This is a genomic window from Gottfriedia sp. ABJ_BB2_2 (assembly GCF_055484705.1).
Window position 1 is genome coordinate 1 of the sequence record NZ_JBVFKR010000008.1, and the last position, 115,343, is coordinate 115,343.

A 115,343-nucleotide genomic window follows, 5' to 3' on the forward strand; every position below is an offset into this window, starting at 1 on the left:
CTTTTTTAAAACATCGAATCATCTCTAAAAGGCTTTATTTAACTACTTAAATGAAGCACTTTCAATTTTGCTTTTATTCAACTTCTAATAAAAAACAAAAAACTTGATAGTGTTTTGGAAAAAGAAGAGTGTTGAAATCCACTGCGGGATGCTCGCTTTCCATGGTGCTGGCGCTGAGCCTCCTCGTCACTTACGTTCATGTGGGGTCTCAGCTGTCCAGCATTTCCCATAGGAGTCGAGCAACCTTCCGTTCCATACTACTTCTAAAAGAAAATAAGACAAATTCTTTAATGCTTTTATTCAATTACATAGATAAAGCTAAATAATTTCTTAAATGCTTTTATCCAATTAATAGACAAGTACCCAAAAATAAAAACACAAGCTTTATCTAAGTGAATAGATGTAACTTCATAAAATAAAACCACCACAATCTAATGAAGTATGGTAGATTCGCTCTCGATCATCTAAAAACATATTTACAAACAACAATCTTTTGACGAACACTAAGTGTTTTTTAGAGGAAATAAAAAAACGACGATTTACATCGTCGTTATTTTTACTATTCGAATTTTAAAGCGTCGCCATCGAATGATTCGTCAGCTACTTTAATAGAATCTGTTGGACATCCTTCAAATGCGTCCATCATGTCATCTAATAACACGTCTGGAATTTCAACGATACCTTGGTTATCATCTAAAGTAACGTATGCAATCCCCTCATCATCATAGTCATAGATATCTGGTGCAGCAGCGCCACATGCGCCACAAGCGATACAAGTGTCTTTATCAACGATTGTATATTTTGCCATTGTGTTGACCTCCCAAATTATTCCCTGTTTTTATTACAGATACTATTTTTGTAATGTACCTGTAAATATTTTAAAACGGTTTCCGAAACTTTTCAATATAATTGTAACAGGTTTTGCAAAAATAGAGAAATGAAGTATGAAAAGGTAAAATAATTAAGTATTTTAATCATATTAAAATGGTTCGGATATTGATACATATGATAAGCTAGAAGAAATTAAAACTATCAATAAAAATAGTTTTGAATATTTTATTCAGAAATTATATTGAGCATAAAAATATTCAAATATATTATACAATTTTGTTCGAGAGGATTATGATGAATAAATTAACGATACTAGAAGAAGTCGTATTATTTTTAGTTAATCGATATAATGGTGAGCGAACAATTCAAGGTATTACCTACTTATTAAAAGGAAAACAAAGTGCACAGATTATTCAAGATAGTCATTTTTACCAAGTAACAAAATTTTTTGGTCTTTACCAATTCCTTACTCAACAGAATATGCAGGATTTAGTAAAAAGTTTAAAGGAAAAAGGATATATCGAAAAAAATGACGGGAATAACATTTATCGAGTAAGTCATAAGGGTTTAATGTATTTACAAAATGATAAATTACAATTCCATGCTTTTCAATATATAAATGGCTTAAGATTTGTAAGTGTACAAAAAATCTTTTGGAAAAGACTGTCACTATTTTTTCAAACTATCTCTAACATCAATCAAAATATTAAATATTTTAGAGCTGTTCAGCAAGAAAATGATGTGCAGGATTGGGTGAAAACAGAATTATTAAATGCTAAGAGAAATAAAAAAGATTTATTGTTTCATTTTCATACAGAATTACACCATGTATTACAGCAGTTACATAATGATGATGCTTCTTTATTTGTGAAACGACTATCCGGTGCAAATTCGTATGGGATGACTTTAGAACAAATTGCGTCTGATGAAAATAAAAGCGAAGACCTGATTTATATTCAATCTGTTAATGCAATGCATCATTTATTAACAATTTTGACTGAACAAACAGCGGAATACCCAATGCTAAGTCGTTTTCTAAAGGGGAGTTTTAGCACTAATATTACAAATACTTCGATTGAAACGAAACGTTTACTTGAAGCTGGTAAAACGATTAAAGAAATTGCAGCGATTCGTCATTTGAAAACCAGTACAATAGAGGATCATATTGTTGAATGTGTGTTGAGTGATGATTTATTATCTATCGACCAATTTATTAATAAGGAAGAATATATCAAAATTAAAGAAAAAATAGAGGAGTTACAGACTAGGAAATTAAAAGATATAAAAGAAGCACTTTTAAACGAAGTTACGTATTTCCAAATTCGTATTACTCTTGCAAGAATGGGTGATCTAAAATGGAATTAAATCAATTGTTAAAAGAAAAGTTTGGGTATGATTCATTTAGAAAAAATCAAGAAGCTATAATCAATGATTTGATTCATCAAAAAGATGTACTCGCTATGTTACCAACAGGTGGTGGGAAATCATTATTGTATCAATTTTCCGGCCTACTACTTCCAGGCATTATTGTCATTGTGTCACCACTATTATCATTAATGGAAGACCAGGTGGAACAATTAAGGGCATTTGGTGAGAAGAGAGTTATTGCATTAAATAGTTTTCGAAGCTTTGAACAGAAAAAGCATCTTTTACAAAATTTACAATCATATAAATATATTTTTGTATCACCCGAAATGCTACAAAATCAATTTTTAATTCAAAAGCTTTCACAAGCAAAGGTTTCTTTATTTGTTGTTGATGAAGCGCATTGTATATCTCAATGGGGACATGATTTTAGACCAGAGTATAAAGCTCTTGGTGAAATTAAAGAGAGTTTACATAATCCAACAGTGCTAGCGTTGACCGCAACTGCTACTGAAAGTGTAAGAGATGAAATCATTTCAACTTTGAAGCTTGGTTTTGTACATACATATATTGAGTCCGTTAATCGTGAAAATATTGCATTACATATTGAACATGTAGAGTCAGAAGAAGAAAAAATTGAACAATTAATTTATTATATAAAGCATTTAAACGGCCCTGGAATCATATATTGCGGTACGAGGTCGATGTGTGAGAAAATTTCACGTATTGTAAATGAATCAATCAAATGTCGAGTCGCTTATTATCATGGTGGCATGGACCAAGAACAAAGAATTTTAATTCAACAGCAATTTATTCAAAATCAGATAGACTTAATCGTTTGTACGAGTGCATTTGGTATGGGGATAAATAAGCCAAACGTAAGATTTGTCGTTCATTTGGGTTATCCGTCAAATATTGAAAACTATCTTCAGGAAATTGGCAGAGCTGGTAGAGATGGAGAACCTAGTGTAGCGATCTTATTTTTGACCGAAAATGATCATGACCTACCTTTACGCTTAATTGAAGACGAATTACTTTCAATGTTTCAACTAGAATCGTTTATCTCATATGTAAAAAAAATAAATGAGGCTACCATTCATTTAACAGAGAGCTTGATCGTAAATTGGAAAGCTACATTTCAATTTAGTGATATTCAATGGCAGACTTTATTTAGCGAATTAAATAAATGGAATATGATTGAACATAACCAATTGTTTGTTGATAGAGTGAACATCGATTTTTTACATGAATTAGAAAGAATGATCCAAGAAAGAAGAAATGTGAAATATGTAAAGCTAAAATCTATGAAGGATTTTCTAGCTTCAACGACTTGTTACCGTGAAAACTATCTTTCAGTATTCAATGAATCTATAACGAGTAGACCTATTAATTGTTGTAATCATTGTGGATTTTCATTTGAACAGTATTTTTCACATGTTAAAAATATTAGTAAAGATGATGTTTATACATATTCTTGGGAGGAAGATCTAAGTAAAAAATTAGGTCTGTGAGGAACAACTGATATGGAAAATGAATTAAGTCGACAAAACTTATCTATTAAAAATTTAAAAAAGAGTGTGTATGGTACGCAACTTATCATATTATTAATCGCAATCATCTGTATTGGATTTTTTATTGGATTTGATGATTTTGTACAAAAACAATCGTCTTTTTTAAGTCTTGAAACGTTCATCTTTGGTGTTGGTGGAGGAATTGTATTAGTCTTATTTAATGTATTGTTAAACTATACAGTCCCTGAACGATTTTTAGATGATGGTGGATTTAATAAAAAGTTTTTTACATCACTATCTGTATTTGAAATGACCATTTTATGTGTTTTAATTGCCTTATCTGAAGAAATATTTTTTAGAGGATTTGTCCAAACAAAATTTGGGATTATTTTGGCATCCATTATTTTTGCGTTAGTTCATTTTCGATATGTAAAAAAACCAGTTTTATTTGTGATTGTATTATTAGAAAGCTTTTTTATTGGATACTTATATTTAATCACTAAAAATATTTTGGTAGTTTTTATTACACATTTTATCCTTGATTATGTATTAGGTTTATATATGAAATTTAGTCTAGAAAGTGAAGAAGAGAAATGAGTAGAAAAGATCGAGAAAAACAGGTTGGTGGTTTGAAAAGAAAACACAAATTGAATAAAGGAATTGCTGAACCCCAATCAGTTGATATGTTGAATTTGCCACCAAGAAGTAAATCAATTCAAAAAAAAGAAGATGAGAGAAGACCTTGGTGGAAAATTAAATATCCTTTAATCACTGTACTTGTTTTTCTTTTTATCTTATTACCAATTGGTGTTGTCGCACTAGTTCAATATAAATATGAAGGGATTTTTTCAAATAAAAGTAGTTTATTTATTCCTTCTAATAAATTTGAAAAAGTAAAGATTACTTCGACAGAAGAGAATCATCAACAGCAAGAAGAAACAACGAATGAGGGAAACCAAAAGCCAGCAAAAGCAAATGAGAATAAAGATCCTAGGATACCAGTTCCAGATGAATCCTTAGGGATAAAAGAAATTAAGCATGTTGTCCAAGAGGGTGAAACACTATTTACAATCTCTATGAAGTATTATAAAAACCGAAATGGCGAAGAAATTATTCAAGATGAAAATAACTTAAAAGATATAGAGGTTAAACCTGGACAAGTCTTAAAAATTCCTTTAAATGTTGATTTAAATAAATAAAACGAAAAATAATAAATGATAAATAGAGAAAAGCTTATGTCCTTGAATGACAAGTGGACGTAAGCTTTTCTTTCGTTTCATATATTTTTCAATTTAGTAGAGTTTTTGTATAATAGTAGAAAAGTATTTGCTTTTGCCGAGTATAGAAAATAAATATAGAATCTTTAAAAGTTTAATTTTGACCTTTAATTGAGTATGTAAGTAAGGCCGAAATGGTTATGGACTTGTTATCACCGTAAATTCGGCACGGTGCTGGTTATGTTTACAGGGGGGAAATCACATAGTATTAGTATTTGTTAGTTTCATTTGTATGATTGCATTCATTTATTTACTAATTAAAAAGTCGAGAAAAAATGGTATCAGGTTTGAGAATAGGGAGATACAACTGAACCATACTGATTTAACTTTAGAAGAAATTCAATTGATTTGGATGACAAATATAGGTGATTATCGTATAAAAAGAGCGGATCTTGAAAGAATGTGTACGAATAATACGATTTTTATATTAAGTGGGTATTCAAAAAGGAAGGTAAAAAGATATTTTGAAGAAAATATTAAATTCCTCTCTTCCTTAGCTCCTTCTTATTATTTATGGAGTTCTGAAGATTATAAAGGGAATTTTAGAGATTTAAATGCACTGTTATTAGATTGCAAAGTAACTATTTTAGAAAATACTAGTGCATTGTTTGAAACTGAGAATGGTACAAAGTTTTCTATAATTGGTTTAGACGATGTAGGTACGAATCGAGATCATATCGTGTATGCCACTGAAAATACAAATAGTGAAGATATAAATATATTGACCAGTTTTACAGAGTTGAAAAATAGCTTTGAAAAGCAATATGAAAGTATTCAAGTTTATCTGTTTGAAAGAAGTCAAGATCATGTAAATCGTAATCAGAAAACGATATATTTGGAGCTAAACAATGAAAAAGGACTTTTGAAGCAAAAAACTATTTCTATTATCAACTTTAAAGTAATGTAGAGATTGTACTTTGGTTTCATGTAGCTATACTGGAGGAAAACAAAATTGGCCCAAATAGGAAAATACAATATTAAAGCAATCTCAAACTTAGTAGGTATTTTACCAGGTACATTACGAGCTTGGGAAAGACGATACAATATTATCAGTCCAGTTAGAAATGAAGCAGGACATCGATTGTATACTGAGGAGCATGTATATATTTTAAAATGGCTTGTTCAGAAGGTGAATGAAGGATTTACGATTGGACAAGCAATTAATTTATATGAAACAAAAGAGCATAAAACAAGTAGTGATAAGAGTTTTACTGAAAATCTCCAATCTGATCATTTAGTAAATCAAATAGTATCGGCGTTATCTTCGTTTGAAGAGAGTGAAGCGCACAATTATATAAATGAAGCATTTAGTTTATATTCAGTTGATAAGGTATTATTTAAAATTATTTCTAAGGTGTATCTCATTATTGGTGATAAATGGAGAAATGGTGAGATTACTAGTGCTCACGAACACTTTGCAACATCGTTTTTACGGACAAGATTAGGGATGATTTATCAGAATCTCCCAAATAATAAACATTTGCCAAAACTAATCGCAGTATGTGGCCCAGATGAAAAACATGAACTTGGATTACTCATTTTTACAATTTATTTAAGAAGAATTGGGTTTCAAGTAATCTATTTAGGGGCTTCAATCGATTCATCAGATTTAGTTCAAGTGATTAAAGAAGTGAATCCGGCAGGTTTTGTTATTTCATGTACTTTAAAAGAGAATTTAAAGAAAACGATTGATTTTGCTATTGCAATCAAAAAAATTCAGCCGAATGTTATTATAGGAATCGGCGGATATGCAGTGTCAACTTGCGAGAGTCCAATTATGGATTCTATTCAAGAATTTTATGTCGGTAACGCTCAATCAAATTGGGAAGAGTGGTTAAAGCAGAATTTTAATTATAAATGATTTTCTACTTTAGAATCACCAAAATTATATAAAAACATAAACTGTAATATGGTTAATGCAGCAAGGAGGCTAGTTCATGAGGTTGGAACGGTTGAACTACAATAAAATTAAAGTTTTTCTTACATCTGATGATTTATCAGAGCGAGGATTAACAAAAGAAGATTTATGGTACAATGCACCAAAAGTTCAACAGCTTTTTCAAGATATGATGCATGAAGCTAGCGTAGAATTAGGTTTTGAAGTAGATGGAAAAGTATCTGTTGAAGTATTTTCACTACAAGCACAAGGAATGGTTGTAATTGTGACAAAATCAGATGAGATTTTAGAAGAGGAAGAAGAATTTCAAGATGATTTTATCTCAATGGAAGTAATCCTTGATGAAAGTGAACATATATTGTACGAGTTTTCTACTTTAGATGATCTAATCCTACTTTCTGAAAAATTAGTTTCTTGTGATGTTTCTGGTGGAAGACTTTTTTCATTCGAAAATACATTTTATATAAAGTTTGAAGAACATGAATTAGGTCGTCTTGACCGAGAAACATTTTACGCAATTCTAGCTGAATATGGAAATCCTTCTACGAGAACGATTTATCGAATTATTGAATATGGAAAAGAACTAATTTCAGAAAATGCTATCGAACAACTGCATTTTTATTTCGTGGAAAAAAAGACCTCTCAATAGAAATTTTTTTGAGAGGTTTTTTGTTTTGTAAATTATTTTTAAATATATTGTATTAATTGTTAAACTATTCTTTTCAAACGTTAAAAAGAGGAGTATAATGACGGTAGAAAACGCTTACATTAGAGTATTATTATATTTTGTTTTCTATGTGTTTATAACTTTCAAAAAGGGATGGAAAGTTGTATACTAATTTCAGAATGAACGAATAATTTTTCATAGTTCAAATTTCTAGGGGGTTTACAATGGTTGCCGAGAAATCTACAGAGAAAAATAGCAACACTGAAGAACATTTAGATGTACTAGCGCCTACGCAGGTAGTTATTAAAGAAGCGTTAGAGAAACTTGGATATTCAAATGAAATGTACGAATTATTAAAAGAACCAGTTCGAATGATGACTGTGAAAATTCCTGTTCGTATGGATGATGGACAAGTGAAAATTTTCACAGGTTACAGAGCTCAACATAATGATGCAGTTGGACCTACAAAAGGTGGAATTCGTTTCCATCCGAATGTAACAGAAAATGAAGTGAAAGCTCTTTCAATTTGGATGAGCTTAAAATGTGGTATTGTTGATTTACCATATGGTGGAGGTAAAGGTGGAATTATTTGTGACCCACGTGATATGTCTTTCCGTGAATTAGAAAGATTAAGTCGTGGATATGTTCGTGCGATTAGTCAAATCGTTGGACCAACAAAGGATATTCCAGCTCCAGACGTATTTACAAATTCTCAAATCATGGCATGGATGATGGATGAGTATTCTAGAATTGATGAATTTAACTCACCAGGCTTCATCACTGGAAAACCATTAGTACTTGGTGGTTCACATGGCCGTGAAACTGCAACTGCAAAAGGTGTTACAATTGTAATCCGAGAAGCTGCAAAACGTAGAGGAATCAACTTAGAAGGCGCACGAGTTGTTATCCAAGGTTTTGGTAATGCAGGAAGCTTCTTAGCTAAATTTATGCATGATGCAGGTGCAAAAGTTATCGGTATTTCAGATGCATATGGTGCACTTCATGATCCAAATGGTTTAGATATTGAATACTTATTAGATCGTAGAGATAGTTTTGGAACAATTACAAAATTATTTAATAATACAATTTCAAATAAAGAGTTATTAGAATTAGATTGCGATATTTTAGTTCCAGCAGCAATTGAAAACCAAATCACAAAAGATAATGCTCACAATATTAAAGCAAGCATTGTTGTCGAAGCGGCAAATGGACCTACTACTCTTGAAGCGACAAAAATATTAACAGAACGCGACATTTTATTAGTACCAGACGTTTTAGCTAGTGCTGGTGGCGTAACAGTTTCTTACTTTGAATGGGTTCAAAATAACCAAGGTTATTACTGGACTGAAGAAGAAGTAGAAGAAAGACTTGAAAAAGTAATGGTTCGCTCATTCAATAATATTTACGAAACAAGTGTAAACCGTAAAGTAAATATGCGTTTAGCAGCTTACATGGTTGGTGCTCGTAAAATGGCTGAAGCAAGTAGATTCAGAGGTTGGGTATAATCTAAAATTAAAACAAGATGGAGATTCCATCTTGTTTTTTTATTGCTCAATTATTAGACAAAACGGATAATATCGGTAAAATAGATAATAGAATAACCGAGACCGCGTTTAATGGAGTTGTTATAAAATGGAAAAAGTTGATGTGCTAATTATAGGTGGAGGCCCTTGTGGGATCGCGACATATCTGTCTTTGAAATATAAAGGAATATCAGCACTGATTATTGAAAAAGGAAATATTGTTCATACACTCAGTCGTTTTCCTACTCATCAAACATTCTTTAGTACAAGTGAAAAATTAGAAGTAGGAAACATACCGTTTATTATTGAAGGTAGAAAACCGAAAAAACACCAAGCGCTTGCATACTATAGAGATGTTGTCAAAAGAAATATGATTACGATTCATTCTTTTGAAGAAGTAATAAAGGTTACAAAAAATAAAGATTTTCTTGTTGAGTCAATTACAATAAGTGGAGAACAAAAGCATTATCAGGCTAAAGCTGTAGTGGTAGCAACAGGGTATTATGATCAACCCAATTATCTATCAATCCCTGGTGAAGAGCTTGAAAAAGTATCACATTATTTTTTTGAAGGACACAAGCATTTTAATCAAAAAGTCGTCATTGTTGGTGGGAAAAACTCAAGTGTAGATGCTGCATTAGAGCTTGAAAAATGTGGTGCTGAAGTAACAGTTTTGTATAGAGGTGAATCTTATTCACCTAGTATAAAACCATGGGTATTACCAGAATTCGAGGCACTTGTTAGATCAGAAACAATCGAGATGAAGTTTCAAGCAAATATATTAGAAATTAAAGATAAGTCAGTAGTTTATGAACAACTAGGGAAGATTTATGAAATAGAAAATGATTTTGTTTACGCGATGACTGGATACCATCCTGATCACACTTTGATTAAAAGTATGGGTGTTGGTGTAGATGATGTAACGGGTCGTCCAACATTTAATCAAGAAACAATGGAAACAAATATTGAAGGAATCTATATCGCAGGAGTGATCGCTGCTGGAAATAATGCAAATGAAATTTTCATTGAAAATGGCCGTTTCCATGGTGATTTAATTGCGAATCATATCATTTCATCTAAATAATCATGATTAAAGAACGTAGTGTATGCTACGTTTTTTATTCTTTACAAAATATTAATTAGAATGGTGGGTTCCTATTTACTTGTACAATTTTAAGATGTTATAATTCCTGTGAAACGGGGTGTGAAAAATGAAAAAAGTCGTTCTAATTACAACAGGTGGTACGATTGCAAGTAAACCAAATGCACAGTCTGGTAAATTAGATTCTGGTGCATTATCTGGACAAGAAATAGCTGAAATGCTTAAATTACCGAATGATATCAATATCATTGTTGATTCATTTTTCCAAGTTCCAAGTATGCATATCAGTTTTAATCATTGGATTTTGCTTCAAAATAAAATTGAAGAGTATTTTAATGATAAATCTGTCGATGGTATTGTCGTTACACATGGAACGGATACACTCGAAGAAACAGCTTATTTTTTAGATTTAACTGTAGATGATGAAAGACCTGTCGTTATTACAGGATCTCAAAGATCTCCTGGTGAATTAGGGACAGATGCATTTATAAACTTAAGGCATGCGATCTATACTGCATCTGATGATGCATCAAAAAATATCGGAACTGTCGTCGTTTTTAATGAGCGAATATTTACAGCGAAATATGTTAAAAAAGAACATGCTTCAAATATCCAAGGATTCAACGTATTTGGATTTGGTTATCTAGGAATTATTGATAATGACAAAGTCCATATTTATCAAAAACCAGTCTTGCAAGACAAATACAAGTTAACAAAAGAATTACCACAGGTTGATATTATTAAATGTTACATAGAAGCTAAAGGATATCTTGTGAAAGCATCAGTTGATCATGGTGCAAAAGGTATTGTTTTAGAAGGAGTCGGTAGAGGGCAGGTCTCACCTCATATGACTGAGGAAATTGAAGCAGCAGTCAAAAAAGGGGTTAAAGTTATCATTACGACAAGCTCTGAAGAAGGCGAAGTATACCCGACATATGATTATTTTGGGAGTGCATACGATTTAGTTAATAAAGGTGTAATCCTAGGAAAAGATTATGATAGTAAGAAAGCAAGAATCAAACTGACTGTCATGCTAGCTTCAGATGTAGAAAACATTCACGAAGGCTTCCATAAATAAATGAATAAATACCTTACAAAAAAGAAACGTGTAAAGCACGTTTCTTTTTTGTATTTCATAAAAATGCTTAAAAAGATATGTAGAAATATATCTCTAATGACAAAAGACCTATTTTGGTTGTTTTACTCTGTAGTATTAGTACCATTTGAGTAATTAAAAGATTTCGTAATTGTGAAAAAACTACATATACTTACTCAATTTCATCATTTATACTAGTATTATATACCAATGAAGAATGACGACTTTCGTCACGGAATCAATTATGTGAACATTATTTGGGAGGGTCTAATGCTAAATGTAGGGGATGTACTAATTTTAGAAGACGTTGATGCAAAAGAAGTAAAACGATATAAATCAAAAATCGTAGAAATAAGAAATGAAGAATTATATATAGACTACCCTTTTGATGAAGCAACTGGTAAAGCATCTTTCTTATTAAATAACCAAAAATTAAAAGCTTATATTGTGACAAAAGAACAAAATGTGTTTACTTTCTATACTTCAATAATTGGAAGAAAAAAAATTGAGATTCCAGTCATTATCATGTCTTATCCAGGTAATGAATCTTTAGAAAAAACTCAAAGAAGACGTTACGTTCGTGTACCAAGTATAGTTGATGTAGCCGTTCATCCATTATTTGATGATTTTAAACCGTTTACAACAACTAGTCTTGATATTAGTGCTGGCGGCATTGCAATCCTTGCACCGCAAGAAAATGAGTTTATTATTGGTAAGACAATTGTTTTGTGGTTAGTATTGCCATTTGAAGGTGAATCACACCGATATGTTCAAACAAAAGCTCATATCATACGAGTAAATAGTCAAGTGGTTGATGGAAAACAAAGAGTTTCCCTTGAATTTGATGGATTATCACCTACACAAAGACAAGATTTAATACAGTTTTCATTTGATCAACAATTAAAGCATCGAAGAAAAGGTATGAAAATTTAATATTTGTTTAAATTGTGTATAAAATTTACTACATAAAATCATAATGGTAATTAAAAAGGTATGGATCAGAATGAAAAGAGTAGAAAGAATCCTTTTAAAATTAATTATCATTCAATTTTTATGTTTAGTATTTAGTCAATATCTTTTATCCTTTCCAAGTCTCTCTGTATATTTGACGAAAATTGAATTATACGAAGGGGTCACACAAAAGGCAAAAGATGTTACGCGAGAAGTATATAATGAAATTGGTAAATAAGATGAATTCAATCACTTCATATGGTAAGATAAAAAAAAGCAGGGATGCCTGTTTTTTTTATTTGAAAACATTTTTTTAGGACATGCTAAGACAAAGTTGCTATATCAAGTAGCAATTTTTTTATGTAGGGAGGACATATGAGTAAAAAAATAAGTATCGCTATAGACGGACCAGCGGCTGCCGGTAAAAGTACAGTTGCAAAAATAGTGGCAAAACAATTAGGCTATATATACATAGACACAGGCGCAATGTATCGAGCACTAACTTTAAAAGCACTTCAAAATGAAGTTGATGTGAATAATGAAAAAGAATTATCGCTATTACTTTCTAGAATGACAATTAAGCTTGTACCAGAAGATGGGGTACAAAAAGTTTATATTAATGAAACTGATGTTTCAGAAGCTATCCGTACACCAGAAGTCACTAGAAATGTATCATTTGTTGCTAAGCATAGTTTAGTACGTGAAAAAATGGTAGATTTACAACGTGAATATGGAGTTAATGGTGGCGTTGTAATGGATGGAAGAGATATTGGTACACATGTTTTAGTGAATGCAGAAGTGAAAATATTTATGATTGCTTCAGTTGATGAAAGAGCACAAAGAAGGCATGTTGAAAATCTTAAAAACGGTTTTGAAAGTGATTTAGACATTTTGAAAGAGGAAATTGCAACTAGAGACAAAATTGATTCGGAACGAGAAGTATCGCCACTAAAAAAAGCTGATGATGCAGTTTCATTGGATTCAACATCAAAAAGCATAAATGACGTAGTTGAAGAAATATTGTCGATTGTAAAAGAAAAAACAAATAATATTTAGATGAATTATTCATCACATTCCTTGACTTTTCTACCTATTTATTAGAAGGTAAAAGAGGACAATACATAAAAGGTCTAACCGTTTTCAAAAATAAGGAGGAATATGATATGGTTGAAAAAGTAATGCCAGAGGTTGGGGAAATTATCTCATGCGTAGTTGAACAAATTGAAGATAAGCAAGCAATTGTAGGTTTTGGTGGAAAAACGGATGGTATTCTTCCTATAAAAGAAATTTCTAATGTACATATTGAAAATGTAAACGAAGTATTAACTGTTGGACAAGAAATTGAATTAAAAGTAATTAAAATCGAAGAAGATACTGTTGTGTTCTCTAAACGTGCAGTTGATTCAGAAAAAGCATGGGATGTTTTAACTGAAAAATTAGCAAGTAAAGAAGTATTTGAAGTTATCATTACAGAGCAAGTAAATGGAGGACTTATTGCAGATGTGGGTGTACGTGGATTCATCCCAGCTTCATTAGTTTCTAAAAAATTCGTTGAAGATTTAGCTGCATTTAAAGGTCAATCACTTGAAGTAGTAGTAGAAGAAGTAGATCGTGAAAAAAATCGTGTGATCTTATCACACAAAGCAGTTGAACAATTAAATGAAGTTGAAAACCGTCGTAAAGCTTATTCTTCAATTCAAGTTGGTCAAGTTATTGAAGGTAAAGTTGAAAGATTAACGAACTTTGGTGCATTCGTAAATATTGGTGGAGTAGATGGTTTAGTTCATGTATCTCAAATGTCACATAACCGAATCTCAAAGCCTGAAGAGGCAGTATCTGTTGGAGATACAGTAAAAGTAAAAGTTCTTTCAATTGACACTGAAACAAATCGCATTGCATTATCTATGAAAGCAATCCAACCAGGGCCATGGGATCAATTAGATAGTAAATTAACAGCTGGTGCAGTCGTAGAAGGAAAAGTAAGAAGACTAACAAACTTTGGTGCATTTGTAGAAGTACAAGAAGGTATTGAAGGATTAGTACACGTTTCTCAAATTGCTGATAAGCATATCAAAAACCCAAATGAAGTCCTAACAGTTGGCCAAGAAGTAAAAGTCAAAGTGTTAGAAATTAACCAAAGTGATAAGAGACTTTCATTAAGTATTAAAGAAGCTGGCGAAGCTGAGCTTCAAGAAGAAATCTCAAAATATATTCAACCAAGTGAAAATAGTGGTTTCCAACTAAGTGAACTTCTTGGTGACAAACTAAATAAATTTAAAAAGTAATCATGAAAAAATCCTTTAGCATTTATTGCTAAAGGATTTTTTTGATGAACTTTGCACTCAGGATAAGTAATGGCAACATATTATTGATTCTTTGGCTTATGCTTGTCGGAGCTAAGCAGTCGCCTCCACTTTTCTTGATGTCTAGTTCCAGGCGTTTGCCCCTCGAGTCATAAGCCAAACCCCACTAATGGTAAAAAGCACCTTTATTGGTTTTTGTCTTATGCTTGTCGGAGCTAACCAGTCGCCTCCACTTTTCGAGATGTCTAGTTCCAGCGCCTAACCCCACGAGTCATAACCCAATGCCCAGTAAAAGTTAAAAACCAACTTTTACCGGTCCTTGTCTTATGCTTGTCGGGGCTGAGCAGTCGCCTCCACTTTTCTGATGTCTAGTTCCAGGCGTTTGCCCCTCGAGTCATAAGCCAAACCCCACTAAAGGTAAAAAGCACCTTTATTGGTTTTTGTCTTATGCTTGTCGGGGCAGAACGAGGCGCTTCCACTTTTCGAGATGTCTAGTTCCGGCTCCTAGCTCCTCGAGGTCATAAGTCAATCCCAGGTAAAGGTTAAAAAGCAACCTTTCCCTGGGCTCGACTTATGCTTGTCGGAGCTAACCAGTCGCCTCCACTTTTCTAGTTATGCTGATTTATTTCTCTTGCTTCTTCTGGTGTGTCGAGTCTTGTTGCACCCTTGTTGTGGATGCTTTGATCTCGGTCAGATTCTACTCTTCTTGATTGTCTAAGTTTTTTTTCTTGTCGATCTTTTCCCAAAGGTTTCACCTCCAAACGATTCACTTATAGGTTCGTTTTTATTGAAACTTCTTATTCACTTTCTTGAAAGATTGATTATTTTCATGGAGAAATGTCGAATACTAAGTGTATGTAAGTGGGAGGTTTTTGGCGTGAAAGGTTTGTATTTTTTATTTTCAATTTGGACAATCATTTTGTTTTATTCTAGAACGAAAGATAGTTTGAATGAAAAATTTTTAAAGTTGGGTGTTTTGTTTTGTTTGATCATTTGTTCTACTTTTAATTTCGAGTTTTTAAGTTATCAAATGAATGTAGCATTTCTTATGATGATATTTTTAATTAGTTATCATGTTAGTAAGTTAAAGTTTAGTGAACAATTTATTCATTTCTTTAAAGGACTCATTATCGGTATGGCGTATTGTAGTATGAGTATACTGGCGATTTATGATCCTGCGAGTTATTTTATCAATGATTTTATTTCAATATCATTCATGACAACTGTGTTGGCAGTATTTTTAAGTAATCATTACATTGAAAGATTAAGACTGCTAATAATAGGACTAATACAAGGTGAAGTATTTAACTTTTTTACTTATCGATCAATAAAAGTACAATATATCATAGGTGATTTATTATGGCTGGATTCTTTATTTTTTACCATTTTACTAATCACTACAATTAGATTATTGTCATTATATTTTTCAAAAAAGAATTTGAAAAGTGGAAAATTAGTAAAAAATTGATGAAAATTGGTCTTTTTTCACATTTTTTGTTAAAATAGATAAGTTATTTAAATAAATTATATATGAGATGAAAACTAAAAACATTTATTAAGAATTAAATGGTTCATAGTTATGCTAGGAAGGATGAATTAAATGTCTAAACCGACAGTTGCAATAGTTGGACGTCCTAATGTAGGGAAATCAACTATCTTTAATAGAATCGTGGGAGAAAGAATCTCGATTGTAGAAGATATACCAGGCGTTACTCGAGATCGTATTTATAGCTCTGCAGAGTGGTTAAATCAGGAATTTAGCTTAATTGATACAGGTGGAATTGATATTGGTGATGAGCCGTTTTTAGAGCAAATTCGTCAGCAAGCTGAAATCGCAATGGATGAGGCTGATGTTATTATTTTTCTAACAAATGGTCGTGAAGGCGTTACAGCGGCCGATGAAGAAGTTGCAAAAATTTTATACAAAACGAAAAAACCAGTCGTGTTGGCTGTTAATAAAGTTGATAATCCAGAAATGCGTAGTGATATTTATGATTTCTATGCGTTAGGATTTGGAGAAGTTTATCCAATTTCAGGTTCTCATGGATTAGGTCTAGGGGATTTACTAGATGAAGTTATCGGTCATTTTCCAGATAAACAACAAGAAAACTATGATGAAGAAACAATTAAATTTAGTTTAATTGGCCGTCCAAATGTTGGGAAATCTTCATTGGTAAATGCTTTATTAGGTCAAGAACGCGTTATCGTAAGTAATGTTGCAGGTACAACACGTGATGCAGTCGATACGCCTTATACAAAAGATGGACAAGATTATGTCATTATTGATACTGCAGGTATGAGGAAAAAAGGAAAAGTATATGAAAGTACAGAAAAGTATAGTGTACTTAGAGCATTACGAGCGATTGAACGATCTGATGTTGTTTTAGTTGTTTTAGATGGTGAAGAAGGAATTATCGAACAGGATAAGAAAATTGCTGGTTATGCACATGAAGCGGGTAGATCAGTTGTAATCGTCGTTAATAAATGGGATGCTGTTGAAAAAGATGAAAAGACAATGAAAGAGTTTGAAGAAAATATTCGCGCTCATTTCCAATTTTTAGATTATGCTCCAATAGTATTCTTATCAGCAAAAACACGTAAGAGAACTCAAACTTTATTACCAATGATCAATAAAGCATGTGAAAGTCATAGCTTACGTGTACCGACAAATGTTCTAAATGATGTCATTATGGATGCGATTGCGATGAACCCTACACCGACACATAACGGTCAAAGACTTCGTGTGTATTATGCAACACAGGTTGCAATTAAGCCACCAACATTTGTTGTATTCGTGAATGACCCTGAATTACTTCACTTTAGTTACGAACGTTTCCTTGAAAATCGTATAAGAGATGCATTTGATTTTGAAGGTTCACCAATTAAGATTATTGGTCGTGCGCGTGCATAAGTTGAGCAAAATTAATAATATTTTTGAATCTGATTTTTGAAAGTGAGTGTTTGTATGACAAAAAAAATAGCTGTTCTAGGCGCGGGTAGTTGGGGAACTGCCTTAGCCATGGTCTTAGCAGATAACGGACATACTGTTACTTTGTGGGGAAATAAATCTGACTTAATCAATGAAATAAATGAATTCCATACGAATAAACGATATTTACCAGAAATAGAACTACCACACTCATTAAAAGCGACTGTTGAATTAAATGAAGCAGTTGAGGATGCTAAATATATATTACTAGTTGTACCAACAAAAGCGATTAGAGAAGTATGTCAAAAATTAAATCCTATTTTAAAAAATAAAGTTACGATCATCCATGCTAGTAAAGGGATTGAACCAGATTCATCTAAACGTATTTCAGAAATGATATCTGAAGAGATTGATGAACAGCATTTAGGGTCAGTAGTCGTATTATCAGGTCCGAGTCACGCCGAAGAAGTTGCTTTGAGACACCCAACTACTGTTACATCGGCTTCAGCCAATATGGAAGAAGCTAGTGCAGTACAAGAGTTGTTTTCTAATGGCTATTTCCGTGTTTACACTAATGAAGACGTGATTGGTGTAGAAATTGGTGGTGCACTTAAGAACATTATTGCATTGGCGGCAGGTATAACTGATGGGCTTGGATATGGTGATAATGCAAAAGCAGCGTTAATGACACGAGGTTTAGCAGAAATCATACGTTTAGGTAAAGAGATGGGTGCTAACCCTCAAACATTTGCCGGCTTAACGGGCATGGGCGATTTAATTGTAACTTGTACAAGTGTACATAGCCGAAATTGGCGTGCAGGTAATTTATTAGGTAAAGGCCAATCATTAGATGAAGTGTTAGAGAATATGGGTATGGTTGTAGAAGGCGTACGAACGACAAAAGCAGCTTATCAGCTAGCGAAACAAGCAAATGTTGAAATGCCGATCGTAAATGAATTATATGCAGTGTTATTTGAAGGGAAAAACCCGAAACTTGGGGTTGATGCCTTAATGAATCGTGATAAGAGACATGAAGGCGAAAGTACTTCAAATTTTATTAGTGATTTGACGAAATAAGTTATGAAAGCATTAAAAACGACGTTTTTAATGCTTTTTATCTTGTAGCCTCTTTTAGGCGTTTCACCATTTCTATCTTTTTGCATAGCATATGGTGTATAGCGAAGAAGGAGGTTTGAATAGTGTCAAATAATCAAAATGGTTTCTTTGATAAAATTGAAAAAAAGGCAAATGTAAGTAAAACAGATATTTTTAAAGTTGCTGATTCAGTTAAAGATGCTAATTTCAAAGATGAGGCTACTGTTCGTAAACTAGTACGTCAAATTGCAGCAATGACTGGTCGTCAGGTAACGAAAGATAAAGAAGATAAAATTGTTCAAGCAATTGTTACGAATAATATGCCTCTTGATTTTCAATCTTTAACAAATATGTTTAAACAAAAATAATTGGGCTCATTCTCTGCGATGTATTGAGTGCATAATGTATATTTTATGCATAATATAGAATGACTTTTACCGGATGTATTCTGGTGGGTGTTAGTCGAAGTGAAGCAAGTGCCCCAATTTGCTTCAAGGAAAGAAGAAGTGAAGAAACTTTTTCTTTCTTTTTTAAAGATTAAAAGGACAAGCTAGGTTATTTAATTGATTTAAAACATTTGTAGAATTTGATTTAAAACAAGAAACTATTTTGTTACTATAGTAATGTGAGAAATTACATAGGGGGTTTAAGATGAATACTGAAATAAGCGCATTCGTAGGAATGGGATTAATGATTCTATCAATTTTATTAATTTACTTAAGTAGAAATTGGATTAAAATAAAATTTTTTAAAGTGGTTACAGCATTTTTAGCGTATATGTCATTAATTATTTCTGGTTTATTAATAACATATGTCGTTTTGAGCTGGCCTACCTAATTACTAATAAGGGGATTAACATGAAGAAGCTACTTTTTATCGTATGTATGTGCTCTGTTGTTAGTATGTTAAGTGGATGTTTATATCCAGATGATCAACTTGCACAAAATCAGATTCCATATGAAGATCAATTACAGTCAGTCCAAACTGCAGTTAATAAATTTAAAGAAAATAATAATGGTTTATTACCAATTAAAAATAAAGATATGACAACGCCTGTCTATTTAAAATATCCAGTCGATTTTACAAAACTAATTCCTAGCTATATAAGTGATGCCCCCGGGAATGCTTATGAAAATGGTGGGGTCTACCAATATGTTTTAATTGATGCAGAGACGAATCCAACTGTTAAACTAATTGACCTTCGTATTGCAGAAAAAATTAGAGATGTTTCTTTGCGAGTACAAGTCTATAAAGATAAAAATACATACCCACCAATAAAAGAAACGTTAAGTAAAGGTGTTTTCCTACTAAACTACAAAAAGATGGGGTTTAAAGAAGAACCATTTGTAATAAGTCCATATAGTCAAAAAAACTTACCAATCGTCATGGGCAATGATGGAGAATTTTACGTAGATTACTCAGCTGATTTATTTGAAAAAATAAACGATGCTAAAAAAATGAAAACCGGTGAAGATATACGTCAAATCTTAATAAAAGACTCACCGATTTTACCAGCATATTCATTACCGTATACGATTCAAGATGGACAACCGGTATTTTTAGAACAAAATTAAATAAATAAAATCATAATCCTTTGATAAAAGAATACATTTTATCGAAGGATTTTTTTATTTCTTCCTAAAAAAATTGATAAGAAAAATTAAAAAATCTTGTCATAACTCTCTAGGACAACATCATAGAATGATATTGTCATAGGCATACTACTTCAAGTCAATTATTCCCATGTATTGATAAATCGGGAGGGGAACACATGGAAAAGATAGATATTTTTAAAGACATTGCCGAGCGCACTGGAGGAGATATTTACTTAGGTGTAGTAGGTGCTGTTCGTACTGGTAAATCAACGTTTATTAAGAGATTCATGGAAGCAGTTGTTATTCCTAATATTCAAAATGAAGCGGATCGTGCTAGGGCACATGACGAACTTCCTCAAAGTGCTGCTGGAAAAACAATTATGACAACTGAACCAAAGTTCGTACCAAATCAAGGTGTAAAAATTCACGTAGCTGATGGTTTAGATGTAAATATTCGTTTAGTAGACTGTGTAGGTTATAGCGTACCAGGTGCTAAAGGTTATGAAGATGAAAATGGTCCGAGAATGATTAGTACACCATGGTATGAAGAACCAATTCCGTTTAATGAGGCTGCGGAAATTGGAACAAGAAAAGTAATTCAAGAACACTCTACAATTGGAGTGGTTGTAACAACTGATGGAACGATTGGTGAGATTGCAAGATATGACTATATTGAGGCTGAAGAACGAGTTGTAGAAGAGTTAAAAGAAGTTGGCAAGCCGTTCATTATGGTCATTAATTCTTCACAACCATATCATCCTAATACAGAAAGCTTAAGACAAGAGCTATCTCAAAAATATGACATCCCTGTAATTGCGCTAAGTGTAGAAGCGATGCGTGAAGGTGATGTAATGAACGTATTAAGAGAAGCGCTATATGAATTCCCAGTACTAGAGGTAAACGTGAATTTACCAAGTTGGGTACTTGTCTTAAAAGAAAATCATTGGTTACGTCAAAGTTACCAAGAAGCTATTCAAGAAACAGTTAAAGACATTAAACGTCTTAGAGATGTTGATTATGTAGTTGGTCAATTTACAGATTATGAATTCATCCAATATGCACAGCTTGCTGGGATTGATATGGGGCAGGGTGTAGCTGAGATTGATTTATCAGCTCCAGATGAATTATATGATCAAGTGTTAAAAGAAGTAGTTGGAGTTGAAATCCGTGGTAAGGACCATTTATTAGAGCTAATGCAGGATTTTGCTCATGCTAAGCAAGAGTATGATCAAGTAGCAGATGCATTAAAAATGGTTAAACAAACGGGCTATGGAATTGCTGCTCCTTCGCTATTAGATATGAGCTTAGATGAGCCTGAAATCATTCGACACGGTTCGAGATTCGGTGTGAAATTAAAAGCTGTTGCTCCATCTATCCATATGATTAAAGTTGATGTTGAATCAACATTTGAGCCGATTATTGGTACAGAGAAGCAAAGCGAAGAACTTGTTAAATATTTAATGCAAGACTTTGAAGATAATCCACTTTCAATTTGGAACTCAGATATCTTCGGACGTTCGTTAAGCTCAATCGTTCGCGAAGGCATTCAAGCAAAATTATCGTTGATGCCCGAAAATGCGAGATATAAGCTGAAAGAAACGTTGGAAAGAATTATTAACGAAGGTAGTGGCGGATTAATTGCGATTATCCTTTGATCATTGAATGAATCAGATGGAGAGTTATCCATCTGATTTTTTTGTATGTAGAAACCTTTAGAAATCAAGTATTTTAACTTGTTTTTAACATTTTTTTTATAAAGATCACAAAGTTCTATCTACTTTTCAGAAAAGTTACTATTTTTTTCGAGGAATTCCAACATTTTCTTATAAAACATATTGAAATATGCGATAGAATCGTATAATATAAGGCATGACAATGAAATTATTGGTATTTGTTGTATAAAATTTTGAATTTTGGTCACTAATGAAAATAAGACTTAAATTATAACTTTTTTGGGAGGAGGTGAAAGACATGAACAAAACAGACTTAATCAATGCAGTTGCTGAAGCTGGTGAATTAACAAAAAAACAAGCTACTTTAGCAGTTGATGCTGTATTCGAATCAATTCTTGGTGCGTTACAAAACGGGGATAAAGTACAATTAATCGGCTTTGGTAACTTTGAAGTACGTGAGCGTGCAGCTCGTAAAGGACGTAATCCACAAACAGGCGAAGAAATCGAAATCGCTGCAAGTAAAGTTCCAGCTTTCAAACCTGGTAAAGCGCTTAAGGATGCTGTAAAATAATTACATAATTTAAGCGAAATAGAAGGATGCTTATATTGCATCCTTCTTTTTTTGCTTATAAAAAAAGAAATATGTTAAAATAAACAAATCTGATAGAAATGAATATTAGAATTTTTTTTATGCATGGGGGATCAGTTAATGAAAGAAGTAAACTTAGAACAAATTGAACAAGCAGTTCGCCAAATTCTTGAAGCTATTGGTGACGATCCAAATCGTGAAGGTATTTTTGAAACACCTAAACGAGTAGCAAAAATGTATGCAGAAGTTTTTTCTGGTATGCATCAAGATGAGAAGGAACATTTACATAAAGTATTCGGTGAAGATCATGAGGAATTGGTGTTAGTAAAAGACATCCCATTCCATTCTATGTGTGAACATCACTTATTACCATTCTACGGCGTAGCTCACGTTGCTTATATTCCTAGAAATGGTAGAGTTACTGGATTAAGTAAATTAGCTCGTACAGTTGAAACAATCGCAAAACGTCCACAATTACAAGAGCGTATTACTTCATCAGTTGTTGACGCAATTATGGAGGTATTAGAACCTCATGGTGCAATGGTAGTTGTTGAAGCGGAGCATATGTGTATGTCTATGCGTGGTGTTAGAAAGCCTGGTTCAAAAACTGTTACGACTGCTGTACGTGGTTCATTAAAAGAAGATGTACAAGGTAGAAACGAAATTCTTTCTATGATTCATTCAAAAAACTAACATCAATTTAAAAAAAGCAGGTCTTCCTGCTTTTTTTAAAAGCATTCATTAACATGAGAAGTGAATCAGTTTATACCATACATTACTCTTATGGTATAATAGTACAAGTTAGTAATTAATGGATTGGATGGAAATAATGAGTAACGTTGAACAGTTAAAAACCGAAGTAAAAACACAAATATTAAATGCAATTAAACATCCATATTTGAATAAACACCTCTTACCTCCTACGATCGATGAAGTGAAAGTGACGATTCTAATAGAAATAATGGATCAGCATAATTTTACAAAAGAGAAGATTATTCATTATTGTAAAGCATTGATGATCCACCAAATTGCACTTGATACTCATGAATTGGTGTCTACTTATGAAGGTACACCTCAAGATAGAGAAAAGAAACAATTGACTGTTTTAGAAGGAGATTTCTATAGCGGACTATATTACGAGGCTTTATCAAATACTGGTGAGATTAGTTTAATAAGAGAGCTTTCATATGCAGTTAAAGAAATGAATGAACAAAAAATTAATTTAGTACATCATAAATTTACTTCATTAGAAGAATTACTAAGATGTATTACCGTGATTGAATCGACGATACTTGTTCATTTTGCAAATTATATTGGTTCAAATCAATCAATCAAAAATATTGAAAATAAATGTTTAACGACAAGGTTAGAACAGGAAAATCAACATGTAAAAAATGGTGAGAGCACTGATTTTATTAAGCATTTAGGATCTTTACAAGGTGTAGAAAAAGAAAAAAACCAATTAATTGAAGTAATATCAAAAATAATCTTACAATTACAAAATTAATAACAGTCAGAAGTTATAATTAGTTCAGTGGGGGTTTACATGACTCAATCAAAAGAAGAACGCGTCCATGATGTGTTTGAAAAAATATATAACAAGTATGATAAAATGAATGGAATTATTAGCTTTCAACGCCATATTGCCTGGAGAAAACAGACAATGCGAATTATGAATGTTCAAAAAGGCATGAAAGCACTTGACGTATGTTGTGGAACAGGTGAATGGACTATTGCTCTAGCAGATGCAGTAGGTAAAGAAGGAAAAGTTTTTGGATTAGATTTTAGTAAAAATATGCTGTCAATTGGTGAGGAAAAGGTTCAAAACCAACAATTAAGTCAAGTTTCATTAATTCACGGTAATGCAATGGAATTACCTTTTGAGGATAATTTATTTGATGTCGTGACAATTGGTTTTGGTTTACGTAATGTCCCTGATTATTACCAAGTTTTAAAAGAAATGACAAGAGTTGTAAAACCTGGTGGAATTGTTGTCTGTCTTGAAACTTCACAGCCGACAACTTTTGGAATTAAGCATGTATACAAAGCATACTTTAAATTTATCATGCCGATTTTTGGGAAACTCTTTGCAAAGAGCTTTAAAGAGTACTCTTGGTTACAAGAAAGTGCAAGTACATTCCCTGGAATGAAGGAGCTTGCTAAACTATTCGAAAAAGCAGGCTTAGAAAATATTGAAATAAAACCATTTACATTTGGTGTTGCAGCAATGCATTTAGGTAAAAAACCGAAAGAATAAACATTGTAAGTTATAAATTGGAATGAATAGTAAGGTGAACGGAATGAAGGTTAAATGGAAGTATTCTTATTTAAAAAAAGATATAAACGAGATTGAATATACTCTTCATCAAACAGTCAATTCAACTCAGCCTATATTGAAAGATGCTTCTTTACAGCTACTTCAATCAGGTGGGAAACGAATTAGGCCATTATTTGTATTACTTAGTGCTAAATTTGGACAATATAACCTTCAATCTATTAAACATGTAGCTGCAACTTTGGAAATCATTCATATGGCATCATTAGTCCATGATGATGTAATAGATGAAGCTAGTCTAAGAAGAGGCAAACCTACAATCAACTCTACGTATGATAATCGAGTTGCGATGTATGCAGGAGATTTTCTTTTTGCCAAAGCACTAGAGTGTATGTCTGAAATTGAGATTCCTGAAGCACATCAAAAATTGTCTAATACAATACTAGAAATTTGCTTAGGAGAAATAGAGCAAATTAAAGATAAATATAATTATGAACAAAATGTAAAGTGCTATTTAAGGAGAATTAAAAGAAAAACGGCATTGTTAATTTCAGCAAGCTGTGAAATAGGAGCAATTGCATCGGGTGCATCTGCTTCAATTCAAAAGGCCCTAAGAGATTACGGTTATTATTTAGGAATGTCATATCAAATAATGGATGATATTTTAGATTTCACCGCATCAGAAAAAGAATTGGGTAAACCTGCTGGTAGTGATTTAATTCAAGGGAATATTACATTACCTGTCCTTTTTGCTATGCAAGATCAATCATTAAAGGATAGAATTACTTCAATTTACGAAGGTATTAATCCAGAAAAGGTCAAACCTCTTATCAACCAAATACGTAAAAGTAGCTATATTAAAGAAGCTAGAAGAATCAGTGAAGAATATTTAAACAAATCTTTAAAATGCATTGAAATATTACCAAATCATGAAGCAAAGGAAATGTTGATCTTAATTGCTAAAAATATCGGTAATAGAAAGAATTAGAGGCAGGCATGAAATGCTAATGCATTTTTGTAACTGCCTCTTTTGGCTTTCCTAGTGTTTTACATAAGTGTTAAAGTGTGAAACGAATAAAAACATTACCCCCCTGAAAAAAAGTATTTATTTCATACTCCCTACGTATCTGTAAGCGATTCCAATTTTTCTAAAATAATAAGATTTTTAACTATTGATAATTTTGGAAATAGATGATACTATTCTACTGTATTGTTTATACATAATTGAACTAGAGGGGTCGAGCATGATGGAAAGAACTTATTTAATGGTAAAACCTGATGGAGTACAACGTAATTTAATCGGAGAAATCGTATCTCGTTTCGAGAAAAAAGGTTTCCAATTAGTAGGCGCAAAATTAATGCAAGTATCAAAAGAACAAGCAGAAACTCACTATGCTGAGCATAAAGAGCGTCCATTCTTTGGAGAATTAGTAGATTTCATCACTTCAAGCCCTGTTTTTGCAATGGTTTGGGAAGGTGAAAATGTAATCGCTACCGCACGTCTTATGATGGGTGCAACGAATCCAAAAGATTCTGCTCCAGGAACTATTCGTGGCGAATATGCTGCAACAGTTGGTAAAAACATTATTCACGGTTCTGATTCACCTGCTAGCGCTGAGCGTGAAATTGGAATTTTCTTTAAAGACGAAGAGTTAATAGAATATTCAAAGTTAATTAAAGAGTGGGTATACTAATCCTAAAATTTATATGATAAGATAAAGCCAGCAGATATTTGCAGGCTTTTTTTTAAATAAATAATAGGGGAATATTATGGACGATTATATTGATTTTATAAATTTAGTAAAAAAGAAATCTGGTATTGATTTATACTTATATAAAGAATCACAAATGAAAAGAAGATTAAAATCTTTATATGAAAAAAAGGGTTATCGTTCTTTTGTCGATTTCTTTAAAGGCATGGAGAAAGATAAAGAGCTTTATTATGAATTCCTAGATCGCATGACGATTAATGTTTCTGAATTCTTCCGAAATCCCAATCGTTGGGAAGTTTTCGAAAAAACCATTTTACCACCATTTTTAAAAAATAATAGCAAATTAAAAATTTGGAGTGCTGCATGCTCCACTGGTGAAGAACCGTATACACTTGCAATGATCTTATTAAAACATTTAAAACCAAATCAATTTCAAATCATTGCTACTGACCTAGATGAAAATGTATTATCAAAAGCAAAAATTGGTGTATATAATGAAAAAGCTATTAAAGATGTACCTAAAGAACTGTTAGCGAAATATTTCAAACAAGAGGGAACAATCTATCAAGTTAGTGAGGAATTGAAAAAACAAATCCAATTTAAAAAACATAACTTACTATTAGATGCTTATGAAAAAAATGTTGATATTATCGTTTGTAGAAATGTTCTTATTTACTTTACTGAAGAAGCTAAAATTGAAATCTATACAAATTTCTCAAATTCATTACAGCAAAATGGAATATTATTTGTAGGGAGCACTGAACAAATTTTTCATGCAGAAAAGTATTCATTTACATCAAACGAAACATTTTTTTATAAAAAAACGTTATAAGAACCATTTTATGGTTCTTTTTTTATATTAATTTAAGATTAGGTTGTGATATAGTAGTAACTAATAATTTTAAATCTTACATAAATAGAAGGTGATGGAATGCGTTATTTAACAGCAGGTGAATCGCATGGTCCCCAATTAACTACGATAATTGAAGGCGTTCCAGCGGGTTTACCAATATTGTCAGAAGAAATTAATGTAGAGCTTCGTAGACGTCAAGGTGGCTATGGTAGAGGTCGTAGAATGCAGATTGAAAAAGATACTGCACAAATTACAAGTGGTGTTCGACATGGCTATACATTAGGTTCACCAATTGCATTAGTTGTTGAAAATAAAGACTTCACACACTGGACTAATATTATGGGTGCAGAGCCTTTAGAAAATTTAGAGTATGAAGGTAAAAGAAGTATTACAAAACCAAGACCAGGTCATGCAGATTTAAATGGTGCGATAAAATATGGCTTTAGGGATGTTCGTAATGTGTTAGAACGCTCTTCTGCTCGTGAGACAACTGTACGCGTTGCTGCAGGTGCTGTTGCGAAAAAACTATTATCTGAATTGGGCATTACAATTGCTAGCCACGTAATTGAAATTGGTGGAGTAAAAGCAAAAGAATTGCAATATAAAAATGTAGAAGATTTACATATTCAAGCAGAGAACTCTGAAGTAAGATGTATCGATCGAGATGCGACTGAACAGATGAAACAGTTAATAGATGAAGCGAAACAAAATGGAGATTCATTGGGTGGTATTGTAGAGGTTGTTGTAGAAGGGATGCCACCAGGAGTTGGCAGCTACGTTCATTATGATCGTAAACTAGACTCTAAAATAGCTGGAGCAATTGTTAGTATTAATGCATTTAAAGGTGTTGAGTTTGGAATTGGCTTTAAAGCTGGTTCAGTCCCTGGAAGTGAAGTGCATGATGAGATTGCTTTTTCAGAAGAGAAGGGTTATTACCGTCATTCAAATAATGCAGGTGGTTTCGAAGGTGGAATGACAACAGGAATGCCGATTGTCGTCCGTGCTGTAATGAAGCCAATCCCAACATTGTACAAGCCATTAAAAACAGTAGATATCGAGACGAAGGAAATTTATGAAGCAAGTATCGAACGTTCTGATAGCTGTGCTGTACCTGCAGCTTCAGTAGTGGCTGAGCATATTGTTGCTTGGGAGGTTGCAAAAGCAATTGTTGAGCAATTTGAATCAGATCAATTAGACCGTCTAAAAGGAAATATTGAAGAGTACCGTGAGTATGCGAGGAAGTTTTAATGGAAGTCATCGCAGTCAATACAAGCTCTAAACAATACAATGTATGTATTGGGTTTGATATATTAAATGGTTTGCAGTCAATGATTGAAGGTTTTTCACCGAAAGTTTCGAAAATACTCATCATTACTGATGATCAAGTTGCTCCTTATTATTTAGAAGAAGTTAAAAAGCAATTATCAAATTACGATGAATATATTATTCCTTGTGGTGAACAAAGTAAAAGTTTCACTTACTATGAAAAGTGTTTAGCAAAATGTTTTGACAGTAAATTGGATCGAAATAGTTTAATCATTGCATTAGGTGGAGGCGTCGTTGGAGACCTAGCAGGATTTGTTGCAGCAACATATATGCGTGGTATAAGATTCGTTCAAATGCCTACAACTCTATTAGCTCATGATAGCGCCATCGGAGGTAAGGTAGCGATCAATCTACCAACAGCTAAAAATATTGTTGGAGCATTTTATCAACCAGAGCTTGTACTATATGAACTTAAATTTCTTCAATCTCTACCGATTAAGGAATGGCGTTCAGGATTTGCTGAAATCATTAAAGAAGCACTCATTTCATCAAAAGATAATATTTCTTGGTTGATGAATCAGATCAATCAACTGAACGATCTTGATCAGCATGCAATTGAACAATCCGTTTTAATGGGTATTCAGGTTAAAAATCAAATTGTTTCAAAGGATGAAAAAGAAAGTGGCATTCGTGCATATTTAAATTTAGGTCATACACTTGGACATGCAATAGAAGCGTATTTAGGATATTCAAAAACCACTCACGGCGAAGCAATTGCATTTGGAACCCTATTTTCGGTTTATATGAGTGAGCAGTTATTTGAAGTAGACTTATCGTTTCGTGTATTAGTGAAATGGTTTAAACAACTTGATTATCCTTTTTACTTAGATTTACAAACAGAACCGATTATACAATTAATGAAACAAGATAAGAAAAACATCGATTTAAAAATAAATTATGTACTTTTAAAAGATTTCGGAAAACCAATTTTATGTGAATTAGATGAACAAGTCATTAAGGAACATTTGAATCGTTTCCTTACACTGTTAACTAAATAATTTTAATAGGAAATGATGTTTTGATACGACAATCAATCAAAATATCATTTTCTTTTTCTAAAAATGATCAGTAACATGATGTAAATTTATTTTAGATAATTTATTGAATATTTTAGGGTAATTAGTCGAACAGATTTTTCTTTAAAAAAAAGGTTTGAAACCATAAAAATGGAATGTAAATAACATATAGAAAGGTTTTAAAAGGTGTCTAAAATGAACAATTCACATTCAAATCATAAAGTCAGTTTAGTTGGAGAAGTTATAATTCCTGGAGACAAGTCAATCTCTCATAGAGCCATCATGTTTGGTTCATTAGCAACTGGGGTGACAAAAGTTACGAACTTTTTATTAGGGGAAGATTGTTTAAGTACAATTGATTGTTTCCGAAAATTAGGCGTACATATTGATGTTCAAAAGGATGAAGTGCTGGTTTATGGCAATGGCATTGAGGGACTGAAGGAATCAGATTCGGTGTTAGATGTAGGAAACTCAGGTACAACTGCAAGACTTTTAATGGGTATCATTAGTGGATTACCGTTCCATTCAGTTATTCTTGGCGACGAATCCATTGGAAAGAGACCGATGAAACGAGTAACGAAACCTTTAAAAATGATGGGCGCGCAAATTGATGGACGTGAAGATGCTACATATACACCGATTTCAATTAGAGGTGGTAAATTAAAGGGTATTTCATATGAATCACCTGTTTCAAGTGCTCAAGTTAAATCCTCAATTTTATTGGCCGGATTATTTGCAGAAGGTACAACAATCGTCTCTGAGCCTGAAAAATCTCGAGATCATACCGAAAGAATGTTAAAGGCATTTGGATGTGAATTAGTAGTTGATGGAAACACAGTTTCTATTCATGGTGGTCAACAATTGAAAGCTACGAATGTAACTGTACCAGGTGATATTTCTTCAGCTGCATTCTTCCTAGTAGCAGGGTCAATTATTCCAAATAGTGAAATCCTGCTAAAAAATGTAGGTATTAATCCAACGCGTATTGGCATTTTAACAGTACTAGATAGAATGGGTGCTGATATTACTTTAGAGAATGAAAAATTCGTAAACGGTGAACCAATTGCAGATCTTCGAGTGAAATCAGCAAAATTAAAAGGTACAACAATCGGTGGGGAAGAGATTCCGACATGTATTGATGAATTGCCTATCTTGGCTTTAGCTGCTTCTCAAGCAGAAGGTGAAACGATTATTAAAGATGCTGAAGAGTTAAGAGTGAAAGAAACAGATCGTATTCAAACAGTTGTTACAGAACTAACAAAACTTGGAGTAAGCATTGAAGCGACAAAAGATGGTATGATTATACAAGGAAGTAATAAAGCTTTAAAGGGCGCAAATGTAGCCTCACACGGCGATCATAGAATGGGAATGATGTTATCTGTCGCATCACTACTTGCTGATGGAGAAACTTTTATTGAAAACACTGAGTGTATAGCAGTATCTTTCCCTAATTTTAAAGAGCAATTACAAGAATTAGTAAAGTAAGAAGTTCGGATTAAGAGGTGTTTTAATGAGTAATATTTATGAAGCTATACAGCTTATTGAAAATGGTCAAACGGAAAAAGGTTTAGAGGTTTTAAAAAATAGTGTAAGAAATGCAAATGATGAAGAAAAATACGAAGCTGCAATTATTTTTCAATCACTAGGATTACTAGATGAGGCAAAAAATATTATTGAAGATCTAGTGTATTTATATGATGACGATGAAGAATTAAAAATTATTTATGCAGAAATACTATTGGATTTAGATTTAGAAGATGAAGCGTTAGAAATATTACTGACTATAAAAGAAAATAATGAAACAAAGGTTCAAGCTTTACTTTTAATGGCGGATTTATATCAAGTTCAAGGGCTAGACGAAGTTGCTGAACAAAAATTATTTGAAGCAAAAAGAATTTTACCGAATGAACCAGTTGTAGATTTTGCATTAGGAGAATATTACTTTAGTAAATACGATTATAAAAAAGCAATTCCATTCTACGAAAAGTTAATGAATCAAGATATTGAAGTAAATGGCGTAAGTAAAGAGTTACGATTAGCTGAAAGCCTAAGTGCAGAAGGTGAATGGGAAGAAGCAATTCCTTTTTATGAAAAAGGGATTGAACAATCAAAAGACTTTCATACATTATTAGGTTACGGTATTACATTGTTTCAAGCAGAACGCTATGCAGCATGTATCCCTATATTTGAGGAAGCAATTTTCTTCGATCCAGAATACTTAGTGGCTCACTTATGGTTAAGTAAAGCATTTGACATAGAAGGTCAATATCAAGAAGGCTACGATATCATACAAAAAGCTTTACTGGTGGATGAGACAAATGTAGAATGCCTTATGTCCGCAGCTAAATTAGCACGTAAATTAAAAAATCTAGATACAAGTAAAAAACACTTACAAGAAGCTTTAATTTATGATCCATCATTAATTGAGGCAGTTCAATTGTTAGTTGGGATTTTATTTGAAGAAGAAGATTACGAGGAAATAATCGGTACAATCGAATTGGCAATCGAGCATGGAGCTTCTGATCCTCATTTTAATTGGGACTTAGGAAAAGCATATTACGGAATTGAAAAATATGAATTGGCATTAAATCAATATCGCTTAGCATATAATGACTTTAACCAAGAAATTTCCTTCCTAAAGGAATTCGGAGATTTATTATTTGAAGAAGGCTTAATTCAGGAAGCGAAAGAGGTATACTTAAAACTTCAGGATGATGAATACCTTCAGGAAGAAGTAAGGGAACGTCTTGACAGAATAAATGAGATTATGTAATATTCTTTATTCGCCAAAAAGGGGACAAATATGATGGACAGAGGAGGGATTTATAAAATGGCAACCCCTGTATCTGTGAACGAGAAGAAGGATTTTGTGAAATGGTTTCTAAGTAATTTTCAACTTAAGCAAAGAGAGTGTGTTTGGATCTTAAATTATTTAATGAGCCATGATTACTTAATGAAAAAAGTTCATTTTGTAGAACAGTCTAAGTATTGTCCAAGAGGATTAGTGATGTCGACAAACTGTGTGAAAGAAGTGCCATTCCATTTTTATAAACAAAATGTAATGACGACAGATGCAGAAAAGTCATTTCATGATATTCGCCTGAATAGGGATGAAGATATTTATATCCAATTGAATTTTAAATCTTCTTTTCAATATCCAATGTTTGTTTCAGTTTTAGAAGAGAATCCTCATTTACCAAAAAACTTAAGTAGCAATGAAAAAGATCGGGTAATCGCTGAAAAGCTCCTTTCTGATTCATTAATAAATTTCCAAAGAAATCGTTTAATGAGACTGATTGATGAAGCCTTAGATCAGCAAGATGCAAAAAGATTTAAGGAATTAACAAATCAATTAAAAACTTTAATTACTTAAAGAATTGATCAACTAAAAAGTCCTCATTTTTTGAGGACTTTTTTTCTTTCTTAAAATAGTAATATATGGTTAAATGGAAATTAGATATTTGTTCACAAAAATTTCACAATTATGTTTAAGGTATTTTCAAATAGGAAGAAGGAAGCAAAATGAAATGGACGACAAGTGATTTAGAACAGGTTTTAGAACACCAGCAATACATTGATACGATGATTGTGCCACTTTGTCCTGTATCTTTACATAAGGATCAAATCAGTCTTGCAGAGCAACGTGAGGATCTAATTATTCTTACATCAGAAATTGAACGTACCTATAAAGGTAGAGTTGTAATCGCTCCGGAATTTACTTATTTATTAGGGGAAAACAACAAATTAGAACGATTGAATCAATGGCATCAAGAGTTTATCGAAAGCGGGATGAAGCATGTCTTTTATTTGACATGTGACTATGACTGGAAACAATCTAATACAGAGTTTGACGATACATTAATTTGGTTACCTGCATTAAATATTAATAATTTAGACGAGACAACCCAAAGAGTAATTGTTGATAAACAATTAACGTATTTAAATGCATTATTTTCTAAAATATGGGGATAAAAATAAAAACAACATTATTAATATGATTATTATTAGGATATTATTGACCTTCTAAATTTGTTATTATATTATGAAAGTGTCCTAGTTTTATTATTATAGCTGTTGTCCGTACAGGAGTACTTGTGATAGAGGGGGGAATTTTCATGAGTGAAAAGGTTTCAAGACGCCAGTTCTTAAACTACACGTTAACTGGTGTAGGCGGTTTCATGGCTGCAGGAATGCTAATGCCGTTAGCACGTTTTGCAATTGACCCAGTTTTACAAAAAGAAGAAGCTGGATCATTAGTGCAGGTAGGATTACTGAAAGATTTAACAAACGAACCAAAACGCTTTGACTTTAAAGTTAAGCAAGTTGATGGTTGGGTAAAATCTGATGCTCCTCATTCTGCATGGGTTTACAAGGATGAAAATGGAGATATCATTGCATTATCACCTGTTTGTAAGCATTTAGGCTGTACAGTAGGTTGGAATGACAATAAGGATAATCCAAATCAATTCTTCTGTCCATGTCATGGTGGTCGTTATGAAAAAAATGGTCAAAATGTCAAAGGAACACCACCACTTGCACCACTTGATCATTATCAAGTAAAAGTGGAAAAAGATGCTTTTTATCTTGGTAAAGCGTTACCACAAGGAGGAAAATAATCGTGTTAAACAAAATTTACGACTGGGTAGATGAGCGATTAGAAATTACACCTCTGTGGAGAGATATCGCTGATCACGAAGTACCAGAACACGTTAATCCAGCACATCATTTTTCAGCATTCGTATATTGCTTTGGTGGATTAACATTTTTCGTTACAGTAATTCAAATTTTATCTGGAATGTTCTTAACAATGTATTATGTTCCGGATATTAAAAATGCTTGGGAATCAGTTTATTACTTACAAAACAACGTTGCATACGGACAAATCGTTCGTGGTATGCATCACTGGGGTGCAAGTTTAGTAATTGTTATGATGTTCTTACATACTTTACGTGTATTCTTCCAAGGCGCATATAAAAAGCCTCGTGAGCTTAACTGGATTGTAGGGGTTTTAATTTTCTTCGTAATGCTTGGATTAGGCTTTACTGGATATTTATTACCTTGGGATATGAAAGCATTATTTGCGACTAAAGTAGGTCTGCAAATTGCTGAACAAACACCATTTATTGGTAAGCAAGTAAAAACGTTAATTGCAGGTCATCCGGAAATCATCGGTGCACAAACACTAACTCGTTTCTTCGCAATTCATGTATTCTTCTTACCTGGTGCTTTACTTGCTCTAATGGGTGCGCATTTCATGATCATTCGTAAGCAAGGTATTTCAGGTCCACTATAAGATTTAGTGCATGGGCTTTAGTTACTAACTAAAGTGTGTCGAAATAAAGGAGGGAGAACATGCATCGCGGTAAAGGAATGAAATTTGTAGGTGACTCACGTGTACCTACAATGGCAGGTCGTAAAGCAAATATTCCAAAAGATTATTCTGAGTATCCTGGAAAAACTGAAGCATTCTGGCCAAACTTCTTATTAAAAGAATGGATGGTAGGAGCAGTATTCTTAGCAGGATTCTTAACATTAACAATTGCACATCCATCTCCACTTGAGAGGATTGCTGATCCAACTGATACTGGTTATACACCATTACCAGACTGGTATTTCTTATTCTTATATCAATTCTTAAAATATAGCTTTGCTTCAGGTGATTATAACGTATTAGGTGCTTTCGTAATTCCTGGTCTAGCGTTTGGTGGTTTATTATTAGCGCCATTTTTAGACCGTAGTACTGAAAGAAAACCTTCTAAACGACCTTTAGCTACTGGCTTTATGTTACTTGGTTTTGCAGGGGTTATTTATTTAACATGGGAAGCAACAGCTCACCATGATTGGAAAAAACAAAAAGAGCAAGGTAAAATCCGTGCTTTTGTTGAGCTGAATAAAGAAGATCCTGCATACAAGTTATTACAAAAAAATACATGTGTATCATGTCATGGTGATAACCTTGAAGGTGGAGCGGCAGCACCAAGTCTTCAAAACAGCGGTTTAAAACCAGAACAAATTGCAGAAATTGCAGTTAAAGGTCAAAAAGCAATGCCAGCTGGCGTATTTAAAGGTACTGATGAAGAACTGAAAGTCCTAGCTGAATTTGTTTCGAAAGCTGGTCAAGCTGAATAATAAAGAAGAGTCGAATTTTCGACTCTTTTTTTAATACATATCTTATACTGAGATAATAACATGTCGGATAGGACTTTTGTCATTGGAATTGTGAACGTTGTGTTATAAAATACAGTTAGTCATTTAGTACAAATGAAAGTGAAGTGTGAATGTGAACGTTCTTTACAGTTTAATGAGGCTACGATCGAGTTTAATTGCCTTATTCATAGTAAATGTACTTGGAACAATATATGGCTATGTATGGTATCAATATCAATTAATTGAGACCCCTGCCTGGCTAAGAATAGTTGTTCCAGATAGCCCAACAGCATCTCTGTTTTTTTGTTTTGTTTTATTATTATGGTTTTTCAAAAAACAAAGTGGATTAATAGAAGCTTTAGCATACGTAAGTTTAGTCAAATATGGTATTTGGGCAGTTGCCATGAATGGTGCTGTTTTATACATAGAGGGTGAACTGAATCAAATTGCCATCATGTTAATCCTTTCCCATGCCGGTATGGCACTACAAGCGCTTCTATATGCCCCTATGTTTAAAGTTAAGAAATGGCATTTAGCGGTTGCTAGTATTTGGATTTTACAGGATTTAATTTTTGATTATGTATTTGGAACTATGCCTTCTTATCGTATGCTTGGGTTATACCAGGAATGGATTGCTTTATTTACTTTTTGGTTATCAATATTTGTTATTTTAATTGCTTATTTCCAGTTAATTTTTAAAAATAGAGCTTCGATCTGATCGGTTCTATTCTTGTCCGTTCTCTCATAATTATTAGTAGTTATGAGGGAGGGATTTGATGAAAAAATTAATAGTGGGAATCAGCATTTTTTTTATTTTCTTTTCATTTAATCATCAAAAAAGTTTAGCTAAAATAGATTCCGAAACTTCTTTAATAGAAAAATCACTATCATTAGTTCAAGAAGGTGATTATGTTCACAGTGCAAATCTCATTGAACAATTTGAAGTGAAATATATGGAAAGTGCAAAAAAGAATAAGGATTTTACACCAAAAGATTTAGAAACGATTTCTGTGACTTTCCAAAATGCTTTGCAATCATTAGAAAATGATGCTAGTGATTCTCAAGAAAAAATTGCAAAAGTTCTTGGATTAAGGCTATTAATTGATGCAAGGGAAACATCTGTTCAACCAATGTGGAAAGAAATGAAAAATGCCGTTATGACACCTTTACATAATATGGATGCTGCTTATAAAAGAGGTAATACAGAAGCATATGATATTCAATTAAATCAATTTTTACACCAATTTGAGATCATTTACCCAAGCTTATTAAGTGATCTTTCGTATGATGAAATAAAGAAAATCAATTCACTCGTTTCATTTTTAGACGACTATCGTGTGAATAAAGAGGCTTTACCTGCATTTAGTCAAAAACTAGATCAGACTCAAACAGAGTTACTAATGATTTTTGAACAAGGAAACTCAATATTTCCGCCAGCAACATTTTGGACATTATTTACGACAGGTGGTATCATAGTCGGTACTCTTTGTTATGTTGGATGGAGAAAATATATAGGTGAGCGGAACAAAAACAAAAAGCAAAGAGAGCATAATGATTGACAAATTTCCCAATTAATCATTACAATATTCTAAAATATCTTTCTTTGGAGGAATAGCAATGGGTTTTATTATTTACTTTCTACTTGTGTTAATCATTCCGATTTATGCACAATTTAAAGTGAAATCTACTTTTAATAAATATGCAAAAGTAAGCTCTACATCAGGAATGACAGGTGCAGAGGTAGCAAGAAAAATATTAAATGACAATGGATTATTTAATGTTGCAGTAGAGGAAACACGTGGTTATTTATCTGATCATTATGATCCGCGTGCCAAAGTAGTTCGATTATCATCTGCAAACTATCATGGTCATTCTGTTGCTGGTACTGCTGTTGCAGCCCATGAAGTAGGTCATGCAATCCAAGATGCAAATGATTATAGTTTCTTAAGATTTCGACATTCATTAGTTCCTGTCGCAAATTTTAGCTCAAACTTCTCTTGGATCTTTATCTTAATTGGGATTTTTTCTCAGGCATCAGGAATGCTATTAGTCGGAATTCTCCTTTTAGCACTAGGTGTTTTATTCCAAATTGTAACTTTACCAGTTGAATTTAATGCATCTAGCCGAGCATTAAATATAATGACAACAAGTGGGATTATAAATTCGAACGAAAATGTATATGCAAAACGTGTTTTAAATGCTGCAGCATTAACTTATGTAGCAGCAGCAGCTGTAGCGGTTGTAGAGTTATTAAGATTAGTATTAATCTATACAGGAATGCAAAGTGACGAAGATTAATGCAAATAAAAAGAGGTTCTTAGCAAATGCTAAGAACCTCTTTTTTTATGGCTGTATTGGTACTTTATTTTCGTCAAGGGTAAAGCCTTCACCTAATACATCATGAACTTCTGTTACGGCAACAAAAGCATGTGGATCAATATCTTGAATGATATTTTTTAGGTGAACTAATTCGTTTTTTGGAACGACACAGAATAAAACATCTTTACTTTCACCAGTAAATGTACCTGTCCCTTTTAAGTAGGTCGCTCCACGTTCCATCTCCTTCATAATTCGTGCAGCAATCAAATCATTTTTATCTGAAATGATATTTGCGCCACGTGCAGCGTAAGCTCCTTCTTGCATGAAGTCGATAATTCTTGCTCCAACGAATACAGCAACTAATGTGTACATTGCTTCATAAGCTTTTAAATAAGTTAATAATGATAATGTGATAACCACAAAGTCGAAAATAAACATTGTTTTACCCATATTTATGCCCTTGTATTTATATGCAAGACGAGCAATTATATCAACACCACCAGTTGTACCTCCGAAACGAAAAATGATTCCAAGTCCAACCCCGATAAATACACCAGCAAATAATGAAGCTAACATTAAATCTCCATGTACATCAATTGTAAATGGGAATTTCTCAAATAATTTTAAGAAAAAAGATACTGCAACTGTTCCAATAATTGTATAGAGCATTGTAACTGTTCCAAGTAATCTCCATCCTATAAAAAATAATGGAATATTTAACGCTAAATTTGAAATCCATACAGGAATATGAAATTCTGCTAAAAGAATTAAGTTTATTCCTGTGAACCCTCCTTCAGCTAGATTGTTTGGAATATTAATGTTCAAAATACCAAAAGAAAAAATTGCTGAGCCTAAAAGAATAAAAAAGATATTGCGTAACTTCAAATTAAAAATCATAAACTTCCTCCATACTAATAAAATCACCCTAAACTCTTATTTTTATCTTATCTTGTATTTTTTTCAAGTAAAATAATATATAATTTGTCAAAATGTGGTCATTTCGATAAGATTTAGTTGAGGAGTTGAAATTAGTATGCACGAAAAAACGATGAAAGAAATGCAAAATGAAGTAGATACATATATTGGACAATTTAAAGAAGGATATTTTAGTCCTTTAGCAATGATGGCTCGTTTAACTGAAGAAATGGGTGAATTAGCTAGAGAAATTAATCATACATATGGTGAAAAACCAAAAAAAAATACAGAAAAAGAAAAACTAATTGAAGAAGAGCTGGGCGATGTGTTATTTGTGATGATTTGTTTGGCAAATAGTTTAAATATTGATTTAGCAAAAGCCCATGATATGGTAATGGATAAATTTAATACTCGAGATAAAGATCGTTGGACAAGGAAGGATTGAATCATATGGAGAAAGTAATTCGCGTTGTATTGGCAGGACCAAGAGGAAAAATGGGTACAGAGGCACTTCAGTTAATTGAAAGAACTGAGCATTTTGAACTTGTTGCTGCAGTTGATTATAAATATGGCGGAGGATCTGTTCAACAGTTTTACCCGCAATATAAGGGTGAAGCAGCTGTTTATGAAACATTAGAAGCGTGTATTGAAAATGAGAAATTTGATGTTTTAGTTGATTTAACAACGCCGGAGATTGGCAAAAAACACGCATTTTTATCATTAAAAAACGGCATTCGTCCTGTAATCGGTACGACAGGATTTACGAATGATGAATTAGCCGAATTAAAAGAGCTGGCTTCTCAAAATGGGTTAGGCTGTATTATTGCGCCGAATTTTGCAATTGGTGCAATTTTAATGATGAAGTTCTCTGCAATGGCTGCTAAATATTTTAAAGACATCGAAATCATAGAGCTTCATCATGACCAAAAATTAGATGCACCGTCTGGAACAGCACTAAAAACTGTACAAATGATTGAAGAAGCACGAGAATATAAACGACAAGGTCATCCAAATGAAGTTGAAACTGAAAAAGGAGCAAGAGGAGCAGATCTTAATGGCATGAGAGTACATAGTGTAAGATTGCCAGGCTTAGTTGCACATCAGCAAGTTCTATTTGGCGGAGATGGACAATTATTAACAGTCCGACATGATTCTATGAATAGAGCATCATTCATGTCAGGCGTAAAGGTTTCAATTGAAGAGGTAATGAAGCTTTCAGAACTTGTCTATGGCTTAGAAAATATTATGGATTGAGTTACTCATAATTTTTAGAAATCTATTGGCAACTTTAGCCTCAAAAAACAATGTAATGCTTTATTTAGACAAAGTGATGTATTGCAGAACCTGTTGCAATTAACTCTCAGCTCAGCAAAGGCGATTGTAAAATTTAGATGTTAGTTTGGAAGCGAGTGAATATATTGGATTATTTTGATGTGTTAGCATTTGGTGCCCATCCAGATGATGTTGAAATTGGCATGGCCGGAACAATTGCGAAACTAACAAAGTTAGGATATAAAGTAGCAATCTGTGACTTAACGGAAGCAGAACTTTCTTCAAATGGAGATACAACGACAAGAAGAAAAGAAGCTGAAAAAGCAGATGAAGTGTTAGGTGTTAAAAAGCGTTTTAATTTGTCATTACCTGACAGAGGACTATATGTAAGTGAAGATACGATCAAGGAAGTCGTTCAATTAATTCGAATGACAAAACCAAGCATTGTATTTTCTCCATATGAAATTGATCGACATCCAGATCACGGTAATTGTACAAAAATTATTGAAGAAGCGGTTTTTTCTGCGGGGATTCGAAAATATCATGCAACTTCAAATTATGAAGCCCATAAAGTGAAAAATGTGTTTCAATACATGATCAATGGATTTCATAAACCCAATTTTATTGTTGATATTTCAGAAACAATCAATGATAAGCAATTGGCTTTAGAAGCATATGAAAGTCAATTTACCCCTGGTGAATCTGGTGTAGCGACGCCTTTAACAAATGACTATGTAAATAGTGTAATAGCAAGAGAGAAGATGATTGGAAAAGAAGTTGGTATTTCTTTTGGTGAAGGGTTTATGAGTAAAAAACCGCTTATGTTAAATGCTGATTGGCTTCTTTAAGAACGAAAAAGAGAAGATTATTAGGAGAGATAAAATGAAATTAAAAATAGGGATCACATGTTATCCCACTGTTGGTGGTTCTGGGGTTATCGCTACTGAACTAGGTAAATTATTAGCGGAGCAAGGACATGAGATTCATTTTATTTCATCAAGTATGCCTTTTCGATTAAATAAAGTAAATCCAAATATTTACTATCATGCTGTAGAAGTAAATCAATACTCGGTATTCCAATACCCTCCGTATGATTTAGCGTTAGCTAGTAAGATGGCAGAAGTAGCGAATCGTGAAAAATTAGATATACTACATGTGCATTATGCAATTCCACATGCTGTTTGTGCTTTTTTAGCGAAACAAATGATTCATCATGAGGTTAAAATCGTTACAACATTACATGGCACAGATATTACCGTATTAGGTTACGATCCTTCTTTAACAGAATTAATAAAATTTGGAATCGAAAAATCTGATGCAGTTACTGCTGTATCAAATGATCTAATTCTCCAAACAAATGAACTTGTTAGTCCGGATAAGGATATTCAAACGGTTTACAATTTCATTGATGAACGAGTTTACTATAAACGGAATTGTCGTAAGTTAAAGGCTGAATATGGAATAGAGGAACATGAAAAAGTCATTATTCATATTTCTAATTTTAGACAAGTAAAACGAACGAAAGATGTTGTAAATGTTTTTAATTTAGTTCGAAAAGAGATCCCAGCTAAACTACTATTAGTTGGTGATGGACCAGAGCTTTCAGTACTTTGTAAATTAGTAAATGAACTTGGTATAGAAAAAGATGTATTATTTTTAGGAAAACAAGAAAATGTTGAAGAATTGTTATCGATGAGTGATGTGAAGCTGTTATTATCATCAAAAGAAAGCTTTGGTCTTGTACTTTTAGAAGCTATGGCATGCGGCGTGCCTTGTATAGGTACAAGAATCGGTGGAATCCCTGAAGTGATTGAGCATGGTGAAAATGGTTACTTATGTGATTTAGGAGATATTGAGCAAATTACGTATCACACACTAAATTTATTAAAAGATGAGGGACTACACCAGAAAATTTCTAAGCGCTCAATTGAACTGGTAAAGGAGCGATTCCATTCATCTCAGATTGTTTCACAGTACTTATCAATCTATAAGGAATTATTAGGGCTAAATGAATCATGAATATATTTGAAAATGCAAAACCAATCTTAACGAAACTAATCGAAAATGGATATGATGCTTATTTTGTTGGTGGTTGTGTACGAGATAAATTACTAAACAGAGTAATTGGAGATATAGATATCGCAACTTCCGCTTTACCTGAAGAGGTAATGAGTATTTTCTCAAAAACTGTGCCTACAGGTCTACAGCATGGCACAGTTTTAGTCATTGAAGGAAATGATTCATATGAAATTACAACATTTCGAACAGAATCAACATATGAAGACTTTAGAAGACCTTCGGAAGTGATTTATGTAAAATCAATTCTAGAAGATTTAAAACGAAGAGATTTTACAATGAATGCAATAGCAATGGATGTAGAAGAAAACTATATAGATCCGTTTAACGGAGAAGAAGCAATAGAACAGAAATTAATACAAGCTGTTGGAAATCCAAATGAAAGATTTCATGAAGATGCCTTACGGATGATGAGGGGAATTCGTTTTGTTAGCCAGTTAGATTTTACAATGCATCATGATACGTTTCATGCAATCCAAGCAAATTGTTCGTTAATCGAAAAAATAGCGACTGAGCGAATCAGTGTAGAATTTGAGAAAATGCTAATCGGAAAATCTCCAAAGAATGCAATTCAATTATGTATTGATACGAACCTGATTCAACATCTACCTAACTTTAAAGATGGCAAACAGATTTTTACAAAAATGCAATCTCTGCCAATCGAAAATTTAAAGACAATCGAAGAGTTTTGGGCATTGATTCTACTATTTGGGAAGTTTGAACAACCCGAGTCTATACTCCGAAACTGGAAAATGTCGAATGAACGAATAAAACATATTCTAACCATATATTTATTGTTAGAAAAAGATGAAATAGAGTGGAGTCATTCAGAATTATACAAAACAGGTTTAGCGCATGCAATCAAGTATGAGCGATTACAAAACGTATTAGGGAATGTAGATAAGAGAAGAACTGAAGAATCATTAACAGATCAGTACAATCAATTATCAATTCATTCAAAAGCTGAATTATGCTTTACAGGTAATGATTTATTGAAATGGACAAATGAAAAAGCTGGACCATGGTTAAAAGAAGTGATTAGTGAAATCGAAATGCTAATTGTAGAAGAAAAATTAGACAATAACCAACCTGAGATAAAGGAGTGGTTTCAAAAGTGGCATCAAAAGTAAAAGAACAAATCATACAGCTATTCACAGAAAATCATGATCAATATTTATCAGGGCAATATTTGAGTGATAAATTAGGAATTTCACGTACCGCAATTTGGAAGTACATGAAAGAGCTACAAGAAGAAGGTATTGAAGTAGAGGCAGTACGTAAAGTTGGGTACAAAATTATTGGTAAATCAGACAGAATGACTTCAACTGATATCCAATTGGGGTTAGAAACAAAAAAGTTTGGTCGACAAATAGTCTATCAAGAAGAGGTAAATTCTACTCAAATTATTGCAAATGAGTTGGTAATGAATGACGCTCCTGAAGGGACGATCGTTGTTGCTGAGAGACAATTAAAGGGACGTGGCAGACTACAAAGGAATTGGGTCACATCAGATGGGAAAGCAATAGCAATGAGTTTAATCCTTAGACCATCTATTTCACCTAGAGTTGCGCCACAGCTTACTTTACTGACAGCGGTTGCGATTGCTTCTGCAATTGAAAAGGTAACAGGAATTCATCCGAATATAAAGTGGCCAAATGATTTATTAATTAATCATAAAAAGGTTTGTGGGATTTTAACCGAGATGCAAGGTGATGCAGATTGTATAAAAAGCGTCGTAATCGGAATTGGAATCAATGTGAATCAAGTTGAAAGTGATTATCCATTAGAGCTTTCTGATATTGCAACTTCATTAAGAATTGAAAAAGGACAACCATTTTTGCGTGCTAAATTAATTCAAGTCATTTTAGCAGAATTTGAAAAGTATTATGAAATTTTCATTGAAAAAGGATTTAAACCGATAAAAATTCTTTGGGAAAGCTATGCTATTTCATTAGGGAAACAAATAAAGGCAACGACATTAACTGAAGAAATATTTGGCCATGCAATTGGTATTACTGATGAGGGTCAGCTTTTAATTGAAGATCCTGCAGGTTTGATTCATACGATTTATTCTGCTGATATTTCATTTAATAAATAATTCTAGTCGTATTCTTGATAAATTGTTATAATATGGATTGAAATGGGTGGTATCCTAATAGGAACTACACCAAGCTATACCTTTTAAATATAAAAATGTGTCTGCCTTGATCCATTATTGGACTGGGACAGAGGAATGAGATGGTTTACAATTTTCCTTTGTTCTCTCCTGAGCAAAGGTTTTTTATTGTAGCCCCCATTTCCTCTTCATTCAAAAGGAGGAAACGAGATGAAAACAACAAAGGATTTTGTATCAATGAAGGAAAACAAGGATCCAATCGTAATGATTACAGCTTACGATTATCCATCAGCATTATTAGCTGAAAAAAGTGAAGTGGATATGATTTTGGTAGGGGATTCACTTGGCAATGTGGTATTAGGATATGATTCAACCATAAAGGTTACGGTTGATGACATGATCCATCATTCTAAAGCTGTTAAACGAGGAGCTAAAAATACTTTCATTGTTACTGATATGCCTTTTATGTCTTATCATATTTCAAAAGAAGAAGCATTAAGAAGTGCTTGCAGAATTATGCAAGAAGGGGATGCGCATGCTGTAAAGCTTGAAGGTGCAGATGAACATGTTTTAGAAGTCATTAAAGCATTAACAGCTGCTGGAGTTCCTGTCGTTGCCCACTTAGGTTTAACGCCTCAGTCAGTAGGTGTCTTAGGTGGATATAAAGTTCAAGCACGTGATTCTGAAAGTGCAATGAAATTGTTTAATGATGCCAAAAAATGTGAAGAAGCAGGCGCATTTGCGATTGTGTTAGAATGTATTCCAAAACAAATTGCAAAAGATATATCACATGATCTATCAATACCTACAATCGGGATTGGTGCTGGTGTTGAATGTGATGGTCAAGTTCTTGTTTATCATGACTTAATAACTTATGGTGTTGGAAAGGTTGCAAAGTTTGTTAAACAATATGCAAATGTTTCGACGACAATCGAAAATGCAATCGCATCATATGTTCAAGAAGTGAAGGCTAAACAGTTTCCTGATGATAAGCATTCTTTCACTATGAAGGAAGAACAGTTAAAGGCATTATACGGGGGAAGTTCGCAATGAAGGTTTTTCATAAAATAAAAGATTTACGAGATGAACTGAAATCTCGACGAAATACACAAACAATCGGATTTGTACCAACAATGGGTTATCTTCATGAAGGTCATGTAACATTATTAAAAGAAGCACGAAGAAAAAATGACCTTGTCGTATTAAGTATATTTGTTAATCCTACCCAATTTGGACCAAATGAAGATTTTGACAAATATCCAAGAGACTTTGAAAGAGATGAAAAGATCGCAAGTAATGCTGGGGTAGATTACCTATTTTATCCAACAGTTGAAGAAATGTACCCAAATGAATTAAAATCTACAATGAAGGTAACGAAACGAGTTGATGTACTTTGTGGCGAAAAGAGACCAGGTCACTTTGATGGAGTAGCATTAGTCGTTACTAAATTATTTAATATTGTTGGACCTAACGATGTCTATTTTGGGTTAAAGGATGCTCAACAAGTTGCCGTAATCGAAGGGTTAATTGAGGATTATAATATTCCAGTAACTTTAAATGCAATTCCAACTGTTAGAGAAGAAGATGGATTAGCAAAAAGTTCTAGAAATATTTATTTAACTGAAAATGAGCGATTAGAAGCTCCATTCTTATATAAAAGCTTACAAAAAGCCGTAGATGATATTAAAAATGGAGAACATAATGTTGAGCAACTAATTGAACAGATTGCTCAAACGATTAAAACTGAAACATCTGGCACAATTGATTATATAAATATTTATTCATATCCTAATTTAGAAAAAATAGATACAATCAATGGAAAAATCATCATAGCTATCGCTGTGAAATTTTCAAATGCACGATTAATTGATAATTTAATCGTTGATATTTGATCGTATGTAGGGGGAAAAATAGATGATTCGTACAATGATGAGAGCAAAGCTTCATAGAGCTACTGTAACTGAAGCAAATTTAAATTATGTTGGTAGTATTACAATTGATGAAAATTTAATGGATGCAGTAGATGTTCGTGAAAATGAAAAAGTACAAATTGTAAATAACAATAATGGTGCTCGACTTGAAACATACGTAATCCCAGGAAAACGTGGAAGTGGAGTTATTTGTTTAAATGGAGCGGCAGCTAGACTTGTTCAAGAAGGCGATAAAGTAATCATCATCGCTTACGGTCAAGTTGAAGAAGAAAAGCTTGATCAACATGTACCAAATATTGCAATATTAAATGATAACAATGAAATTGTCGAAATGATTGGTAAAGAAATAGCAGGGACAATTAAGTAATGGAAATCCCCTCTTTTTAGGGGATTTTTTTGTATTGTTTAATTTGTTTTATGCAAAATAATCACAATAGAGAAAATGGAGGTGGCAAAAAGTGAATAAGTTTGTTGTAGTTGACCTAGAAACGACAGGTAACAACAGTAGAGGTCAAGATCGAATTATTCAAATTGCAGCCTTTGTACTTGAGAACGGAGAAGTAATTGAGCAATTTTCTAGTTTTATCAATCCGCTTATTGAAATTCCAACCTTTATCAGTGAGTTAACAGGGATAAATAAAGATATGGTGTCTCATGCACCACAGTTTGAACAAATAGCAGAGGAATTATATCCTATCTTTGAGGATGCATACTTTGTAGCTCATAATGTTCATTTTGACTTAACATTTTTACAAAAAGAATTCGAACGTGTGGGATTCAAAAAAATCCATCCTTTATCAATTGATACAGTTGAATTGACAAGAATTTTATATCCGACATTATCTAGCTATAAGCTGTCAGATTTAGCAAAAGTATTTCATATTGAACACGAAAATCCACATCAAGCTGATAGTGATGCTGAAGTAACAGCAGAACTATTAACGATCTTACTTAAAAAGTTGGAAGGTTTACCATATGCTTCATTGAAAATACTTGAAAATCTAAGTAAAAGCTTCAAAAGTGACATTACATATTATATTTCTGATTTAATTCAAAAAAAATCAGAGTCTACAATAAAAGAAGAAAATATAGAAGAGTTTAGAAGAGTAGCGATTAAAAAAAGTAAATTCAGTTTACCTCAGGAAGAAGAGGACTTTGTTGAGTTTAAAGAATACTTGCAGCGCGATTTAAACCAGCGAATGGAAGTTGAGATGCCAACTTTTCATAAAAGAGAAGAACAGATTTCTTATATGCAGGATGTTTTTGAAGCATTTCAATCAAATAAAATGCTTTTATCTGAGGCAAGTACAGGCGTGGGGAAAACCTTTGGATATTTAATTCCGTCTGCTTTTTTCTCAAAACAGTTTGGTAAGCAAGTCATCATTAGTACTAGTACAATTTCATTGCAAAAACAAATTACGAAAAAACATTTACCAACAGTAGAAACATTATTGCCGTTTCAATTAAAAGTAGCTTCAATACAAAGTAAAAAAAATTATCTTTGTCTGCAAAAATTTGAATATGTAATAGATGAATTTGATGATAACTACGATAGTATTTTATCCAAAGCAATGATTTGTGTTTGGCTAACAGAAACAGAAAGCGGTGAACTTGATGAGCTTTCTTTACCATCTGGTGGGATTCATTTATGGGAACGAGTATGCTGTAATGATGAAAGTGAAAATAAAAGGTCAAATCCTTGGTATCATAACTGTTTTTATCAAAGAGCAAAAAATCAGTTAATGCTTGCTGATTTAATCATTACAAATCATGCTTATTTATTATCAACTTTGAAAAATAAAGAACATTTATTAAACTCTGTTAAAAATATTGTTATTGATGAGGCACATTCGCTTGAAGAAACATCATCGAAGACTTTTGGGATTACATTTTCGTGCTTAAAATATTATCAATATTTGAGCCGGTTAAGTACTTCAGATGGAAATGAGCTTGTTCATCGGTTATATAAGCTAGATGAATTGAATGAAACTCGAGTGAAATGGTGGAAAAAAATAGACCATTATATAAAAGAAATAAAATATGAATCAGATGAACTATTCAGGTTATTGAGAGATTTTATCTTATCAAAGCAAAATGAATTTGATAAAGATAATATAAGACAATCAATCACATTAAATGATAATAATACTTCTAGCCAAAATTGGAAGGTAATCATTGAGTGTGCAAATCGATTAGTAAATACGAATAATTCTTTATTTAAAGAATGTGAAAAATATTTTAAACTGACTAGTGACTTGAAAGCAAATTCATTTCAAAAATCGATGATAAATGAATTTAAAATGATAATTGGCCAATTATACTTAATGAAAAATGGTTTACAGGAAATCCTATTTGATCAAAATGAACAGTTTATTAGATGGATGGATACTGAATCTAAAGGTTCATTCCATACGACGATGTTATATAGTGAAAAAGTAAATAATGCAGACTTAATCAACAAGTTTTTAATCGCTGACCGTGATTCGATTATATTTACGTCTGCAACAATGAGTTTAAAAAACACTTTTACTTATATGAAATCAACACTAGGATTACCTGAAGAGAATGTTATCGAAAAGATTTATCCAGTTCCATTAGATTTCCAACAAGGAATGAAGGTATATATTCCTACTGATTTAAAGGGAATTAAAGATATATCTTTAGAAGAATATGCGTTCCAAACCGCGAATGCAATCAGTAAAATAGCAAATAAAATTAAAGGTAGAACATTAGTTTTATTTACTGCATTTGACTTGCTAAAACAAACCTATGATCATTTAGTTGATTCAACCAATTCAATTCAATCAACTGTTTTAGCACAAGGTTTTTCTCAAGGTGGAAAGCAAAGATTAATTAAACAATTTTTACAATCAAAACAAACAATTTTATTAGGAACAAACACATTTTGGGAAGGAATTGACTTACCAAATGAAGAATTAGATTGTTTAATCATTGTACGCTTGCCTTTTACGAATCCTGAAAAACCTATGTTTATTGCTAAATCAAATTTACTAAAGAAAGCAGGTGAAAATTCGTTCTCGAATTTAGCACTACCGCTTGCTGTATTTAAATTTAGACAAGGCTATGGCCGTTTAATTCGTAATGAAAAAGATCAAGGGTCATTATTTGTATTAGATAATCGAATTATTAATGCAAATTATGGGGAAGAATTTTTGAAGCTTATTCCTAGAAATAAAATCAAAATAAATACAATTGATGAACTATTAAACGATTTTTAGACATTTTTAAACAAAAGCATGAGAATATAGGGGAATCAGTTATTTCGTGTGGTATAATGACAATATTGTGATGTATATCCATATACATTTTTAGGAGGAGCAACATGAATACAAAGATTGAAGTATTATCAACAACTAAGATTGAATATACAAAGGAACTTTATAAAATTGTTGATAGTTTAAATCGAACTTTAAAAGAACAGGATTTAATGTTTGGACTAGCACTTGATAAAGAAAATCCAGAAAACGCAGTCTTTACAATTTATCGAACTTAAATGAGGTATATATGAAAAAATGGTTAATCATCCTGGGATTAGGCATCGTATTTCTAGCTTTATTTTTTATATCAACTTACCAATCATCTCTATCACCATTAAATGATGAAAAAAAGCAAGCAGAAGAACTTGCTGTTAAACAAGGCTATTTAAAAACTGTTGCTAGTAGTGATTACTACCATGGTAAAGAACAAGCTATTGTTTTGACAGGTAAGGATGATACAAATAATGAAATGATTGCTTGGGTACAGGATGGAAATATTATCGCTAGGAAAAAAAGTGAAGGTTTAACAGAGCAGGAAATTATAGAAAAAGTAACAAATGAAAGAGATCCAAAAGAAATACATAAAGTTAAGTTAGGAATAGAGAACAAAATTCCATTATGGGAAGTAGTATATATAGATAAACAAGGGCGTTTTAATTTTTATTATGCTGCTTTTGAAAATGGTGAGCTTTTAAAACGTTATAGTATCTAGGGGGAAGAAATGATGAAACTAGCAAAAAGAGTAAGCGCGTTAACACCATCGACAACACTAGCTATTACAGCAAAAGCTAAGGAAATGAAAGATAAAGGGATCGATGTAATTGGTTTAGGCGCAGGAGAACCAGACTTTAATACACCAGCTGCTATTATTGAGGAAGCATATGCAGCGATGATGAGCGGCCAAACAAAGTATACGCCATCTAATGGGCTTCCTGCACTTCGAAAAGCAATTTGTGATAAATTACAAAAGGATCAAGGTATAAGCTATTCTCCAGCTGAAGTTGTTGTAACGAATGGTGCAAAGCATGCGCTATATACATTGTTCCAAGCAATTTTAGATCCAGGCAGTGAAGTGATTATCCCGACTCCTTATTGGGTAAGTTATCCAGAACAAGTGATTCTTGCTGAAGGTGTACCTGTATTTATTGAAGGTCATGAGCACCAACAATTTAAAGTAACACCTGAACAAATTGAGACAGCAATTACAGAAAATACAAAAGCAATTATCATTAACTCACCAAGTAATCCTACTGGTATGATTTATACCGAACAAGAATTAAAAGAAATTGGTGACGTTTGTTTAAAACATGATATTTTAATCGTTTCTGATGAGATTTATGAAAAATTAGTCTACGATGGTGCAAAGCATGTATCAATAGCTCAATTAAGCCCTGAATTAAAAGAGCAAACAATTATTATTAATGGTGTATCTAAATCTCATTCAATGACGGGATGGAGAATTGGATATGCAGTCGGTAATAAAGAAATTATTAACGCGATGACAAATCTTGCTAGTCATTCAACTTCAAACCCAACAACAATGGCTCAAATTGCAACAATTAAAGCCTATGAAATGGGAGATGCTCCTGTTGAAGAAATGAGAGTAGCTTTCGAAGATCGATTAAATAAAACATATGAGAGACTTGTAACGATCCCTGGTTTCACATGCGAAAAACCAAATGGTGCATTTTATTTATTCCCGAATGTTACAGAGGCTGCTAAAATGGCAGGATTCAACAATGTTGATGAATTTGTGACAGAATTACTTGAAAAAGCAAGTGTAGCAGTAATTCCAGGATCTGGATTTGGCTCACCTGAAAATATTCGCTTATCATATGCAACTTCTCAAGAACAGCTTGATAAAGCCCTAGAACGTATTGAGCAATTTATGAAAGCAAGTATCCTAAGCTAACTTTAAGGCTTCTTAGTAAACGCATGATTTTTCCTTGATTCTGCTAAAGTAAGAAACTGAAGAAGCATTACTGTTTCTCGTCTGAGTTAGGACTAAGAAACAAAAGTGTTCAATTAGTATAAATAACGGATTTTCTTCAATTTCATTCTGGATTTGGTCTAGTGTTAGAACGTACTGTAGCATGGTTTTCAGGCGCTTATCATGTGCGTGAAGCTATTCCATTCCCACGTCTATTAAACCGTTTATACCCTTAATAAATCGATTTTTAGATGGTTTTTTAATGAATTATTAGATAAACTAATGAAGAGGTATGTTTCTCATACCTCTTTTTGTTTTCACTAAAAATGGAGATTCATTACAGTTTATTTCTTTAATGTAAACATGCTATACTATGCTAGAGGTGTTCGAAGTGAATAATAATAGCATTATAAATTGGATTGAATTTGGAAACTTAAGTATTCCAAATATTCTTCTTAGTAAATACGCTTCATTAAACATGAATGAAGAAGAGCTAGTCATGATTCTACAAATTTTTTCTTTTCAACAAAAAGGTCATACGTTTCCAACACCTTCTCAATTAGCAGAGATTATGTCATTAAACGATCAAAAATGTATGGAAGTCATTCGTCAGTTATTAAAAAAAGGTTTACTAGAAATCGTTGAACAAAAGGATGAAAGAAACTTACGATCAGAAGCATATTCTTTATCACCTTTATGGATAAAATTGATTGAATCAACAGAAGAAAAACAGCCGAGTGTAGAAGTAACAAATCCGATTCCATCAATTATTGAGCAAAATGAAGAATCTACTTACTTAGTGTTTGAAAAAGAATTTGGTAGACTATTATCCCCATTCGAAATTGAAACGTTAACAATGTGGATGGATCAAGATGAGCATGATGAAAAATTAATTAAAGCTGCTTTAAAAGAAGCAGTCATCAGTGGTAAGTTAAACTTTCGATATATCGATCGAATTCTTTTTGAATGGAAAAAGAATGGAATAAAACAAGTTGAACAAGCCATTAATTACAGTAAGCATTTTAGAAAAAAAGAACCACAATCTCAAAATAAAGAGCAAACTGAAACAAAATATACAGGAGCAATTCCTTTTTATAATTGGCTAGAAAAGTAAAGCGAGGACATGCTCCTCGCTTTTGTTAGTAAGGGGTGTAGGAATGTTAAACAAACAACAAATTTCCGAGGTTTTAAATACAATGGGTGATATGTTCCCAGATGCACATTGTGAACTAAATCATAAGAATCCATTTGAACTGGTTATTGCGGTTGCTTTATCAGCGCAATGTACAGATGTATTAGTGAATAAAGTAACGAAAACACTTTTTGAGAAATATAAAACACCACAAGATTATTTAAATGTTTCATTAGAAGAACTGCAAAATGATATTAGGTCTATTGGGCTTTTTCGAAATAAAGCAAAAAATATACAGAAGCTTAGTGACATGATTCTTACAGAATTTAATGGAGAAGTACCTAGAACAAGAGACGAGTTAGTCAAATTACCGGGGGTAGGTAGAAAGACTGCTAATGTAGTTATGTCTGTTGCATTTAATATCCCTGCAATCGCAGTAGACACTCATGTAGAGCGGGTCTCAAAACGATTGGCAATTTGTCGATGGAAGGACTCGGTACTAGAAGTTGAGCTGACATTAATGAATAAAGTACCAAAAGAAGAGTGGGGAGTTACACATCATAGATTGATTTTCTTTGGACGATATCATTGTAAGGCGCAACGACCCCAATGTGAAACATGTCCACTTCTTGATATTTGTAGAGAAGGTAAAAAACGAATGAAAGCGAAGAAAGCAGTATGAGTAGAATTCATGAAAACTTTATAAAACCACCATTTTATTTGGAAAGTAAGAATGAGATAGAACATGCTTCACTAATGATAAAAAATAAACCGTTTTTCTACGAAAGTCTTCATCTATTAGAAAATAGTGCTTTAAGCACTAAAGAAATTCGAGAGGAAATCATTAAAGACATGTTTTTACAATGGAAAGAGGAGTCTGAGCAACTGACAGGCTATTTTAGGAGACGAGATCGCAAAGCGGCATTAGAACCAATGCTAAGAGGCTTAGCTAACTTTATTTCGATTACAACTTGGTTAAACGATAAAATATTAACGAATGTAAATGACGTGATCAGTGAACTAGACTCTTTAACGTTAAAACCGATTAACTTGAACGAAAGAATTAGTTTTGTGATAAAACAGCCAGATCACTACCATTCATTTATTCAATTAAGTGGACTATATACAGAATTGGAAAAATTGTATTATAAACAAAAAATAACCTCCTCAAAATAAAATTGAGGAGGTTATTTTTTATGCTGTAATTTTATGATAACGATAATTTGAAGTATTATATGATGTTGGATTTGTGATAATGCCATTATTATCACTAGGTTTAGTAGGATCAGGTATCACCGGATTACCATCTTCATCAGTTTCACCGTCACCACCATCTCCATCTCCATTACCATTGCCATTTCCGTTGCCATTACCGTTTCCGTTTCCGTTTCCGTTTCCGTTGCCATTACCGTTACCATTGCCATTATCACCATTATCATCTGGTGGGGTAACAGGCTCTTCAGTTGTTGATAAATCAACGGTTACCGTCACTGGATTACTCTTACCAACATCACTTGTTGCGATAATCGAAATTTTTACAATATCACCAGGAACAATTCCGTTAATACTCGTTGCTGTTCCTTGAAGTTTTTGTGGTTGCCCTTTTTTCCCGTTAACGTCATAGCTTACTTCAAAAGAAGTCGAAGGAAGCAACTCAGGAGCGTATTGCCAGTTTAAAGATATATTACTTGTAACAGGATCATAATTTGCCGATACATTTTTTACAGGATCTAGTTTAATATCTTGAGGAACATCATCCATTTTTTCACCTTTAATATACAATTCATCACGATTTTCATATACTGAACTTGGTTTTTCGAATTTAGAATTCATATCCCCAGTAGCAGCAAGCATATCTCTTGCGATGTATTTTGCAATATTTGTAGATGATTTACCTAAATAATGATCTTTTTTATTTTTCTCATATCCTGTCCAAACAGATACTGTTACGTCTGGTGAGAAACCAACAAACCAACTATCACGAGTTGCATTATCAGGGAATCCATACTTTTGTTTTACTTCAGTTGGATAATTTGTTGTACCTGTTTTACCCGCCATGTCTAAACCAGGTACGTTTGCTCTACCACCTGTACCAAGAGGGGATTTAACAACATCACGTAGCATATCAGTAATCATATAAGCAGTATAATCACTCATTGCTTGCTTTGGTTCTGGTGTTAATACTTTTTCTGTCTTATCTTGATAAATGATTTTTGTAACAGCATGAGGTGTTATATAAACCCCGCCATTACCAAAGGCTGCATAAGCACCTGCCATTTCCATTGGAGATACACCTGTAAATCCTCCGATAGAGTATGATTCATAAATATCTTTTGGCAAGTCTAGACCTAATCCAACACCAAATTCACGAGATCGATCTAATCCAACTTCTTGCATTGTTTTTAATGCAGGGATGTTTCTTGAATCTGCTAAAGCATAACGAATTGAAATTTTACCTTTATATCGTTTATCCCAGTTACTAATTGGTACACCTTCAGAATATTGATAAGGCTCATCAACTATTTGATGGAAAGTGGACCATTTTAAGTATTGAATAGCTGGGCCATAGTCTAAAATCGGTTTGATTGAAGAACCTGGTTGTCTTTTAATATCTTTTGCAAAATTAATTCCGCCAGTTGTCGTATTTCTACCTGCACCAACTGCTCGAATTTCACCAGTTTTCGTATCCGTTAAAACGAAACCAGTTTGAAATTCATCACTTGGATAAAACTCTTTACCACGATTGATAATTTCATCAGCTTTTTGTTGAGCTTTAGGATCAATCGTTGTTTCAATTGTTAATCCATCAGTATAAACATTTGCATCGCCATTTTTTTCAACTTCATCAATTACTACATCTAAAAATGCTTGATATTTAGTACGTTCAGGTTGTGACACCTTTACTAATTTTTTCATTGGAGTTGCTTTTGCCTTTGTATATTCTTCTTCTGAAATATACTTATACTTTTTCATTTGGCTTAGAACGATATTTCTTCTGTTTTCTGATGCAGCGGGATGTTTAGCTGGGTTAAAATTATTTGGGCTTTGAACCATTCCAGCTAATATTGCTGCTTCAGGTAAAGTTATTTTAGACAAGTCTTTACTAAAGTAAGTTTCACTTGCTTTTGCAATCCCATAAACCCCACGACCATTTAAGCCGTTTGAGAAATAAACTTTATTTAAATACATTTCTAATATTTGTTGTTTAGAATACTTTTGCTCTAATTGGAATGCTAAATACCATTCTTGTACTTTACGTTTAATTGTTTTTTCAGGTGATAAAAATGAATTTTTTACAACTTGTTGAGTAATTGTACTACCACCTTGAGAACCAAATCCCCCAGTAATATTTGCTAATACTGCACCGAAGACTCGGCGTATATCCACACCTTTATGCTTAAAGAATCGAACATCTTCAGTCGCTATAAAAGCATCTTGAACTACTGTTGGTATCTCATTATAAGAAATTTTCGTTCTTTGTTCAGTCCCTAATTCAGCAAATACATTTCCATCTTTATCTAAAACAGTAGAGGATAGTGGGTCTTTTAACTTTGATTCATCTAAATCTGGTGCGCCACTAACTAAATAATAAAAACCACCGACACCAGCAAGTATACAAATGACTGCAACTGTTAATATTGATAAAGTGATTTTTTTCCATAAACCTTCACGTTTCTTTGTCGTACCTTTAGTAGGCTTTTCCATACGTTTACGTTCTTCTCGTGAACGATATTCTTTTGCCATCTTAATTTCTCCTGCCTTTCAAAAATGAACCTTAATCTTGATGCTAGTAAATCATGTTAAGTTAATAAAGTTCATCAATACAATTTAAGTAAGGAACAATAATGGGGTAACTAGTTTTAAGCAATGTTCCAAACTGTCTGCATTCTTCTATAGATATTGACTTTCTTCCGCCTTGTTGCTGCCTTTGCCAAAAGGTAAGAATATCGGAAGCTTTCATAAAATAAATTTCATTATATAATGAAAATTTTATTATGACAAACGATATTCCACCATGAATCATCACATTTTCCATATGTTGAATTTGGTGAAGGTGGAAATTTTGAAGAGGGAAGCTAGTCTTGTTGTTTGTTTCTTTAGCTTCAAAGTCAATATACTTTCCTTTATAAATGCCATTGTAATCAGTAGTTGATGCTTGCTTAAAATAAGCTTCTCGAATAACTGCTGCACTTCTTTTTGGATAATCTACTTTTACTATTTGTACAGGTGTTGGTTTTTTATGTATGTTTGCAATGTTATTTGCTAAATAATACGTATTAGTGGCATTTAAATCTTCCTCTAGAGACATTCCTCGATTACTATAAGTATTTCCTGTTTTTGAAATGAAATCATTGCTTTTTTGAATATTATTTTTTCGATTAGGATATTTTATTGTCATTCAAACCAACTCCGCCTTAAAATACATACTAATGTATTATAGCACTAAAACAGACGTTCGTGTTAAAAACAACCATGAATGCAGAGGTGATCTAATGATCCTGCAACACGATAGCTGGAAGGAATATATAAAACAGAGAAGAAAAGAACAGAATGTAAGTAGGAATGAAAATGAATTAATTGAATTGATCAAACACGAAACGATTCGAAATAACAGTGATAATATCTCAAGAACAATCGCTTATCAAATTTACTATTTTAGAATGAAAAATATTCAGTGGTCATTTTTAGCTAGTATGGTTTCACGTAATGCTGGATATAACATGACGGATTTGGAAAACCAAAACTATATTAATGGACTTAGTATAAAACAAAGAAAGCAGTTATATTTAACATATGAAAGAGCTAATTGGATTATTTTTTCGGATGCGTTTCCTCAATTATTATTATTTGAGTACTCTGTAAAACAAAATAAACCATTATTTTATTTACTAAAGCATTTTTCCGTCTCAAGTTTTATGGAAATTGAGTGGGAGAAATATTGGACGAATCGCGATCATGAACGTTTGGTTTATTCACTTATCATAAACGAACAAAATATGATTGAAAAACCCGTTATTCAAGATGAGTATTTCAAGCATGAAGTGTTTGATACTTTGTCGTATAAACTACAAGAGCAATTAAAATTAAGCAGCGTGATTTTCCCAAACTTGTTAGGGGAAATATATGGGTTGTCCATTTTTCAGTTTCAAGATATAAATAAGAGAATACAAATAGGCAAGCAGTTATATTCAATACTATTTCATGAAAATCTTCACCAAAATTTTTGTGAATTTGCAAAACATATAACTCACACAGGAAGTAGAAATGATTACGAAGAAATAGTAGGTTTCGTAAAATCTAATAATCCGGAATTAAGGGACGTATATCCAATTATTCCTCATAAAAGAACAAAAAATTTTGACTGGTATACTCAAACTGTATTCCAACCTGAATGGTATAAAAAAGAAGATTATTCTGATCAATATAAATTTAAAGAAACGTTTTTAATGAAACAAGAGTTGATGTTGTCCCTATTAAAAATGAAATCATTGTTTCAATAAAAGAAGTTAGCAAATAAATGCTAACTTCTTTTTTGTTATTCTTATCGACATTTAAGTGTTACGTCAAATCTACGGTCATAATCTTACATAACATTGGAAGTAAAACCAACAATAACTGGTCTTTTACTTATGCTTGTAAGAACAGAACTATTGCCTACACTTTTCTTAAGTCGCAGGGAAATTTGGTCCTTCTATTTTCGGGTTACCTGTTCCTTGAGATTTACTTTTTTCTTGTTTCTTCTTTTTTACATTTTTATTTTTTGCCATTTGAAAAACACCTCCCATTTATACTTTTCCCAAAACAGTTTATAGTTACAATTCTTTTTTTATTTTTGTCGAATGAGGAGACGAAAATAGAAAAATTCACTTTGTTTAGCGAAAAAGTACTAGTTTTGTCAATGTAGAAGGAGGTAAAGTTTTACTCGTTGAATACATGAGTTATAGGAAATTTGGTGCACAAAAGATGAAGAGGAGTTGAACTGTATGGAGGTAATTCAAAAAGAAGAATTTTTTCGAGCAATTGATGAATTTTTAAATGAGGTTGAATTTATTGAACACTCTTTAGCTTTAAGAATGAGTCAAAAATGTGAAGAAGAAAAAAGTTCACTTTTAAGCAAGGTTCAGTCTACTACGGTACATCTTCACCATTTTGAAAAGAAGGTAAATCAAGCTAGTGAAGGTGGAGGATGGATTTCTACACCATTATTAGGAAGAAAGTTAGCATTTATGTAACATTTGATCTTATAAATAGTCTCTTTTTTAAGAATGTAGTTTTGAATTTGAATTGCTATAGAAAAATGTATCTTACAACGGAAGGCTAAGGCCCCGGAGGGCACCGTGGAAGATTAGCTAACGCACCACGGAAAGGAAGCATCATGGAGTTGTTATCAACTAAAGCATTCTATAGCATTCATTCTAAAACAACTATAAATAAAATAAAGAGATACACATTTACGAAGTTCGTGAAGGTGTATCTCTTTATTTATATTCAATTTAAGTAATGGCCAATCAATTAGGCTTATTTGCGCCTGATAGTTCAAGTTCTTTAATTAATGCTCTGTAATGTTGAAACGTAACTTCTCCATTAAGGTAATTTTGTTGTAAGAAATCCATTAATTGATTAAGATCAGTAGGTTCAAAACTTTTTAAAGAAATAAACTTGTTCTTCAATTCTAGTAATGTCATGATTACCCCTCCAACATTAAATGTAATAAAAAACTTGTTTTTATTACATAAAATGTACCATAAATACTCAAGATTTAAATTTTTTTAAAAATTTAAACTTCCGACAGCAAATGACAAAAAGTTCTGTAAATATTTTTTTTTGATAGTAACAATTTAGGCAATTACATCATACAAATACTAAAAGAATATATATAATGGGTGTGAGAAAAATGAGATATCAAATGTTTCCGCCAAATCACGTTGATAACAGTTTTGAATGGTTTAGAAATCAGCAGCAATTAAATGACCATTATTACAATAATGGCACATTTAATCAGTATGATATGAATCAACAACAAAACGAAATGATACAGCGATATTATGGGAATATGATTCAGCCATATTCTCAAAACCAAACTGGATCTACAGAAATTCCACAAACTGTTCAAATGATGGAGACGTCTCCTTCTAGTGAGACGCAAACATTTCAGGCTACTAACTCAATAGATGACCTACAACAGCAAGCTTATACAGAACCAGATACAATGTTTGCAGCACCGCCTGAGTTTACCCAAGTACAACCGCAATTGATGCAAAATCCAGATGGACAATATCCTAGTCAGTCATATGCTCCGCCAATAGATAGTGGTTTTCCGGGTTATGTACAACAGCCTCAAGCGACGAATTATGCTAATTTTCAAATGTATTCAAACCCATACGGTAACCAAAATTTTCATACACAATTTCCTAATTTTACACAACAAGCGCCACAACACCAACAATATGGGCAAATGATGCAAGGAGGACCTTTTTCAGCACCTTCTATGTTTGCACCAAGTACACCTTATCCAACACAACCAAAACAATTAAATCAACAAAATAGTAATAGCCAATCATTTCAATTTTCTTCTATTTTAAATCAATTTAAGAATTCATCTGGATCGTATGATGTGCCGAAAATGATGAGTACAGCAGGCCAAATGATGAATACAATGAATCAAGTTGGAGGTATTTTCAAACAAATTGGATTTTTCTTCAAATAAAAAAGCCAGGAAAATTCCTGGCTTTTTAGTGTGTAGCGATCGTATGGTGGGTAGTTAATTGTGTTTTTAATCATTTCTAGAAAGAGAATGTACTAGCTTATAACGATCAGCACGATATACAGTTAACTCATGCTCAAGTACCTTGCCACTTCTCAAATAAGTTGTGCGATCGATTGATAACACTGGTGAATTTGGCGGGATTTCTAATAATTTCGCTTCTTTCTCAGTGGCTAATCTTGCTTGGATTGATTGATCTGCGTATTGAATCGGATCGGGTATATTTGAATTTACATAATCATAAAAAGATTTTTCAAGGACAGCTTGATTTAAGTTTGGGGCTATTTCGCATGGTACGTAAATACTTTCAATAGACATAGGCTTTAAATCTGCTAGACGAACTCTTTTAATTTTATAAATGGGATCGTTTTCGTTTATTTTTAAAATATTTGCTAATGAAGAATCTGTTTTTGTAATTTCGAATTCAATTAATTTGCTACTTGGTTTTAATCCTCTTTCAATCATTTCTTCCGTGTAACTATTTAATCTACTAATTCGTTTTTCTACTTTTTGACGACTAACAAATGTACCTTTTCCTTTTTGACGGTATACGAAGCCTTCTTGAACAAGATTATTTAAAGCTTGTCTTACAGTCATTCTAGATATCTGGAATTTTTCAGAAAACTCTCTTTCTGAAGGGATTAATTCATCGGCTGGATATTCTCCAGATGTAATTTTCGTTTTTATATATTCTAATAATTGATGGTAAATTGGGACTGGTGAATTTTTGTTAATCATTGTTTACTCCTCGTATAGCTGTATATTTACATGAATTTGGTAAATAAAACGATTTCATACTTATTTTATAGGAATAAGGTGGAATCGGCAACGGTAGAATTATATTTAAAATGTCGCAATATTTAAACTTTTATTTACGTCAAATTAATAGTTGTGAATTTTGTTCAAACCTTTTAAAATTAAAACTGTTGACATTTTAGATACTTTAATATATTGGAGAGAAAAAATTGAAAAATAAAATCCTTTTTTTATTCTTTATTACTTTAACTTTAACGTTTATTATCTTTACTAGTTTTAAACAAGCATTATATGTAATTCTTTCATAGAAATCAATAAATTGAATACATTATTTCAATTTATTTTAAGATAACGATGCAAAAAGTGAACTTTTTAACAATTTAAAGTAAACTACTTACTTATATGGCATTATTTCCGACACAAATTAATTTATATACATCTAAAGATTAAAACGGATATTATTTTCCTCGAGAAAACGGTAATGATCGTACAAGCTATTAAAAATGGTTTCCACAAATTCGGTTCTATTGATCATATTAACAATTCATTTGTTACTCCAATAATTTATCCTGCATTTACAATAGATGTCGTAAGTAGATATTATTTAAACCGAGTCGAGAAGATCATTTTATGAAAGTGCATTGCCTAAAAAAAGGAATACAAATAACAAAGGAAGAACAGTTTGTTCTTCCTAATTTCTTGTGAGGTCATATGAAAGTACTACTAGTTTCAGGATATAAATCTTTTGAATTAGGCATTTATTCAAATAAACATGACGCAGTAAAATACATAAAAAAAGCAATAAAAAATAAACTCCTTTCATACATAGACGATGGTTTGGAATGGATTATCACTTCAGGTCAAATGGGAATTGAGTTATGGGCAGCAGAAGTGGTTTTTGAGCTGCAGCTTGAATATCCACACTTACAATTAGGTATTTTTACACCTTATGAAGACCAGGAAAAAAACTGGAATGAAGCAAACAAAGCTTATTATGAGGAAATATTAGCACAGGCAGACCATGTGGATTCCATATCAAGGAAACCATATGAATCACCGGTTCAATTAAAAGCTAAAAATGAATTTTTAATTAGCAAGAGTGAAGGTTGTATCCTTTTATATGACACAGAAAAAGAAGGTTCTCCAAAATTTTTGTATGATTTAGCGATTAGGAAAAAGGAATTACATCATTATTCAATCGATTTAGTTACTTTTGATGATTTACAAGTGATTGCAGAGGAAATTATTGAGAATGATGCGAATGATTATAGGGAAATATAGAATAGATAATTGACAATTTATTAAGTCTCTGAAAAAATAGAAGGTAAATATTTCTAAATGTTTTGGGGTGACACACATGGAATCAACAAAAGTAAAACTAAGTATAAAAGATATCCTAAACAAAGAGTTCAAAGTTTCAATGCGTGGATATAATCAAGAAGAGGTAGACCAATACTTAGATACAATTATTAAAGATTATGAATCGTTTCAAAATCAAATAGTAGCCCTACAACAAGAAAATGCAAAGTATAAAAAATTATTAGAAGATCAAAAAAATACGACTCCAACTCCTTCGCCTTTTAATAATACGAATACGGATGTATTAAAAAGATTGTCTAATTTAGAGAAGCATGTCTTTGGTAGCAAACTATTCGAATAATTTTTACTAAACTTATTATGTAAGAAAGCATTGCAAACTAAAGTAGAATTTACTATACTAGATAATGTTCGTTTCATTATGTTCGGGTAATCGCTGCAACGCTTGACGTTGTTGAGGAAAGTCCATGCTCGCACAGACCTGAGATGGCTGTAGTGTTCGTGCCAATCGAAGTCATAAGATTGGGTAGCTGTAAAGCTAACGGCAGGGAACGGACCTAAGTCCTTTATGGATATGGTTCTACTACCTTTAAAGTGCCACAGTGACGTAGTCCTCGAAGAAATGAGAGGAGTGGAACGCGGTAAACCCCACGAGCGAGAAACCCAAATTATGGTAGGGGAATCCTTTCGAAGGAATTGAACTTAGAAAGGGACAGAGTATTCTGTAGATAGATGATTACCACCTTTACGTACGAGGCGAGAGCCGTTTGAAGTACTAAGGAACAGAACATGGCTTACAGAACATATGAAATGATGAAACTGTTTAAAACTCTCTAATCCTTGGAGAGTTTTTTGTAATTTTGACGTGTTTTGTTCATAATGAAGATATGGAAAATAAAAATAGAAAAGTGCATTCTTATTGAATGAGATAGGTGAAAAATTTGACTAAATATACACTAATTGCAACAGCAGCTATGGGTATTGAAGCGTTAGTTGCAAGAGAAGTAAAAAGCTTAGGTTTTGAAGATGTACAGGTTGAAAATGGTCGCGTTTTATTTAAAGCTGATGAAGATGGCATTGTTAAGGCTAATCTATGGTTAAGAACAGCGGATCGTGTAAAGCTTCGAGTTGGTGAATTTAAAGCAACATCTTTTGATGAATTATTTGAAAAAACTAAAGCACTACCATGGCATATGTTTATTCCGAGAAATGGACAATTCCCTGTTACAGGTAAATCTCAAAAATCGAAATTATTTTCAGTTTCGGATTGTCAGGCGATAGTGAAAAAAGCAATTGTTGATAAATTAAAAACAATTCAAAATGTACAAGGAATGCTAATTGAAGATGGCCCATTATTCCGTGTTGAGGTTTCAATCTTAAAAGATATTGTTACTTTAACAATTGATACAACTGGCCGTGAAGGATTACATAAAAGAGGATACCGCGTTGAACAAGGTGAGGCACCATTAAAAGAAACTTTAGCGGCTTCATTAATTTTGTTAACGAACTGGAACGCAGATTTACCATTTGTTGATCCATTTTGTGGTTCTGGAACAATTCCAATTGAGGCTGCCTTAATTGGTCAAAATATTGCACCAGGATCTTTCAGAAGCTTTGCTTCAGAGGAATGGCACTGGATTGGTAAAAAACGTTGGAACGAAGCAAGACAAGAAGCGGATGATATGGCAAATTATGATCAGAAATTAGAAATAATCGGATCAGACATTGACCATAGAATGATTAACGTATCAAAAGCGAATGCTGATGAAATTGGCTTAGCAGACTCGATCTCATTTAAGCAAATGCAAGTTAAGGACTTTACGACTAGATTAGACTATGGATACGTAGTAACAAATCCACCATATGGCGAGCGTTTAAATGACCGTCCATATGTTGAAAAATTATATGCTGATATGGGTCAAGTTTACACGAAATTAGACACATGGTCGGTTTATGTTTTAACTAGTCATGAAGGATTTGAACAATTCTACGGTAAACCAGCAACTAAAAAACGTAAATTGTTTAATGGATTTATTAAAACGGATTATTATCAATACTTTGGAAAACGTCCACCTAGAAATTTTGAATAAAGAAATGATAATAATTACTAACCTAGATGATCACATAATGAATATGTAAAATGTTTAATCGAGCTATATTTTTTCTCGGAAATTTTGAGAAAGGATGTGGCTCTTTTTTTAACTAACTCTATTTTCGTATATATTGTTGATGTGATTAGGGGTTAGTTAATTTCAACTCCAAGAGTCTCCCTTTCCAAGGGCAAAATGAAAAATTTGCAATGTTAAAAAGTACTAATTAACATGCTAACTAGTACTTTTTTAAGAAATATGTAATGTTATAAATTGATTGATGGAACAATTCTAAAACCATGATTCTTTTCAAGAAGATGTGCTACGTGCCAATTTGTTTCTGCAGTGCTTTTATACCTTGTTACCATGTCATGGAATTCATCACTTGAGAAGCTATTCTCATGTTGTAATAGATAAATATCTCTTACTACACTTAAATCATCGTTTGTATCAAAATTAGATTGAATAAGTGAATACAAATACAATCAATCATCTCCTATACAATTATTATCATTTGATCATATTTAATAGTTTCCCCATATTAATTGAGTTCATTTCATATTTTTATGTAGCTTATGAGTGTTTACATAAACAATTTCAGGATAATTTGTTAAAATGACAATATATGAAGTTAAATCTGTTTAAAAGGATGAGATAAATGAAGAAACCACGCATTGGTATGGTCGGCTTAGGGAATATTGCTCAAAAGGCTTATTTGCCGATACTTACAAAAGAAACAAACTGGAGTTTTGAAGGTGCTTTTTCACCAAGTAAAGATAAACGCAAATCGATATGTTCACAATATCGTATTCAAGATTTTAGTAGCCTCCAAACGCTTGCTGATCAATGTGATGCAGTATTTGTTCATAGCTCAACTAGCACACATTTTGAAATTGTTTCTTTTTTATTAAGTTTAGGAAAAGACGTTTATGTTGATAAGCCACTTGCGGCTAGTATTGATGAATCTGAAAAATTAGTAGAGTTAGCGATCAAACATAATCGAAAATTAATGGTTGGATTTAATAGAAGATTCGCGCCTATGTATGTAGCGGCAAAAGAGCAATCAAAGAACATTGCTTCCATTCGTTTTGAAAAACATCGAATGGATAGCATTGGACCTCATTCATATGAATTCACAATGTTAGATGATTATCTTCATCTAGTTGATACTGCTAGATGGTTAGGAAATGGGGATTTGGATATAATCGATTCTACAATGAATGTAAATAATGAAAAGAGTCTTACATACGCTGGTCATTTATTTAAATCTGAATGTAACGTTCCTATTTTTACAGAAATGCATCGTAAGGCTGGAACAAATTTAGAAAAATTAGAACTAGTAACAGAAGGTGCGATCATACGTGTAAAGAACATGAATTCATTGGAAACGGAGTCAAATAACCAACTTTCGATTTCAACAAGTCCTTCGTGGGATACTACTTTAAAGCAGAGGGGCTTTGAAGATTGTATCAATCATTTTATCGAATGTGTTCAAAATGACCAAAAACCAGAGATTGATGGGGTAGAGGGTCTAAAGTCACAAATTCTGCTACATCAATTAATTGAACCAAGAATATAGCGTTGAAAACATCAAAAACTTAGTCTTTCTTTATATTTAGTGTGTATTATTGTACTTTTAGTAAATATTTTGTATGATAGCCATTAGAGACTATTTTTTAACATCAAAGTAACAACAAATAAATTAGTGAATGTAAAGTTCTCATAGAGAACTTTTTTCTTTTTAATTTACATTTTGGGGGTAGCAATGAGTACAACATCAAAATTACCTTTTGAGGTAGGAAAGCAAGATTCATTTATAGACAAGCTTGGGGAATGGATTGGAGATGTTTTTTACGATCTATTACCTGATGCTGGTTATGAATTAAGAGATGAACAAATTTTTATGGCGTATCAAGTCGAACGTGCTTTTAAAGAAAAGAAGGTTATTTTTGCAGAAGCAGGTGTTGGTACTGGTAAAACATTTGTTTATTTACTGTACTGCTTATGCTATGCAAGATATACTGGAAAGCCTGCGATTATCGCTTGTGCGGATGAGTCTTTAATTGAGCAGCTTGTTAAAAAAAATGGTGATATTGAAAAATTATCAAATGCATTAAATTTATCAATTGATGTTCGATTAGCAAAATCAACTACGAATTATTTGTGTCTGAAAAAGCTTGATATTCAGCGAACAGAAGATGAAACTTCAGATCAAGTTTTAGCTGTTTATGATAACTTACCAAGTTTTGTGAATGATTATGGAACACTACAAACATTTACACCATATGGAGATCGTACAGAATATAAAGAGTTGACTGATGAAGAGTGGGACACGATTTCTTATGATTATTTCCAAGATTGTTCAACATGTGATCAAAGACATCGTTGTGGACAAACACTTTCAAGAGAACACTATCGTAAAGCAACTGATTTAATTGTCTGTTCTCAAGAGTTTTATATGGAACATATTTGGACAGTTGATTCAAGAAAGCGTGAAGGTCAGTTACCACTACTACCAAATCCAAGCTGTGTCGTATTTGATGAAGGTCACTTATTAGAGTTTGCTAGCCAAAAATCATTAACATACAGACTGCAACAAGAAACTTTAAATACATTTCTTTCATTTCTAATGCAATCTGGTACTAGAGAGAGCTTCCAGGAATTATTAGAAGATACTTTAGAAACATATGATCAATTCTTTTATGAATTAGATAATAATAGTGTAGAAGTAGAAGGGTCTAAACGTTATCAATTAAACATGAATAATCAATTAATTTCATTAGGAAAACATCTAAAATCTCAAATCAGTAAAATTGGTGATGAATTAGTTTTCGAAAGTGAAATGTATACAATTGATGAATATCAATTAAATATTGTTGATGAACATTTAGATGATGTTGAGCGTTGTTTGAATTTATTTATTAATGAATCTTCGGCTATTCAATGGATTGAATATAACAAAAACGAATTAACGCTTGTTATTATGCCTAAAGCTGTTAATGAGTTATTACAAGAGAAAGTATTCCAGCAAAAAATGCCAATACTATTCTCGTCAGCAACACTTTCACAAAATAGTTCATTTGAATATATCGCAAATAGTTTAGGTATTAAGGATTATTTATCTTTTTCAGTTAATTCTCCATTTGATTATGAAGAACAAATGAAAATTGAATTAAACAAAATTGAAAAAAATAAAACAGATCAGAAAAACCGAAACATTATTGAAGCTTTAAAAAATAATAACGGAAGCTCTTTAGTATTATTTAATTCTTCAAAAGAAATGAAACAATTTAAGACGCTAATTGAACAAGAGAATTTACAATTCCCTCTATATTTCGAAGGTGAAGAAGAAATTAGTTCAATCGTTCAAAAGTTCCAAGAGGATCAGACAGCTTCACTATGTGCTGTTCATCTTTGGGAAGGACTTGATATTCAAGGGGAATCTTTAAGTCAGGTAATAATCCATTCATTACCATTCCCTCCAAATGATCCAGTGTTCCAATCAAAACGTCAAAATGCTGATAATCCATATACAGAAATAGATGAACCATATATGCTACTTAGATTACGTCAAGGAATCGGTCGACTAATTCGTAGTCATGAGGATAGTGGTAAAGTCATTCTCTTTATAGAAAATGATATACAGCAAGAGACTTATGATAAAATATTAAAAAGTTTACCTGTTGAACCAATAATAAAAAGCTAGCGAATGCTAGCTTTAGTTTGTAGAAGTACAAATACCTAAGAGATTCAGTCTGAAAGCTAGCGAATGCTAGCTTTTTTGTATTAATAACAAATCCCAACTCTTAACTTTCTATAATTCTCTTCAAAAAATTCATTCACTGCAAAATGAGCCGTATCTCCAGTTGATATACTTTTGCCATCAACTGGTAAAAAGTTTTCACTAACTCGATAATTTTTTGTCATTTTACCGTCTGGTAAGTAGGTTGGACAAACAATTGTCCAATTTAACCGACTACCATTTAATAGATGATATAACTTTTCATGATCAGTAGCTGCTGTTTTTGACTTGCGTTTTGATTCTGAACTCAAATAACGTAGAGTATTTGGTTCAACTCTAGATTGTAAAATTCCTGCTGTACCAATTGTAACAATACGCTTAATATGAAATTCTTCTAGAAGAGGAATAAGTATCTGAATTGATTTTGAAAGGGTTTCATTTTCATCTGTATTTAAAGCAGAAATAATACCATCAATACCTTCGATTGATTTTCTTACATCCTCTTTTTGTAAAACATCACCTTGTAAAATTTTGATTAATCGATTTTGATTTGTAAGTTTTTGTTTATCTCTTACCAATACAGTTACTTCATGATTCGCTTCTAATAAAAAATCAAGAATCTGTTTTCCGACTCTTCCAGTTGCACCTAATAATAAAATTCTCATATGAAACACCTCACCTAAAAAACATTGTACTATAAATGATTTAAAAATGTCCTACATAAAAATTGGAAGAATATAGTCATAAATATGATAGAATGGTAGTGAAAATATAGTTCATTGAAAAGAGGGAGAAACATGGAATTACATTTAGTACAGGAAAAGTTTACTGATTATTTAAAGAAAATTGAAAATTATAATGAAGCCATTAATGTAATGTATTGGGATTTACGTACTGGTGCACCAAAAAATGGTGCAGAGCAGCGCTCAAATGTAATTAGTCAACTTTCTTCAGAAGTATTCGAGATGACCACTTCAGAAAAAATGGACCAATATTTGATACGTCTTGAAAGTGAAATTGGTACAGGGCGATTAAGTGAAATTGTAGAGAAATCAGTTAAAGAATGTAGAAAAGAATTTGATTTAAACTGTAAAATTCCAAAAAATGAATATGCAGAATATGTTAAATTATGTGCTTTAAGTGAATCAGCATGGGAAGAAGCGAAAGATTCGGGAGATTTTTTAACATTCCAGCCGTATTTAGAGAAAATCGTTGAAATGAAAAAGAAATTTATTGAGTACTGGGGTTATACAGATAAAAAGTATGATACATTACTTAATTTCTATGAGCCAGGAATGACTACAAAAAAGCTTGATGAAGTATTTAGTAAAGTACGAGAAAGTCTTGTACCACTTGTTTCTAAAATTTCTAATTCTGGTGTTTCACTTCAAAGAGATGAATTATTTCAACCAATTTCAAAAGATATTCAAAAAGAAGTTAGTGAAAATGTATTACGTAAATTAGGTTATAACTTCCAATCTGGAAGACTGGACGAAACAGTACATCCTTTTCAAATTACATTAAACCCAGGCGATGTACGAGTTACAACAAAATACATAGAAGATAATTTTATGAGTGCTTTATTTGGTACGATCCATGAGTGTGGCCACGCACTTTATGAACAAAATCTATCATCTAATTTAATTGGAACACCATTATGTTCTGGTGCTTCAATGGGTATTCATGAATCACAATCACTATTTTTTGAAAATATGATTGGAAGAAGTTTAGAATTTTGGGAAACACAATATGAAGAATTAAAAGCACAAACAGGAGATTTCTTTAAAGATATGACTGTTGAAGAGTTCTATCAAGCAATCAACCATAGTGAACCATCATTTATAAGAATTGAAGCGGATGAATGTACATATCCACTCCATATTATGGTTCGTTATGAAATTGAAAAAGAACTTTTTGATGGTGATTTACAAGTTAAAGATTTACCAAAGGTTTGGAATGAAAAAATGGAGAAATATTTAGGGATCGTTCCTTCTAATAATCGTGAAGGAGTGCTGCAAGACGTGCATTGGTCTGGCGGTGACTTTGGCTATTTTCCATCTTATGCGCTAGGTGCAATGTATGCGGCTCAATTTAAACATAAAATGAAACAAGATCTACCAAATTATGAACAACTTCTTAAAAGCGGTGAGCTACATCAAATCGTTAATTGGCTTACTTTACATATTCATCAATATGGAAAATTAAAAAAACCTTCAGAATTACTAATCGATATTACTGGTGAAGATTTAAATGTTTCATACTTCATAGATTATCTAGAAGATAAATATTCAAAGCTTTATAAATTAGTTTAATAGAAATCATTTTTAGAATGAAAGAAAGAGTCGATCTTAAGATCGGCTCTTTTTTGTGAGTAAAATATTATCGATTTATAGATAGAATATTTAACCAATAGGCGAATATTTTTAGTTAGAATTCCATTAAATGTATTAATTAAGTAATTTCATTTTTTGGAAGGTGATGATTCTATTATGGCTGAATTAATTTACCATGTTGCTGTTTCAATAGATAATTTTATATCAGACAAAGGTATGCTTGAAGGAGATATACACAAATCACTCTTTTTATTTGATGGTGAACATGTTCCAGATTTTTTAGCAGATATACAACAATATGATGCAGTATTGATGGGGACAAAAACATATGAGTTTGGTTTTCAATTCGGTGCGAAACCTGGAGAACCTGGCTATAAGGGATTAAAGCATTATATTTTCTCAAATTCCTTAGAATTTGAATCAAATGAAGAGGTAGAACTAGTTAAAGGAGACGCGATTTCATTTATTGAACATTTAAAACAGCAAAAAAGCGGGAAATTGTGGCTATGTGGTGGAGGAGAATTAGCAGGTTCATTGCTAAAACATAAACTCATTGACCAATTAGTATTGAAAATTAATCCTATCTTAGTAGGGGAAGGTACATCACTATTTGGCAGTGAAAAGTCATGTCTTAAACTAGATTTAAAGGAAATGAAACTATATCCAAACGGAGTAATGAAATCTACTTACAATATTCAATATGTATAGGTAAATCTCATTTTCTGATTTGTAGATAAGTAATTATGGTAATTAGTAATTTTTTAAAACGAAAAAACAGTTGTAAACTGTGTAAGATGTTGATTTGTTAAGTTTTTCGAAGAAGCAAAAGATTTAAATTTACCTACTTTAAAGGTGATGGGTGCAAAAATATAGTTGAAACTTTCATTTTATTGAGCCTTTATTTTGTTTTAATAAAATGTACAAATGAAAGCTTAAATCACAAAGGACTGTTTATCAGTCCTTTTTATTTGTGATTTTCAGATAGTAAAAAATAGTAAAAAATCTAATTCTAAAGTGATAATTAAGATTATTTAATGATAGGTCAATCCTCAGTGGCTCTATCAAAATACCATGATAAAAGAGTCATTTTTTATGAAAATGCTTATTTGTTTATGAATTTACAAGGTAAAAAATGGAAAGACGGAGAATATTACAATAACCTCAAAGAATATGATCCTGATGTAAAAACCCAAAAAGGAGTGGATAAGCATGTCCAAGTTTAGGTTAATTCCTTACAAATTGGAAGAAGTTAAAGGGCGTACAAAAGAAGTACCTGTTGGTGTCCGTTTAATCGAAGCTGAGTCTATCTGGGAAAAAGGGTTTCAAGGGGAAGATGTGGTTGTTGCAGTAATTGATACCGGCTGTCAAACAGACCACTCAGATTTACAGGACCGTATAATTGGAGGGTATAACTTTACTGAAGACTATGGAGGAGATCCAAACGTATTCTTAGATAATAACGGTCATGGTACTCATGTTTGTGGTACAATTGGTGCCACTCAAAATGGACAAGGTGTAGTTGGCGTAGCTCCAAAAGTAAAGCTACTTGTTCTGAAAGTACTAAATGGTAGAGGAGAAGGTAGCGTAGAGGCTGTAACAAAGGCGATTGAATATGCAACATATTGGAAAGGCTGTAATGGAGAAACTGTTCGAGTAATTTCAATGTCATTGGGTAGTCCAGAAGATGACACTGGTTTACATGAAGCAATTCAAAATGCGGTAGAGCAAAATATTGTGGTCGTTTGCGCAGCTGGTAATGAAGGTGATGGCAGCGGAGATACAAGTGAATATAGCTATCCGGGTGCCTACCAAGAAGTTGTGGAAGTCGGATCTGTCAATCTACAAAAGCGTCTATCCTATTTTAGTAATACAAATGATGAGGTTGATTTAGTAGCACCAGGTGAAAAAATACTTTCCACTTATCCAAGAAATCAATATGCTTCTCTCTCGGGTACATCCATGGCAACACCACATGTATCAGGAGCAATTGCTTTATTGATTCATCAATATGAAGCTGAAAATAATGAGAAAATTACTGAGTCGGAAATCTATGAATTGCTAATTTCTCATACGATTTCGCTAGGATATTCTAAATTAGAAGAAGGAAATGGATTATTACAGCTCGGTATTAATGTCCCTGCTAAAAATTAAATGAAAATGAAATAGATAGAAGTCCCGTTAGGTATGTTTTGCTATCGGGACTTTTTTACGCTTCTATTACATTTATTCAAATAGTATGCCAAAAAAATAGAGGTTTTTTCGAAAAGATATGGAATATATTTCCTGATAAGTTGTATTGGCTTAATCAAAGATTTTATAGGGGGAAAAAAATGAAAGTCGGATTTTTAATTATAGACATGCAAAAAAACTTGCTGGATAAACAAAGAGAAGTGATGAATGTTGATGGCGCTTGTGAGTACATAAACTATGTTGCAGAGTTGATTCGTGAAAAAAATAATGTTGTCATTCATATTCAAGACATTGAGGGAGCAAGTGATATTGATGATGATTCTTTTTCAATTATTCCAGAAATAAAAGTGGATCAACATGATATTTGTATCAAGAAAGAGCATTCAAATGCATTTTGGGAAACTGAATTGGAACAAGTGCTACGAGACCAAGGTGTTAGCTTAGTGATTATTGCAGGCTTTGCAGCTGAGCATTGTGTTCTATTTACTTATAATGGAGCAATGGAAAGAGGCTTTAAACCAGTATTATTACAAAATGGAATATTAAGTACAAAAAGCGATGTGATTACTCAAACGTATCGTGATCGAAATATCGTTGCATATTCAGTGATACCATTTCTTGGCTAATTATGATGTTTATATAAAGTAATCGTAAGAAAAAAAGACCATTGCGGTCTTTTTTTGTTTTTGGTCAGGTTACAATCTACGACTATTGTTTAGGTGTAATTCAATAACTAAGGAACTAATTTTGTAGTCTATAATTTTTTACTTGCTAATTCTAAGGCTGTATTAGCCGTTGTTACATTAACTTTTGTTTGTTCGTTTAAATCGATTGGATGATAAAACCCCTTTGTAACCATATAGTTACTGATCAATTCATGTGTTTCTACTGCTACCCGTAGCTGTTGGCGTAATGTTTCTCTTAACTCTTTAGAGGCTGTTTCTGTTAAAGCAAATGCGAGATTCCTAACACCTGATTTTGAAGTAATTAAGAAATCAGTCGCAATTACTTGATCAGTCATTCCGCCCATGCCCGCTATATTCTGTAAGATGTTTGTCATACTTGATCACCAGTAATCGTTAGGAATTCTTTTAAACGTTGTATATGCTCATGACCATTTTTCGCATCATCTAATAGAATTGTTTGTAAGTCCAAATCTTGAACTAGTCCACTCATTGTGGCTGATTTTGTAAGGCATAGGCTTTTGAAAGTAATTAATTCATGTAATTCTAATGTTTCATGAAGTCCTAAAATTCTTTTCATTTTTTTCCTCCTAAGATATATATCCACACTATCTTCTGTTTTTACGAATCTTCTTATTCATATTCATTTCTGTTTTGCGATTTAATATTTCTGAATTTAAATACGAGCATAACAAACAGTAAGAATGGTGACATTACATATAATTGAGCATTGATGGAGGTGACACAGTGGAACAGGAAGGTTTGGCATTCCATGAGACAATGGAAGCTCATGAAATTATTAATTTTAAAACTGTTAGTTTATTAAAATCTAAATTAATGATGGGTATTTGTTTTGATAACGATTTGAAGCAATTAATGGAAAAAGATGTACAGCAGTCTATTGCTGCTTTAACAGAATTGAAAGGTTTTTATGAGGGAGCAAGAACCAACTATTTAGAGCGAGGTGAATAATCATGATAATGGATTACTTAGATCCACAAGGAGCCGAACATATGCCAGAAATGGCAGATGCCACATTTTCAACTGATTTCTTACTGTCTATTAAAAGTGGCATTCATACATATGCAATTGCAATCACTGAAACAACGAGTCCAAAACTACGAAATGCTTTCTATCGTCAAATGGAGCAAATGCTTGATTTACATGAAGAACTGACTGAATTGATGATCAATAAAGGATGGTTATATCCTTATGATGTTGGCAAGCAAGTTGAATTAGATTTAAAGTCAGTAGAAAATGCACTTTTTATAGCGAATATGAAATTATTTCCTAATGATACCGATCGACTCGGTATGTTCGCAACGCCGAATAAATGAAAGAGGGGAAATCACCATGAAAGCAGTAACGTACCAAGGCAATAAAAATGTACAAGTAAAAGACGTAAAAGACCCTGAAATACAAAAATCGGATGATATTATTGTAAAAATTACAACTTCTGCTATTTGTGGATCGGATTTACACTTAATTCACCAAATGATCCCTAATTTGCCAACCGATTATGTCATAGGTCACGAGCCAATGGGTATAGTAGAAGAAGTTGGTCCTGGCGTTGAGAAATTAAAAAAAGGTGACCGTGTAATCATCCCTTTTAATGTTAGCTGTGGTTCTTGTTGGTACTGTACACATGATATTACAAGTCAATGTGACAATTCGAATGTACATGGTGAAATGGGCGGTTTTTTTGGTTATTCAGAAACAACAGGTGGTTATGCAGGTGGCCAGGCTGAGTATATGAGAGTACCTTATGGAAACTTTACACCGTTTAAACTGCCAGACAATTGCGAAGTAGAGGATGAAAAATTAGTTTTACTTGCAGATGCAGCATCAACTGCTTACTGGAGTGTTGATAACGCAGGTGTAAAACCAGGGGATACAGTGATTGTTTTAGGATGTGGACCAGTAGGATTACTTACGCAAAAGTTCGCTTGGTTTAAAGGCGCAAAAAGAGTTATTGCAGTTGACCATTTAACTTACCGATTAGAACACGCGAAACGGACAAATAATGTTGAAACAATAAATCTTGAGCATCATGAAAATGTCGGTGAGTATTTGAGAGAAATAACAAAAGGCGGAGCGGATATTGTCATTGATTGCTCAGGAATGAGTGGAAAAATGACACCAATGGAATATCTTGCGTCAGGTTTGAAACTACATGGAGGTGCAATGGGTGGGATCGTCATTGCATCTCAGGCTGTACGTAAAGCTGGGACAATCCAAATAACCGGTGTATATGGAGGTCGATATAACGCCTTCCCATTAGGTGATATTTTCCAAAGAAATGTAAACATTAAGACAGGACAAGCACCTGTGATTCCTTACATGCCTTTCCTTTATAATCTAGTAAATGAAGGTAAAATTGATATTGGTGATGTCGTTACTCATATATTACCTTTAAACGAAGCAAAGCATGGATATGAAGTATTTGATACAAGAACAGATGGGTGTATTAAAGTAATTCTAAAGCCTTAATAAAAATTGAAGTTTACAAAATACCCACCTCCAATAGGAAGTGGGTATTTTGATATTATAATAAAACTGTTGCTAAATATTCCTCAAGTTGTTTGAATGTGCCACCGAAGCCTTGTTTCATTGATTCGTGCCCAGCTTCATATGATTTAATTTCTTCTTCAGTTGCATTAATAGGATTCCCTCTTAATGTCAGAGTCGTTTTTCCATCATGTTCTTTAAGCGTTAAAGTGTTATGAACTTCTAATGGCCATGGCCATGTCTCAGGAAACGGTGAACTAGTAATATTTCCATCTTTATCAGAGAATGAGTTTACAAATACAATTTTTTCTGGTTCTACAATCTCAACATATACAAAAAGTCCCCACATTTCAAATCCTTCAGGTGAACGCATACTATAGTGGAATTTTCCACCTGGTCTGAAATCTAAAGATTCAACTATAAGCTCTAAGCCGGTTGGACCCCACCAGTTTTGTAAATGTTCTTTTTCTGACCAAACTTTAAAAACTAATTCACGAGGTGCATCTAATACACGTGTAATCACAAGTTGACTTTTATCTACTTTAAATTGTTTTTCAATCATTATTAATTCCTCCAAATATCTTTGATAATGATATAGGTAATCAATACTGTTTATCGTTCAGAAATGTGGTTAGCAAGTCGATCTAAAGTCTGTTTGCCGCCTTCAATTGCACCAAATTCTATGACATGATTGCGCTCTTCTGCGGAAGCAAATAAAGTACACATCGTAAGTAAGGTTTTACCTTCGTTTTCCTCAAATGTAACTGTGACTTCAAAGGATCTTGGATCGTTCTCCTCGCCTGTACCATGTTTATAAACAAGTTTTTCCGGTTTTATAACCTCTAAATATTGAATTTGATTTGGATAGTCAATACCATCTGGACCGTGCATGATAAACGTCCAAATTCCACCTGGTCTTACATCCCTTTCCTGAGTTGTGATTGTAAATCCATTTGGTCCCCACCATTCTCCAATATGAACAGGGTCAGTAAAAGCACTAAATACAAGCTCTCTTGGAGCGTCAAACACGCGATTAATTGTTATTTGTCTGTCTTCCAAATTTAAGTGTCCATCAGTTAAGTGACTCATTTTATTCCTCCTTTAATTGTTAAACTAGAATTCCTTTCTAATAAATTTGAGTATAAAAACTAGAATCATAATTGCTGCAAATAAATTACGTTATTTACCTTGTAACTTTTTTAAATAATCATCCAATCGATCCAACTTTTCTTCCCATACGTGACGAAAGGATTCAATCCACGAATCCATCTCTTTAAGTGGTTGAGGTCTAAGTTTATAAATTCTTCGATTGGCAATTGGTTGAACCTCTACAAGACCAGCTTCACTAAGAACACGGAGATGTTTAGAAACTTGAGGTTGCTTTAGATCCAACTTTTCAGCTATCTCTCCAACTGAAAGTGGTCCGTCACGTAATAGTTCAACAATCTGTAATCTGTTAGGTTCTGCTAGTGCGATCAAAGTCGAATTCATAATTAGAATATACCTCATAAAGAATATTCCCGTCAAGGAATATTCGAGTTAGAATATTTTGTTACATTTTCGGATGTGACGAAGAGTATGGAGGGGACTTTCATAGTAATAAAGTTTTTTTATAGATTATAGGTTGTAGTATGTTCTAGAAATAAAACGCGTATCCAGAAAACCTTTTTTATACTTTTCAACCTGAATGTAGGTGGCACCTGTGTGATTTGCACGAAGGTTGAGACATCTGTGTGCAAGAAGGGTAGGCACATGAGAAACTGCAACATCCTGTAATAACGCACATGCATGAACCACACTGTGTGGATGGGAGGCTCAGCTCACGCCGCACGTAAAGGGAGTATCCTAAAGTTGTCTTTCATTAGCACATTCTTAAATATGTTTTGTCGATAATTTTTCAATCTGAGAAATCGTTTTTGTGTTACTATTTATTTGACTGAATTATTTGAAAATGTAAAGGTGGGTGTTTTAATGAGTTTGAAAGAGTATGAGGCTTCGTTTTTGGCATATGTTAAGAAATTATTAAACATTCAAGAAGCTATTAGTGTTCTTTATTGGGATCTAAGAACCGGTGCACCTAGAAATGCCGTTAATCAGCGTTCAAATGTTATTAGTCAATTATCATCAGATGTTTTTAAAATGAGTACATCAAAGGAAATGGAACACTATTTAATTACACTAGAGGAAGCGATTCAAGCTGGAAAGTGTTCATTAGAAGTTGAGAAGACAGTTGAGTTCCTAAGAAGAGAATTTGATCATAATACCAAAATACCTGTAGATGAATATGAAGCATATGTAAAATGCCAGGCAGAAGCTGAGAGCGTATGGGCAGAAGCCAAATCTGAAAATAATTTTTCCAAATTTGAACCTTACTTAACAGAAATAATCGAATATAAACGAAAATTTGTAGAGTATTTAGGATATGGTGATTCAAGATATGATACATATTTAAAACAATATGAACAAGGTATGACAGTAGCAAAACTGGATGAAGTATTTGCTGTTGTACGTGAAAAGTTAGTCCCTATTGTAAAAGCGATTTCTAATAGTGGGAAAAATTTTGAAAGAGAAGAAATGAAAGCGAATGTATCAAAACTAAAGCAAAGAGAAATTTGCGAAGATTTTTTAACGACGCTTGGTTACGATTTTAACTCAGGTCGCTTAGATGAAACTTCACATCCATTTGCTACAAATATTAACTTAGGTGATGTGAGGGTAACGACTACATATCATGAAGATTATTTTGCAAAAGCTCTATTTAGTACGATTCATGAATGTGGTCATGCATTGTATGAGCAAAACATTTCTAAAAGCTTAGAAGGATTACCGATTGCTCAAGGTGCATCGCTTGGGATTCATGAATCCCAATCACTTTTATTTGAAAAGATGATTGGTCAAAGCCTGGAATTTTGGAAGGCTAATTATGCCAAGCTTACAAAGCAACTAAATGGTGTGTTAGATGATGTAAGTCTAGAGGATTTCTACAAAGCAATTAATCATAGCAAACCATCATATATTCGAATAGAAGCCGATGAAATAACATATCCACTTCATATTATGCTTCGTTATGAAATTGAAAAGGACTTATTAGATGGAGTAATCCAAGTGAAGGATTTACCGGCAATTTGGAATAAAAAAATGGAAGAATATCTAGGCATCATACCGCCTACAAATCGTGAAGGAGTTTTACAAGACGTTCATTGGTCTATGGGGCTATTTGGATATTTTCCAACTTATGCGCTAGGTGCAATGTATGCGGCACAAATTAAATCTACTATGGAAAAAGATTTAATAAATGTAAATGAATTAATCGAATCTAATGATTTTCATTCAATACTTAATTGGTTAAAAATTAATATCCATCAATACGGAGCAACAAAAAGCCCTCAGGAACTATTAATAGATGTAACCGGTGAAGAATTAAATGTTCAATATTATATTGAATACCTTGAAAACAAATACGCAAATTTATATGGAATTTCTTTTTCTGAGCAGAATGTTGGATCAGAGACATGATTCTCATAAAAACAATCTAAAATGATGATGTAAATGAATATTTATTTAGCGAGTAAATATCTTGATCATCATAGACAATATTTAAAATGGAAATAATTGACCACTGATTGAAGCGGTCAAATCAGTTATACTAAATTTGCACAACAAAGAAATAAATACTCCTTTAAAACGTTTAGACAATTCAATGGTATTCGTTCATTTAGATGAATGAATCGTTGAATTGTTTTTTTTTGCATAAAATTCCCTCAATTTACAAAAAGTATGAGGTAGAAAGGATGGTAAATTATGCCTTTGATCTTATCTGTTGGTACTGCTGTTCCTAAACATAAAATAAACCAAGAAAACATTGTCCCTTTTGTTAGAGAACTATTTGTAAGCAAATACCCATCAATCGACAGGTTACTCTCAGTATTTCAAAATGGAGAAATTCAGTCGAGATATCTTTCTAGAGAATTATCATGGTATAGCGAGACTCACAGTTTTGAAGAAAAGAACCGAACTTATGTTGAGACAGCAATTCAACTTTCATTAGAAGCTATAAAGGATTGTGTGGTCAATAAAGAGTTTTTATCTTCTGAGATTTCATTTGATGAAATTGACGGAATCATTTTTGTTTCTTCGACTGGAATTTCTACACCTACAATAGATGCACATATTGCGAATATCTTACCATTCAAATCAACGATTAAGAGAATACCAATTTGGGGATTGGGATGTGCTGGTGGAGCAAGTGGCGTTGCACGTGCCTTTGATTATTGTAAAGCCCATCCTGAGTCTAATATTTTACTAATCACTGTTGAACTTTGTAGTTTAACATTCCAAAAAGAGGATTTATCCAAGAGTAATATTATTGGAACCTCACTTTTTGCGGATGGCGCTGCAGCTGTATTAGTAATTGGTGATGAAAGCAAACTAAAGGAAAGAACCATTCACGTTGCACTTCCATATATTAAGCAAACACATTCAACTCTTATGCCAAATTCATTAGATGTCATGGGATGGGATGTACGTAATTCAGGTCTATTTGTTATTTTTTCAAGAGATATTCCATCAATCATAAAAAATTGGTTGGAGCCTGTAGTTTCAAATTTTTTAAGTGTAAATAATATATTACTGAATGATGTATCACATTTTATTGCCCATCCAGGAGGAAAAAAAGTTTTGGATGCCTACATTGAATCGCTAGAAATTAATGAAACAAAGACAAGGATTTCTCTGGATATACTAAGAAATTATGGAAATATGTCTTCATGTACGGTTTTATTTGTTTTAAAGGAATTTATGAAAATAGGTAAGAAAAACGAATACGGTCTATTGTGTGCATTAGGACCTGGATTTAGCTCAGAACTATCACTTTTAAAATGGGTTGAATGCTAATGTTAAAGATATTATTCCTGTTTATTATTTTTCAAAGATTAGCAGAGGTTTTTATCGCCAAAAGGAATGAAAAGAAATTAAAAAAACGTGGTGCAATTGAATTTGGAAAAGAGCATTATAAATATTTTATTATTTTACATAGCACATTTTTCATCTCGATTTTAATTGAGAATTATTTTCTTACATTTATTGAGTTTGGATTCTTTCAGTCTATATTCATTATTTTCATTATTCTTCAGCTAGCAAGAGTTTGGGTCATTTCTACATTAGGCGAACGCTGGAATACAAAGATTATTGTATTACCAACAGAAAAATTAGTGAAAAAGGGTTTATATAAATATATTAAGCATCCGAATTATCTGATTGTCACAATGGAATTGATCATCATACCTTTACTTTTTCGTGCCTATATAACGGCGGTGATTTTTTCAATTTGTAATTTCATACTTTTAAAAGTAAGAATAAAGGAAGAAAATAAAGCACTCTTACATTCACTTGAATAAACCATTGACATCAATCATATATTTGATATTATTAATATAGAATGAAAATCATTATCAACTTCGAAAGGTGATGGACGTCAATGGTTATTGGATTTGTGTCTGCAACTATTCTTTTATACTTTGGATTAACTAAATATGTGCTAAAACAAGTTCAAAACTAGGTGATGTTACCTAGTTTTTTTATTTTTAATGAAATAGCCTATACATTCTTCTTCCCAATTAATATATATACGGATAAAATAATTTTAGGGTTTATTTGAGTTTGATATGAAATGGGGAAATCACGTTGCAAAACACTAAGGTTAACAGAGGGGATTTATTAAATAAGGTTTCTTCAGGAATCGAATTATTAACGAAACAAGAAAATTCGAAGGAATTATTCCAATTAAAAAAGTTAGCTTACAAAATACAAAATAAAGAAAGTTATTATGTTTTTTGTGGACATTTTTCTGCTGGTAAATCTTCATTGTTAAATGATTTATTACAAGTTGAAAAGCTTCCTACAAGCCCAATTCCAACAAGTGCAAATGTCGTAAAATTAAAAAACGGACAGAATGATTTATTAATTACGTTAAAAAATGGTGACATGTATCAAATTGAAGATGAAATCGAAGTTGAAGATTTAAAGAAGCTTGCTAAAGATAGTTCTTCAATTATTGAATTAGAATGGAGCCAAGAATCATTTAAGATTCCTGAAGGGGTTGTATTGATTGATACACCAGGAATTGATTCTACAGATGTGGACCATTTGGAAGCAACTAATTCAGTCATACATTTAGCAGATTGTATTTTTTATTTAATGGATTATCAGCACGTCCATTCAAAAACAAATATTGATTTTATTCATTCATTAATTGAAAAGAATGATCGAGTTTGTTTAGTCATCACTTGTATTGATAAGCATGATGAAACTGAATTAACGTTTGATGCATTTAAGGATGGCGTTATTAGCAATTTAAAGAAACAAGGATTAGAGAAATTAACAATTTTTTATTTATCGACTAGAGACAAGTCAGTACAAAATAATGAATATAAATCTTTTATTGGATTTCTGAACAATTTATATGATCAACAAGAAACAATGCAAATTGAGCATGATTCTTCTAGTTTTGAAACGATTATGAAAGAACAAATGCTGCATCTTGAAAATGAACAAATCGAATTGGATGAAAATTTTCCACAGTATAAGGCAGATTACAATGAGATATTAACTGAAATATCTGTATTAAACAATGTAAAAGTTCAATTTGAAGAAGATTGTTCACAATCAACTCTACAAGTATTAACGAATTCCAATATCACGCCCTTTGAAATGAGGGATTTAGCTTCAATCTACCTTGAATCAGAAATTGCTTTGCTAAATAAAGGATTTTTCCAATCGCGAAGAAAACTTGAAATTGCTTCTGAAAATGCAAAACAATTATTTATGAGTAAAGTGAAAGAGCTTACAGAAAAACAAATTGAATATTTTATTAAAGAAGCGGCTAAATCTGCAGTAAATCGTATTGAAGAGATACACATTGATCTGAGTCAACATGAACATATACTAGAGCCAAAACTTAGTGAATTGACGCTATGTCCAAAACCCACACAATTAATTAATAATAGTGGTAACTACTTATTACAATACACGAAGGAAGTCAGTGACGGAATTAAAGCGGTCTATCGTAAAGCCATTAATGAGTTTATTCAGTCAGTATTAATTGAACTATCTAGACAAAGCGAGAAACGTTTAAAGGATCTAAACAGTAAGAAAGATGAGATGGGTCAAAAAGTAAGTGAATTAGAAGCAATTGATTTGAAAAATCATCAACTCATTCAATCTATTGTTGAAGTTAAAAATATACTTGAACAGAATCAAGTACAACCAAGTAATGTATCAAATATTTTACCAATTAGAATGTCTGTAAGTGAATTAATTAAAAAAGATATATTAAAAGATGACATTCAACTCGAATTGGAAAATGAAGATAGATCTGTTACACATCAAATAGATGCAGTTAAATATTCAAATGAAGAAATTCAGTCGAAGTATGAAATTGCTGATCTTTTACTTAATAAGCTAGCTGAAAATAAATATATTAAAAGTAAAATTGATGTATTAATTGAAAAAAGAAACCAAATTAAATCAAATGAATATACAATTGCATTATTTGGGGCATTTAGCTCTGGTAAAACGTCGTATATTAATACTTTATTGGGAAATAGAGTACTACCGGTTTCACCACATCCAACAACAGCAGCAATATGTAAAATAAAAAAGTCAACAGTAGATTCTGCTAATAAAACCGCAGAAGTTACTTATAAATCATTTGAAACATTACAGGAAGAGTTTCTTGATTTTTTCAAAAAATGGGGAATTGACAGTAATGGTAAAGAATGGATTCAAACGCTAAAAAGTGTCATAACAAAGCAGAAAGAAAAAGTTCCAACAGATGCACTAATCTATGCAGAAAGTGTTTGTCAAAACTATGAGGAAATGAGTCATTTATTAGGCACAACTCAGAACTACCAATTAGATGATTACGTTCGAGTAATTAGTGAAGAAGTTAGAGCTTGTTTTGTAAAAGAGAGTACAGTTTATTATGATTGTGAATTGACACTAAATGGAGTTGTATTAGTTGATACACCTGGTGGAAACAGTATCCATTCACGTCATACGGAGCTTGCTTTTGATTACTTGAAAAAAGCTGATTTAATTTTATATGTGGCACATTACCAACATGCGTTTACACGACAAGACGAATCATTCTTAATGCAAATTGGACGTATGAGAGAAAGCTTTGATAGCGATAAAGTATATTTTGTATTGAATGCATCTGATTTAGCGAAGGATGCAGATGAAATAACAATCGTGCAAAACTTCTTTATCAATCAGTTAACAAAGCTAGGGGTTCGTTTCCCTTCTGTTTTTGCAGTATCAAGTATGCTTCAAATTAAAGGCTACAATACTTCACCAATCGGTTTGGATCTTGAAGCCAATTACACTAAATTAAATAATAAAATTCAAAACTATTTCCAATACGAAATAGCGAATGAAGTGTTTAAAACTTTTATGAATGATATGTTAGTTATTGAGAAAATTCTCATTGATACAATCAAACGTATTGAAAGAATAAAAGTTGAAAAGGAACAATTTTTATCAGAACTTAATACAATTCGTAATCAAGTGCAATCAATTACTAAAAACACACTTCCTACTTCATTACCAAGATCTTTTGAGAAGGAGAATGAACAATTACTATTTTTCATAGAAAAACGTATTGAATATCGTATGAGAGATCTATTCCCATACTTCTTTAATCCAAGTTTATTTAATCATTCAACGAAAAATAGTAAACAACTAGTTATTACAAAAATTCGTGAATTCATCTATGAAGTTTTAGAAGAAATTATGAAAGAATTGAGAATTACAGGTTATCGTTTAGAGAAATTCTTAATGAATGAAATCAATTTGATTCAAAATCGTTTAATTGAAGAAATCCATTCAGTTCAGACAGAATTCATTGTACAAAAAACTGAGGTGCCTGAATTAGAAACGATTCAGCTCGATAAGCCAGATCAATTCTTTAATGTAAATAGCTTTGAAAATTTAAAGTCTTACTATAAAAATCCAAAGAGCTTTTTTGTTGAAAATATGAAAGAAAAAATGATTGATGAGTGTATTTCACAATTAAAAACACCATTAAAGTCTTATTTAACAAGCATGGAACAAATCTTTATCAGTCATTATCAAAGCCAATTTATTGATACAATTACAATTTTATTTAATAAATATGGGCAACAAGTTGAAAATGATATTGAACAATCTATTGAAGCTACAAATAACTTAGATGAAAATATCGTCCAAGATGATGTTTTAAAATTGTTTAAAAATCTAATCTAAATAAAGGTGGCCATAAAACATTGAAATATATTATTGATTCAAATCTGGCAAATACATTACTTAACCATCCAAATGTTGTTTTTTTAGATTGTCGATTTCAATTAGCTGACTCAAGCTATGGCTACAATGCATATGTGAAAAATCATATTCCACATGCTAGATTTGTTGATTTGAAAAATGATTTATCAAGTGAAGTCCAAAAACATGGTGGGAGACATCCATTACCTGATGTAAATGACTTTAGTAACTTATTAGGTAGAGTAGGTATAGATCAAAATACAATTGTTATTTGTTATGATGATGGTTTTTTAGAAAATGCAGCTAGATGTTGGTTTTTATGTCGCCTTGTTGGGCATCAATTTACATTCGTATTAAATGGTGGATATAAAGAATGGATTGAAAATGGTTTTGATGTAACAGACAAAATCGACTATGTCACTTCAAAAAAGTTTGAAGCAAATATAAATGATCAAATGCTTAGTTTTATAGCTGATGTGAAAGAAAAGCAATTTAATGATAACGTACACTTAATCGATTCTAGAGAATATATTCGCTATAAAGGGGAAGTTGAACCAATTGATCGTATTGCAGGACATATTCCAGGTGCGAAGCATTCATTTTGGAAAGATGTTTTAAATGAAAATGGACGAATCAAGTCAAAAGAAGAGTTACAAATTTTATTTAAACAGTTTTCAAAAGACAAACAATCAATTGTTTATTGTGGCTCTGGAGTTACTGGCTGCGTAAATTATTTAGGTTTAGTAGAAGCTGAATATCCAAATGTAAAGCTCTATGCAGGCAGTTTTAGTGATTGGATTTCATACGAAAAAAATGTCGTGAATAAGGTCGATTTATAAGTTGCAAAATAATAAAGTATAGTATAGAATAAGGATACAAATTAATTAAAAACCCTGCTGTGTGCGTTGTCAGTTTATGTCTTAAACCAATGAGAGTAGACAGGAAGACCGATATTTAAGTAACAACATCGTGCCTATTTTAGGAGGATGAACGTTACTTGTGAGGACATCCACCTTAGAGTTTCGGTTTACTTAGACATAAAAGGAATAACGGCATTTGCGGGAAAAAAACCATTCACATTTTGTGAATGGTTTTTTCATCTTTATATTGTTCTTGTTTATGTTTTTTTAATTTTAGTTGTGTTAATATGATTGAAGCTAAAATGAGGACAGAACCAATTAAGCCAATTTCTGTCAGTCTCTCGCCACCATAATAATATCCAGCAATAGCAGCAAAAACGGGTTCAGTTGCGAGTATTATACCAACTTCTGTAGCACTGATTGTTCTCTGAGCAAACATTTGAATGAAAAAGGCAAGTGCTGTACAAAACAATGCTGTAAACAGGATTGAGAAAATAAAGAATTTATTAGTCCATAACGCTTGGTTAAAAATAACCTGCCAATCTTCAAATACTAAAGCAAATGTCCAAGATGCAAGCCCTACGAACGCAATTTGAATTGTTGTTAATTTTAGTGAATTATAACTTGGAGCATAAATTGTAGAATAAATAATATGAAGTGCAAATGCAATAGCGCTAAAGAACGTTATAAAATCACCAAAATTAAAATGAGAAGAAGTATTTGAAATCGTAATTAAGAGTAACCCACATAAGGCAATAACTGCACTAATTGTTTCGGGCATTGTTGGTTTTTTATTATACTTAAAAAATAGAAGAAGTGGTACGACTACAACACTGATCCCAACGATAAATCCTGCGTTTGAGATTGTTGTATGTTGTAAACCATAAGTTTGAAAAACATAACCTAAGAATAAAAATAATCCAATTAATATGCCTGGAAACACATAGCCTGCTTTTTCATGAAATCTTTTGTCTCTTTTTCTTTCTGATAAGGTTTGAACAAAAAATAGAACAATTGCAGCAACGATAAAACGGATTGCATTAAATGTAAATGGTTGTACAATAGTAAGTGATTCTTTGACAATAAAAAAGGAAGAGCCCCAAAAGAAGGAAACAATTAATAATGAGGTAAAAGCAATCATTTTATTTTTCATAAAAAACATCCCTTTTTATTTAATGGCTTTACGAGCAAGTTCATCAGCAACTTTATTTAAGCTTGATGGAATCCATTTAATGAAGAACAGATCGAGTTGATTAATGAGTAGAAGTGATTTTTCTAATAAGGGAATAAATATTTCATTTTTCGAATATTCCTTATCAATACTCTGTTCAACAATTTTAGAGTCAGTTCGAAAAGAAACCATTGATAAATCATTTTTAACACAATATTCAAGTGCAATCAGTAAAGCATGGAACTCTGCTTCATGATTTGACATTGATTCTAATGGAATACTTAAAAAGACAGGTTCTTTTATCCCTTTAATGAAAACGCCTGCACCAGATGGACCAGGATTTCCTTTGGAAGCACCGTCAATATAGACTTCAATCATAGTTAACCTCCGAAGTTTTATATCATCATTTTAGTATATATTCAAAAAAATGAAAACTTAAAACGAATGAAGAAAAAAAGATAGTACAAATTATCTAATATTTACAATACATTTTTGATAAATATATATAAAATCGGTCGTTTTAGAGAAGTAATAATGAATATAGACTCTCTAGGAAAGGTGAGTATTATGAAGCTTAAGATTATTTGGAAGTATATAACGAAAAAAAAATACCAAATTACATTAGACACGGACTGGTTAGAAATAAAAGAGGCACTTTTATTGGCAGAAGACTTCGAAAGTACTGGTCGAACGAAGGAAATTATTTTTTTAGATCAATTTGATTCGCAATGGACGAAAAAACAGGTTATAAAATACTTAAAAGAATTAGAAGACGAACCACATGATATCATCGTTTATTTTGATGGAGGAATTGATATTCAATCAGGAATCTCGGGAATTGGCGTCAGCGTGTATTTTCAACAAAATGGGAAGAAGTTTCGGAAACGATTTAATGAAAAATTATCAGGATTATCAACGAACAATGAAGCTGAATTTGCAGCATTAGAAAATGCAATATTCTTATTAGAAGAAATGAATATTACAGGACAAACGATCTCTGTAAAAGGGGATTCACAAGTAGTTATGAATCAAATTAGCGGTGACTGGCCTTGTTATGAAGAACAGCATGAGAGATTTATTAATCGAATTGAAAAAAAATGTAAACAGAATAAACTAACTTTACAGTTTGAACTGTTAAAAAGAAACGATAATAAAGAAGCTCATAACCTTGCAACTAGTGCCTTAAAAGGGAATAAAATAGAAAGTACGATTGAAGTCACTTGAAGAGGTGAGATAAATGGAACGAAAATTAATATTAGAGGAAATAGATACATTATTAAAAAATTATTGTGAGGGATGTTTTGTGTATAAAACATTCCGAAAAGAACATAGCCAAAAATTTGCTCAATCCTTTTGTATACAAAATTGTACGGTTGGAGAAAAAATTAAAAATATAGGCAAACAACTAACATAAAAAGAAGGTACTAAAAAGTACCTTCTTTTTTGTATTTCATTAAAAAATTTGTGCTTCTCTAAGTTGTTGCTCAACTTGTGTTAATTCTTCTTCTTGTCTTGCTAAAAATTCTTCATCTAAATCAGTTGCAAGAGATTTCATTTTCTCAAGTTGACTTCTAGCTTGGGTAATTGCATCAGTAGCGTCTGTTAATTGTTGTTGGTCCATGCTCATTGTTGCATATCCAACCAATTTTTGTGCTGCTTTAACTTTCATTTCAACTTGTTCAAAATTATTAAAATCTGACATATAAATACCTCCTTATTTCACTTCGTATTATTCCCAAATCATAAAAGATTCATTTATATATGAAGTAGAATTTTTAGGAAGTTTAGAACAATAAAAAAAGGACTGTTAAAAACAGTCCTTTATGTAGTCAAAGTTTTATTAGATCTTTACTACGTTAGCAGCTTGAGGTCCGCGGTTACCTTCAACGATGTCAAAAGAAACTTCTTGGCCTTCGTCTAAAGATTTGAATCCATCGTTTTGGATAGCTGAGAAATGTACGAATACATCGTCTCCACCTTCAACTTCGATAAAGCCAAAACCTTTTTCATTGTTAAACCATTTTACTTTACCTTGCATACTTCTTTTCCTCCTAAAACATTGCACATGAAAGCGCGTAAAAATTTGCATTTATTTAGTTTATTATGACTTAATAAATGTTGCAATTAATATACAACTATTAGAAATAGAAGTCAAGTAAGCGCTTAACGACTTAATTTACTTACATTATACATTATTTTGCTATAAATTTTATTTGTGAAAAAAATGGTGCATGTGATGTTTTTGCACTGTATTCGGGGAGGGTGATAATGATAAATAACCAATGATTTTACGGGAAAAATTACGATACAATTCATTGTATTTCCACTTCTTAATTTGGGAAATCAAATGATTATTAAATCCCAATCTAATGTCCTCATTGGAAACTACATTCACTTTTTTTATTTTCCATGTGATTAATACGTTATATAATAGTGTGATGATATCAAAAGATAGATAAAACTGTTTAAATGTGAGGATTAACATGAAATTAATTATAGCGGAGAAGCCTGACCAAGGATTAAAACTTGCGGCACCATTTCAATTTCAAAAGAAAAAGGGCTATTTAATCATACAACCAAATGAGTTCTTCCCTAGGGGGGCGTACTTAACTTGGGCGATCGGTCACTTATGTGAGCTATTATCTCCAGAAGAATATGATGAAAAATGGAAAAAGTGGTCACTTACGACTCTACCAATTATACCGAATCGATTTCAGCATAAAGTAACAAAAGGAAAATATGATCAATTTTCTATCATTAAGAATTTGGTCCATACAGAAGAAGTAAATGAAATCATACTTGCAGGTGACTGTGAGCGTGAAGGTGAGCATATTGTCCGATTAATATTAAATCTTGCAGGTAATAAAAAACCAATGAAAAGACTTTGGATTTCTTCCTTAACCGAAAATGCTGTAAAAAAGGGATTTAGTCAATTACTAGATGAAGGTGAGACAAAAAATCTTTTCTTTGAGGCATATAGTCGTGCTTGTGCGGATTGGCTTGTAGGTATGAATGCCTCACGTGTATATTCACTGCATCTTCAAAAGAAAGGGATACAAGATGTATTTTCACTTGGCAGAGTACAAACACCTACTTTAGCGTTGATTGTAAAAAGAGAACTTGAAATCGAAAAATTCCAATCAGAACCATTTTGGGAAGTATTTGCGACATTTCAATTTGGTAAAGATAAATTTTTTGGTAAATGGCATAAGGATCAAGACTCGAAAATTAAAACAAAAGAATTAGCAGAAAAAATTGCAACGTTTTGTGCTGAAAAAGAAGCCAATATAACTGACATTGAGCAGGAAAGAAAAGAATTTCATCCGCCCTTTTTATACAATTTATCTTCTTTACAAGCTGACGCAAATGCTAAATTTAAATTTTCACCACAGAAAACGTTAGAAATAGCGCAAAAACTTTATGTTAAAGGGATTATTTCATACCCAAGGTCGGATTCAAGTTTTATTACGAAAGAAGAGGCATTGATGCTGCCTGATATTCTTAAAAAAATACAAAATATTGAGCAGTTTCAAGGTTTTTTTCCGTTACCGAATCCTTCGATTCTAAATAATAGTCGTTATGTAAACGAAAAGAAAGTTACAGACCATTATGCAATTATACCAACTGAGCAAGTACCTTCTATGAATAAATTAAATGATGAAGAACAAAAAATATATGAATTAATAGTCAATCGATTAATTAGTGCTCATTATGAAAGTGCAATCTTTGATTACACGACTATTCATACAATTGTAGATCAGCGTGCTAGCTTTGTTTCTAAAGGAAAAACCTTGATTCAAGAAGGCTGGAGAAAAGTAATTTTCGAAAAATCAAAAGAAAAAAATACAGACGAACAAAATCTTCCAATTGTTTCAACTGGGGATCAAGGAATTGTAAAGAAAGTAGAAGTGAAGGAAAAGAAAACACAACCTCCAAAAAGATATACTGAAGGACAATTGATTACACTAATGAAATCAGCCGGTAAACATATTGAAAACCCAGAGTTAACGAAAATCCTAAATAAAACAGAAGGTCTTGGTACTGAAGCAACAAGAGCGGGGATTATTGGAACTTTAAAAAATAGAAAGTATATAGATGTTAAGAAAAATCAAGTATTTGCAACTGACAAAGGAAAGTTAATTATATACGCACTCGGTGAAAATATTTTAACTTCTCCTGAAATGACTGCTAAGTGGGAGCAAAGATTAAGCGAAATTGGTGATGGTAAAGCAAGTAGCCTTGATTTTATGGATCAAGCAAAAAAATTAACAGAAAAAATAATTCATGATGCGTTTCAAAATGAATCTCAATGGAATTTTTCAGATTATCGTGTTGATGAAATGAAGAGTTCTAAATTTGGTAGTAAGAAAAAATCTACTAGTGTAGGAAAATGTATTAAATGTGATGGGAAATTAGTAGATAAAGGTACTTTTTACGGCTGTGACAATTACCAAAAAAACAAATGTACAGTTACAATTTCAAAGAAAATATTAGGGAAAAATATCACGAAATCAATTATTAAGCAATTACTATCAAAGGAGCCTACAGATGTCATTCAAGGTTTTGTAAAAGATGGAAATCAATTTGACGCATCTTTAAAATTCTCTGAAGAAGGAAAAATTATCTTTGTTCATACATCATCGAAAAATGAATAACGAAACTTGAATTGAATACTACAATATTTTAATTATCTACAAAAATAGTCAATATAAAGAATAAATAAGAAATAGGGTACTCAAAATACAACTGTATGATGAGTTACCCTATTTTGGTTTTGATAAATAATTTCGCATTCAAACTGTACTGTACCCCTTATTCCTTTATCCAATACCCATCCTCATGTTAAACTATCAACAAATACTAACGTAGAAGGTGAGATCATGATTTGTTTTTTAGAAAATACATTTCAACTAAAATTACACAAAAATGATAAAGATGAATACTCTATCATCGTAACTGATGAAGGTATATTTAGTGAATCTGACTTGGAGAATCAACCAAGTACGTATATAAAATTTATTCTAAATGAATATGATGAATTAACAATTGATTGGTTTGTAGAGAATATAAACCGTTTTTCAGTTAAAAGCTTACAAGTACATCAAATGGTTCTGATTAATGATGAAGATGAATGTTCAATTCAATTCGTTATTGAAAGATGGCAAAGTAGAATGTTTAAAATAGAATGGAAACCAAGTTTACATATTGAATTTGGCTTATATTATGAAGTGTGCGATGACTGTGACTAAGAAGACTTTTTCGGTTTCAATAAAGTCAATATGATAAAAAAGCTAATCCATCCTATTAAAGGATAGAGGAATGTTAATAACGGGCCATACCCAATTACACTAATGAATAGACAGCAGATTAGTAGTAAAATGACGACTAAATCGTTATTTAATCGGATGATCGAACTAATTTGTCTCGACATTCCATACACATTCCCAACTAAAGTTGTAAAGATCTCTGCTAAAATCACCATTAAAAAAAAGTAATAAAATACAGGATGGATTTGTTTAATCACTTCAACCATAGGAATTTCATATTGATGGAAATTAACTACTTTCGATACGTTTAAATGAATCAATAAGAGGATAATTCCTAATATTAGACCTCCTAATATTCCACCATTAATAATAGAAGATTTATCTTTACATTCAGATCCGATCGGTACTAGTACAGCTTGGGCTAATGCCATATTTAAGCATACATATGTTATTGGTTTTGTAAAAACAGATAAATTAAGACCATTTAAAGATGGCATCATATTGTTTACGTTAAAGTCACTTAAGGAAAAAGGTAAATAGGAATTAATAAAAACTGCAACGATAAAAGCACACATGATTGGTACAACAGTGTTGTTTAAACTAAATAACCCACTTGTTCCTTTCCTTAAAACCATAAAAGTAAGGAAGATAAATAGAATTGAACCAATAAAGGAATTAAAGTGCAAGTAATTTTTGAATACTGCACCAGCCCCCGATAGCATGACACTTGTTACCCCTAATAAGACAAAAAACAAAAGTCCATTGATGATATTTCCACCAAGTTCACCGAAAAGTAATACATTAAATTGCTGAGCTGACTTTAATTTATATGTATGTGCAATCTCCATAATTTTTGTTCCAAACCAACAAAATAAAATAGTGGCAAAAAGTATACCAAATGCCCCATAAACCCCATTTATTGAAAAGAACTCTACGATCTCTTTTCCTGTTGCAAATCCTGCTCCAATCACAGTCCCAACATATGTAAATGCAATATTACGAACCTCTTTATTCATATTGAGTTTCATAGGAAGTCCTCCTAAAAGTAGTACTAAATTGTATGTTTCATTTTATTAAATTAGACATGCTCTAGTAATTTATCTTTATGAATGATGCCAATGGAAAAGAATGAGTTGTTTTAAAATGAAAATCGAATATTACAATTTACCAGTTTTTTATAATGTGTTAAAGTGAGTAAGTTAGAAGGGGGACGGGTTACTATGAATATTCTTAAATGGAATTTCAATATGAAAGTTCGACTTGTCGCTGAATTTTTCTTTGGCTTATTTTTCTGGATGTATTTACCGTTTTTATCGATTTACTTTTCAGTAGAATTAGGAAAAGTGACAGCAGGAGTACTATTAATGTGTTCACAAGCTGTTGGTGTTTTTGCAAATCTGATTGGTGGCTATTTGGCTGATACGTACGGTAGAAAACGTATGATGGTCATTTCATCTTATATTCAAGCAGGTGGAATGGTCTTATTAACAATTGCAAATTCAGAAATTTTAGAATCACCATGGCTTACATTTATTGGATTTGCCATTATCAGTATTACACAAATGCTATATATGCCTGCAAGTTCGGCAATGGTTGCAGATACAGTTAAAGATAAGGATGAAAGAAATCTAGTTTTCGCAGTATTTTATACGATGATTAATATAAATGTCGTAATTGGTCCTATTATTGGTGGTTTATTATTCTTTACAGCTAGATTTGAGTTATTTACTGCATCTTCTATTATTTTCCTAATGGTTGCTCTTATGATTACCTTTTTAATAAAGGAATCTTTACCAGTAGATGAAAATAGAGAGAAGGAAGAAAGTGTTTCGAAAGTAGTCGTGAAACAAATTAAAAATTATCGCGTTATTTTTACCGATAAAGTTTTCTTTTTATTTGTTGCTGCAGGTATATTAATCTCTCAAACTTTTACCCAATTAGATTTATTATTGGCGGTTTATATAAAAGAATCGATTCCAGTTCAAACTTTATTTACCTTAGGGGATTTTATACTAAAAACAAATAGTGAAACGTTATTTAGTTGGACAATCGCCGAAAATGGGCTAATCGTTGCTTTATTTACGGTAATCATCACTAAGTTCACTAACAAATTTAACGAAAGAATGTTATTTTTAATTTCATCTATTTGCTATGCATTCTCTATGCTATTATTTGGTTTCACATTGTCTGCTTATGTCATATTTATTGCAATGGCAATCTTTACATTAGGAGAGATTTTAGTAGTTGGAATTCAAAATGCATTTATTGCGAAAATAGCACCTGAAAACCAAAGAGCGCAATATTTTGCGGCAGCGGGTCTAAGATGGTCAGTTGGTAGAACAATAGCGCCTTTGACAATTCCTTTAGCAGGATTAATTGGCTATAAATTAACATTTATTATGATTGCGCTATTAGCATTAACTGGGGCATATTTGTTCGAGGTGATGTTTAAGGAAATGAAAAAAAGACCAGATCTTTTAACGGATGAATATAAAGCTGGATAAAACTGAAAGGACCCAAAAGGGTCCTTTTATTTATTATTTAAAGTCTTATCTAAAATTTGAATATTTTCTTTCATTAAATCAAAATAATCTTTATTATTTTTCAAATCTTCTTCTGATACAGTAGCTAAGTGATGCAATCTTAAAATTTCTGCATTTGTTTCATCTTTAACGACTGAAGCAACCTTTGGAGTAGCAAATGTTTCAAACAGTATATACTTCACTTTGTGTTCTCTTGTAAAATCAACAACTTTTTTTAATTCTTTTTGTGAAGGTTCTTGAGAAGGTGAAAGGCCAGTAATTGGAATTTGTTCGATTCCGTAACGGTTTTCCCAATATCCATAAGCAGCATGAGATACGACAATATCCTTACGCTCAGAGTGAACTATCAAACTTTTTAATTCGTTATCAATTTGATCGAATTGACCTTCAATTTTGTTGAAGTTATCTTCAAAATATTGCTTGTTTTTCGGCATTAGCTTCGTTAATTCATTTTTAATATTTTCTGCTTCAATCTTTGCAAGAGTAGGATCCAACCAAACATGTGGGTCCACATCATGATGTTCACCTTCGTGATCATGTTCATCACTGTGCTCTTCTTCATTAGCGTGAATGTACTCGATATTTTTAGAAGCTTCCAAAATGGCAACATCATTATTTTTTAAAGTTTCATCTATTTTTTCTGCAAAAGGTTCCATACCAGCACCGTTATATATAAACAGGTCAGCATTTGCAATCTTTACAATTTGTTTAGATGTAGGTTCAAAATCATGAGTGTCGACGCCTGCAGGGTATATGGAAGTAACATCAACATATTTTCCACCTATTTTTTTCGCAAAATCCAATAAGGGGAATATGGTTGTATAAATAGTAAGATGATTTTTATTTTCATTATTTGCAGTATTTTTTTGCTCACAACCCGATAGAATGGCACCCGATAAGAGCATTGTGATCATTGCTAATTTAGTAAATTTCAATTTTATCTCTCCCTATGTAAGAACTCTATTTAGTAATTTGTCATGACTATAAAAATTAAACGAAATAAATGGAAAAAAATCCATTTTTTAATACGTAATCATTCCTTTTTACGGTTCAAAAAAATAATAACTTCTTAGAAACCTAGGTGAGATAATCGGTTTATGTAGAAGTTAAACAATTGTAAAACGTAATAGGTACGATTTAATACTTTGTTATTATAAAACAGCGGAAATAATTTTGCAAGAAATTCCTTATATTTTTAGAAATGAATTGATAATGAAAAAAGTATGTTTATTCGTATCATACGGATAAACATACTTTTGATTACGATTTACGTTTTAAACGAAATCTTCGAGGTTTTTGATTTGGTTTTCCAGAATGTTTCTTTTTACTTTTAATAAACTGGAAAAATATAAAAAATATGTACAAAGGAATAGCAATGTATATGAAAAATGGCCATTCTTCTTTTTTTGCATGCCATACAAGATAAAGAGCATAACCTAAAAATAATGTAACAAGTGTACCATATTTTGGAATTGGAATATCTTTAAAACTAGGAATTTTTAGTTTACTAACCATTAAAAAGGCTAATGCAATAAATATTGTGATCATGACAATTTGAGGAATTCGATCACCAAATAATGTTAGAAATGCAACTAATCCACCAGCAGCCGTAATGGGAACACCAGTAAAATATTTTAACGATGTAGCGATTGGTGTCACGTTAAATCGTGCTAATCGATAAGCTCCAAATAATGGGAATAAACCTGCAATCGCAAGCCCTAGTAAGCCCTCATTTGAAAATTGAGTGCAATAAACTAAATAAGATGGGGCAGCACCAAAGGTTACGATATCAGCTAAAGAATCAAGCTCCTTTCCTAGTTGTGTTTGTACACCTAAAACCCTAGCTAAACGGCCATCCATACTATCAAGCATCATTCCGATTAAAATTAGAATTGCTGCATTTCTCACTTGACCATCTGCAGCAAAACCAATCGAAAGGAATCCACAATACAAATTACCAAGCGTAAAAAGGTTTGGAATACTTCGTTTAATCATAATTTCACTTCCTAAAATTGAATTAAAAAATAATAAAATAAAGTCTATTATACCCCAAAAATTAGTAAGAATGGAAACTTATAAATAATATGTTCACGTTTTAGAAATATTTATAAGATTATTAAGATTGTATTAAGATATATAATAAATATTATTATGTGAATAATGGCACAAGCAAATTTTACTATGATTTATTACTAGAAAAATAAGCTGAATTTACTAAAAAAACACAATTTTTCAATAAAAAATATTATAAATATTAAAAAAATACTTTTTTTTCAGAAAAATGTGTAGTATATTGAAAAAGTAATAAGTGATTATTCAGAAAAATAAGAAAAACAGAAGGGGATAATCACTAAACTATGGAGGTGCTCGAATGAAGCGTAGATTAGCGACAACAGTTTCAAGTCTTTTAGTACTAAGCACAGTGCTAGCAGCTTGTGGCAAAGACACAGAAACAACATCAAACAAACCAGAAAAGAATAAAAAACAAACTCTTAGATTGACTACTACTACTGAGATTCCATCAATGGATTCTGCAAAAACTACTGATGCAATGTCATTTGAAGTATTAAATAACGTAAATGAAGGATTACTTCGTTTAGGTGAAGGCGATGATGTAGTTGATGGAATCGCGAAAAAAGATGAAACAGAAATCAGTGATGATGGTTTAACTTATACTTTCCACTTACGTGATGCGAAATGGTCTAATGGTGAGCCTGTAACTGCTAATGATTTCGTATACTCTTGGCAACGTGCAGTAGACCCTAAAACTGCTTCAGAGTATTCATTCATTTTATACTATGTAAAAAATGCTGAACAAATTTTCAATAGTAAACTACCAAAAGACCAACTTGGTGTTAAAGCGATTGATGATAAAACTTTACAAGTTACATTAGAACAAGCTACACCTTATTTCTTACAGTTAACAACATTCGGTACTTACTTACCGCAAAATCAAGCTTTCGTTGAGTCACAAGGTGATCAATACGGTTTAGAAGCTGATACTCAATTATATGATGGACCATTTACATTAAGTGAGTGGAAGCATGCTGAAAGCTTTACATTAACTAAAAACGATAACTATTGGGACAAAGATACTGTAAAATTATCTGAAATCAAATACAATGTCGTTAAAGATACGTCTGCTGCTGTAAACTTATACGAAAATGGCGATATCGATAAAGTAATGTTAGATTCAGAATTCGTAGATAAGTATAAAGACGATGCAGAATACCAAACACAATTAGATGCTCGTTTAGTATTCTTCCGTTTCAACCAAAAATTAGATCTATTCAAAAATGAAAAGGTTCGTAAAGCGTTTGACTTAGCTTATGACAAAGAAGCGATTACGACTGCGATCTTAAACGATGGTTCTAAACCTGCTTATTGGGTTGTTCCTTCTGAATGGGTTAAAGGTCCAGACGGAAAAGACTTCCGTGAGCACAATGGCGATTTCAACCCATACAATGTAGAAGAAGCACAAAAATTATGGGCTGAAGCGAAAAAAGAATTAGGTAAAGATAGCTTTGAATTAAAAATGCTTTCTTATGATGATACTACTAGAAAGAAAGCTGCTGAATATATCGCTGGAGAACTTACTAAGAATCTTCCAGGTTTAAAAATTACTGTTGCTCCACAACCATTTGAAATCAAACTTGATCAAGAGAAAAAATTAGAATATGACTTCTCATTCTCTGGATGGGGACCGGATTATCCAGATCCAATGACATTTATTGATATGTTCTTATCAAACAGTGCATTCAATGAAATGGATTACAAAAACCCTAAGTATGATCAATTAGTAAATGATGCTAAAAAAGAAGCAGATCCTCAAAAACGTTGGGATAACTTGGTACAAGCTGAGAAAGTTATCATGGACGAAGCTGGTATCTCACCAATCTATCAACGTGGACGTGCTTTCTTACAAAAAGACTCAGTTAAAGGTATTATCGCTCATAAATTTGGTGGAGACTTCTCTTACAAATGGGCAACTAACGAAAAATAATATTGGAAAGAGAGAAGGGAATCCCTTCTCTTTTTTTGTTTATGAAAAGATTTGCCAATTTTGTGCAACTAAAAATTTGTAATAAAAAGAAATGTTTATTTATATATAAAATAGGGGAGCTTATCTTAGTGTGCGGCATGGTATTGATTAAAGAGATGTTTAGTTTAGAACTGCGAGAATCAAGTTTTAAAAAGCTTCCTAACCTTAATAAGTTTTGATCAATTTTAAGAAAAGGTAGAATAGCATATCTCAGGAGCACTAGTAGACTCTATCGAAATTCATCACTCTACTCTAACTGTGCCAATTTTAATAGAGGAGGTAAATTTATATTTATAAGAAAGAATGAGCAATTATACAAAAAAATGGAAAAATATGTGCGAAAACTAACAAAAAGTTAAACTTTTATGTTAAATTTATTAAGTTTTTTGAAAAAAATGTCGATTTATTGTTGATATTTTCTAAAAGTTATGTAAAATAAAAGTATATTAAAGATTATTAAAAATTCATACAATGAATTGTTCGAATATTTTAATAGTTTTTAAGTCTAATTGTACTATTTTTATTGGGGAGGCAAACAAATGAAAAAGAAGGTTTCTTATTTTTTATCTCTATCTGTTGCTGTAAGCATGCTTTTAACTGCTTGTAATTCAGGTAAAGATGAAAAAGACACTGGAAAAAACACAGACAAAAAATTACCACAGGTTCTTAACTTAATCGGTCCTGCAGAACTTCCAGGTCTTGATTCTGGTACAACTACTGATGCTGAATCTTTCAACGTTTTAGCTAACGTAATGGAAGGTTTAAATGTATTAGGTGAAAATGATGAAGTTAAACCAGGTATCGCTGAAAGCGTAGATATTTCAGATGATAAATTAACTTACACATTCCACCTACGTGATTCAAAATGGACAAACGGTGATCCAGTAACAGCTGGCGATTTCGAGTACGCTTGGAAACGTGCTGCTGATCCAAAAACTGGTGGCGAGTATGCTTTCATGATGAACGCACTTAAAAATGGTGAAGCTGTAACTACTGGTAAAGCGAAAGTTGACACTTTAGGTGTTAAAGCTATTGATGACAAAACTTTAGAAGTTGTTTTAGCTAAAGCGATTCCTTACTTTGATTCTTTAGTAACGTTCCCAACATTCTTACCATTAAACCAAAAGTTCGTTGAAGCTCAAGGTAAAGATTACGCTCTAGAAGCTGATAAATTAATCTTCAATGGTCCATTTGAATTAAGCGAATGGAAACATAACACTAGCTACCAATTAGTGAAAAACGATGATTACTATGATGCAGATGCAGTTAAATTAAAAGAAATCAACTTTAACATTGTTCTTGATGAGCAACCAAAAGTTAACTTATACGAAAGAGGAGAAGTTGATCGTATCACTTTAAGTGCTGAGTTTGTTGATAAATTCAGAGAAGATCCTAACTTCGATTCATTCTTAGAGCCAACAGTATTCTTCTTACGTGTAAACGAAACGAAGAACCCAGCTCTTAAAAACGTAAACATCCGTCAAGCTTTAAACAAAGCTTTCGATCGTGAAGCAATTACTAGTGTAATCTTAAACAACGGTTCTGCTCCATTAACAGGTTTAGCTCCAGCTGATTTCTTAACAGCTAAAGGCGAAGACTTCCGTAAAGCTTCTGGCGACTTAGTAACATTTGATGCTGATGCAGCTAAAGCAGCTTGGGAACAAGGATTAAAAGAAATCGGTAAAAAAGAAGTAAAATTAGAATTATTAGGTTCTGATAGCGATGTTAACAAAAAAATCTCTGAGTACCTACAAGGTGAATTCCAAAAGAACTTACCAGGATTATCTATTAGCATCAAAACAGTTCCATTTGGTCAAAAATTAGACTTAGAAACTGCTAAAGATTATGATATCTCATTCGGTGGATGGGGACCTGACTACAAAGATCCAATGACATTCTTTGATATGTTCATCACTCCTTCTTCATTCAACCAAATGGGCTTCTCTAACGCTGAGTACGATAAATTAATCGGTCAAGCTGGTGGAGAATTCTTAACAAACCCAGAAAAACGTGAAGAAGCATTCTTAGCTGCTGAAAAAATCTTAGTTGAAGATCAAGCTGCTATTCTTCCGATTTACCAACGTGCGATTGCATATGTACAACAACCAAAAGTTAAAGGTTTAATCAACCACAACTTCGGTGCTGACTACACTTACAAATACGTTGAAATCAAAAACTAATTTTTAAATGAGAGGGCCACTTTAAAAGTGGTCCTTTTTTTACTGAATTTTGACATAAAACTGTTTCCTTTGTATTATCTTGATAGTACAAGTTGTTATATGAGAGGAGAGTAGCTTTTGACTGAAATCATACATCAAATATTAGAGTTCTTTGCGTCATTAGGCTATTTTGGAGTGGCTTTAGGTTTAATGATAGAGGTTATACCAAGTGAAATTGTACTAGCATATGCTGGTTATCTTGTAGCAGAAGGTCATATCAATTTTATTGGAGCAATCATTGCAGGTGTTATAGGTGGGACAATCGCCCAGTTATTTTTATATTGGATCGGCTATTATGGTGGAAGACCAATTATTGAAAAATATGGGAAATACATACTGATAAATAAGCATCATCTTGATTTGGCGGAAAATTGGTTTTCTAAATATGGAGTGGGTGTAGTTTTTACTGCTAGATTTATTCCGGTTGTAAGACATGCTATTTCAATTCCTGCTGGTCTTGCAAAAATGCCAATTAGTCAATTTACTTTTTATACTGTTTTGGCAATCATTCCTTGGTCAATTTTCTTTGTGCTTGTGGGAGAGAAGCTAGGTCGTAATTGGGATACAGCCAAAGAAGTTTTAGCACCATATACACCAATGCTTATTGTGATTGCATTTGCTTTATTTGTCGTTTACTTATTAATTAAGAAGCTAATCTCAAATAAAAATAAATAAGTTAAATGAGTGGTTTGTCCTGTTTCTACATATAATAGAAAAACTTAATGTAGAAAGGATGAGTTTACTTTATGCATTCAATGAATTATGAGGATGTAAAAAACGATGTATCAAATACACTATCTAGTGTTCAAGAGCAATTAACTGCTGGAGACTTTTCAAAAAATACAAAAGAAGAGCTTGAAAGTCAGGCAAAGTTATATGAGTATGTAAATGATATGACAGAAATGAATCATTTATATCAAAATGGGTATTAAGAGTAAAGGTCACTTGTAGTGACCTTTTTCGTTCTACTTAATATGTATATATTAGTAAAAATTTCCAAATAAAACTGATTATTAGAAAAACCGCTTTCTTTATAATAAAGGTTGAAACAAGCATGAATGTTTCGTATGCTATTAATGTGATGTGTTGTTTTAGAATTAGAGGTGAGTATATATGTTAAATTTTTACGTATCTGATGCAGGGGGAAAATTAAATCAAGTCGATACAATTGAAAAAGGTTGCTGGATCAATGCAATCAATCCAAGCGAACAAGAGATTCAATTTTTAGTTCAAAAATTGGATTTAGACTTAGATTTCATTAAAGATCCACTTGATGATGAAGAACGTTCAAGGATTGAAATTGAAGGAGAACATACTCTTATTATCGTGGACATTCCAATTGTAGCTCATGATGATACTGGAAATACAATTTTTGATACTATTCCAATCGGGATGATTATATCTTCTAATACGTTTGTAACGATTTGTTTAAGTGAGAATCCAATTTTCGAAAGATTTATCTATCAAAAGGTTAAAGGATTTTTCACGTTTAAGAAGACTCGTTTTGCACTTCAGTTATTGCATACATCTTCTACTTACTATCTTCGTTATCTTAAACAAATTAACCGTAAAACGAATGAGATTGAAGCTGAATTACATCAGTCAACGAGAAACCAAGAATTATTTACAATGCTGAATCTTGAAAAAAGTCTTGTATACTTTACAACATCACTAAAAGCAAATAAAATTGTGATGCAAAAAATCCTAAAAGGTAACGTATTAAAAATGTATGAAGATGATGAAGACTTATTAGAAGATGTAATCATTGAAAATAAACAGGCAATAGAGATGGCAGAGGTTTATAGCAATATCTTAAGTGGTATGATGAATACTTTTGCATCCGTTATTTCAAATAACTTAAATATTGTCATGAAATTTTTAACATCAATTACAATTATCCTATCAATTCCAACGATGGTTTCTAGTTTCTTTGGAATGAATGTACACATTCCTTTAGCAAACATTCCACATGCTTTTCCGATTGTTATTGGAATCTCAGCATTATTATCTTCAACAATTGCATTTATATTTTGGAAAAAAAGGTATTTTTAACTCACATGACCGACCTGATTTAAGGGAGGTTTTGTGAGTTTAATTTTTAGCAACATGGGGTGAGAACATGACTTCGAATTTATATCATTCATTTTTGCAAATGAACACGATTTTTATATCAATCGTAGTTGAAGCATTGCCATTTATTTTAATTGGTGTCTTCATATCAGGGATAATTCAAATTTTTATAACAGAAGAAATGTTATCAAAAATCATTCCTAAGAATCGGTATGGTGCTGTATTTGTGGCAATACTATTAGGATTTATTTTCCCAGGATGTGAATGTGGTATCGTTCCTATTGTTAGTAGATTAATAAAAAAAGGCGTTCCACACTATGTAGCAGTAGCATTTATGTTAACTGGGCCTATTATTAATCCAATTGTACTATTCGCAACATTTATCGCTTTTGGGAATAATATTGAAATAGTAATCTATCGAGCAGGAGCTGCAATGATCGTAGCATATATAATTGGTATCATATTATCATTTCTTAAAATTGAAAACCCATTAAAACATGATTTAGAATCTATTCCTGTCAATCATACATTACCAGTGAAAAGAAAATTATGGAGCGTGTGTGTTCATGCAATTGAAGAGTTCTTTTCAATGGGGAAATTTTTAATATTAGGCGCATTCATTGCTGCTTTTGTCCAAACTTTTATCCCAACTTCGACGCTAATGAAAATTGGAAATGGTCCAGTTACAAGTATTATCGTTATGATGATTCTTGCATTTATACTATCACTTTGCTCAGAGGCTGACGCATTTGTGGCATCATCATTCCAGAGTACATTTTCAATTAACTCGATTGTTGCTTTTATGGTATTCGGCCCAATGGTAGATATTAAGAATACTTTAATGCTGTTTCAACACTTTAAAAGTAAATATGTTTTCATTATTATCGGACTAGCTGCGATTTTAACGTTTGCAGTAACAATATTAATATAAGGGAGAATCTATATGGCAAGAGCATATGTATTATTAGGTTTTACATTTTTCTTAATGCAAATGCATATTACAGGTAGTATCTCAAAATATATCAATATGAAATACTCTTATTTATCATTAACTGCAGGTATTCTATTTGCTTTTTTAACAATCATTCAAGTCATTCATACATTTAAAACAGCAGATCAAGGTCATGACCATGATCAAGAATGTAATCATACATGTGACCATGGCCACGTTCATAAAGAGTCTAAAGGAATCAGAAAAGTATTAAATGGTTTTATATTTTTGTTTCCGTTAATCACAGGGATTTTCCTGCCGATTGCAAGTTTAGATTCTACGATTGTTCAAGCAAAAGGATTCCATTTTCCAGTTTCTGAACCAAATAATCATGACCCGTTTATGCAAAGACAGTACTTAAAACCAGATTTAAGCATTTATTATGGACAAGAAGGTTATCAGAAGTTAATTGACCAAGAATCAAAAGAATATATTAGCAAGGACCATATTGTTTTAAATGATCAGGATTTCTTAAAAGGAATGGAAGTACTTTACGATGAGCCTGGCCATTTTATTGGTAAGAAGATTACGTTTAAGGGCTTTATATATAAGGAAAAAGGACTTAATGAAAACCAATTGTTCTTATTCCGATTTGGCATTATCCATTGTGTAGCTGATTCAGGCGTTTACGGATTATTAATTGATTTACCTAAAAACCAGTCATTTGAAAATGACCAATGGGTTGAGGCGACAGGAGTTATCAAAGAAATGTACTATCAACCATTTAAAGTAAACATTCCGTACATTGAGATAACTGAAACAAAAATGATTGATCCACCGAAAAACCAATATGTATATAGAAATAAATAAAATGGGCATAAAGCCCATTTTTTTTTTGAAGAAATGAAATGTAAAGATATCCGACCAATTAATTCTAATTTCACGTACCGTAATGAGTGCTCTTTCTTACTTTTTAGAACTGTTTAGGGATGTTTTGTTTCAATTTTCATCATTTATTAATGAAACTGCCTAAATTTGAGAAAAAACTTGTTCATATATAGGTATGTACACATTCATAAACAACCATCTCTACGTATGTTAAGTATGTACAATAAAATAATTATAGAGGTGTTTTTAAATGTGGGGATTTTGTGGTGGTTGTAATCACAGACGTACTGAGCCAGTAAGAGACGATAGAGAGTGGGTAACTGTACGTAAACCATGTAAGAGAAAAGATGACGAGGACTGTGGCTGTCACAAAGATAGAAATCGTGATCGTAATGACTCTGTATCACCAAGCTCTTTCTGCGAACGCCAATTGCGTGCAGCTGAAGACAGTTGTATCGCAAACCCAAGAACAAACTTTTCTGGTTGCAGAAGATAGTATTTTTGTCTAGTCTTTACAGCTATGGTTAATCTATGTCAATTCTTCAAAAGGGTGTCTATTTAGACACCTCTTTTTTTTATAGATATTTTCATTCTAATTAATAGAGCTTGTACATAGGATTTAGTAGAGGTGATTTAATGAGACAAGCAATCTATATAAAATCTATTAACCTGAAACGAGTTACGGCAAGTGTCTTTGTTGGCATTGTCTTGTTATTTTTGGTCGCAAGTCTTTTTGTTACATCCATGAAAAATACAAAATCCTACTATATACATCAATGGTTTGAAAAAATGAGCTATGAAGGATTTATCAAAGCGTTTGAGTATGAAAATGGCCATTTCAAATTAGGAAACGAATTATCAAAGAATGGACAACCTATCAGCAATATTTTATTTTCGTTTATCACAAATATCAGACTTTATGATCCTAAAAGTCTTTTAGTTCACGAAATCTCAAGTATGACTAAATTTGAAAATAATATATTAGTTGCTGGTGAGGGAACAGATTTTACGAATTTACCAATTGAATCGAGTTTAACGATAAATGAAATTAATCAGAATCCCGATGTTAAGGATCCAGTCAATGAACCGTTGAAACCAACTAAACCACCTAGCAAAACAACTGATGGTAATGTGTTCTTTATTTATCATACACATAGCTGGGAATCGTTTTTACCGCTAATTCCTGGAGCAAAGACACCAAACCAAGCATCATCACCAAAAGTAAATGTTAGTTTACTAGGTGAGCGATTAAAGAAGAATTTGCAAGCTGCTGGTATTGGTGCTGTTGATGATAAAACAAATATCGGAAATGAACTATCCAATAGGGATTGGACTTGGGGATCATCTTACAAAATGTCTCGACTCATTGTACAAGAAGCAATTGCTCAAGATCAGAATTTAGAATATTTAATTGATATACACAGAGACGATCAAAGAAGAAAAGTAACAACTATAGATATTGATGGTGAAAAATACGCAAAACTTTACTTTGTTGTTGGCGTAGAAAATAAAAATTACAAAAAGAACTTAGCATTCGCAAAAGCGATAAATAATGAAATTAAGAAAGTAAATAAAGGATTATCGAGAGGGATTTATAGTAAGAACTATAAACAAGGTAATGGCGTATATAATCAAGATTTATCTCCTAATTCTTTATTAATTGAAGTCGGTGGCGTAGATAATACATTACCTGAACTGTATCGAACAATTGATTTACTTTCAGAGATTTTGAGCGAATACTATTGGAATGCAGAGAAAGATAATGGTTAAGAAATGGAGCAAAGTGAAGGAAGCTCAAAAAAATAGCGGGTAAAGAAATAGACAACAAGTTAAACAATCACCCCATGAAAAAAGCGTATCAAAGAACGAGCACGCATACTTAATTTTAACTAAAAACTGAAACTACATGAAAGGCAACTAATTAAAATATTAATTAGTTGCTTTTTTTGATGTAAAAACTTGGTGATAAATAGCAAGTACAATATATTCGGTTTGATAATATTATTATGTAAACTAAAACGCTAAATAGATTTAATTTTTTAAATATTATTATATTAATCTTCCAATATATGTTTCTTTCTTATATGATAATTATATACAGAATTAGACAAAAGGAGACAAAAACATGAGGAGTTTAAAAATCCTTATCATATGTTTGATTAGTAATGTTTTATTCATTTCGAATTCTGTAAATGCCACCTTTAAACCACCTAATATATTTACAGATGAGAAAATTCAAATTTCATATTTGCAAAAAGGTAAAATCTTACCAACGGATTTAAATATAGAGGGAACGATTACGAATATAGAATTTATGAGTTGGCTTCAATATTTTACATATGATGAGAAAAAGAATTTACGTTCAAAATCTATGTCAGAAGATGCAAAAACAAAGCTAGTTATAAAAGAGTTAAAACTAGATACTATTTATCAAAAGTGGGAAAAAAGTGGAAGTTTAAAGAAACAATTAACCTATTATGAAATGATGTCAATTTTATATCAGCTAATTGGTTATGAAAAATTAAGTGAAACACAATTAATTCAAATGATTGAATTAGAAAATGTAATGTCAAAAGAAGAAATAAGTTTTGTTACTAAAAGTTCAAATTTGAAGAAAAAAACAGCTGCAGTACTTTTTGCTAGATTTATTAGGCATTTTCAAAAGAATCAGTACGAAGCATCGGGTCAAGCAATCACTTCAGACAGTACACTATTCCTTACCGAAGGACCCTCCTCTAACTTTCAACACATCTTAGAAATTCCAAAGAAAAAAAGTTTCATGGTCATCTCAAAATTAGGTAATGTAATTGTTGCTAAATTTAATGGTAAAATTGGATTTTTATCAAAATCAATACAATTTTCATTTGAAAAAAATGTTTATAAATCGAATGCAAATAAAGTCAATATGCGCTTAGGACCGTCAACTTCTCATCCAATTATAAAAGTAGTAAATCAAAATGAGCAGCTTGAAGGTAGGCAATTTAACTCAGAATGGGTTGAAATTTCTTCCATCAATGGCAAAGCTTTTATTTCAAGTAAATATGTAAAGAAGATAGATTCACCTCAAAAAAATAATGAAAATATAGATGATACTGAAAATTTAGTAAAAAAAGTCTATGTATTAGCCGATAAATTAAATATCAGAGCAGAACAATCTGTATCTTCTAGTATAATTGGCTCGGTTTTAAAGGGTGAAGAGCTAGTATTATTAACCAAATATACAAAATGGTCAAAAATTAAGTATAAGAAAATAGTTGGATATGTAAGCAATGATTACATTTCTCCAAAATCGAATTCACTTGATAAGACAATTGTAATTGCGATCGATGCAGGACATGGTGGTAAGGACCCAGGTACACACTTTAAGGAGTTAAATGAAAAAAACATTACATTAGAAACTGCGTTGAAAATTAGGCAATCGTTTGAACCTTCAAACGTCAAAGTCGTTTTAACGAGAGAATCGGATGTATTCTTGGATTTAGGTGAACGAGTTAGAATTGCGAAGCAAAATAAAGCAATTTTGTTCGTAAGCATTCACGTAAATTCAGGTAGTGGAAGTAACGGCGGAGGTTCTGATACTTATTACTATGGTAATAACGGAAAAAATCCATTCATTTCAGAAAGTCAATCGTTAGCATCTTCCATTCAAAAAGAGATGTTAAATGCTTGGGATTTAGCTGATAGAGGGATTCATCATGGTAATTTCCAAGTAATAAGAGATAATTCAATGCCTGCAGTACTTACAGAGTTAGGTTTCATTGATTCAAAAAAAGATCAGGTTTATTTAAGCTCTAGTGAGCAATTAACAATAATCGCAGAGGCAATCCATGACGGAATTGTAAACTATTTAATCACAGAAGGATATAACTTTAAACAGAGTTCTTAAAAATGATTCAAAAGGAAAATAACATAGATCAATTTACATATTATTTTTTGAAAATTAAATATATAAAAAGGGGTTTTCTGTAATGATTCGCTTGAAAAATATACGAATAAGTGGGAAATATGGAATTGTCACGATTGGTACAATTTCTGTATTTGTTGTTTCATCAGCTTTAACATTTGGGTTATTAAACTCAATACGAAGTGAATACAAAAATGCAAACGAAATAAATCAGCAAGCTTTATTGGCTGAAAAATTATCATCAACTTTTTATAAAAAATATGTAGCACTATCTGGTTATGCAACTTTTAAAGACCAAGCTTCACTTACTAATTACAGAGAAATTGATCAGGCATTTTTAAAGTCAATTAAAAAGACAAAATCAATTAATAATAAGAAAATACAAAAAACAATTGGTGATGTAGTAGAATATAATCAGCTAATGAATGATATTTTTGAGAAGAAAATAGTACCAACCGTAGAAGAAGGTGGGAGTGATGACTCATACATAAAATTACTTGTACAACAAGCATATGGTACGCAAAAATATATAGATGTAAAATCTAGCGAAATAATTAGTATTTTAGAAAAGAAAAATAGTAAAGTTGATGAAAAAGTTGAAGGTGCAATAAAAACTGTTAAAACAGTATTAATATTAGCGGTTTTAATCAGTGCTTTACTATCGAGCATTGCTCTATATATTGCAAATCGCCTTATTAATAAAAAAATGAATAAAGTACTTTATTCAATTAATGAAATTTCAGAGGGTAATTTAGCTGTTAATAATGAAGTCTTTGATGGTAAAGATGAAATTGCTTTACTATCTAGTGCAACAAATAAAGTAAAAGAGAATTTACTACGTATTGTTAAGCAAATGAATAATGTTTCAACTGAAATGAACGAACGTAGTAATGAATTAACGCAATCAGCTTCAGATGTTCAAAAAGGTTCTCAACAAATTGCAGCTACAATGCAAGAATTAGCAACTGGATCTGGTATTCAGGCTGAATCTTCTAATCAGATGGCTGAAATGATGAGTGATTTCAATGATAAAATGTCTGTTGCTGGTCAAGCAGGTGAAACATTAAAAGGCGCTTCTAATGAAGTTCAAGATCGTACTAGTCTTGGCTACAAACAAATGAATGAATCATTACAACAAATGACAATCATTCATGACGTTGTAAAGGGCTCAGTGGAAAATGTAGAGCAATTAGTTTCTCATGCAAAATCTATATCAAAAGTAATTAAAGTAATTCGTGATATTGCTGATCAAACGAATTTATTAGCATTAAATGCTTCAATTGAAGCTGCTAGAGCTGGCGAAGCAGGTAGAGGATTTGCAGTTGTTGCAGAAGAAGTTCGAAGACTTGCTGAAGGAGTTAAATTATCTGTTCAGGATATTACGTCAATCGTACAATCAATCCAAACAGAGGCTACTGCAATGGCAACTTCTTTAAATGCTGGATTTAAAGAAGTTGAAAAGGGTACACAATCTATTGAAGCTACTGGTGAAACGTTTAATGGAATTAATAGCCGAGTAGAAAATATGAATTTAGAAATTCAAGAAATAGCTACTACATTATTTACAATGCAGGACGGTAGCATGGAATTAATGAAATTTATTGAACAAGTTGCAGCTGTTACAGAAGAAAGCGTTGCTGGTGTTCAACAAACTGCCGCTTCAGTCGAAGAACAAAGTGCTACAATGGATGATGTAGCATCAAGTGCAGTTTTATTAACAGAGCTTGCTGGTCAATTAGATCATGTAATCAGTCAGTTTATTATCGATGAATCAGTCGAGAAAGGTAGTGTTGATTTTGTATCTGAACAAGCTTTTGAACAGAATGAAATCAATGAACCAACACAAAATAAAATAAATAACATTGAGAAAACAGAAATTCAAAATGAAGATATAAATGAATTAGTTAATGAAGAAATGATTCTAGAGGATGACAACGATGTAGTAGAAGAAGTTATTCTTGAAGAAAATGAAGATGAATTAGAAGAAACTGAAGAATTAAGTTCAGTTGAAACGATTGAAGAAATTCAATACGAAGATTTAGAAGTAGAAGAGAATAAAAAAAAATAATTGACTAGAAAACTGTTTAGAAATCTAAGCAGTTTTCTTTTTTTGGCCAAAAATGTAAGGATTTATTCAAAATAACGATCGATTCAGTCATCGATGCACCAAAAACAAGTTTGGATTTCAAAAGTCAGTTTTTATGACTACATATAAATGTAAGTTGTAACATAACCTTTTCGAAATTGTAAAGAATAGAAAGTAAGTAAATCATTAATCTATGGAATGGGGGTCTGTACATGAAGAAAAAAATCCTGATCTTATTTGTATTTTTATTATTTTCAAACTCTAAACCTACATATGCAGTGACTGCACAAAATGAAGTTCTTGAAGATGCGGTATTATCAATTTTATTTCCAACGATTAATAACGAATTGTTCAAAATGTTTGGCCCAGGTGAAAAATATAATTGTGCAGCAATTACTAGTATTAAAAAGAAATATAATGGAACGTATGTGTTTGGCGCAACAATTCAATTGGTCGCATATAAACCACAACAAGCACCACCATATACTTTAGTAAAGTTTCATTTCTCAAACGACGATGGAGAATGGAGTATCAAATCTGTTACTAAAGAACCAATTCAAACAAAAACAACAAATTTATGTAGACCACCTGTATAATTGCTAGGGAAAAAATCATTATTATTAAAAAAAATGACAAATATTAGTAATTTTTGTAGGTAAAAAGAATCTATTTTTTCATATTCAATGATAATTATCCAATAAAATATGATATGATAAAGAAAAAAATTAAAGGTGGCATTTTCGTTGGCAGGAATTGATTCGGTAAAGGAGATTATCTATATTTATGGTGATAAGCATAATCACTGCTTTATTACTTCTGGAATAAATTATAAAGAATTTGTACAAGGGCTGCCATTTCCACTTCAAAATATTCTTTTATTAAAACATGATGTACAATGGTCGGATTTTAACTTAAATTCTTCTTTTTTTTATGTTGAAAAAGATTATATAAACCAATTTATTTTAGATCAAACCGAACAGGATGAACTTTGTTGGATCGATTTCGAGGAATTAGCAGACTTAGATGAACTAGAGCCTAAAGAAATTGCAGAACTTTTGTATCTTGCACATAAAAAAGAACCATTAAACAAGCCATTTATACCAAGATTAAATAACTCATTTGCTTATATGAGTATTAGTGATGGAATGTATCAAAAAGTATATTATAAACGAATGAATGATTTTATCATTATGCTGTGTAATGTTATTTCATATAAAATGTCACATCTTCAACGTAGAAGTTTAAATATATTTCAACGTTCAAAAGCAATCACACCAATCAATTTAAAGCTAATGCTAACATTATTTCCTCTAATGGAGGATGGATTAATCATTGATATTAGTGAAAGAGTCGAAAATAGAAAAGTAATTGAAATACCAATTTTCCGTGTTGATTTTTATTCTGGTGTTGATGAAGTGTTAGAAAATGTTGAAGAATATAAAGAAATAACAAATCACTTTGCAAACTTAACTTACTCTAAAAAAGATGATGAGTGGAGTGTTATTGAAGTTTAAAAGAGGATTCTAATGAATTCTCTTTTTTAGTATACTTACATTCAGACTGGCAGGGGTGTGTAGCTAGGTTTAAATGAGTTTTACTTAGTTTTTTATAAAAACACTGTAAAAAAGTGATATATCGAAGAAATCTTAAAAGAGGATCCTACTGGAATCCTCTTTTTTATGCTATAAAATTGCACTTAAGACAAATAGTAAATTATAGAAAATGGAGACGATCACCGAAAATAAACCAAAACCAATTGATGTATAACCTAATGTTGAGTGACCTTTTGTAACAGTATAAATTCCGAGAACAATCCCGATTAATCCAAATAATACCGGCATGAAAAATAATGAAAATAGAGAAAAAAATAGAGCGGTATATCCTATAACCAATTTCCAAAGATACGTTTTTGATTCAGAATCAGTATCACTATAGAAAACATTCCTTGTCGGATAGAATTCTGTACTGTATTCTTCATTATGATCATCTGACAATTTATGATTTCGTTTATTCGTTTTATTTTTTTTATGACGATACATAATTCCACTCCTTTCATTTATGCCTTATGTTTAGTATGCATCTAAGCGGTTCTTTGATAAGTAGAAAGAATTACTAATTTGAGCACCAAAATCGTATTTTTGAATGTAGAATTGATAAAATGAAAAAAGTGTCAAATCATGCTATAATTTGGATATCGAAGAAGAGCTAATGGAGATGATTTAATGAGCAAGTCAGATTTAGAAATTGCATTTGAATCAAAAATGAAAAAAATATCGGATATTACGAAGGATTTAGATTTATTTGAAGATGATGTAGAAAATTATGGACATTATAAAGCTAAATTATCACTGTCAGTATTGGAACGTTTAAAAAATAATGATGATGGGAAGTTAATATTAGTTACTTCAATCAATCCTACACCAGCAGGAGAGGGTAAATCTACGGTAACTGTTGGATTAGCACAAGCTTTTCATAAAATTGGAAAAAAAGCGATTGTGGCATTACGTGAACCTTCATTAGGACCTACTATGGGCGTAAAAGGTGGAGCAACTGGAGGAGGATATTCTCAAGTTTTACCAATGGATGATATTAATTTACATTTTAATGGTGATATTCACGCAATCACGACAGCAAATAATGCACTTGCAGCTTTTATTGATAACCATATACAACAAGGAAATGAACTTGAAATTGATGTTAGAAGAATTACGTGGAAACGTGTTGTGGATCTGAACGATCGTGCATTGAGGAATATTATCATCGGACTTGGTGGACCTACCGAAGGAGTACCAAGAGAAGATGGATTTGATATAACTGTAGCTTCTGAAATCATGGCTGTTTTATGTTTAGCTTCTGATATCCAAGATTTGAAAGCTCGTCTAAAACGCATAGTAGTTGCTTATACTAATGAAAAAAAACCGGTAACGGTAGGAGATTTAAATGTTCAAGGTGCATTAACATTATTGTTAAAGGACGCAATTAAACCAAACCTCGTACAAACAATTGAACATACACCTGCAATTATTCATGGTGGTCCATTTGCAAATATAGCGCATGGCTGTAATAGTGTAATCGCAACGAAGATGGCATTAAAATTAGGTGATTATGTCGTCACAGAAGCGGGTTTTGGTGCAGATTTAGGCGCGGAAAAGTTTTTAAACATCAAAACTAGAGCGCTTGGTGTTACGCCTGATGCGGTAGTAATTGTAGCAACTATAAGGGCATTAAAAATGCATGGTGGAGTACCTAAAAATGAGCTTTCGACTGAAAATGTTGATGCGATTAAAAATGGGATTTGCAATTTAGAAAAACATGTTGAAACGATTCGAAAATTTAATGTCCCTGCCGTAGTGGCAATTAATAAATTCATTACTGACTCTGAAGAGGAAATCAGTTTTATTCAAGAGTGGGGCAATAAAAATAATGTAGTTGTTGTATTAACAGAAGTTTGGGAACATGGTGGATTAGGTGGCGTTTCTCTCGCTGAGACACTTGTTTCTTTACTGAAAAAACCGAAAGAGCCTTTTGAATATTTATACGATGTAAATGATTCAATTGAATTAAAAATCACGAAAATAGTGAAGGAAGTATACGGCGCTGACGGAATTAATTTATCTACAAAAGCAAAAAAACAAATCCAAGAATTTAATGAAAATGGATGGGGAAATCTTCCAATCTGTATGGCTAAGACACAATATTCTTTATCTGATCAGCCACAAGCATTAGGTAGACCAACAGGATTTAAGGTAGAAATTAGAGAATTAAAAGCTTCGATTGGAGCAGGTTTTATTGTAGCTTTAACAGGGAATGTTTTAACAATGCCAGGACTTCCAAAGAAACCTGCCGCATTAAACATGGATGTTGATGAAAATGGTCGAGCTTTAGGGTTATTTTAATTCTCTGAAAGATTTTTTTGATTGGAATCATAAAGATTGAAGTTGATTACAATGGAAGGTTCGAGTGCGTTTACTTTCAA

The 115,343-nt window shown here is 32.2% G+C and carries 117 protein-coding genes, 2 other RNA genes and 1 pseudogene; 98 read left to right on the top strand and 22 right to left on the bottom strand.

The features are described 5' to 3' along the window. Positions 1–559: 559 nt before the first annotated feature. Entirely contained in the window at positions 560–808 is a 249-nt protein-coding gene (locus ACX6U0_RS16000) for a ferredoxin (RefSeq protein ID WP_087999383.1), read from the bottom strand. Between the two features lie 317 nt (positions 809–1,125). Here ACX6U0_RS16000 and ACX6U0_RS16005 point away from each other — a divergent pair, with 317 nt between their 5' ends. From ACX6U0_RS16005 to rpsA, 14 genes are all read left to right on the top strand, one after another. Continuing rightward, the gene (locus ACX6U0_RS16005; RefSeq protein ID WP_464960885.1) at positions 1,126–2,196 is read left to right on the top strand and encodes a YpbB family protein; all 1,071 of its coding nucleotides are present in this window, start codon (positions 1,126–1,128) and stop codon (positions 2,194–2,196) included. Then, on the top strand, positions 2,187–3,707 hold the full coding sequence (locus ACX6U0_RS16010; protein WP_464960886.1) for a RecQ family ATP-dependent DNA helicase: 1,521 nt from the start codon (positions 2,187–2,189) through the stop codon (positions 3,705–3,707). The genes ACX6U0_RS16005 and ACX6U0_RS16010 overlap by 10 nt, the downstream gene beginning before the upstream one ends. A 12-nt stretch (positions 3,708–3,719) precedes the next feature. Further along, positions 3,720–4,304, top strand: coding sequence for a lysostaphin resistance A-like protein (locus ACX6U0_RS16015; RefSeq protein ID WP_464960887.1), 585 nt, complete (start codon positions 3,720–3,722; stop codon positions 4,302–4,304). Next, positions 4,301–4,906, top strand: coding sequence for a LysM peptidoglycan-binding domain-containing protein (locus ACX6U0_RS16020; protein WP_464960888.1), 606 nt, complete (start codon positions 4,301–4,303; stop codon positions 4,904–4,906). The genes ACX6U0_RS16015 and ACX6U0_RS16020 overlap by 4 nt, the downstream gene beginning before the upstream one ends. A 421-nt stretch (positions 4,907–5,327) precedes the next feature. Beyond that, entirely contained in the window at positions 5,328–5,891 is a 564-nt protein-coding gene (locus ACX6U0_RS16025; RefSeq protein WP_464960889.1) for a hypothetical protein, read from the top strand. Between the two features lie 45 nt (positions 5,892–5,936). Continuing rightward, on the top strand, positions 5,937–6,845 hold the full coding sequence (locus ACX6U0_RS16030; RefSeq protein WP_464960890.1) for a MerR family transcriptional regulator: 909 nt from the start codon (positions 5,937–5,939) through the stop codon (positions 6,843–6,845). Positions 6,846–6,921: 76 nt separating this feature from the next. Further along, positions 6,922–7,530, top strand: coding sequence for a genetic competence negative regulator (locus tag ACX6U0_RS16035; protein WP_464960891.1), 609 nt, complete (start codon positions 6,922–6,924; stop codon positions 7,528–7,530). A 242-nt stretch (positions 7,531–7,772) separates the two neighbouring features. Then, on the top strand, positions 7,773–9,053 hold the full coding sequence (locus tag ACX6U0_RS16040) for a Glu/Leu/Phe/Val family dehydrogenase (RefSeq protein ID WP_464960892.1): 1,281 nt from the start codon (positions 7,773–7,775) through the stop codon (positions 9,051–9,053). 127 nt (positions 9,054–9,180) lie between these two features. Then, on the top strand, positions 9,181–10,155 hold the full coding sequence (locus tag ACX6U0_RS16045) for a YpdA family putative bacillithiol disulfide reductase (RefSeq protein WP_464960893.1): 975 nt from the start codon (positions 9,181–9,183) through the stop codon (positions 10,153–10,155). 127 nt (positions 10,156–10,282) lie between these two features. Further along, positions 10,283–11,251 (top strand): asparaginase, encoded by a 969-nt coding sequence (locus tag ACX6U0_RS16050; protein WP_464960894.1) that lies wholly within the window; start codon positions 10,283–10,285, stop codon positions 11,249–11,251. Between the two features lie 288 nt (positions 11,252–11,539). Beyond that, the gene (locus tag ACX6U0_RS16055; RefSeq protein WP_464960895.1) at positions 11,540–12,202 is read left to right on the top strand and encodes a flagellar brake protein; all 663 of its coding nucleotides are present in this window, start codon (positions 11,540–11,542) and stop codon (positions 12,200–12,202) included. Positions 12,203–12,272: 70 nt separating this feature from the next. Beyond that, positions 12,273–12,458 carry a DUF5359 family protein gene (locus tag ACX6U0_RS16060; RefSeq protein ID WP_464960896.1) on the top strand — a complete coding sequence of 62 codons (186 nt, stop codon included), beginning with the start codon at positions 12,273–12,275 and terminating at the stop codon, positions 12,456–12,458. Positions 12,459–12,595: 137 nt separating this feature from the next. Further along, on the top strand, positions 12,596–13,276 hold the full coding sequence (cmk, locus tag ACX6U0_RS16065) for a (d)CMP kinase (protein WP_464960897.1): 681 nt from the start codon (positions 12,596–12,598) through the stop codon (positions 13,274–13,276). 107 nt (positions 13,277–13,383) lie between these two features. Continuing rightward, positions 13,384–14,505 (top strand): 30S ribosomal protein S1, encoded by a 1,122-nt coding sequence (gene rpsA, locus ACX6U0_RS16070; protein ID WP_464960898.1) that lies wholly within the window; start codon positions 13,384–13,386, stop codon positions 14,503–14,505. 626 nt (positions 14,506–15,131) lie between these two features. Here rpsA and ACX6U0_RS16075 read toward each other — a convergent pair. Next, complete coding sequence (locus ACX6U0_RS16075; protein WP_087999398.1) at positions 15,132–15,269, bottom strand: YpzI family protein; 138 nt, start codon at positions 15,267–15,269, stop codon at positions 15,132–15,134. Between the two features lie 131 nt (positions 15,270–15,400). On the opposite strand from ACX6U0_RS16075, the gene ACX6U0_RS16080 reads away from it, so the two are divergent. The 26 genes from ACX6U0_RS16080 to ACX6U0_RS16205 all read left to right on the top strand — a co-directional run bounded on the left by ACX6U0_RS16080 (position 15,401) and on the right by ACX6U0_RS16205 (position 38,031). Next, entirely contained in the window at positions 15,401–15,991 is a 591-nt protein-coding gene (locus ACX6U0_RS16080; RefSeq protein ID WP_464960899.1) for a YphA family membrane protein, read from the top strand. A 132-nt stretch (positions 15,992–16,123) separates the two neighbouring features. Continuing rightward, a complete protein-coding gene (der, locus tag ACX6U0_RS16085) occupies positions 16,124–17,434 on the top strand; it encodes a ribosome biogenesis GTPase Der (RefSeq protein ID WP_464960900.1) in 1,311 nt (436 codons plus the stop codon). A gap of 54 nt (positions 17,435–17,488) precedes the next feature. Next, the gene (locus ACX6U0_RS16090; protein ID WP_464960901.1) at positions 17,489–18,529 is read left to right on the top strand and encodes an NAD(P)H-dependent glycerol-3-phosphate dehydrogenase; all 1,041 of its coding nucleotides are present in this window, start codon (positions 17,489–17,491) and stop codon (positions 18,527–18,529) included. A gap of 122 nt (positions 18,530–18,651) precedes the next feature. Further along, positions 18,652–18,915, top strand: coding sequence for a stage VI sporulation protein F (locus ACX6U0_RS16095; RefSeq protein WP_087999402.1), 264 nt, complete (start codon positions 18,652–18,654; stop codon positions 18,913–18,915). Positions 18,916–19,198: 283 nt separating this feature from the next. After that, the gene (locus tag ACX6U0_RS16100) at positions 19,199–19,384 is read left to right on the top strand and encodes a DUF2768 domain-containing protein (RefSeq protein WP_464960902.1); all 186 of its coding nucleotides are present in this window, start codon (positions 19,199–19,201) and stop codon (positions 19,382–19,384) included. Positions 19,385–19,404: 20 nt separating this feature from the next. Next, positions 19,405–20,121 carry a hypothetical protein gene (locus tag ACX6U0_RS16105; protein WP_464960903.1) on the top strand — a complete coding sequence of 239 codons (717 nt, stop codon included), beginning with the start codon at positions 19,405–19,407 and terminating at the stop codon, positions 20,119–20,121. Between the two features lie 197 nt (positions 20,122–20,318). Then, complete coding sequence (gene spoIVA, locus ACX6U0_RS16110) at positions 20,319–21,797, top strand: stage IV sporulation protein A (protein WP_087999405.1); 1,479 nt, start codon at positions 20,319–20,321, stop codon at positions 21,795–21,797. A gap of 316 nt (positions 21,798–22,113) precedes the next feature. Next, positions 22,114–22,386 (top strand): HU family DNA-binding protein, encoded by a 273-nt coding sequence (locus ACX6U0_RS16115; protein WP_056466694.1) that lies wholly within the window; start codon positions 22,114–22,116, stop codon positions 22,384–22,386. Positions 22,387–22,524: 138 nt separating this feature from the next. Next, positions 22,525–23,097, top strand: coding sequence for a GTP cyclohydrolase I FolE (folE, locus tag ACX6U0_RS16120; RefSeq protein ID WP_087999406.1), 573 nt, complete (start codon positions 22,525–22,527; stop codon positions 23,095–23,097). 136 nt (positions 23,098–23,233) lie between these two features. Continuing rightward, positions 23,234–23,911 (top strand): heptaprenyl diphosphate synthase component 1, encoded by a 678-nt coding sequence (locus ACX6U0_RS16125; RefSeq protein WP_464960904.1) that lies wholly within the window; start codon positions 23,234–23,236, stop codon positions 23,909–23,911. Between the two features lie 39 nt (positions 23,912–23,950). Then, positions 23,951–24,661: a demethylmenaquinone methyltransferase gene (locus tag ACX6U0_RS16130; protein ID WP_464960905.1), complete on the top strand. Its 711-nt coding sequence runs from the start codon at positions 23,951–23,953 to the stop codon at positions 24,659–24,661. 43 nt (positions 24,662–24,704) lie between these two features. Continuing rightward, positions 24,705–25,667, top strand: coding sequence for a heptaprenyl diphosphate synthase component II (hepT, locus tag ACX6U0_RS16135; RefSeq protein ID WP_464960906.1), 963 nt, complete (start codon positions 24,705–24,707; stop codon positions 25,665–25,667). Between the two features lie 259 nt (positions 25,668–25,926). After that, positions 25,927–26,373, top strand: a complete 447-nt coding sequence (gene ndk, locus ACX6U0_RS16140) for a nucleoside-diphosphate kinase (protein ID WP_464960907.1) — start codon at positions 25,927–25,929, stop codon at positions 26,371–26,373. A gap of 76 nt (positions 26,374–26,449) precedes the next feature. Then, positions 26,450–27,223, top strand: a complete 774-nt coding sequence (locus ACX6U0_RS16145; protein ID WP_464960908.1) for a CheR family methyltransferase — start codon at positions 26,450–26,452, stop codon at positions 27,221–27,223. Positions 27,224–27,322: 99 nt separating this feature from the next. Next, a complete protein-coding gene (gene aroC, locus ACX6U0_RS16150) occupies positions 27,323–28,492 on the top strand; it encodes a chorismate synthase (protein ID WP_464960909.1) in 1,170 nt (389 codons plus the stop codon). Beyond that, entirely contained in the window at positions 28,492–29,568 is a 1,077-nt protein-coding gene (aroB, locus tag ACX6U0_RS16155; RefSeq protein WP_464960910.1) for a 3-dehydroquinate synthase, read from the top strand. The genes aroC and aroB overlap by 1 nt, the downstream gene beginning before the upstream one ends. Positions 29,569–29,781: 213 nt before the next feature. Beyond that, positions 29,782–31,071, top strand: a complete 1,290-nt coding sequence (gene aroA / locus ACX6U0_RS16160; RefSeq protein WP_464960911.1) for a 3-phosphoshikimate 1-carboxyvinyltransferase — start codon at positions 29,782–29,784, stop codon at positions 31,069–31,071. 25 nt (positions 31,072–31,096) lie between these two features. After that, positions 31,097–32,359 (top strand): tetratricopeptide repeat protein, encoded by a 1,263-nt coding sequence (locus ACX6U0_RS16165; protein ID WP_464960912.1) that lies wholly within the window; start codon positions 31,097–31,099, stop codon positions 32,357–32,359. A gap of 57 nt (positions 32,360–32,416) precedes the next feature. Then, the gene (locus ACX6U0_RS16170) at positions 32,417–32,959 is read left to right on the top strand and encodes a ReoY family proteolytic degradation factor (RefSeq protein WP_464960913.1); all 543 of its coding nucleotides are present in this window, start codon (positions 32,417–32,419) and stop codon (positions 32,957–32,959) included. A 149-nt stretch (positions 32,960–33,108) separates the two neighbouring features. Further along, on the top strand, positions 33,109–33,558 hold the full coding sequence (locus tag ACX6U0_RS16175; protein WP_464960914.1) for a DUF2487 family protein: 450 nt from the start codon (positions 33,109–33,111) through the stop codon (positions 33,556–33,558). Between the two features lie 143 nt (positions 33,559–33,701). Then, positions 33,702–34,202: a QcrA and Rieske domain-containing protein gene (locus tag ACX6U0_RS16180; protein ID WP_464960915.1), complete on the top strand. Its 501-nt coding sequence runs from the start codon at positions 33,702–33,704 to the stop codon at positions 34,200–34,202. 2 nt (positions 34,203–34,204) lie between these two features. After that, positions 34,205–34,879 (top strand): menaquinol-cytochrome c reductase cytochrome b subunit, encoded by a 675-nt coding sequence (gene qcrB / locus ACX6U0_RS16185; protein WP_464960916.1) that lies wholly within the window; start codon positions 34,205–34,207, stop codon positions 34,877–34,879. A 59-nt stretch (positions 34,880–34,938) separates the two neighbouring features. After that, positions 34,939–35,715 (top strand): c-type cytochrome, encoded by a 777-nt coding sequence (locus ACX6U0_RS16190; protein WP_464960917.1) that lies wholly within the window; start codon positions 34,939–34,941, stop codon positions 35,713–35,715. 151 nt (positions 35,716–35,866) lie between these two features. Continuing rightward, positions 35,867–36,451 (top strand): DUF1405 domain-containing protein, encoded by a 585-nt coding sequence (locus ACX6U0_RS16195; protein ID WP_464960918.1) that lies wholly within the window; start codon positions 35,867–35,869, stop codon positions 36,449–36,451. 58 nt (positions 36,452–36,509) lie between these two features. Then, a complete protein-coding gene (locus ACX6U0_RS16200; protein ID WP_464960919.1) occupies positions 36,510–37,292 on the top strand; it encodes a sporulation protein YpjB in 783 nt (260 codons plus the stop codon). Between the two features lie 58 nt (positions 37,293–37,350). Further along, entirely contained in the window at positions 37,351–38,031 is a 681-nt protein-coding gene (locus ACX6U0_RS16205) for a zinc metallopeptidase (protein WP_464960920.1), read from the top strand. A gap of 45 nt (positions 38,032–38,076) precedes the next feature. On the opposite strand, the gene ACX6U0_RS16210 is transcribed toward ACX6U0_RS16205, so the two are convergent. After that, entirely contained in the window at positions 38,077–38,949 is an 873-nt protein-coding gene (locus ACX6U0_RS16210) for a YitT family protein (RefSeq protein ID WP_464960921.1), read from the bottom strand. Between the two features lie 136 nt (positions 38,950–39,085). Between ACX6U0_RS16210 and ACX6U0_RS16215 the strand changes: the two genes are divergently transcribed. From ACX6U0_RS16215 to ACX6U0_RS16295, 17 genes and pseudogenes are all read left to right on the top strand, one after another. Further along, a complete protein-coding gene (locus ACX6U0_RS16215) occupies positions 39,086–39,412 on the top strand; it encodes a nucleotide pyrophosphohydrolase (RefSeq protein ID WP_464960922.1) in 327 nt (108 codons plus the stop codon). Positions 39,413–39,417: 5 nt separating this feature from the next. Then, positions 39,418–40,221: a 4-hydroxy-tetrahydrodipicolinate reductase gene (gene dapB, locus ACX6U0_RS16220; protein WP_464960923.1), complete on the top strand. Its 804-nt coding sequence runs from the start codon at positions 39,418–39,420 to the stop codon at positions 40,219–40,221. 164 nt (positions 40,222–40,385) lie between these two features. Continuing rightward, positions 40,386–41,087 (top strand): bacillithiol biosynthesis deacetylase BshB1, encoded by a 702-nt coding sequence (gene bshB1 / locus ACX6U0_RS16225; RefSeq protein WP_464960924.1) that lies wholly within the window; start codon positions 40,386–40,388, stop codon positions 41,085–41,087. A 34-nt stretch (positions 41,088–41,121) separates the two neighbouring features. Then, on the top strand, positions 41,122–42,258 hold the full coding sequence (bshA, locus tag ACX6U0_RS16230) for an N-acetyl-alpha-D-glucosaminyl L-malate synthase BshA (protein ID WP_464960925.1): 1,137 nt from the start codon (positions 41,122–41,124) through the stop codon (positions 42,256–42,258). Then, complete coding sequence (locus tag ACX6U0_RS16235; RefSeq protein ID WP_464960926.1) at positions 42,255–43,445, top strand: CCA tRNA nucleotidyltransferase; 1,191 nt, start codon at positions 42,255–42,257, stop codon at positions 43,443–43,445. Before bshA ends, ACX6U0_RS16235 begins: the two co-directional genes overlap by 4 nt. After that, positions 43,430–44,413: a biotin--[acetyl-CoA-carboxylase] ligase gene (locus ACX6U0_RS16240; RefSeq protein ID WP_464960927.1), complete on the top strand. Its 984-nt coding sequence runs from the start codon at positions 43,430–43,432 to the stop codon at positions 44,411–44,413. The genes ACX6U0_RS16235 and ACX6U0_RS16240 overlap by 16 nt, the downstream gene beginning before the upstream one ends. A 228-nt stretch (positions 44,414–44,641) precedes the next feature. After that, entirely contained in the window at positions 44,642–45,484 is an 843-nt protein-coding gene (panB, locus tag ACX6U0_RS16245; protein ID WP_464960928.1) for a 3-methyl-2-oxobutanoate hydroxymethyltransferase, read from the top strand. Beyond that, entirely contained in the window at positions 45,481–46,323 is an 843-nt protein-coding gene (gene panC, locus ACX6U0_RS16250; protein ID WP_464960929.1) for a pantoate--beta-alanine ligase, read from the top strand. Before panB ends, panC begins: the two co-directional genes overlap by 4 nt. Before the next feature lie 22 nt (positions 46,324–46,345). After that, positions 46,346–46,729, top strand: coding sequence for an aspartate 1-decarboxylase (gene panD, locus ACX6U0_RS16255; RefSeq protein ID WP_192602225.1), 384 nt, complete (start codon positions 46,346–46,348; stop codon positions 46,727–46,729). Positions 46,730–46,820: 91 nt separating this feature from the next. Further along, complete coding sequence (dinG, locus tag ACX6U0_RS16260) at positions 46,821–49,601, top strand: ATP-dependent DNA helicase DinG (RefSeq protein WP_464960930.1); 2,781 nt, start codon at positions 46,821–46,823, stop codon at positions 49,599–49,601. Positions 49,602–49,705: 104 nt separating this feature from the next. After that, entirely contained in the window at positions 49,706–49,876 is a 171-nt protein-coding gene (locus tag ACX6U0_RS16265; RefSeq protein WP_192602223.1) for a YpmA family protein, read from the top strand. Positions 49,877–49,887: 11 nt separating this feature from the next. After that, positions 49,888–50,352 (top strand): cell wall elongation regulator TseB-like domain-containing protein, encoded by a 465-nt coding sequence (locus ACX6U0_RS16270; protein WP_464960931.1) that lies wholly within the window; start codon positions 49,888–49,890, stop codon positions 50,350–50,352. A 12-nt stretch (positions 50,353–50,364) separates the two neighbouring features. Next, the gene (locus tag ACX6U0_RS16275) at positions 50,365–51,552 is read left to right on the top strand and encodes a pyridoxal phosphate-dependent aminotransferase (protein ID WP_464960932.1); all 1,188 of its coding nucleotides are present in this window, start codon (positions 50,365–50,367) and stop codon (positions 51,550–51,552) included. A gap of 143 nt (positions 51,553–51,695) precedes the next feature. Beyond that, positions 51,696–51,806 (top strand): annotated as a pseudogene (locus tag ACX6U0_RS16280) (hypothetical protein); the annotation flags it as partial. Positions 51,807–51,961: 155 nt separating this feature from the next. After that, complete coding sequence (locus tag ACX6U0_RS16285) at positions 51,962–52,684, top strand: DnaD domain-containing protein (protein WP_464960933.1); 723 nt, start codon at positions 51,962–51,964, stop codon at positions 52,682–52,684. 43 nt (positions 52,685–52,727) lie between these two features. Next, positions 52,728–53,384, top strand: a complete 657-nt coding sequence (gene nth, locus ACX6U0_RS16290) for an endonuclease III (RefSeq protein WP_464960934.1) — start codon at positions 52,728–52,730, stop codon at positions 53,382–53,384. Continuing rightward, the gene (locus tag ACX6U0_RS16295) at positions 53,381–53,878 is read left to right on the top strand and encodes a YpoC family protein (RefSeq protein ID WP_464960935.1); all 498 of its coding nucleotides are present in this window, start codon (positions 53,381–53,383) and stop codon (positions 53,876–53,878) included. The genes nth and ACX6U0_RS16295 overlap by 4 nt, the downstream gene beginning before the upstream one ends. An 18-nt stretch (positions 53,879–53,896) precedes the next feature. On the opposite strand, the gene ACX6U0_RS16300 is transcribed toward ACX6U0_RS16295, so the two are convergent. Beyond that, the gene (locus ACX6U0_RS16300; RefSeq protein WP_464960936.1) at positions 53,897–56,446 is read right to left on the bottom strand and encodes a transglycosylase domain-containing protein; all 2,550 of its coding nucleotides are present in this window, start codon (positions 56,444–56,446) and stop codon (positions 53,897–53,899) included. A gap of 61 nt (positions 56,447–56,507) precedes the next feature. Beyond that, on the bottom strand, positions 56,508–57,101 hold the full coding sequence (recU, locus tag ACX6U0_RS16305) for a Holliday junction resolvase RecU (RefSeq protein ID WP_464960937.1): 594 nt from the start codon (positions 57,099–57,101) through the stop codon (positions 56,508–56,510). 94 nt (positions 57,102–57,195) lie between these two features. Here recU and ACX6U0_RS16310 point away from each other — a divergent pair, with 94 nt between their 5' ends. Together ACX6U0_RS16310 and ACX6U0_RS16315 are read left to right on the top strand one after the other, a co-directional pair. Next, entirely contained in the window at positions 57,196–58,203 is a 1,008-nt protein-coding gene (locus tag ACX6U0_RS16310) for a DUF2515 family protein (protein ID WP_464960938.1), read from the top strand. 483 nt (positions 58,204–58,686) lie between these two features. Beyond that, entirely contained in the window at positions 58,687–58,935 is a 249-nt protein-coding gene (locus ACX6U0_RS16315; RefSeq protein ID WP_464960939.1) for a hypothetical protein, read from the top strand. Between the two features lie 276 nt (positions 58,936–59,211). Here ACX6U0_RS16315 and yppF read toward each other — a convergent pair whose 3' ends face one another. Then, complete coding sequence (gene yppF, locus ACX6U0_RS16320; protein ID WP_087999444.1) at positions 59,212–59,388, bottom strand: YppF family protein; 177 nt, start codon at positions 59,386–59,388, stop codon at positions 59,212–59,214. A gap of 209 nt (positions 59,389–59,597) precedes the next feature. On the opposite strand from yppF, the gene ACX6U0_RS16325 reads away from it, so the two are divergent. Then, a complete protein-coding gene (locus ACX6U0_RS16325) occupies positions 59,598–60,410 on the top strand; it encodes a YppG family protein (RefSeq protein ID WP_464960940.1) in 813 nt (270 codons plus the stop codon). A gap of 66 nt (positions 60,411–60,476) precedes the next feature. On the opposite strand, the gene ACX6U0_RS16330 is transcribed toward ACX6U0_RS16325, so the two are convergent. Further along, a complete protein-coding gene (locus ACX6U0_RS16330; protein WP_464960941.1) occupies positions 60,477–61,205 on the bottom strand; it encodes a GntR family transcriptional regulator in 729 nt (242 codons plus the stop codon). Positions 61,206–61,934: 729 nt separating this feature from the next. Here ACX6U0_RS16330 and ACX6U0_RS16335 point away from each other — a divergent pair. The 4 genes from ACX6U0_RS16335 to ACX6U0_RS16350 all read left to right on the top strand — a co-directional run bounded on the left by ACX6U0_RS16335 (position 61,935) and on the right by ACX6U0_RS16350 (position 64,630). Next, positions 61,935–62,504, top strand: a complete 570-nt coding sequence (locus tag ACX6U0_RS16335) for an SLOG family protein (protein ID WP_464960942.1) — start codon at positions 61,935–61,937, stop codon at positions 62,502–62,504. A gap of 76 nt (positions 62,505–62,580) precedes the next feature. Next, a complete protein-coding gene (gene gpsB / locus ACX6U0_RS16340) occupies positions 62,581–62,883 on the top strand; it encodes a cell division regulator GpsB (protein WP_464960943.1) in 303 nt (100 codons plus the stop codon). A 78-nt stretch (positions 62,884–62,961) separates the two neighbouring features. Next, positions 62,962–63,342, top strand: an RNA gene (gene rnpB / locus ACX6U0_RS16345) — RNase P RNA component class B. Between the two features lie 139 nt (positions 63,343–63,481). Then, entirely contained in the window at positions 63,482–64,630 is a 1,149-nt protein-coding gene (locus ACX6U0_RS16350; protein ID WP_464960944.1) for a THUMP domain-containing class I SAM-dependent RNA methyltransferase, read from the top strand. A gap of 266 nt (positions 64,631–64,896) precedes the next feature. On the opposite strand, the gene ACX6U0_RS16355 is transcribed toward ACX6U0_RS16350, so the two are convergent. Beyond that, positions 64,897–65,115 carry a hypothetical protein gene (locus tag ACX6U0_RS16355; protein WP_464960945.1) on the bottom strand — a complete coding sequence of 73 codons (219 nt, stop codon included), beginning with the start codon at positions 65,113–65,115 and terminating at the stop codon, positions 64,897–64,899. A 173-nt stretch (positions 65,116–65,288) separates the two neighbouring features. Between ACX6U0_RS16355 and ACX6U0_RS16360 the strand changes: the two genes are divergently transcribed. Together ACX6U0_RS16360 and ACX6U0_RS16365 are read left to right on the top strand one after the other, a co-directional pair. Continuing rightward, the gene (locus ACX6U0_RS16360) at positions 65,289–66,209 is read left to right on the top strand and encodes a Gfo/Idh/MocA family protein (RefSeq protein ID WP_464960946.1); all 921 of its coding nucleotides are present in this window, start codon (positions 65,289–65,291) and stop codon (positions 66,207–66,209) included. 186 nt (positions 66,210–66,395) lie between these two features. Then, positions 66,396–68,336: an ATP-dependent DNA helicase gene (locus ACX6U0_RS16365; protein WP_464960947.1), complete on the top strand. Its 1,941-nt coding sequence runs from the start codon at positions 66,396–66,398 to the stop codon at positions 68,334–68,336. Positions 68,337–68,416: 80 nt separating this feature from the next. Here the strand turns inward: ACX6U0_RS16365 and ACX6U0_RS16370 are convergent, their stop codons facing one another. Continuing rightward, positions 68,417–69,037 (bottom strand): NAD(P)-dependent oxidoreductase, encoded by a 621-nt coding sequence (locus tag ACX6U0_RS16370; protein WP_464960948.1) that lies wholly within the window; start codon positions 69,035–69,037, stop codon positions 68,417–68,419. 132 nt (positions 69,038–69,169) lie between these two features. Between ACX6U0_RS16370 and ACX6U0_RS16375 the strand changes: the two genes are divergently transcribed. The 4 genes from ACX6U0_RS16375 (at position 69,170) to ACX6U0_RS16390 (ending at position 73,521) form a co-directional block, all read left to right on the top strand. Further along, entirely contained in the window at positions 69,170–70,684 is a 1,515-nt protein-coding gene (locus ACX6U0_RS16375; protein WP_464960949.1) for a carboxypeptidase M32, read from the top strand. A 177-nt stretch (positions 70,685–70,861) separates the two neighbouring features. Further along, entirely contained in the window at positions 70,862–71,413 is a 552-nt protein-coding gene (locus ACX6U0_RS16380) for a dihydrofolate reductase family protein (RefSeq protein ID WP_464960950.1), read from the top strand. A 501-nt stretch (positions 71,414–71,914) separates the two neighbouring features. Further along, entirely contained in the window at positions 71,915–72,856 is a 942-nt protein-coding gene (locus ACX6U0_RS16385; protein ID WP_464960951.1) for a S8 family peptidase, read from the top strand. A 179-nt stretch (positions 72,857–73,035) separates the two neighbouring features. Continuing rightward, the gene (locus tag ACX6U0_RS16390) at positions 73,036–73,521 is read left to right on the top strand and encodes a cysteine hydrolase family protein (RefSeq protein ID WP_464960952.1); all 486 of its coding nucleotides are present in this window, start codon (positions 73,036–73,038) and stop codon (positions 73,519–73,521) included. Between the two features lie 128 nt (positions 73,522–73,649). Here ACX6U0_RS16390 and ACX6U0_RS16395 read toward each other — a convergent pair whose 3' ends face one another. Continuing rightward, positions 73,650–73,955 (bottom strand): spore coat protein, encoded by a 306-nt coding sequence (locus tag ACX6U0_RS16395; protein WP_464960953.1) that lies wholly within the window; start codon positions 73,953–73,955, stop codon positions 73,650–73,652. Next, complete coding sequence (locus tag ACX6U0_RS16400) at positions 73,952–74,158, bottom strand: hypothetical protein (protein WP_464960954.1); 207 nt, start codon at positions 74,156–74,158, stop codon at positions 73,952–73,954. Before ACX6U0_RS16400 ends, ACX6U0_RS16395 begins: the two co-directional genes overlap by 4 nt. A 167-nt stretch (positions 74,159–74,325) precedes the next feature. Between ACX6U0_RS16400 and ACX6U0_RS16405 the strand changes: the two genes are divergently transcribed. Genes ACX6U0_RS16405 through ACX6U0_RS16415 form a run of 3 tightly spaced genes read left to right on the top strand, consistent with a single transcriptional unit; the run spans position 74,326 to position 76,068 of the window. Next, positions 74,326–74,550: a spore coat protein gene (locus ACX6U0_RS16405; protein ID WP_464960955.1), complete on the top strand. Its 225-nt coding sequence runs from the start codon at positions 74,326–74,328 to the stop codon at positions 74,548–74,550. Positions 74,551–74,552: 2 nt separating this feature from the next. Continuing rightward, positions 74,553–74,915: a spore coat protein gene (locus tag ACX6U0_RS16410; RefSeq protein ID WP_464960956.1), complete on the top strand. Its 363-nt coding sequence runs from the start codon at positions 74,553–74,555 to the stop codon at positions 74,913–74,915. A gap of 16 nt (positions 74,916–74,931) precedes the next feature. Then, positions 74,932–76,068 (top strand): zinc-dependent alcohol dehydrogenase, encoded by a 1,137-nt coding sequence (locus ACX6U0_RS16415; protein WP_464960957.1) that lies wholly within the window; start codon positions 74,932–74,934, stop codon positions 76,066–76,068. A 55-nt stretch (positions 76,069–76,123) separates the two neighbouring features. Here the strand turns inward: ACX6U0_RS16415 and ACX6U0_RS16420 are convergent, their stop codons facing one another. The 3 genes from ACX6U0_RS16420 to ACX6U0_RS16430 form a co-directional block, all read right to left on the bottom strand. After that, positions 76,124–76,648 (bottom strand): SRPBCC family protein, encoded by a 525-nt coding sequence (locus tag ACX6U0_RS16420; RefSeq protein WP_464960958.1) that lies wholly within the window; start codon positions 76,646–76,648, stop codon positions 76,124–76,126. 50 nt (positions 76,649–76,698) lie between these two features. Further along, positions 76,699–77,175 (bottom strand): SRPBCC family protein, encoded by a 477-nt coding sequence (locus tag ACX6U0_RS16425; RefSeq protein WP_464960959.1) that lies wholly within the window; start codon positions 77,173–77,175, stop codon positions 76,699–76,701. A 90-nt stretch (positions 77,176–77,265) separates the two neighbouring features. Then, entirely contained in the window at positions 77,266–77,577 is a 312-nt protein-coding gene (locus ACX6U0_RS16430) for an ArsR/SmtB family transcription factor (protein WP_087999461.1), read from the bottom strand. Positions 77,578–78,057: 480 nt separating this feature from the next. Here ACX6U0_RS16430 and ACX6U0_RS16435 point away from each other — a divergent pair, with 480 nt between their 5' ends. The 6 genes from ACX6U0_RS16435 (at position 78,058) to ssrS (ending at position 86,455) form a co-directional block, all read left to right on the top strand. Beyond that, the gene (locus tag ACX6U0_RS16435; protein WP_464960960.1) at positions 78,058–79,602 is read left to right on the top strand and encodes a carboxypeptidase M32; all 1,545 of its coding nucleotides are present in this window, start codon (positions 78,058–78,060) and stop codon (positions 79,600–79,602) included. A gap of 285 nt (positions 79,603–79,887) precedes the next feature. After that, entirely contained in the window at positions 79,888–80,979 is a 1,092-nt protein-coding gene (locus ACX6U0_RS16440; RefSeq protein ID WP_464960961.1) for a type III polyketide synthase, read from the top strand. Then, positions 80,979–81,482 carry an isoprenylcysteine carboxyl methyltransferase family protein gene (locus tag ACX6U0_RS16445; protein WP_464960962.1) on the top strand — a complete coding sequence of 168 codons (504 nt, stop codon included), beginning with the start codon at positions 80,979–80,981 and terminating at the stop codon, positions 81,480–81,482. The genes ACX6U0_RS16440 and ACX6U0_RS16445 overlap by 1 nt, the downstream gene beginning before the upstream one ends. 286 nt (positions 81,483–81,768) lie before the next feature. Further along, positions 81,769–85,368, top strand: coding sequence for a dynamin family protein (locus ACX6U0_RS16450; protein WP_464960963.1), 3,600 nt, complete (start codon positions 81,769–81,771; stop codon positions 85,366–85,368). A gap of 20 nt (positions 85,369–85,388) precedes the next feature. Next, the gene (locus ACX6U0_RS16455) at positions 85,389–86,225 is read left to right on the top strand and encodes a sulfurtransferase (RefSeq protein WP_464960964.1); all 837 of its coding nucleotides are present in this window, start codon (positions 85,389–85,391) and stop codon (positions 86,223–86,225) included. Positions 86,226–86,273: 48 nt separating this feature from the next. After that, positions 86,274–86,455: non-coding RNA, 6S RNA (ssrS, locus tag ACX6U0_RS16460), on the top strand. Positions 86,456–86,460: 5 nt separating this feature from the next. Here ssrS and ACX6U0_RS16465 read toward each other — a convergent pair. Then, a complete protein-coding gene (locus ACX6U0_RS16465; RefSeq protein ID WP_464960965.1) occupies positions 86,461–87,399 on the bottom strand; it encodes a DMT family transporter in 939 nt (312 codons plus the stop codon). A 15-nt stretch (positions 87,400–87,414) separates the two neighbouring features. Then, positions 87,415–87,795 carry a reverse transcriptase-like protein gene (locus ACX6U0_RS16470; RefSeq protein ID WP_464960966.1) on the bottom strand — a complete coding sequence of 127 codons (381 nt, stop codon included), beginning with the start codon at positions 87,793–87,795 and terminating at the stop codon, positions 87,415–87,417. Positions 87,796–87,984: 189 nt separating this feature from the next. Between ACX6U0_RS16470 and ACX6U0_RS16475 the strand changes: the two genes are divergently transcribed. Beyond that, entirely contained in the window at positions 87,985–88,641 is a 657-nt protein-coding gene (locus ACX6U0_RS16475; RefSeq protein ID WP_464960967.1) for a reverse transcriptase-like protein, read from the top strand. A 13-nt stretch (positions 88,642–88,654) separates the two neighbouring features. After that, complete coding sequence (locus tag ACX6U0_RS16480) at positions 88,655–88,831, top strand: zinc-finger domain-containing protein (protein ID WP_107901645.1); 177 nt, start codon at positions 88,655–88,657, stop codon at positions 88,829–88,831. Positions 88,832–88,870: 39 nt separating this feature from the next. On the opposite strand, the gene ACX6U0_RS16485 is transcribed toward ACX6U0_RS16480, so the two are convergent. Both ACX6U0_RS16485 and cspD read right to left on the bottom strand, forming a co-directional pair. After that, positions 88,871–89,119, bottom strand: a complete 249-nt coding sequence (locus tag ACX6U0_RS16485; RefSeq protein WP_464960968.1) for a DUF2564 family protein — start codon at positions 89,117–89,119, stop codon at positions 88,871–88,873. Between the two features lie 138 nt (positions 89,120–89,257). Then, the gene (gene cspD / locus ACX6U0_RS16490) at positions 89,258–89,455 is read right to left on the bottom strand and encodes a cold-shock protein CspD (protein ID WP_087999471.1); all 198 of its coding nucleotides are present in this window, start codon (positions 89,453–89,455) and stop codon (positions 89,258–89,260) included. Positions 89,456–89,900: 445 nt separating this feature from the next. Here cspD and ACX6U0_RS16495 point away from each other — a divergent pair, with 445 nt between their 5' ends. Next, positions 89,901–92,072 (top strand): DNA topoisomerase III, encoded by a 2,172-nt coding sequence (locus ACX6U0_RS16495; RefSeq protein ID WP_464960969.1) that lies wholly within the window; start codon positions 89,901–89,903, stop codon positions 92,070–92,072. A gap of 225 nt (positions 92,073–92,297) precedes the next feature. After that, positions 92,298–92,666, top strand: coding sequence for a DUF3979 family protein (locus ACX6U0_RS16500; RefSeq protein WP_464960970.1), 369 nt, complete (start codon positions 92,298–92,300; stop codon positions 92,664–92,666). Here the strand turns inward: ACX6U0_RS16500 and ACX6U0_RS16505 are convergent. Next, the gene (locus ACX6U0_RS16505; RefSeq protein ID WP_464960971.1) at positions 92,663–93,712 is read right to left on the bottom strand and encodes a YkvI family membrane protein; all 1,050 of its coding nucleotides are present in this window, start codon (positions 93,710–93,712) and stop codon (positions 92,663–92,665) included. The two genes, ACX6U0_RS16500 and ACX6U0_RS16505, sit on opposite strands and share 4 nt — an antisense overlap. A gap of 192 nt (positions 93,713–93,904) precedes the next feature. Here ACX6U0_RS16505 and ACX6U0_RS16510 point away from each other — a divergent pair, with 192 nt between their 5' ends. After that, positions 93,905–95,188: an MDR family MFS transporter gene (locus tag ACX6U0_RS16510; RefSeq protein WP_464960972.1), complete on the top strand. Its 1,284-nt coding sequence runs from the start codon at positions 93,905–93,907 to the stop codon at positions 95,186–95,188. 26 nt (positions 95,189–95,214) lie between these two features. On the opposite strand, the gene ACX6U0_RS16515 is transcribed toward ACX6U0_RS16510, so the two are convergent. Next, entirely contained in the window at positions 95,215–96,141 is a 927-nt protein-coding gene (locus ACX6U0_RS16515) for a metal ABC transporter substrate-binding protein (protein WP_464961031.1), read from the bottom strand. Positions 96,142–96,487: 346 nt separating this feature from the next. After that, on the bottom strand, positions 96,488–97,222 hold the full coding sequence (gene pssA / locus ACX6U0_RS16520) for a CDP-diacylglycerol--serine O-phosphatidyltransferase (protein ID WP_464960973.1): 735 nt from the start codon (positions 97,220–97,222) through the stop codon (positions 96,488–96,490). Between the two features lie 376 nt (positions 97,223–97,598). Between pssA and ACX6U0_RS16525 the strand changes: the two genes are divergently transcribed. From ACX6U0_RS16525 to ACX6U0_RS16585, 13 genes are all read left to right on the top strand, one after another. Continuing rightward, positions 97,599–99,230, top strand: a complete 1,632-nt coding sequence (locus ACX6U0_RS16525) for a peptide ABC transporter substrate-binding protein (RefSeq protein ID WP_464960974.1) — start codon at positions 97,599–97,601, stop codon at positions 99,228–99,230. 578 nt (positions 99,231–99,808) lie between these two features. Continuing rightward, positions 99,809–101,449 (top strand): peptide ABC transporter substrate-binding protein, encoded by a 1,641-nt coding sequence (locus ACX6U0_RS16530; protein WP_464960975.1) that lies wholly within the window; start codon positions 99,809–99,811, stop codon positions 101,447–101,449. 117 nt (positions 101,450–101,566) lie between these two features. Further along, a complete protein-coding gene (uptA, locus tag ACX6U0_RS16535; RefSeq protein WP_464960976.1) occupies positions 101,567–102,163 on the top strand; it encodes an undecaprenyl phosphate transporter UptA in 597 nt (198 codons plus the stop codon). Positions 102,164–102,234: 71 nt separating this feature from the next. After that, the gene (locus ACX6U0_RS16540) at positions 102,235–102,420 is read left to right on the top strand and encodes a hypothetical protein (protein ID WP_464960977.1); all 186 of its coding nucleotides are present in this window, start codon (positions 102,235–102,237) and stop codon (positions 102,418–102,420) included. A 181-nt stretch (positions 102,421–102,601) separates the two neighbouring features. After that, positions 102,602–103,540: a magnesium transporter CorA family protein gene (locus tag ACX6U0_RS16545; RefSeq protein ID WP_464960978.1), complete on the top strand. Its 939-nt coding sequence runs from the start codon at positions 102,602–102,604 to the stop codon at positions 103,538–103,540. Positions 103,541–103,607: 67 nt separating this feature from the next. Further along, positions 103,608–104,489, top strand: coding sequence for a permease (locus ACX6U0_RS16550; protein WP_464960979.1), 882 nt, complete (start codon positions 103,608–103,610; stop codon positions 104,487–104,489). Positions 104,490–104,501: 12 nt separating this feature from the next. After that, on the top strand, positions 104,502–105,359 hold the full coding sequence (locus tag ACX6U0_RS16555; protein ID WP_464960980.1) for a TIGR03943 family putative permease subunit: 858 nt from the start codon (positions 104,502–104,504) through the stop codon (positions 105,357–105,359). Between the two features lie 268 nt (positions 105,360–105,627). Continuing rightward, entirely contained in the window at positions 105,628–105,873 is a 246-nt protein-coding gene (locus ACX6U0_RS16560; RefSeq protein ID WP_464960981.1) for a hypothetical protein, read from the top strand. Positions 105,874–106,013: 140 nt separating this feature from the next. Beyond that, the gene (gene spoIIP, locus ACX6U0_RS16565) at positions 106,014–107,147 is read left to right on the top strand and encodes a stage II sporulation protein P (protein WP_464960982.1); all 1,134 of its coding nucleotides are present in this window, start codon (positions 106,014–106,016) and stop codon (positions 107,145–107,147) included. 355 nt (positions 107,148–107,502) lie between these two features. Beyond that, complete coding sequence (locus tag ACX6U0_RS16570) at positions 107,503–109,263, top strand: N-acetylmuramoyl-L-alanine amidase (protein WP_464960983.1); 1,761 nt, start codon at positions 107,503–107,505, stop codon at positions 109,261–109,263. Positions 109,264–109,345: 82 nt separating this feature from the next. After that, on the top strand, positions 109,346–111,349 hold the full coding sequence (locus ACX6U0_RS16575; protein ID WP_464960984.1) for a methyl-accepting chemotaxis protein: 2,004 nt from the start codon (positions 109,346–109,348) through the stop codon (positions 111,347–111,349). 230 nt (positions 111,350–111,579) lie between these two features. Beyond that, a complete protein-coding gene (locus tag ACX6U0_RS16580; RefSeq protein WP_464960985.1) occupies positions 111,580–111,963 on the top strand; it encodes a DUF3888 domain-containing protein in 384 nt (127 codons plus the stop codon). A gap of 147 nt (positions 111,964–112,110) precedes the next feature. Then, positions 112,111–112,881 carry an oxalate:formate antiporter gene (locus ACX6U0_RS16585; RefSeq protein ID WP_464960986.1) on the top strand — a complete coding sequence of 257 codons (771 nt, stop codon included), beginning with the start codon at positions 112,111–112,113 and terminating at the stop codon, positions 112,879–112,881. 168 nt (positions 112,882–113,049) lie between these two features. Here the strand turns inward: ACX6U0_RS16585 and ACX6U0_RS16590 are convergent, their stop codons facing one another. Beyond that, positions 113,050–113,406: a permease gene (locus ACX6U0_RS16590; protein WP_464960987.1), complete on the bottom strand. Its 357-nt coding sequence runs from the start codon at positions 113,404–113,406 to the stop codon at positions 113,050–113,052. Positions 113,407–113,589: 183 nt separating this feature from the next. Between ACX6U0_RS16590 and ACX6U0_RS16595 the strand changes: the two genes are divergently transcribed. Then, positions 113,590–115,263 (top strand): formate--tetrahydrofolate ligase, encoded by a 1,674-nt coding sequence (locus ACX6U0_RS16595; RefSeq protein WP_464960988.1) that lies wholly within the window; start codon positions 113,590–113,592, stop codon positions 115,261–115,263. Positions 115,264–115,343 lie beyond the last annotated feature (80 nt).

Coding starts and splice junctions, on each gene's coding strand:
- ACX6U0_RS16145 (WP_464960908.1), top strand. CDS start 26,450: ATGGACGATTATATTGATTTTATAAATTTAGTAAAAAAGAAATCTGGT.
- ACX6U0_RS16330 (WP_464960941.1), bottom strand. CDS start 61,205: ATGATTAACAAAAATTCACCAGTCCCAATTTACCATCAATTATTAGAA.
- ACX6U0_RS16435 (WP_464960960.1), top strand. CDS start 78,058: ATGAGTTTGAAAGAGTATGAGGCTTCGTTTTTGGCATATGTTAAGAAA.
- ACX6U0_RS16470 (WP_464960966.1), bottom strand. CDS start 87,795: ATGATTGAAGTCTATATTGACGGTGCTTCCAAAGGAAATCCTGGTCCA.
- ACX6U0_RS16055 (WP_464960895.1), top strand. CDS start 11,540: ATGCTAAATGTAGGGGATGTACTAATTTTAGAAGACGTTGATGCAAAA.
- ACX6U0_RS16125 (WP_464960904.1), top strand. CDS start 23,234: ATGAGTAACGTTGAACAGTTAAAAACCGAAGTAAAAACACAAATATTA.
- ACX6U0_RS16020 (WP_464960888.1), top strand. CDS start 4,301: ATGAGTAGAAAAGATCGAGAAAAACAGGTTGGTGGTTTGAAAAGAAAA.
- ACX6U0_RS16170 (WP_464960913.1), top strand. CDS start 32,417: ATGGCAACCCCTGTATCTGTGAACGAGAAGAAGGATTTTGTGAAATGG.
- ACX6U0_RS16570 (WP_464960983.1), top strand. CDS start 107,503: ATGAGGAGTTTAAAAATCCTTATCATATGTTTGATTAGTAATGTTTTA.
- ACX6U0_RS16115 (WP_056466694.1), top strand. CDS start 22,114: ATGAACAAAACAGACTTAATCAATGCAGTTGCTGAAGCTGGTGAATTA.
- ACX6U0_RS16360 (WP_464960946.1), top strand. CDS start 65,289: ATGAAGAAACCACGCATTGGTATGGTCGGCTTAGGGAATATTGCTCAA.
- panD (WP_192602225.1), top strand. CDS start 46,346: ATGATTCGTACAATGATGAGAGCAAAGCTTCATAGAGCTACTGTAACT.
- ACX6U0_RS16175 (WP_464960914.1), top strand. CDS start 33,109: ATGAAATGGACGACAAGTGATTTAGAACAGGTTTTAGAACACCAGCAA.
- ACX6U0_RS16180 (WP_464960915.1), top strand. CDS start 33,702: ATGAGTGAAAAGGTTTCAAGACGCCAGTTCTTAAACTACACGTTAACT.
- ACX6U0_RS16265 (WP_192602223.1), top strand. CDS start 49,706: ATGAATACAAAGATTGAAGTATTATCAACAACTAAGATTGAATATACA.
- spoIIP (WP_464960982.1), top strand. CDS start 106,014: ATGAGACAAGCAATCTATATAAAATCTATTAACCTGAAACGAGTTACG.
- ACX6U0_RS16200 (WP_464960919.1), top strand. CDS start 36,510: ATGAAAAAATTAATAGTGGGAATCAGCATTTTTTTTATTTTCTTTTCA.
- ACX6U0_RS16530 (WP_464960975.1), top strand. CDS start 99,809: ATGAAAAAGAAGGTTTCTTATTTTTTATCTCTATCTGTTGCTGTAAGC.
- ACX6U0_RS16105 (WP_464960903.1), top strand. CDS start 19,405: ATGAAGAAGCTACTTTTTATCGTATGTATGTGCTCTGTTGTTAGTATG.
- ACX6U0_RS16235 (WP_464960926.1), top strand. CDS start 42,255: ATGAATATATTTGAAAATGCAAAACCAATCTTAACGAAACTAATCGAA.
- ACX6U0_RS16595 (WP_464960988.1), top strand. CDS start 113,590: ATGAGCAAGTCAGATTTAGAAATTGCATTTGAATCAAAAATGAAAAAA.
- ACX6U0_RS16485 (WP_464960968.1), bottom strand. CDS start 89,119: ATGTCAGATTTTAATAATTTTGAACAAGTTGAAATGAAAGTTAAAGCA.
- ACX6U0_RS16390 (WP_464960952.1), top strand. CDS start 73,036: ATGAAAGTCGGATTTTTAATTATAGACATGCAAAAAAACTTGCTGGAT.
- ACX6U0_RS16500 (WP_464960970.1), top strand. CDS start 92,298: ATGATTTGTTTTTTAGAAAATACATTTCAACTAAAATTACACAAAAAT.
- ACX6U0_RS16130 (WP_464960905.1), top strand. CDS start 23,951: ATGACTCAATCAAAAGAAGAACGCGTCCATGATGTGTTTGAAAAAATA.
- ACX6U0_RS16300 (WP_464960936.1), bottom strand. CDS start 56,446: ATGGCAAAAGAATATCGTTCACGAGAAGAACGTAAACGTATGGAAAAG.
- ACX6U0_RS16375 (WP_464960949.1), top strand. CDS start 69,170: ATGGAATTACATTTAGTACAGGAAAAGTTTACTGATTATTTAAAGAAA.
- ACX6U0_RS16480 (WP_107901645.1), top strand. CDS start 88,655: ATGGAACGAAAATTAATATTAGAGGAAATAGATACATTATTAAAAAAT.
- ACX6U0_RS16210 (WP_464960921.1), bottom strand. CDS start 38,949: ATGATTTTTAATTTGAAGTTACGCAATATCTTTTTTATTCTTTTAGGC.
- aroA (WP_464960911.1), top strand. CDS start 29,782: ATGAACAATTCACATTCAAATCATAAAGTCAGTTTAGTTGGAGAAGTT.
- ACX6U0_RS16165 (WP_464960912.1), top strand. CDS start 31,097: ATGAGTAATATTTATGAAGCTATACAGCTTATTGAAAATGGTCAAACG.
- ACX6U0_RS16370 (WP_464960948.1), bottom strand. CDS start 69,037: ATGAGAATTTTATTATTAGGTGCAACTGGAAGAGTCGGAAAACAGATT.
- cmk (WP_464960897.1), top strand. CDS start 12,596: ATGAGTAAAAAAATAAGTATCGCTATAGACGGACCAGCGGCTGCCGGT.
- folE (WP_087999406.1), top strand. CDS start 22,525: ATGAAAGAAGTAAACTTAGAACAAATTGAACAAGCAGTTCGCCAAATT.
- ACX6U0_RS16515 (WP_464961031.1), bottom strand. CDS start 96,141: ATGATCACAATGCTCTTATCGGGTGCCATTCTATCGGGTTGTGAGCAA.
- pssA (WP_464960973.1), bottom strand. CDS start 97,222: ATGATTAAACGAAGTATTCCAAACCTTTTTACGCTTGGTAATTTGTAT.
- ACX6U0_RS16495 (WP_464960969.1), top strand. CDS start 89,901: ATGAAATTAATTATAGCGGAGAAGCCTGACCAAGGATTAAAACTTGCG.
- nth (WP_464960934.1), top strand. CDS start 52,728: ATGTTAAACAAACAACAAATTTCCGAGGTTTTAAATACAATGGGTGAT.
- ACX6U0_RS16430 (WP_087999461.1), bottom strand. CDS start 77,577: ATGAATTCGACTTTGATCGCACTAGCAGAACCTAACAGATTACAGATT.
- recU (WP_464960937.1), bottom strand. CDS start 57,101: ATGACAATAAAATATCCTAATCGAAAAAATAATATTCAAAAAAGCAAT.
- ACX6U0_RS16050 (WP_464960894.1), top strand. CDS start 10,283: ATGAAAAAAGTCGTTCTAATTACAACAGGTGGTACGATTGCAAGTAAA.
- ACX6U0_RS16215 (WP_464960922.1), top strand. CDS start 39,086: ATGCACGAAAAAACGATGAAAGAAATGCAAAATGAAGTAGATACATAT.
- ACX6U0_RS16000 (WP_087999383.1), bottom strand. CDS start 808: ATGGCAAAATATACAATCGTTGATAAAGACACTTGTATCGCTTGTGGC.
- ACX6U0_RS16365 (WP_464960947.1), top strand. CDS start 66,396: ATGAGTACAACATCAAAATTACCTTTTGAGGTAGGAAAGCAAGATTCA.
- yppF (WP_087999444.1), bottom strand. CDS start 59,388: ATGACATTACTAGAATTGAAGAACAAGTTTATTTCTTTAAAAAGTTTT.
- bshA (WP_464960925.1), top strand. CDS start 41,122: ATGAAATTAAAAATAGGGATCACATGTTATCCCACTGTTGGTGGTTCT.
- panB (WP_464960928.1), top strand. CDS start 44,642: ATGAAAACAACAAAGGATTTTGTATCAATGAAGGAAAACAAGGATCCA.
- ACX6U0_RS16415 (WP_464960957.1), top strand. CDS start 74,932: ATGAAAGCAGTAACGTACCAAGGCAATAAAAATGTACAAGTAAAAGAC.
- ACX6U0_RS16545 (WP_464960978.1), top strand. CDS start 102,602: ATGTTAAATTTTTACGTATCTGATGCAGGGGGAAAATTAAATCAAGTC.
- ACX6U0_RS16190 (WP_464960917.1), top strand. CDS start 34,939: ATGCATCGCGGTAAAGGAATGAAATTTGTAGGTGACTCACGTGTACCT.
- ACX6U0_RS16505 (WP_464960971.1), bottom strand. CDS start 93,712: ATGAAACTCAATATGAATAAAGAGGTTCGTAATATTGCATTTACATAT.
- aroC (WP_464960909.1), top strand. CDS start 27,323: ATGCGTTATTTAACAGCAGGTGAATCGCATGGTCCCCAATTAACTACG.
- aroB (WP_464960910.1), top strand. CDS start 28,492: ATGGAAGTCATCGCAGTCAATACAAGCTCTAAACAATACAATGTATGT.
- ACX6U0_RS16270 (WP_464960931.1), top strand. CDS start 49,888: ATGAAAAAATGGTTAATCATCCTGGGATTAGGCATCGTATTTCTAGCT.
- ACX6U0_RS16295 (WP_464960935.1), top strand. CDS start 53,381: ATGAGTAGAATTCATGAAAACTTTATAAAACCACCATTTTATTTGGAA.
- ACX6U0_RS16310 (WP_464960938.1), top strand. CDS start 57,196: ATGATCCTGCAACACGATAGCTGGAAGGAATATATAAAACAGAGAAGA.
- ndk (WP_464960907.1), top strand. CDS start 25,927: ATGGAAAGAACTTATTTAATGGTAAAACCTGATGGAGTACAACGTAAT.
- ACX6U0_RS16400 (WP_464960954.1), bottom strand. CDS start 74,158: ATGAAAAGAATTTTAGGACTTCATGAAACATTAGAATTACATGAATTA.
- ACX6U0_RS16475 (WP_464960967.1), top strand. CDS start 87,985: ATGAAGCTTAAGATTATTTGGAAGTATATAACGAAAAAAAAATACCAA.
- ACX6U0_RS16590 (WP_464960987.1), bottom strand. CDS start 113,406: ATGTATCGTCATAAAAAAAATAAAACGAATAAACGAAATCATAAATTG.
- der (WP_464960900.1), top strand. CDS start 16,124: ATGTCTAAACCGACAGTTGCAATAGTTGGACGTCCTAATGTAGGGAAA.
- ACX6U0_RS16540 (WP_464960977.1), top strand. CDS start 102,235: ATGCATTCAATGAATTATGAGGATGTAAAAAACGATGTATCAAATACA.
- ACX6U0_RS16510 (WP_464960972.1), top strand. CDS start 93,905: ATGAATATTCTTAAATGGAATTTCAATATGAAAGTTCGACTTGTCGCT.
- ACX6U0_RS16440 (WP_464960961.1), top strand. CDS start 79,888: ATGCCTTTGATCTTATCTGTTGGTACTGCTGTTCCTAAACATAAAATA.
- ACX6U0_RS16445 (WP_464960962.1), top strand. CDS start 80,979: ATGTTAAAGATATTATTCCTGTTTATTATTTTTCAAAGATTAGCAGAG.
- ACX6U0_RS16275 (WP_464960932.1), top strand. CDS start 50,365: ATGAAACTAGCAAAAAGAGTAAGCGCGTTAACACCATCGACAACACTA.
- ACX6U0_RS16385 (WP_464960951.1), top strand. CDS start 71,915: ATGTCCAAGTTTAGGTTAATTCCTTACAAATTGGAAGAAGTTAAAGGG.
- ACX6U0_RS16315 (WP_464960939.1), top strand. CDS start 58,687: ATGGAGGTAATTCAAAAAGAAGAATTTTTTCGAGCAATTGATGAATTT.
- ACX6U0_RS16010 (WP_464960886.1), top strand. CDS start 2,187: ATGGAATTAAATCAATTGTTAAAAGAAAAGTTTGGGTATGATTCATTT.
- cspD (WP_087999471.1), bottom strand. CDS start 89,455: ATGCAAGGTAAAGTAAAATGGTTTAACAATGAAAAAGGTTTTGGCTTT.
- hepT (WP_464960906.1), top strand. CDS start 24,705: ATGAAGGTTAAATGGAAGTATTCTTATTTAAAAAAAGATATAAACGAG.
- ACX6U0_RS16560 (WP_464960981.1), top strand. CDS start 105,628: ATGTGGGGATTTTGTGGTGGTTGTAATCACAGACGTACTGAGCCAGTA.
- ACX6U0_RS16045 (WP_464960893.1), top strand. CDS start 9,181: ATGGAAAAAGTTGATGTGCTAATTATAGGTGGAGGCCCTTGTGGGATC.
- ACX6U0_RS16465 (WP_464960965.1), bottom strand. CDS start 87,399: ATGAAAAATAAAATGATTGCTTTTACCTCATTATTAATTGTTTCCTTC.
- ACX6U0_RS16420 (WP_464960958.1), bottom strand. CDS start 76,648: ATGATTGAAAAACAATTTAAAGTAGATAAAAGTCAACTTGTGATTACA.
- ACX6U0_RS16325 (WP_464960940.1), top strand. CDS start 59,598: ATGAGATATCAAATGTTTCCGCCAAATCACGTTGATAACAGTTTTGAA.
- ACX6U0_RS16425 (WP_464960959.1), bottom strand. CDS start 77,175: ATGAGTCACTTAACTGATGGACACTTAAATTTGGAAGACAGACAAATA.
- panC (WP_464960929.1), top strand. CDS start 45,481: ATGAAGGTTTTTCATAAAATAAAAGATTTACGAGATGAACTGAAATCT.
- rpsA (WP_464960898.1), top strand. CDS start 13,384: ATGGTTGAAAAAGTAATGCCAGAGGTTGGGGAAATTATCTCATGCGTA.
- ACX6U0_RS16205 (WP_464960920.1), top strand. CDS start 37,351: ATGGGTTTTATTATTTACTTTCTACTTGTGTTAATCATTCCGATTTAT.
- ACX6U0_RS16040 (WP_464960892.1), top strand. CDS start 7,773: ATGGTTGCCGAGAAATCTACAGAGAAAAATAGCAACACTGAAGAACAT.
- ACX6U0_RS16335 (WP_464960942.1), top strand. CDS start 61,935: ATGAAAGTACTACTAGTTTCAGGATATAAATCTTTTGAATTAGGCATT.
- ACX6U0_RS16580 (WP_464960985.1), top strand. CDS start 111,580: ATGAAGAAAAAAATCCTGATCTTATTTGTATTTTTATTATTTTCAAAC.
- ACX6U0_RS16015 (WP_464960887.1), top strand. CDS start 3,720: ATGGAAAATGAATTAAGTCGACAAAACTTATCTATTAAAAATTTAAAA.
- ACX6U0_RS16410 (WP_464960956.1), top strand. CDS start 74,553: ATGATAATGGATTACTTAGATCCACAAGGAGCCGAACATATGCCAGAA.
- ACX6U0_RS16380 (WP_464960950.1), top strand. CDS start 70,862: ATGGCTGAATTAATTTACCATGTTGCTGTTTCAATAGATAATTTTATA.
- ACX6U0_RS16005 (WP_464960885.1), top strand. CDS start 1,126: ATGAATAAATTAACGATACTAGAAGAAGTCGTATTATTTTTAGTTAAT.
- ACX6U0_RS16550 (WP_464960979.1), top strand. CDS start 103,608: ATGACTTCGAATTTATATCATTCATTTTTGCAAATGAACACGATTTTT.
- ACX6U0_RS16525 (WP_464960974.1), top strand. CDS start 97,599: ATGAAGCGTAGATTAGCGACAACAGTTTCAAGTCTTTTAGTACTAAGC.
- ACX6U0_RS16090 (WP_464960901.1), top strand. CDS start 17,489: ATGACAAAAAAAATAGCTGTTCTAGGCGCGGGTAGTTGGGGAACTGCC.
- ACX6U0_RS16035 (WP_464960891.1), top strand. CDS start 6,922: ATGAGGTTGGAACGGTTGAACTACAATAAAATTAAAGTTTTTCTTACA.
- gpsB (WP_464960943.1), top strand. CDS start 62,581: ATGGAATCAACAAAAGTAAAACTAAGTATAAAAGATATCCTAAACAAA.
- spoIVA (WP_087999405.1), top strand. CDS start 20,319: ATGGAAAAGATAGATATTTTTAAAGACATTGCCGAGCGCACTGGAGGA.
- ACX6U0_RS16060 (WP_464960896.1), top strand. CDS start 12,273: ATGAAAAGAGTAGAAAGAATCCTTTTAAAATTAATTATCATTCAATTT.
- ACX6U0_RS16575 (WP_464960984.1), top strand. CDS start 109,346: ATGATTCGCTTGAAAAATATACGAATAAGTGGGAAATATGGAATTGTC.
- dapB (WP_464960923.1), top strand. CDS start 39,418: ATGGAGAAAGTAATTCGCGTTGTATTGGCAGGACCAAGAGGAAAAATG.
- ACX6U0_RS16555 (WP_464960980.1), top strand. CDS start 104,502: ATGGCAAGAGCATATGTATTATTAGGTTTTACATTTTTCTTAATGCAA.
- ACX6U0_RS16100 (WP_464960902.1), top strand. CDS start 19,199: ATGAATACTGAAATAAGCGCATTCGTAGGAATGGGATTAATGATTCTA.
- ACX6U0_RS16395 (WP_464960953.1), bottom strand. CDS start 73,955: ATGACAAACATCTTACAGAATATAGCGGGCATGGGCGGAATGACTGAT.